At 42.7% G+C, this 115343-nt stretch carries 99 protein-coding genes and 1 tRNA gene (2 of these 100 cut by a window edge); 95 read left to right on the top strand and 5 right to left on the bottom strand.

All coding sequences use genetic code 11. From position 1 onward, the window contains the following. From D6855_RS13745 to D6855_RS13715, 7 genes are all read left to right on the top strand, one after another. A protein-coding gene (locus D6855_RS13745; RefSeq protein WP_120742070.1) for an InlB B-repeat-containing protein crosses the window boundary here: on the top strand, positions 1-1085 show its final stretch. Its footprint begins 4210 nt before the window's first position; 1085 of the gene's 5295 nt are visible here — the last part of the coding sequence; its start codon lies off the left edge, out of view; the stop codon is at positions 1083-1085. 202 nt (positions 1086-1287) lie between these two features. Next, positions 1288-1494, top strand: a complete 207-nt coding sequence (gene thiS, locus D6855_RS13740; RefSeq protein ID WP_120742068.1) for a sulfur carrier protein ThiS — start codon at positions 1288-1290, stop codon at positions 1492-1494. Then, positions 1494-2303 carry a thiazole biosynthesis adenylyltransferase ThiF gene (gene thiF / locus D6855_RS13735; protein WP_120742066.1) on the top strand — a complete coding sequence of 270 codons (810 nt, stop codon included), beginning with the start codon at positions 1494-1496 and terminating at the stop codon, positions 2301-2303. Before thiS ends, thiF begins: the two co-directional genes overlap by 1 nt. Positions 2304-2315: 12 nt before the next feature. Continuing rightward, positions 2316-2750, top strand: coding sequence for a M67 family metallopeptidase (locus D6855_RS13730; RefSeq protein ID WP_120742064.1), 435 nt, complete (start codon positions 2316-2318; stop codon positions 2748-2750). A 3-nt stretch (positions 2751-2753) separates the two neighbouring features. Next, on the top strand, positions 2754-3872 hold the full coding sequence (locus tag D6855_RS13725; protein ID WP_120742062.1) for a DsrE/DsrF/DrsH-like family protein: 1119 nt from the start codon (positions 2754-2756) through the stop codon (positions 3870-3872). 10 nt (positions 3873-3882) lie between these two features. Continuing rightward, positions 3883-6177, top strand: coding sequence for a hypothetical protein (locus D6855_RS13720; RefSeq protein ID WP_120742060.1), 2295 nt, complete (start codon positions 3883-3885; stop codon positions 6175-6177). A 116-nt stretch (positions 6178-6293) separates the two neighbouring features. Then, a complete protein-coding gene (locus D6855_RS13715; protein ID WP_243111945.1) occupies positions 6294-7418 on the top strand; it encodes an SLC13 family permease in 1125 nt (374 codons plus the stop codon). Between the two features lie 3 nt (positions 7419-7421). On the opposite strand, the gene D6855_RS13710 is transcribed toward D6855_RS13715, so the two are convergent. After that, positions 7422-9239, bottom strand: coding sequence for an Rqc2 family fibronectin-binding protein (locus D6855_RS13710; protein ID WP_120742058.1), 1818 nt, complete (start codon positions 9237-9239; stop codon positions 7422-7424). 118 nt (positions 9240-9357) lie between these two features. On the opposite strand from D6855_RS13710, the gene trpS reads away from it, so the two are divergent. The 17 genes from trpS to D6855_RS13625 all read left to right on the top strand — a co-directional run bounded on the left by trpS (position 9358) and on the right by D6855_RS13625 (position 28330). Further along, positions 9358-10359, top strand: coding sequence for a tryptophan--tRNA ligase (trpS, locus tag D6855_RS13705; protein WP_120742056.1), 1002 nt, complete (start codon positions 9358-9360; stop codon positions 10357-10359). Positions 10360-10569: 210 nt separating this feature from the next. Beyond that, positions 10570-12069: a tagaturonate reductase gene (locus tag D6855_RS13700; protein ID WP_120742054.1), complete on the top strand. Its 1500-nt coding sequence runs from the start codon at positions 10570-10572 to the stop codon at positions 12067-12069. 167 nt (positions 12070-12236) lie between these two features. Continuing rightward, entirely contained in the window at positions 12237-13124 is an 888-nt protein-coding gene (locus D6855_RS13695) for a YicC/YloC family endoribonuclease (RefSeq protein WP_120742052.1), read from the top strand. Positions 13125-13128: 4 nt separating this feature from the next. After that, positions 13129-13749 (top strand): guanylate kinase, encoded by a 621-nt coding sequence (gene gmk / locus D6855_RS13690; protein WP_120742118.1) that lies wholly within the window; start codon positions 13129-13131, stop codon positions 13747-13749. A gap of 51 nt (positions 13750-13800) precedes the next feature. Beyond that, entirely contained in the window at positions 13801-14100 is a 300-nt protein-coding gene (rpoZ, locus tag D6855_RS13685) for a DNA-directed RNA polymerase subunit omega (protein WP_120742050.1), read from the top strand. Between the two features lie 3 nt (positions 14101-14103). Next, complete coding sequence (gene rimO / locus D6855_RS13680) at positions 14104-15471, top strand: 30S ribosomal protein S12 methylthiotransferase RimO (protein ID WP_120742048.1); 1368 nt, start codon at positions 14104-14106, stop codon at positions 15469-15471. Then, complete coding sequence (gene pgsA / locus D6855_RS13675) at positions 15455-15997, top strand: CDP-diacylglycerol--glycerol-3-phosphate 3-phosphatidyltransferase (RefSeq protein WP_120742046.1); 543 nt, start codon at positions 15455-15457, stop codon at positions 15995-15997. Before rimO ends, pgsA begins: the two co-directional genes overlap by 17 nt. Positions 15998-16036: 39 nt before the next feature. Further along, entirely contained in the window at positions 16037-17968 is a 1932-nt protein-coding gene (locus D6855_RS13670; protein WP_120742044.1) for a DEAD/DEAH box helicase, read from the top strand. Beyond that, positions 17965-19197 carry an ion transporter gene (locus tag D6855_RS13665; protein ID WP_120742042.1) on the top strand — a complete coding sequence of 411 codons (1233 nt, stop codon included), beginning with the start codon at positions 17965-17967 and terminating at the stop codon, positions 19195-19197. Before D6855_RS13670 ends, D6855_RS13665 begins: the two co-directional genes overlap by 4 nt. 14 nt (positions 19198-19211) lie before the next feature. After that, positions 19212-20072: an HAD-IIA family hydrolase gene (locus tag D6855_RS13660; protein ID WP_120742039.1), complete on the top strand. Its 861-nt coding sequence runs from the start codon at positions 19212-19214 to the stop codon at positions 20070-20072. Then, complete coding sequence (locus D6855_RS13655) at positions 20062-20943, top strand: hypothetical protein (RefSeq protein ID WP_120742038.1); 882 nt, start codon at positions 20062-20064, stop codon at positions 20941-20943. Before D6855_RS13660 ends, D6855_RS13655 begins: the two co-directional genes overlap by 11 nt. 100 nt (positions 20944-21043) lie before the next feature. Beyond that, positions 21044-21664 (top strand): Holliday junction branch migration protein RuvA, encoded by a 621-nt coding sequence (gene ruvA, locus D6855_RS13650; protein WP_120742035.1) that lies wholly within the window; start codon positions 21044-21046, stop codon positions 21662-21664. Between the two features lie 21 nt (positions 21665-21685). Continuing rightward, positions 21686-22717 (top strand): Holliday junction branch migration DNA helicase RuvB, encoded by a 1032-nt coding sequence (gene ruvB / locus D6855_RS13645; protein ID WP_120742033.1) that lies wholly within the window; start codon positions 21686-21688, stop codon positions 22715-22717. Between the two features lie 34 nt (positions 22718-22751). After that, positions 22752-23156, top strand: coding sequence for a cell division protein ZapA (zapA, locus tag D6855_RS13640; protein ID WP_199712454.1), 405 nt, complete (start codon positions 22752-22754; stop codon positions 23154-23156). A 48-nt stretch (positions 23157-23204) separates the two neighbouring features. Continuing rightward, positions 23205-25490 (top strand): peptidase U32 family protein, encoded by a 2286-nt coding sequence (locus D6855_RS13635; protein ID WP_158589541.1) that lies wholly within the window; start codon positions 23205-23207, stop codon positions 25488-25490. Positions 25491-25497: 7 nt separating this feature from the next. After that, positions 25498-26907 carry an FtsW/RodA/SpoVE family cell cycle protein gene (locus tag D6855_RS13630; RefSeq protein ID WP_120742029.1) on the top strand — a complete coding sequence of 470 codons (1410 nt, stop codon included), beginning with the start codon at positions 25498-25500 and terminating at the stop codon, positions 26905-26907. Further along, positions 26792-28330 (top strand): peptidoglycan D,D-transpeptidase FtsI family protein, encoded by a 1539-nt coding sequence (locus tag D6855_RS13625; protein WP_243111943.1) that lies wholly within the window; start codon positions 26792-26794, stop codon positions 28328-28330. Before D6855_RS13630 ends, D6855_RS13625 begins: the two co-directional genes overlap by 116 nt. 2 nt (positions 28331-28332) lie before the next feature. On the opposite strand, the gene D6855_RS13620 is transcribed toward D6855_RS13625, so the two are convergent. Then, positions 28333-29394: an HD-GYP domain-containing protein gene (locus D6855_RS13620; RefSeq protein ID WP_120742025.1), complete on the bottom strand. Its 1062-nt coding sequence runs from the start codon at positions 29392-29394 to the stop codon at positions 28333-28335. A gap of 143 nt (positions 29395-29537) precedes the next feature. On the opposite strand from D6855_RS13620, the gene D6855_RS13615 reads away from it, so the two are divergent. The 12 genes from D6855_RS13615 to D6855_RS13560 all read left to right on the top strand — a co-directional run bounded on the left by D6855_RS13615 (position 29538) and on the right by D6855_RS13560 (position 42607). Beyond that, positions 29538-29873: a hypothetical protein gene (locus D6855_RS13615; protein ID WP_120742022.1), complete on the top strand. Its 336-nt coding sequence runs from the start codon at positions 29538-29540 to the stop codon at positions 29871-29873. A gap of 35 nt (positions 29874-29908) precedes the next feature. After that, positions 29909-30886: a DUF2953 domain-containing protein gene (locus tag D6855_RS13610; RefSeq protein ID WP_158589540.1), complete on the top strand. Its 978-nt coding sequence runs from the start codon at positions 29909-29911 to the stop codon at positions 30884-30886. Positions 30887-30913: 27 nt separating this feature from the next. Beyond that, positions 30914-31312 (top strand): GerW family sporulation protein, encoded by a 399-nt coding sequence (locus D6855_RS13605; RefSeq protein ID WP_120742018.1) that lies wholly within the window; start codon positions 30914-30916, stop codon positions 31310-31312. Between the two features lie 30 nt (positions 31313-31342). Beyond that, complete coding sequence (locus tag D6855_RS13600) at positions 31343-31879, top strand: hypothetical protein (RefSeq protein WP_120742016.1); 537 nt, start codon at positions 31343-31345, stop codon at positions 31877-31879. Between the two features lie 225 nt (positions 31880-32104). Further along, positions 32105-33175 (top strand): recombinase RecA, encoded by a 1071-nt coding sequence (recA, locus tag D6855_RS13595; RefSeq protein ID WP_120742014.1) that lies wholly within the window; start codon positions 32105-32107, stop codon positions 33173-33175. Positions 33176-33249: 74 nt separating this feature from the next. After that, a complete protein-coding gene (locus D6855_RS13590) occupies positions 33250-33870 on the top strand; it encodes a regulatory protein RecX (protein WP_120742012.1) in 621 nt (206 codons plus the stop codon). A gap of 129 nt (positions 33871-33999) precedes the next feature. Then, entirely contained in the window at positions 34000-35547 is a 1548-nt protein-coding gene (gene rny / locus D6855_RS13585) for a ribonuclease Y (protein WP_120742010.1), read from the top strand. Between the two features lie 73 nt (positions 35548-35620). Beyond that, a complete protein-coding gene (locus D6855_RS13580; RefSeq protein ID WP_120742008.1) occupies positions 35621-37087 on the top strand; it encodes an RsmF rRNA methyltransferase first C-terminal domain-containing protein in 1467 nt (488 codons plus the stop codon). A gap of 14 nt (positions 37088-37101) precedes the next feature. Then, positions 37102-38826, top strand: a complete 1725-nt coding sequence (locus D6855_RS13575) for an ABC transporter ATP-binding protein (protein ID WP_120742006.1) — start codon at positions 37102-37104, stop codon at positions 38824-38826. Beyond that, positions 38823-40553, top strand: a complete 1731-nt coding sequence (locus tag D6855_RS13570; protein ID WP_120742004.1) for an ABC transporter ATP-binding protein — start codon at positions 38823-38825, stop codon at positions 40551-40553. Before D6855_RS13575 ends, D6855_RS13570 begins: the two co-directional genes overlap by 4 nt. Positions 40554-40616: 63 nt before the next feature. Further along, positions 40617-42269: a putative manganese-dependent inorganic diphosphatase gene (locus tag D6855_RS13565; RefSeq protein WP_120742002.1), complete on the top strand. Its 1653-nt coding sequence runs from the start codon at positions 40617-40619 to the stop codon at positions 42267-42269. Positions 42270-42310: 41 nt separating this feature from the next. Further along, positions 42311-42607, top strand: coding sequence for a hypothetical protein (locus tag D6855_RS13560; protein WP_120742000.1), 297 nt, complete (start codon positions 42311-42313; stop codon positions 42605-42607). 41 nt (positions 42608-42648) lie between these two features. On the opposite strand, the gene D6855_RS13555 is transcribed toward D6855_RS13560, so the two are convergent. Together D6855_RS13555 and D6855_RS13550 are read right to left on the bottom strand one after the other, a co-directional pair. Next, positions 42649-42731, bottom strand: a tRNA-Leu gene (locus D6855_RS13555). Between the two features lie 71 nt (positions 42732-42802). After that, complete coding sequence (locus D6855_RS13550) at positions 42803-43396, bottom strand: NUDIX hydrolase (protein ID WP_120741998.1); 594 nt, start codon at positions 43394-43396, stop codon at positions 42803-42805. Positions 43397-43524: 128 nt separating this feature from the next. Here D6855_RS13550 and D6855_RS13545 point away from each other — a divergent pair, with 128 nt between their 5' ends. From D6855_RS13545 to D6855_RS13530, 4 genes are all read left to right on the top strand, one after another. Then, on the top strand, positions 43525-44619 hold the full coding sequence (locus tag D6855_RS13545) for an HD-GYP domain-containing protein (RefSeq protein WP_120741996.1): 1095 nt from the start codon (positions 43525-43527) through the stop codon (positions 44617-44619). Positions 44620-44771: 152 nt separating this feature from the next. Next, positions 44772-46253: a DUF6937 domain-containing protein gene (locus tag D6855_RS13540; RefSeq protein ID WP_120741994.1), complete on the top strand. Its 1482-nt coding sequence runs from the start codon at positions 44772-44774 to the stop codon at positions 46251-46253. 8 nt (positions 46254-46261) lie between these two features. Then, positions 46262-47707, top strand: coding sequence for a glycoside-pentoside-hexuronide (GPH):cation symporter (locus D6855_RS13535; RefSeq protein WP_120742114.1), 1446 nt, complete (start codon positions 46262-46264; stop codon positions 47705-47707). A 23-nt stretch (positions 47708-47730) separates the two neighbouring features. Continuing rightward, positions 47731-48333 carry a hypothetical protein gene (locus D6855_RS13530; protein WP_120741992.1) on the top strand — a complete coding sequence of 201 codons (603 nt, stop codon included), beginning with the start codon at positions 47731-47733 and terminating at the stop codon, positions 48331-48333. Between the two features lies 1 nt (position 48334). On the opposite strand, the gene D6855_RS13525 is transcribed toward D6855_RS13530, so the two are convergent. After that, complete coding sequence (locus tag D6855_RS13525; protein WP_120741990.1) at positions 48335-49072, bottom strand: AraC family transcriptional regulator; 738 nt, start codon at positions 49070-49072, stop codon at positions 48335-48337. A 181-nt stretch (positions 49073-49253) separates the two neighbouring features. Here D6855_RS13525 and D6855_RS13520 point away from each other — a divergent pair, with 181 nt between their 5' ends. The 55 genes from D6855_RS13520 to udp all read left to right on the top strand — a co-directional run. After that, entirely contained in the window at positions 49254-52541 is a 3288-nt protein-coding gene (locus D6855_RS13520; RefSeq protein WP_120741988.1) for a carbohydrate binding domain-containing protein, read from the top strand. 149 nt (positions 52542-52690) lie between these two features. After that, positions 52691-53017: an anti-sigma factor family protein gene (locus D6855_RS13515; protein WP_120741987.1), complete on the top strand. Its 327-nt coding sequence runs from the start codon at positions 52691-52693 to the stop codon at positions 53015-53017. Positions 53018-53030: 13 nt separating this feature from the next. After that, a complete protein-coding gene (gene polA / locus D6855_RS13510; protein WP_120741985.1) occupies positions 53031-55196 on the top strand; it encodes a DNA polymerase I in 2166 nt (721 codons plus the stop codon). Then, positions 55183-55824: a dephospho-CoA kinase gene (gene coaE / locus D6855_RS13505; RefSeq protein ID WP_120741983.1), complete on the top strand. Its 642-nt coding sequence runs from the start codon at positions 55183-55185 to the stop codon at positions 55822-55824. Before polA ends, coaE begins: the two co-directional genes overlap by 14 nt. Further along, positions 55812-57992 carry a cell division protein FtsA gene (locus tag D6855_RS13500; protein WP_120741981.1) on the top strand — a complete coding sequence of 727 codons (2181 nt, stop codon included), beginning with the start codon at positions 55812-55814 and terminating at the stop codon, positions 57990-57992. Before coaE ends, D6855_RS13500 begins: the two co-directional genes overlap by 13 nt. Before the next feature lie 21 nt (positions 57993-58013). Then, positions 58014-58811: an MBL fold metallo-hydrolase gene (locus D6855_RS13495; RefSeq protein WP_120741979.1), complete on the top strand. Its 798-nt coding sequence runs from the start codon at positions 58014-58016 to the stop codon at positions 58809-58811. A 64-nt stretch (positions 58812-58875) separates the two neighbouring features. Then, positions 58876-60516, top strand: a complete 1641-nt coding sequence (locus tag D6855_RS13490; protein ID WP_120741977.1) for a DUF3298 and DUF4163 domain-containing protein — start codon at positions 58876-58878, stop codon at positions 60514-60516. A gap of 23 nt (positions 60517-60539) precedes the next feature. After that, the gene (locus D6855_RS13485) at positions 60540-60812 is read left to right on the top strand and encodes an ACT domain-containing protein (protein ID WP_120741975.1); all 273 of its coding nucleotides are present in this window, start codon (positions 60540-60542) and stop codon (positions 60810-60812) included. Between the two features lie 19 nt (positions 60813-60831). Next, positions 60832-62196 (top strand): PFL family protein, encoded by a 1365-nt coding sequence (locus tag D6855_RS13480; protein ID WP_120741973.1) that lies wholly within the window; start codon positions 60832-60834, stop codon positions 62194-62196. A 39-nt stretch (positions 62197-62235) separates the two neighbouring features. After that, positions 62236-62991: a YwaF family protein gene (locus D6855_RS13475; protein ID WP_120741971.1), complete on the top strand. Its 756-nt coding sequence runs from the start codon at positions 62236-62238 to the stop codon at positions 62989-62991. Further along, positions 62992-63702 (top strand): hypothetical protein, encoded by a 711-nt coding sequence (locus tag D6855_RS13470; RefSeq protein WP_120741969.1) that lies wholly within the window; start codon positions 62992-62994, stop codon positions 63700-63702. It abuts the gene before it with no gap. Between the two features lie 242 nt (positions 63703-63944). Beyond that, a complete protein-coding gene (locus D6855_RS13465) occupies positions 63945-64265 on the top strand; it encodes a PilZ domain-containing protein (RefSeq protein ID WP_120741967.1) in 321 nt (106 codons plus the stop codon). A 43-nt stretch (positions 64266-64308) separates the two neighbouring features. Further along, positions 64309-69087 carry a hypothetical protein gene (locus D6855_RS13460; protein WP_120741965.1) on the top strand — a complete coding sequence of 1593 codons (4779 nt, stop codon included), beginning with the start codon at positions 64309-64311 and terminating at the stop codon, positions 69085-69087. 201 nt (positions 69088-69288) lie between these two features. Next, positions 69289-71748 carry an efflux RND transporter permease subunit gene (locus D6855_RS13455; protein WP_120741963.1) on the top strand — a complete coding sequence of 820 codons (2460 nt, stop codon included), beginning with the start codon at positions 69289-69291 and terminating at the stop codon, positions 71746-71748. Next, complete coding sequence (locus tag D6855_RS13450; RefSeq protein WP_120741961.1) at positions 71745-75704, top strand: GLUG motif-containing protein; 3960 nt, start codon at positions 71745-71747, stop codon at positions 75702-75704. The genes D6855_RS13455 and D6855_RS13450 overlap by 4 nt, the downstream gene beginning before the upstream one ends. A gap of 103 nt (positions 75705-75807) precedes the next feature. Then, positions 75808-76491 (top strand): F0F1 ATP synthase subunit A, encoded by a 684-nt coding sequence (locus D6855_RS13445; RefSeq protein ID WP_120741959.1) that lies wholly within the window; start codon positions 75808-75810, stop codon positions 76489-76491. 27 nt (positions 76492-76518) lie between these two features. Beyond that, on the top strand, positions 76519-76737 hold the full coding sequence (gene atpE, locus D6855_RS13440) for an ATP synthase F0 subunit C (RefSeq protein ID WP_120741957.1): 219 nt from the start codon (positions 76519-76521) through the stop codon (positions 76735-76737). Between the two features lie 26 nt (positions 76738-76763). Next, positions 76764-77258: an ATP synthase F0 subunit B gene (locus D6855_RS13435; RefSeq protein WP_158589539.1), complete on the top strand. Its 495-nt coding sequence runs from the start codon at positions 76764-76766 to the stop codon at positions 77256-77258. Then, positions 77251-79005, top strand: coding sequence for a F0F1 ATP synthase subunit alpha (gene atpA / locus D6855_RS13430; protein WP_243111941.1), 1755 nt, complete (start codon positions 77251-77253; stop codon positions 79003-79005). The genes D6855_RS13435 and atpA overlap by 8 nt, the downstream gene beginning before the upstream one ends. Before the next feature lie 2 nt (positions 79006-79007). Then, positions 79008-79931 (top strand): ATP synthase F1 subunit gamma, encoded by a 924-nt coding sequence (atpG, locus tag D6855_RS13425; protein WP_120741951.1) that lies wholly within the window; start codon positions 79008-79010, stop codon positions 79929-79931. Between the two features lie 4 nt (positions 79932-79935). Continuing rightward, positions 79936-81327, top strand: coding sequence for a F0F1 ATP synthase subunit beta (gene atpD / locus D6855_RS13420; RefSeq protein WP_120741949.1), 1392 nt, complete (start codon positions 79936-79938; stop codon positions 81325-81327). 1 nt (position 81328) lies between these two features. Next, entirely contained in the window at positions 81329-81757 is a 429-nt protein-coding gene (atpC, locus tag D6855_RS13415) for an ATP synthase F1 subunit epsilon (RefSeq protein WP_120741947.1), read from the top strand. Positions 81758-81784: 27 nt separating this feature from the next. Then, entirely contained in the window at positions 81785-82318 is a 534-nt protein-coding gene (locus tag D6855_RS13410; protein ID WP_120741944.1) for a hypothetical protein, read from the top strand. 32 nt (positions 82319-82350) lie between these two features. After that, the gene (locus tag D6855_RS13405) at positions 82351-83400 is read left to right on the top strand and encodes an acyltransferase family protein (RefSeq protein WP_158589538.1); all 1050 of its coding nucleotides are present in this window, start codon (positions 82351-82353) and stop codon (positions 83398-83400) included. Next, positions 83397-85859 (top strand): homocysteine S-methyltransferase family protein, encoded by a 2463-nt coding sequence (locus tag D6855_RS13400; RefSeq protein WP_120741940.1) that lies wholly within the window; start codon positions 83397-83399, stop codon positions 85857-85859. The genes D6855_RS13405 and D6855_RS13400 overlap by 4 nt, the downstream gene beginning before the upstream one ends. A gap of 28 nt (positions 85860-85887) precedes the next feature. After that, a complete protein-coding gene (gene ilvB, locus D6855_RS13395) occupies positions 85888-87522 on the top strand; it encodes a biosynthetic-type acetolactate synthase large subunit (protein WP_120741938.1) in 1635 nt (544 codons plus the stop codon). 21 nt (positions 87523-87543) lie between these two features. After that, on the top strand, positions 87544-88026 hold the full coding sequence (gene ilvN, locus D6855_RS13390; protein WP_120741936.1) for an acetolactate synthase small subunit: 483 nt from the start codon (positions 87544-87546) through the stop codon (positions 88024-88026). A gap of 284 nt (positions 88027-88310) precedes the next feature. Beyond that, entirely contained in the window at positions 88311-88826 is a 516-nt protein-coding gene (gene ilvN / locus D6855_RS13385) for an acetolactate synthase small subunit (RefSeq protein ID WP_120741934.1), read from the top strand. A gap of 34 nt (positions 88827-88860) precedes the next feature. Then, a complete protein-coding gene (gene ilvC, locus D6855_RS13380; RefSeq protein ID WP_120741932.1) occupies positions 88861-89889 on the top strand; it encodes a ketol-acid reductoisomerase in 1029 nt (342 codons plus the stop codon). Between the two features lie 185 nt (positions 89890-90074). Beyond that, on the top strand, positions 90075-90245 hold the full coding sequence (locus tag D6855_RS16820; RefSeq protein WP_199712456.1) for a hypothetical protein: 171 nt from the start codon (positions 90075-90077) through the stop codon (positions 90243-90245). After that, on the top strand, positions 90175-92511 hold the full coding sequence (locus D6855_RS13375; protein ID WP_158589537.1) for a YfhO family protein: 2337 nt from the start codon (positions 90175-90177) through the stop codon (positions 92509-92511). The genes D6855_RS16820 and D6855_RS13375 overlap by 71 nt, the downstream gene beginning before the upstream one ends. Positions 92512-92602: 91 nt before the next feature. Next, positions 92603-93874: a 3-isopropylmalate dehydratase large subunit gene (leuC, locus tag D6855_RS13370; protein WP_120741928.1), complete on the top strand. Its 1272-nt coding sequence runs from the start codon at positions 92603-92605 to the stop codon at positions 93872-93874. Positions 93875-93884: 10 nt separating this feature from the next. After that, positions 93885-94376, top strand: a complete 492-nt coding sequence (gene leuD, locus D6855_RS13365) for a 3-isopropylmalate dehydratase small subunit (protein ID WP_120741926.1) — start codon at positions 93885-93887, stop codon at positions 94374-94376. A gap of 90 nt (positions 94377-94466) precedes the next feature. Beyond that, the gene (locus D6855_RS13360; protein WP_120741924.1) at positions 94467-95426 is read left to right on the top strand and encodes a glycosyltransferase family 2 protein; all 960 of its coding nucleotides are present in this window, start codon (positions 94467-94469) and stop codon (positions 95424-95426) included. 20 nt (positions 95427-95446) lie between these two features. After that, positions 95447-96253 carry an Mrp/NBP35 family ATP-binding protein gene (locus D6855_RS13355; protein ID WP_120741922.1) on the top strand — a complete coding sequence of 269 codons (807 nt, stop codon included), beginning with the start codon at positions 95447-95449 and terminating at the stop codon, positions 96251-96253. A 22-nt stretch (positions 96254-96275) separates the two neighbouring features. Continuing rightward, a complete protein-coding gene (locus D6855_RS13350; protein WP_120741920.1) occupies positions 96276-97634 on the top strand; it encodes an AI-2E family transporter in 1359 nt (452 codons plus the stop codon). A gap of 30 nt (positions 97635-97664) precedes the next feature. Further along, the gene (locus tag D6855_RS13345) at positions 97665-98729 is read left to right on the top strand and encodes a branched-chain amino acid aminotransferase (RefSeq protein WP_256372326.1); all 1065 of its coding nucleotides are present in this window, start codon (positions 97665-97667) and stop codon (positions 98727-98729) included. Between the two features lie 116 nt (positions 98730-98845). Then, positions 98846-99706: an AraC family transcriptional regulator gene (locus tag D6855_RS13340; protein WP_120741915.1), complete on the top strand. Its 861-nt coding sequence runs from the start codon at positions 98846-98848 to the stop codon at positions 99704-99706. Between the two features lie 134 nt (positions 99707-99840). Beyond that, a complete protein-coding gene (gene rpmF / locus D6855_RS13335; RefSeq protein ID WP_022773549.1) occupies positions 99841-100023 on the top strand; it encodes a 50S ribosomal protein L32 in 183 nt (60 codons plus the stop codon). 124 nt (positions 100024-100147) lie between these two features. Then, positions 100148-101152 (top strand): phosphate acyltransferase PlsX, encoded by a 1005-nt coding sequence (plsX, locus tag D6855_RS13330; protein WP_120741914.1) that lies wholly within the window; start codon positions 100148-100150, stop codon positions 101150-101152. 42 nt (positions 101153-101194) lie between these two features. Continuing rightward, the gene (acpP, locus tag D6855_RS13325) at positions 101195-101431 is read left to right on the top strand and encodes an acyl carrier protein (protein ID WP_120741912.1); all 237 of its coding nucleotides are present in this window, start codon (positions 101195-101197) and stop codon (positions 101429-101431) included. Between the two features lie 51 nt (positions 101432-101482). After that, a complete protein-coding gene (gene rnc, locus D6855_RS13320; RefSeq protein ID WP_199712453.1) occupies positions 101483-102178 on the top strand; it encodes a ribonuclease III in 696 nt (231 codons plus the stop codon). Beyond that, a complete protein-coding gene (smc, locus tag D6855_RS13315; RefSeq protein ID WP_120741910.1) occupies positions 102178-105735 on the top strand; it encodes a chromosome segregation protein SMC in 3558 nt (1185 codons plus the stop codon). The genes rnc and smc overlap by 1 nt, the downstream gene beginning before the upstream one ends. After that, positions 105735-106697: a signal recognition particle-docking protein FtsY gene (gene ftsY / locus D6855_RS13310; RefSeq protein WP_120741908.1), complete on the top strand. Its 963-nt coding sequence runs from the start codon at positions 105735-105737 to the stop codon at positions 106695-106697. Before smc ends, ftsY begins: the two co-directional genes overlap by 1 nt. Then, on the top strand, positions 106698-107921 hold the full coding sequence (gene ilvA / locus D6855_RS13305) for a threonine ammonia-lyase (protein ID WP_120741906.1): 1224 nt from the start codon (positions 106698-106700) through the stop codon (positions 107919-107921). Continuing rightward, on the top strand, positions 107921-108799 hold the full coding sequence (locus D6855_RS13300; protein WP_120741903.1) for a YitT family protein: 879 nt from the start codon (positions 107921-107923) through the stop codon (positions 108797-108799). The genes ilvA and D6855_RS13300 overlap by 1 nt, the downstream gene beginning before the upstream one ends. 2 nt (positions 108800-108801) lie before the next feature. Then, positions 108802-109887, top strand: coding sequence for a glycoside hydrolase family 25 protein (locus tag D6855_RS13295; protein ID WP_120741901.1), 1086 nt, complete (start codon positions 108802-108804; stop codon positions 109885-109887). Position 109888: 1 nt separating this feature from the next. Further along, entirely contained in the window at positions 109889-110755 is an 867-nt protein-coding gene (locus D6855_RS13290; protein WP_120741899.1) for an AraC family transcriptional regulator, read from the top strand. Positions 110756-110834: 79 nt separating this feature from the next. Then, positions 110835-111176 carry a YlxM family DNA-binding protein gene (gene ylxM, locus D6855_RS13285; RefSeq protein WP_199712452.1) on the top strand — a complete coding sequence of 114 codons (342 nt, stop codon included), beginning with the start codon at positions 110835-110837 and terminating at the stop codon, positions 111174-111176. Continuing rightward, complete coding sequence (gene ffh, locus D6855_RS13280; RefSeq protein ID WP_120741895.1) at positions 111176-112558, top strand: signal recognition particle protein; 1383 nt, start codon at positions 111176-111178, stop codon at positions 112556-112558. Before ylxM ends, ffh begins: the two co-directional genes overlap by 1 nt. Before the next feature lie 79 nt (positions 112559-112637). Next, entirely contained in the window at positions 112638-112883 is a 246-nt protein-coding gene (rpsP, locus tag D6855_RS13275) for a 30S ribosomal protein S16 (RefSeq protein WP_022777217.1), read from the top strand. A 46-nt stretch (positions 112884-112929) separates the two neighbouring features. Further along, positions 112930-113157, top strand: coding sequence for a KH domain-containing protein (locus D6855_RS13270; RefSeq protein ID WP_120741893.1), 228 nt, complete (start codon positions 112930-112932; stop codon positions 113155-113157). A 64-nt stretch (positions 113158-113221) separates the two neighbouring features. Beyond that, positions 113222-113998, top strand: a complete 777-nt coding sequence (trmD, locus tag D6855_RS13265; RefSeq protein ID WP_120741891.1) for a tRNA (guanosine(37)-N1)-methyltransferase TrmD — start codon at positions 113222-113224, stop codon at positions 113996-113998. Then, the gene (gene rimM, locus D6855_RS13260) at positions 113995-114507 is read left to right on the top strand and encodes a ribosome maturation factor RimM (RefSeq protein WP_120741889.1); all 513 of its coding nucleotides are present in this window, start codon (positions 113995-113997) and stop codon (positions 114505-114507) included. Before trmD ends, rimM begins: the two co-directional genes overlap by 4 nt. A 98-nt stretch (positions 114508-114605) precedes the next feature. Further along, positions 114606-115343, top strand: partial view of a uridine phosphorylase gene (udp, locus tag D6855_RS13255; RefSeq protein WP_120741887.1) — the 5' portion only. Its footprint extends 39 nt past the window's final position; only the first 738 of its 777 coding nucleotides appear in the window; it begins with the start codon at positions 114606-114608; the stop codon falls past the right edge of the window.

Raw genomic sequence — 115343 nt, 5'->3', positions numbered from 1 at the left:
TCGATTACGAGAAGGTTTATAATGCTACTGAGCAGTCAGCAGATATTGACTTTAATCTTGTAATATACATGGAAGGTTCAGATGAGCCTCTTACAGCACTTAACGTAAACAGTGCGAACTATAACACACTTATGGCTTCACTTGACAAGGCAATGTCACTTGGAACTCTTACAGTTTATGCAGCTGAGGGAGAGCTCTTTGAGGATATTTCTACAGACACAGTTAAGAGAAAGTACACTGGAGAAGAGCAGGAAGTTGCTAAGTCAGTGACCAAGAAGATCACTGTTGATGGCAGAGAGTATTCGGTTACAGTAGATCTTGCAGGTGGCAAAGGAACAAGAGTAAGAGATTATGATATCTATGTTAAGAATATTTCTTTCAAGCTTGGTGATAAGGACATTACAGATTTAGGTATATTCAAGACAGATATTGAAGTTAATGACGTAGTAGGTAAGCTTTCAATTACTCCTGCAACACTTACAATCACAGCAGATGATAAGTATAAGGATTATGGAGCATCAGATCCTGTATTTACAGCAAGAGTTTCTGGTCTCTTGGGATCAGATGCGGATTCTCAGCAGCTAGTTGATGACTACCTTAAGGAATTCTATATCTTTAATCGTGAGCCAGGAGAGTCAGCTGGTGGTAAGTATGCAATCCATGTTAAGCTTCCGTTTGCTGATATTGATAATAGTGATATACAGCCTGTAGAGCTTCCTGAAAGATTACAGCTTAGAAGTAATAATGTCATCATAGTTGGTTATGATGAACTTCCACCTGTAATGCAGGTACTTAATAACTACTTGCCAGCATATGCTGATGGTACACTTACAATCGGCACAACAGGCGATGACGATGAGTGGATTCCTCGTGATCCTGACGCAGATAGCTATGTAGCAGCTCCAGCACCTGCAGTACTCGGCGCACAGAGACAGCTTCCTGCAGAACAGCCAGCAGTACTTGGCGCAAGAAGAGCTGGTACATCTGATACAAGCATCATTGGAAGTATCATTACAATCATTGTTGCTGCAGCTATTGCTTTCTCAATGATCTTCATCAAGAGAAAGAAAAAAGAAGAGCAGTAATAAGTAAATAAAGTAATAATTTGGCGGACATCTCATTTTGAGATGTCCGTCTTTATTTTTGGCTTATTTTGGGTCTTCCAAAATGCTTTAGAGGTATTATTGTTCCTTATAGTTACAGATAGGTTTTATCTTATTGTTCCTGAATCAGTATGTTCATATCATTAATCTAGAAATAACTAAATGATGTAAGGAGATAAAACTTATGAGGATTACAGTTGGTGGAGAAAAAAGAGATGTTGATGAGGCGTTGACCATTAGAAAGCTTATAGAAATTGATAAGGTTGAAACGCCAGAATATGTAACTGTTTCTGTTAATGAGGAATTCATTAGTAAAGATGTATTCGACAGCTACAGCCTGAAGGATGGAGATGAGGTAGAATTTCTGTATTTCATGGGAGGTGGACGCTGATGGCTTTTACCAATGAACAGCTTGAGCGCTACAGCAGGCACATCATCCTTAAAGAGATTGGTGTTAAGGGGCAAAAGAAACTTCTAGGAGCCAAAGTGCTTATCATAGGCGCCGGAGGTTTGGGGGCTCCAGCAGCTCTTTATCTTGCAGCAGCTGGAGTTGGAACTATAGGTATTGTAGATGCTGATGTTGTTGATCTGTCAAATCTTCAAAGACAGGTAATCCACACAACTAATGATGTTGGCAAAAAGAAGGTAGAATCAGCAGCGGAGACTATGAAGGCGATAAACCCTGATATAACTGTCAATACTTATTATCAGTTTGTGGATAGCAGCAATATTCTTGATCTGATAAAAGACTATGATTTCATTATTGATGGGACAGATAATTTCTCAGCTAAGTTCCTTATAAACGATGCCTGTGTTATGGCAAAAAAGCCATTTTCCCATGCTGGAATAATAAGGTTTAAAGGACAGCTTACAACGGTAATTCCAGGAGAGAGCCCATGCTACAGATGTATCTTCAAGGATCCGCCACCAAAGGATGCTGTTCCTACATGTAAGCAGGCCGGAGTTATTGGGGCCATGGGAGGAGTTATTGGTTCTCTTCAGGCTATGGAAGCAATCAAATTCATTACCGGTGTTGGCGATCTGCTGACAGGTTATCTTCTTACGTATGACGCACTTAAGATGGAGTTCCACAAGATCAAGCTTCCGCCGCGCGGAAAAGGATGTGCTGTCTGCTCAGATGAACCAACAATTACGGAGCTTATTGATTATGAGCAGCCTGTATGTGAACTTAAGCACTGATCGGGAGAGAAGATGAAAATAACAATTAGTAAGTCGGAATATGACAGAATATATAAACATGCTTTAGCTGAAAGACCTAATGAAGCTTGCGGGCTTATCGCAGGATTTGATGGTGAAGACGGCATACGCAATATAACTAAGGTCTATCTTCTTACAAATGTGGATCATACCAATGAGCATTTTAGTATCGATCCTGCTGAGCAGCTAGCTGCAATTAAGGATATGCGCAGGAATGAGCTAAAACCACTTGGTAACTGGCATTCACATCCAGAAACGCCTTCAAGGCCATCAGAGGAAGATAAAAGGCTGGCCAATGACAGCAAAGCAAGCTACCTGATACTTTCACTTCAGGATGAGTCAGATCCGGTCTTAAACGCATTTCATATTGAAAATATAGACGGGGAGAAAACAGTACGTAAAGAAGAACTTGTCATCATAGGGGGATGATTTATGGAATTTGAAGATACACAGATTAAAAGAATATCAGCAGAAGAGTTTAAAGAGCTATTGGAAAAACAAAGAGACAGCGTAACAGTCCTTGATCTTCGTGAGCCGGATGAAGTCCTGATACATCCAATTGATGGAGCAATAAATGTACCATTTTCAAAGGTGAGTTCAGAGCTTGACAGTGTTCCTTCAGATAAGCCGGTATATGTCATTTGCAGAACTGGGGATTTTAGTGAAGAAATTACCGAAATTTTGACAGATAGAGGATTTGATGCGATAAATGTAGATGGGGGATATGATCGGTATAGAAAGCTTGAGCCAGATACGCCGGTCGAGTCTGCAGATATTTCATCCAAATCGGAAGAATCACCAAAAGAAGATACTTTTATCGATGCCAAAAATCTTAGGTGCCCTGGACCTATTGTGAAGGTGGCAGATACTCTTCGTGAGCTTAAAGATGGCGCTACAGTTACTGTAGAGGCTACTGAGGATGCTTTTGAATCAGATATTAAGGTCTGGTGCGAGAGAACTGGTAATGAGTTAAAAGAGCTTAAGAAGGACGACGGCATTATAACAGCCAGGATAAAGAAGTCTTCCAAGGGAAGCACAAAAGCTTCAGCTCCCAAAGATGGGGTTGTAGTTAAGGAAGAGGGCAATGATAAGACCTTTATTGTATTTAGTGGAGATCTGGACAAGACGATAGCGTCTTTTATCATGGCAAACGGAGCTGCGGCTCTTGGAAGAAATGTGACCATGTTCTTTACTTTCTGGGGACTAAATATCCTTAGAAGGCCCAAAAGAGTCAGAGTTTCAAAGAACTTCATTGAGAAGATGTTTGGAATTATGATGCCAAGGGGAACGACAAAGCTTGGACTATCAAGGATGAATATGTTTGGGGCAGGTCCTAAGATGATTAGAGCTATCATGAAGTACAAGGGCATTTCATCCCTGGAGGAACTGATAGATGATGCCATAGCCCATGGAGTAAGGATAGTAGCATGCCAGATGTCTATGGATATCATGGGAATACATAAGGAAGAACTGATTGATGGTGTGGAACTTGGTGGCGTAGCCACCTTTATAGGCGCCGGAGAAAAATCCGACATAAGCCTGTTCATATGAGGGGAGAAAGATGAAAAGAAGATTTTTTAAACACATTGTAGTGCCAGCGCTGGCTCTTGTTATGGCGCTCAGCACAAATCAGAGCGTGCTGGCTTTGGAACCGGAAGTTAAGGAGCCAATAGCTATTGAGGGAACTACTCTTGAGAAACCTGTAGTTGAGGAACCAAAAACCGAGGAACCAAAAGATGAACAGCCAATAGTTGGTGAACCTTTAGAGGTGGAGCCAGTAGAAGAGGAAAGAGAGTTACTGCCTCTTTTTAAGGCACTTCTTAAGACTGAGCCTGAGGAAGCTGTAAGTGATGAGGAAAATCCTACCAGAGTGTCCAGCCCTTCTATAGCGATAACAGTCATCCAATTAGTGAACGATGACAATCCAGATGGAAACAAGGCAGTCATAGATGCAGCTATATCTGGTATCGATGATTATGAAGGCTATGCAGTCTGGTTCTATTCAGGATCAGGAAGTGCTAATAAGAATAGGCTTACTGAAAGCTCTTTTTCAAAGACATATTCTATATCCGGTGGTAAGACCTATGAATTCCATGCTGAATTGATAAAGGATGGCGAACTTGTAGCTGATAGTAATCATGTTGAGATATCTGTAGTTAAGCAGCAGCTTGATAAATCTGATATATCAACTACTGCTTCCGTTGATGACGGAGCTACTGGAACCGTTAGTGTTAATGTTAGTGATGATTCAAAACTTGTTTACTATAGAACTGGCAGTAATGATAAAACTACGGTAGATGGAAACACAATTTCTGGACTTGCGCCAGGTGAATACTATGTTTATCTGCCTGCTTATTCCGATGGTAATACGTATTACATTAAATCAAGCGCCCAAAGAGCAGTAGTTGCGGGAGGAGGCGTTGCTCCAGTAATAGAGTACACTGTTAGGACTTCTGGAGATGATAATGTTAAGTTCAGCAAAACTGAGCAAACTGTAAAGGAAGGTGGAAACGCTTCTTTAAATATCACTGCGAAAAATAACGAAACCCATTATATTGACACAGATAGTATTAAGGTAGAGCCTTCTGAAAACTATGAAAGTAAAAGCTTTTACAAAGCTACAGGTGAGCTTACCATAACAGGAATTAAAGGTGATATCACTGTATCAGCTTCATCTATAGAAAAGCCGGTACTTTCCGAGTTGAAAGTAAAGAGTGTAACTTTTAACCCTGAAGGAAAATATTCCGAAGAAAATCCTTATATCCAGACAACTATTGAGCTGGAAGCTTTGGATAAAGACGGAAATCCTGTTCCTGAGAAAAAGATATACTTTAGGGATGATAAGTCAGGTGTATCTTATACTTCAACTCGTACAACTGATGAGAAAGGTATTGTTACATTTAAAAACAGCTATGGAATAAGCGCAGAAAACGGCGATATCACAGCTGATTATTCACCTCTTTTTGGAGATACTCAGGACTTTACAGGAATCTCAGCTTCTACGGATATCCACCTGATCCTCCAGCAAAAGAAGAATCTGGTTCTGAACACAGATCAGCTTGTTGGAAGTAAGCCTGGGAAAACTGATGGAAAAGTTATTAATGTTCCTGATGATTACGAGATATGGACAGGTGAAGTAATAGAGGAAGCTATCGTTCTTGGAACAGGAGATTGGGCTAGGCCAACTGATGGCAGGTTTACTGATCTTGCTCCAGGAGCACATCTTCTTAGAATTGGTGAAAAGAGAGATTCGTCTACCAATACATTCTGGTTTGCTTCAGATCATGAGGTATTCTATATTCCCAGGGGAATGTATGATGTTTCGATAGATGTTGATAACTCCAAGAATATTACATTTAATGGAGATACAGCCCAATCCGCTGAGCCTGGTCAGACAGTTTATTTTTATCTTAGTCCGGAAGAAGGTAGTAAGATTTCTGGATTTGTTACAGATCATCCTTCATATTTTGACAGTATAGGATATGATGCTGAAAGTGGATATGTATTTGTTAAAAATGTTCATGGAAGCATTGTGATCACAATAAATACCACCAGTACAGAGCAGAAGGATGATGACAAAAAGACAGATGATTCTTCAAACGATGACTCATCAAATGACCAGTCATCTGGTGAATCATCCCAGGATACTTACCAGCCATCCGCAGGAGTACAGCCAGCACCAGCAGTTCTTGGCGCTCAAAGAGATCTTCCAACAGATTCTCCTGCAGTACTAGGCGCAAGAAAATCTGGTACATCAGATACAAGTGTTCTTGGAAGCATCATTACAATCATTGTTGCTGTAGCAATCGCTTTCTCAATGATCTTCGTCAAGAGAAAGAAAAAAGAAGAGCAGTAATAAGAAAATAAAGTAATAATTTGGCGGACATTTCTTAATGAGATGTCCGCCTTAATTTCTAAAAAATTGGTGTATAATATTCCTCGTGTGTTTTTTGAATAAAAAGAGGATAAGTTATGAACGGAATTAAAAAGAGAGTTATCAAAGTTGATAAAGTACTTGTGATTGCCTGGATACTGGCTATTATTTCAGCCTTTTTTGTACGTCCAGACATGACCTACATTTCATATATAGATTTCAGGTCTTTGGGAATCCTTTGGGGCCTTATGGTAATTATTCAGGGACTTAAGGAGAACTCAGTATTTGAAAAGATCGCCATAGCTCTTTTAAAGAGGGTTAAAAATGGCTTTCAGCTGGGAATAGTGTTGGTGTTCATGTGCTTCTTTGGAAGTATGCTGATCACCAATGATGTGGCTCTTATCACCTTTGTGCCACTGGCTATCATGATCATGTCAAGCTGCAAGAGAGAGGACATGATGATTCCTGTTATCGTCCTCCAGACAGTAGCAGCTAACCTTGGCAGTATGCTTACACCAATTGGTAATCCTCAGAACCTTTATCTGTATGGTCTTACAGGCATGAAGCTGTCTGAGTTCATTCTTACAATGCTTCCATACAGCCTGCTCTCAGCAGTTCTTCTTTTTGCCTGTCTTTATACAGTACCCAGCAGAAAAGAGAACCTGGTTAACGCAAAAGAGGGCAGTATCACCAGCAACTTTGGCAGCATGACCCAGATCATCATCTATACAGCACTTTTTGTAGTAGCCCTACTTGCTGTTGTTCGAGCAATCCCCTGGTTCATATTTGCTATCATCGTATTTATAGTGGTAGCAGGAATGGATTTTAAGATACTTTTCAGGGCGGATTATATTCTTTTGCTTACATTTATTGGCTTCTTTATATTCACCGGAAATATGGGCAAAATTGATTATATCAGCGACTTCCTGGGCCATACGCTCTCCGGAAGAGAATTTCCTATAGCAATTGGACTTAGTCAGGTCATTAGCAATGTTCCAGCCACACTTATGCTGTCAGGCTTTACCAAGGACTACGAATCCCTTCTTATAGCTGTAAATGTGGGAGGCCTTGGAACCCTCATCGCATCTATGGCCAGCCTTATCTCGTTTAAGGCCTATACAAAAGAATACAGCGGCAATACCCTTAAATATGTAGGAGTATTTACCGCTGCAAATGTGTTCTTCCTGATCTGCCTTGTGGCTTTCAGATTCTTTATGGCCTGATGGTCAGTCACTAATAAGCTTTAACTTTGAAATATCTGGCGCAATGGCCATGGAGTAGTTGGTGTAATAAACCACGAAGCCTGGCTTTGCGCCATTTGGCTTTTTAACGTCTTTTCTCTTTAGATAGTCTATCTCAACCTTTTCCTGAACTTTACCCTTGGAATAGTATGCTGCAAGAGCCGCAGCTTCTTCGAAGGCCCTGTCTGGAACTTCCCTGCCTCCTGTCAAAAGAACTACGTGAGATCCTGGAATCTTCTTGGCGTGGAACCACCAGTCGCCGCCGTTGGCTGTCTTAAAGGTGAGCTCATCGTTCTGGATATTGTTCTTGCCAACGTAGATATCAAAGCCATCGCTAGACTGGTAGTGGAAAGGCTTGCTGGTAATCTTTTCCTTACGGCCGTTTTTGCCTGTAGCGTGAGACTTGATATAGCCACTTTCTGCAAGCTCCTGCCTTATCTGAGCAAGGTCAGCTTCCTTCTTGGCGATGTCCAGAGAAGTAGCGATGGATTCAAGCTGTTCTATCGTTTCAGCAACTTCCTTCATCTGCTCCTCGAGAGCTTCAGCAGTTCTTTTTAGCTTGGTGTATTTATCAAAATACTTACCTGCGTTTTCTCTTGCGGAGAGAGTAGGGTCAAGGGGAATCGTAATGTCTTTTCCCGTGTTATAGTCATTGACGGTTATGGACTTGTCGCCCTCTGATGCGCTGTAGCCATAGGTGTTAAGAAGCTCTCCATAAACCCTGTATTTGTCCTTCTTGTCGCAGTCAGCCATCTGCTTGAGCTGAAGGTCATATTTGCGGACATTCCTCTCAAGGGTAGTCTGAACGATCTTACGAAGGTCAACAGACTTCTGTTTGATCCTGGTGACAACATTCTTTTCAGAGTAGTACTGCTCAATAAGAGCTGAGATATCAGTCATTACGCTGATATTTTCATCACTGGATGTGGCGCTTTCTGCATCTGCTGCGCCACGAAGATCAAAGCCATATATACTAAGCGGGATAGAAGAATACTCTTTTGGCGCGCCAGCCTCATAGTAGATTGCTGGGACAAAAGAGCCTTCTCTTACATGCTGCATGATGACATCAAAGGCTCTGTACACAGATATTGACTCTGATGTGCTAAGAGCATTTGCGGGCTTATCTGCGTCCACAAGAGCTCTGTAGCATATTTCCTGGGCGATTATTGGAGAAAGGCCTGTATAGCTTGAATAAATGGCCTTGAATACAGGCATTGGCTTACCAAGAACAAGAGATGAGAACTCATCAGCTGTTGTTTCAAGGGGATTAGCCTTGTCCTGACTTGGGATAAAGTAAGTGCGACCAGGAAGTACCTCACGGACTGAGCTTACAGAAGCAGGGATGTGCTTGATACTGTCGATGATAACGTCATCTTCATCGGTGAAGATGATGTTGCTGTATTTGCCCATTATCTCTATAAGAAGGACCTTGTGGCGAAGGTCGCCCATTTCATCAAGGTGCTCCACCTCAAAGCGAAGGATCCTCTCAAGACCACCTGGCTGAGTAACAGAAGTGATACGGCCATTCTGGATGTGCTTTCTAAGGAGCATACAGAAGTTTGGTGCTGTCATAGGTGATGCCTTGCTCTCATCTGTAAGGTAAACCAGTGGAAGAGAAGCATCAGAAGAAAGGACCAGCCTTGTCTGCTTGATCCCGTACTTTTCTGCAGCCTCGTAGGAGAGCTTGACGGTGATAAAAAGTTCGTCGCTCTCGGTCTGTGCTATCTTATATATTCTGCCTCCGACAAGGAGGTTTTCGAAATCTCTTTTTAAATTTGCAACTGTAATTCCATCGAATGCCATAATAAAGCCTCATTAACATAAAAAATAGTACAACACAGTATACCATTACTTGATTAAAGCGACAATTACTGATACACTAACAACTAGTATTTTGTTTGGTATTTGGAGGGTTTTTGGTATGGAATCAGAAAAGAAAATAATGCTCTCTGGCATTCAGCCAAGTGGAGATTTACATTTAGGAAATTATTTGGGAGCCATCAAGAACTGGGCAGATCGAGTTAACGAGTTCGAGTGCTACTACTTTATGGCTGACCTTCATACAATAACAGTTAGACAGGATCCCAAGGAACTCAGAAGACGTTCCCTTGAGATGCTTGCTCTTTATATCGCATGCGGACTTGACCCTGAGAAGAACACTCTTTTCCTTCAGTCTCATGTTCCAGCGCATGCTCAGCTTGGATGGGTACTTGACTGCTACACAATGTTTGGTGAGCTCAGCCGTATGACTCAGTTCAAGGACAAGTCTGAGAAGCACAAGGACAACATCAACGCAGGTCTTTTCACATATCCTTCACTGATGGCTGCTGACATTCTTCTGTATCAGCCACACTACGTTCCAGTAGGTGAGGATCAGAAGCAGCACGTTGAGCTTACAAGAAACATCGCAGAGCGTTTCAACAACATCTACGGAGATGTATTCAGAATCCCTGAGCCATACATTGCCAAGACTGGTGCAAGGATCTATGGCCTTACAACTCCTGGCGACAAGATGAGTAAGTCAGATCCTAACGGATGCGTATTCCTTATGGATGAGCCTGATGTTATCCGCAAGAAGTTCAAGAGAGCAGTAACAGACTCAGATATGGAGAACTGCGTACGCTACGACAAGGAGAACAAGCCAGGTGTAGCTAACCTTATGAACATCTACTCAACTATCACAGGCAAGAGTTTTGAGGAGATTGAAAAAGAGTTCGCTGGCCAGGGCTACGGTGTATTCAAGCCAGCAGTAGGAGAGGCTGTTGTTGAGACTCTTTCTCCTATCAGAGAAGAGGCTAAGCGCCTTATCGCTGACAAGGCTTACCTTGAGAACGTATACAAAGAGGGTGCTGAGAGAGCTTCTTACATCGCCAATAAGACTCTTAGAAAAGTCTACAAGAAGGTTGGTTTTTATCAGCTGTAATTAAATCAGATATAGTAACCGGAAATGCTTGTTTCATGACAAGTGTTTCCGGTTTTTTATTTTCTTATGTGCTGATAAAAAAATGCTATTGTAAACGCTTACATTATTTGGTATAACAAATATTAGAGAAATTTGTTTCGGGCATGAAGTGTAAGCGGTTACAATTCGCCTGGAGACATGAGAAGGTACGGTTTAGGAGGAAGAGTTTAGATGGAATTACTTAACTATGAGGTATTGGAGAAGTCTGGCTATAAGGGATATGTACTTAAGGATGCACCTGTAAGAGTTCTTCAGTTTGGTGAAGGAAACTTCATGCGTGCATTTGTAGATTATTTCTTTGACATCAGTAATGAGAAGGCTGGTTTTAATGGCAAGGTTGCTCTTGTTCAGCCTATTTCAATGGGACTTACAGAGCTTATCAACAAGCAGGAAGGTCTCTATACACTTTATCTTAGAGGAAGCGAGAACGGACAGAAGGTAGATGCTAAGCGTGTCATCTCTGCCTGTGACTGCTGCCTTAACCCATATGACAAGGAAGGCCTTGATAAGATCATGGAGATCGCTGAGAGCGACGACCTTGATATCATCGCTTCAAATACAACAGAGGCTGGTATTGCTTATGACCCAGCATGCAACTTTGATGATCAGCCTGCAAATAGCTTTCCTGGTAAGCTTACACAGGTTCTTTACAGAAGATATAAGGCTGGCAAGAAGGGAGTAGTTGTTCTTTCCTGCGAGCTTATCGATAACAACGGAAAAGAGCTTTTAAAGTGCGTCAACCAGTACATTGACCAGTGGAAGCTTGAAGATGGCTTTAAGAGTTGGGTAAACAACGACAACATTTTCTGTTCAACACTTGTAGACAGAATCGTTCCAGGCAGGATCCGTGATGCCAAGGAAGTTGAAAAGCTCGAGGCTGAGAACGGATACCACGATGAGCTTATCGATGTTGGTGAGATCTTTGGTGTTTGGATCATCGAGGGACCAGAGGGTCTGGAGGACAGACTTCCATTCAAGAAGGCTGGAGTTAATGTTCACGTAGTTCCTGATGTTATGCCATACAAGCACCGCAAGGTTCGTATCTTAAACGGAGCTCACACAGGATTTGTACTTGGAGCTTATCTTTCAGGACAGGATATCGTTCGTGACTGCATGCAGAACGCAACAATCTCTGGCTTCATGAACAAGATGCTCAATGAGGAAGTTATTCCTACACTTGTTGATCACCTTGATGAGAATGACCTCAATCAGTTTGCTGCAGCTGTTAAGGATCGTTTCAACAATCCTTTCGTAAACCACGAGCTTATGTCTATCTCGCTTAACTCAACAAGTAAGTGGAAGGCAAGAAACATGCCTTCATTCCTTCAGTATATTGATAAGAATGGAGGGCTCCCTGTTTGCCTTACAATGTCTCTTGCAGCATACATTGCTTTCTATTCAAATGATGTTCAGGAGCTTACAGACGCAGGTCTTGTATGTAAGAGACCTAAGGGCAATACATATACAGTAAGTGATGACAGATGGGCTCTTGAGTTCTTCTATGAGCACAGAAATGATTCTGAGGAAGATCTGGTTAAGGCTGTTCTTGCTAATGAGAAGATGTGGGATCAGGATCTTAACAAGATCGATGGACTTACAGATAAGGTTACAGAGGGCCTTAAGAAGATCCGCACAGAGGGTGCTGAAGCAGCCTACGCAAGCTGCCTTTAATAAATAGGTTAGAAACGCCGCTTCCTGTCTTGGGGGAGCGGTGTTTTCTTTTGTAAAAAGCTAGTATTTATCGATGTTTAAAACTCATTGACATTGACCATAAATACGCGTTATATTATAATAACTTGTGTAAAAAAATAGCCCAAATATAAGGGGGAATCTTACTTATGGTCTGCAGTATGACTGGTTTTGGCAGAAGTGAGGTCACAGAAGGTCAGCGCAAGTATATAGTTGAGCTCAAGTCAGTCAATAATCGATATCTTGATATCAATATCAAGATGCCCAAGAAGTTCAACGCTTTCGAAGCAGCAATCCGTTCAGAACTTAAATCCTACATGAAACGTGGCAAGGTAGATGTATATATCAGCTACGAAGATTTTTCTGAATCAGAATCCAAGGTTAAGTACAATAAAGCTATTGCCCAGGAGTATTATACATTCCTTAAGGAAATGGCAGATGATTTTGGACTTGATAATGATGTAAGGATATCTGTGCTCTCAAGATTTCCAGAAGTATTTACAATGGAAGAGGAAGAGCTGGATGAGGAAGAGGTTTGGAGCGGCATCAAGAAGGCTTTAGACCAGGCAGGTCAGCAGTTTTTAGATTCCAGAAAGAGGGAAGGCGAGTTCCTTGTTGCGGATTTAACTGACAAGCTCGCTGGAATGCTTGAGAATGTTGAGTACATTACTGAGCGTTCACCTGTGATCATTGACGAGTACAAGACTAAACTTCGTGAGAAGATCCAGGATCTCTTAGAGGACAAGCAGATAGACGAGAACCGACTTGCTATGGAGGTTACTCTCTATGCAGACAAGGTTTGTGTAGACGAGGAACTTACAAGACTTCGCAGCCACATCGAGGCCACAAGGGACACTCTTAAGGTTGGCGATGACAAGGACGGAATTGGTAGAAAGCTTGATTTCCTTGCACAGGAGATGAACAGAGAGGCAAACACGATCCTCAGCAAGTCCACAGATCTTAAGATCTCAGACAGAGGAATTGCCCTTAAGACTGACATCGAGAAGGTTAGGGAGCAGATACAGAACATTGAGTAACGGAATTAATCGCAAAGGCATTATTATAGTAGTATCCGGATTCTCCGGAGCTGGCAAGGGAACCATCATGAAGGCCCTTACAGCTAAATATGACAGATATGCTCTTTCAATTTCAGCGACTACCAGGGATCCAAGACCAGGTGAAGAGAATGGCAGAGAGTACTTCTTCGTAAGTAATGAGGAGTTTGAGCAGCTTATCAGAGACAATGGTCTTATTGAGCACGCAGGATACGTCAATCATTACTACGGAACCCCTAGGAAGTTTGTAGAAGACAAGCTCGCTGAGGGCAAGGATGTTATCCTTGAGATTGAGATTCAGGGAGCGCTCCAGATCAAAGCGCAGTATCCTGACGCAGTACTTTTATTTGTAATGCCACCATCTGCAGCAGAACTCAAAAAGAGACTTGCCGGAAGAGGAACCGAGACAGCTGAAGTTATATCTCAGAGGCTTAACAGAGCCAAGGAAGAGTCCGTAGGCATTGAGAACTACGACTATATTGTTATCAATGATGATCTTGATAAATGTGTGGACAAGGTCCATGAGATCATGGATGCAGCTCACAATGCACCATCAAGAAATCTTGATTTTATAAACACTATCAGAAAAGAGCTTAATGAGTTATAATATTATATTGAGCTTGTATATGCGAATTAACGCAGGAAAGGAAATATATAAATGATACACCCTTCTTATGTAGACCTTATGAACGTTGTTAACAAGGAAGTTGAAGAGGGCGAGCAGCCAGTAATCAACTCCAGATACTCAGTAGTTATGGCTACTGCCAAGAGAGCAAGACAGATCATCGCTGGCGACGAGCCAATGGTAAGAGTTAAGGACAAGCAGAAGCCTCTTTCAATCGCAGTTGATGAGATGAACCAGGCACAGCTCCGCATCCTTACAGATGAGGAAAAGGAAGCTCTTCTTGCAGAAAAGGAAGCAGCAGAGAGCGTAGAGGCTGAGAACGCAGAGAACTAATATATGAAGATCTTATTCGTGTCACTTGGATGTGACAAAAACAGAGTTGATACCGAGGTTATGCTAGGGTTACTGGCAAGCCATGGTCACAGCTTTACAGATGATGAGACCCAAGCAGAAGCAGCAGTTGTAAACACCTGCTGCTTTATTGGTGATGCTAAACAGGAGAGCATTAACGTTATCCTGGAGATGGCAGAGCGCCGTGCTTCAGGTCAGCTCAAGGCCCTGATCGTCACAGGATGCCTTGGTCAGCGTTATCAGGAAGAAGTGGAAAAAGAGATCCCTGAGGTAGATCAGATTCTTGGAACAACTTCCATTGAGAAGATTGTTGAGGCTATAGAGGAAACTGCCGCAGGAAACAGCTCTTTTCACCATAAAAACTATTTCGAGAGTATTGATAAACCGGTAAGGGGCGGCCAAAAGAGAGTTATGACCACCGGAGGTTTGTTCAATTACTTAAAGATCGCAGAAGGGTGTGACAAGCATTGCACCTACTGCATTATCCCAAAGGTCAGGGGCAAATATAGAAGCGTTCCAATGGAGGACCTTCTCAAAGAGGCCAGAGAACTTGCAGATAATGGCGTAACTGAGCTACTTGTTGTAGCCCAGGAGACAACTCTTTATGGAACTGATCTATATGGGAAAAAGAGCCTTCCAGAGCTTCTTCATAAGCTCTGTGAGATAGAGGGCTTTAAGTGGATAAGAGTTCTGTACTGTTATCCGGAGGAGATCAATGACGAGCTCATAGAGTGTATGAAGTCTGAGCCCAAGATCTGCAATTACTTGGATCTCCCCATCCAGTCAGGTTCTGATGAGATACTGAAAAAGATGGGCAGAAGGACTAACAATGCTGAGATCAGAGAGCTGGTTAAGCACCTTAGGGAAGAGATTCCTGATATTTGCCTTAGGACAACTCTTATAAGTGGATTCCCAGGGGAGACAGCAGCTGATCACAGGCAGACCATGGAGCTTGTAAGGGACCTTAGGTTCGACAGGCTCGGAGTATTTACTTACTCCCAGGAGGAAGATACACCAGCTGCCACCATGGAGGGACAGGTTTTAGAGAGGACCAAGACCACCAGAAGGAATCAGCTGATGAAGCTTCAGCAGGAAATCGCATTTGAGGCTGCCGAGGGTATGATCGGCAAAACAGTTGATGCTGTAATTGAGGGCAGGATCACTGACTCAGATGATGATGAAGGCCTTACTTATGTAGCAAGGACATATAAGGATGCTCCGGACATTGACGGGTATCTGTTTATCACCGGCGTAACAAGGGAACTTATGACTGGGGATTATGTCAGGGTTCTCATAACCGGATCCAATGAATACGATTTGATAGGAGAGCTAAAAGATGAATTTACCAAATAAGCTTACAGTAGCCAGAGTAGTACTTATTCCGTTTTTTGTGTTCTTTCTTTTGAATGATGCCATGAATCCTAACTTCAAGTGGATCGCACTGGCTATCTTCATTGTTGCGTCTCTTACAGATTTGTTCGATGGCAAGATTGCAAGAAAATACAATCTTATCACTGACTTTGGAAAATTTATGGACCCACTGGCTGACAAGCTTCTTGTTTGCTCAGCTATGATCGGACTTATTGAGCTTGGCAGGATCGAGGCGTGGATCGTTATAGTTATCATTGCCAGAGAGTTTATCATCAGTGGATTCAGACTTATCGCAGCTGACAACGGAAGAGTTATCGCTGCAAGTTATTGGGGGAAATTTAAGACAACTTTCCAGATGATCATGGTCATCCTTATGATCGCCAATCTGGATATAACACCACTTCCACTTATTACACAGGTTATCAAATGGATAGCACTTATCCTTACGATCGTTTCACTTGTGGACTACCTTATCAAGAATAAGGATGTTATGAGTGGCCCCTTCTGATTCGCACCGCGAGTCATGTATTAGATTTATAGGAGTTTTATGAGTAGTAAAGAATTAGATATTATCGATGCTAGTAAGAAAGACGAAAAAGAGCCCAAGGTTAGATACGAGGACTCAGGTCTTGATGAAAGGATCATCAGAGCAGTAACTGAGATGGGATTTGAGTTTATGTCCCCAATTCAGGAGGCTGCAATCCCTGTGATGATGGAGGGCGGAGACATCATCGGCCAGGCCCAGACCGGAACGGGCAAAACAGCAGCATTTGGTATTCCACTTCTTGAGAAGGTGGATCCAAATAACAAGCACCTTCAGGCAGTAGTTCTTTGTCCTACAAGAGAGCTTGCAATGCAGGCTGCTGATGATATCAGAGATTTTGCCAAGTACATGTCAGGAATCAAGGTTCTTGCTGTATATGGCGGACAGGATATTTCAAGACAGATCAGAGCTCTTTCAAACGGCGTTCAGATTGTAGTTGGAACACCAGGAAGAGTAATGGACCACATGCGCAGACACACCATGAAGATGAAGGATGTTAAAGTGCTGGTCCTTGATGAAGCAGATGAGATGCTTGATATGGGCTTTAGAGAGGATATTGAAACTATCCTTCAGGGAATGCCGGAAGAAAGGCAGACAGCTCTTTTCTCAGCTACAATGCCAAAGCCTATCTTAGATATTACCAAGAAGTATCAGAAGGATGCCAAGTTCATTAAGATGACTCCCAAGGAGATCACCGTGGCAGCCATCGAACAGGCGTATTACAGAGTTCCACAGAAGATGAAGGAAGAGGTGCTTACACGCCTTATGGATTACTATAATCCAGCAAGGAGTCTCATTTTCTGTAACACCAAGAGAATGGTTGACCAGCTTTCAGAGAGCCTTAAGGGCAAGGGATACCTTTGCGACGGGCTTCATGGTGACCTTTCCCAGAATCAGCGCGATACTGTCATGAATCTCTTTAGGAGTGGCAGGATCAATATCCTGATTGCAACTGACGTGGCAGCAAGAGGTATTGATGTAAGCGGCGTTGAGGCTGTATTTAACTACGATATTCCAGAAGATATTGAGTATTATGTTCATAGAATCGGTCGTACAGGACGTGCTGGTAAGAGCGGCAAATCCTTCACTCTTGTAGGTGGAAGGGAGATGTACAAGCTTCGTGAGATCGAGAAGATCTGCCACACCAGGATCGAGGAGCGCCGTGTACCAGGTGCCAAGGAGATTACAAGGGTTAAGTCACAGAAGGTCTTCGCAGAGGTTATCGATATCATTGAGAACGGCGACATCACTTCAGCTCTTGAGTTTGTTAACCAGAAGGTTGAAGAGGGCGAGTACACAGCTGAGCAGCTTGCAGCTGGATTCATGAAGCTCAAGATGGGCTCAGACATTCAGGATCTTGTTCTCTTTGAAAAGAGAGAGTCCAAGAGGGATAGATACAGGAGAACCGGCGAGAGACTTGAGCGCAGAAAGCGTGAGGATGACAGGAAGCAAGGAAGAAAGCGCGATAGTAGCCGCTTCGAGGGCAAAAGACCTGATGGCAAGAAGCCTGCAGGCAGGAAGTTTGATGACAAGAAAAAGCCTGAAGGTAGAAAGAAGTCTGACTCCAGAAAGAAGGAGAGCAGAAAGCCAGATATAGGCGATCTTGACGAGCTTAAGGCTGTTTACAAGAAATCTGCTGAGAAGTCCGCTGATAAGGCTAAGTCTTCTTCAAAGTCATCCAGTTCAAGACCCGAGAGAAGCTACAAGAAAAAGTCTTCCGATTCTTTTGAAAATGTTGGACGCATCAACATAAAGGGCGAGGGCTCAACCAAGGCCTGGTATGTGGGTGAGGATACCAACACCATGAATATATCCAAAAAAGAAAAGAAGAGCGTCAAAGCCCAGAACAAGAAGCGAAGCCTTGATTACCTTCAGGACATGAGTGATCTTGTTATGGAGAGCTTTGGAAAGCGCAGGGGCGGGGACAAGAAATGACATTAGGACAAGGCGGTAAAGCTGATAGAAACGCTACTAGAGACTTAAACCGTGCAAGGGCCAAGGTGTTTAACATGGTCAGCACAGGCGTTATTGATGAGCCTGTTAACAGGATCTATGACATCATCAGCATTGTCGCCCTGGTTCTTAACCTTTTTTCTGCTTTTGCGATTACATTTGATTACATGGAGGAGCACTATAAAGGGCTCCTCCTTGCTATTGAAGCAGTTACCGTATTTTTCTTTGCAGTAGATTATTTTCTGCGTCTTTTTTCATCCAGTGAGTTATATCCAAAACTCCCTTATAACAAGGCAATAGTTAAGTACATCTTTTCCTTTGCAGGAATTGTGGATCTTTTATCTTTCCTTCCATACTACCTGCCTGTATTCTTCCCTATGGGAAGTGCTGTATTCAGGCTCTTCAGGGTGGCAAGGATCTTAAGGCTCTTCAGGATAAATTCCTACTATGATCAGCTCAATGTTATAACTGAAGTTATCGTATCAAAGCGTCAACAGCTTATGGCATCGGTATTTATCATTCTGATACTTATGATGGCATCAAGCCTTTGTATGTATTCAGTTGAACATGAAGCTCAGCCTAATGTTTTCGAGAATGCATTTTCTGGCATCTGGTGGTCAGTATCCACGCTTCTTACTGTTGGATATGGAGATATTTACCCAATTACGTTCCTGGGTAAGCTCCTTGGAATTGTAATAAGCTTTCTTGGAGTTGGAATGGTAGCTATTCCGACCGGTATCATAAGCGCCGGCTTTGTTGAACAGTATCAGAAGCTCAAGAGCTTTGGTCAGTATGTTGAGGAAGAGAACCTTCACTTTATCAGAGTTAAGCTAACTGAGAAGGATGGCTGGGCAGATAAGAAGATATCTGAGATCGGACTTCCAAGAGACATGATGATCATCGCTCTTCAAAGGGGCAAGGAAACCATCATCCCAAGAGGAGATACTCTGCTTAAAAATGGTGATGTCCTGGTTATATGCGCAGAGAAGGTAAAAGATATCCAGCCTATAGACCTTAAGGAGATCACTATCGGTGAGGGACATTCCTGGAACGGAGTAGCTATAAGGAACCTTGATATATCAAGGCGTAGCTTTATCTTCATGATAAGGCGAAATGGCAAAGCACTGGTACCAAGGGGCTCAACTGTTATTAAGGCTGGGGATATAGTCCTTTTATATGAGCAGCATCTTAGAAATGACAATATAGTTTAAGTTTGGAGATATAGATGGACCTTAGAGATACAGAACTTAAGAAAAAGATACTAAAGCAGACGGAACTTTTCGTCCTTGATATGGACGGAACCTTCTATCTTGGCAATGACATACTGGACGGAGCCCTGGACTTTTTAAAGGCGGTTAAAGATGCGGGAAAGAGATATATCTTTTTCACCAATAACTCATCAACATCGCCAAAACTCTACATCGATAAGCTGGCAAAGATGAACTGCAATATAACAAGGGACATGATCATGACCAGCGGAGATGTAATGATCAGATTCCTTAAGAATAAGTATCCTGGAAAGAGCGTGTATCTTCTTGGAACTCCAGCTCTTACAGAGAGCTTTAAGGAAGAGGGGATAAACCTCTTTGTTCCAGAGAGAGATTTAAGCGCAGCTCAGAGCAACGCTTTTTGTGAGAAGATTCCGGATATTGTAGTTGTTGCTTTTGATAAGACTCTGGACTATGAGAAGCTTTCAAACGCCTGCGTTTATATCATGCAGGGAGCGATGTTTCTTGCTACTCACCTTGATATTAACTGCCCAGTACCAGGCGGCTTTATTCCTGACTGCGGAGCCATGTGCGCAGCTATTGAGCTATCTACCAAGGTTAAGCCTAAGTTTGTAGGTAAGCCTTTTGCGGAGACGGTAGACATGGTGGTTGACGCGACAGGAGTAGATAAGGATAAGATCTCTTTTGTTGGTGACCGCATCTATACTGATGTGGCTACCGGCGTTAACAATGGCGCACTGGGAGTACTGGTTCTTACGGGAGAGACGAAGCTTTCTGAAGTGCCAGAATCTGAGGTTCAGCCTCATGTTATTTTTGATTCTATTAAGGAGATGGGGGAACTCCTAAATGAATTATAAGAAGTACAGACTTTTCTGGAGCATGCTCGTGCTCCTTTTCACTTTTTACCTCTTTCCAGTAAAGGCATCTGCAGATATAGGAGCCAAGCCATCGATCTATGTTAAGCTGGTGAACGCTCCTGAGCACTACTATGTGGCTCTTCTTGACAGCTATAAAGGGGAAGATCTGTCCTATGTGACAGAGGTTCCTCAATTTGACCCTGCTAAACAGACTGTAGATGAGTATCTGTCAGACTTTTCCTATGAGGGATGGGTTTATTTCGCAGGTTTCTGGGATACCAATTACTATGAGTCCAATGACAAAAATGCAGTTGAATTTGGCTACATGGTTCCAAATCCCTTTAGGATCATAGTGATAGACTCTAAGGGACCAGTTCAGGTAAGCGACGTCTTTGATAGAAGGGAGTTTAACGCAGCTGTCACCTACGACTATGCTGCCAACACCATAAAAGAGCACTATATTGGCAAGGCTGCCTACAGGGTATTTCAGGTTATTGGTTTCTTTTTGCTGACCCTTGTATTCGAGTGGCTGATGTTTCTTGCCTTTAAGCTTCCAAAGAACAAAAGAAATATCATAAGCTTTCTTGTAACGAATGCTATCACTAATATTCCCTACAACATCTTCAAAGTATATACCCTTAGCAGGGCTGGTTGGCCAGGTCTTTTTGTTGCGGCGTTTTTTGAGATCATCATCATGATATTTGAAGCGATAGTTTACAGCTTCGCCCTCGTTACTGAGAATGGTAAGCCAGAGCCCAAGTGCTTTGGATACGGTTTGGTTGCCAATATTTTCAGTGTGTTTATGGGAATAGTTATAGCAATACCGCTTTTATATGTGGATGCTTTTATTAACGGAGTTATTCTTCACTAGATTTGGAGGATAAACCACAGAGAAGCATAAGAATAGACAAACACAAACAAATGTTCTATAATGGATTTTAGAATATGTGTTGACCACGGGGGATACTAATTTGATAGCCTATGTAAATGGAATTCTTGAGTATATTGAGGAAGGACTTTGCGTTGTTGATGTTGGTGGAATAGGGATGAATGTCTATATTTCAGGTTCTACCATGGACAGGATGCCTGGAATTGGAGAACCGGTCAAGCTCTATACCTATACTAATGTCAAAGAGGATGCATTTACTCTCTTTGGATTCCTTTCAAGGGATGAGCTGGCTCTTTTCAAGATGCTCATTACTGTAAGCGGCATTGGACCTAAGGGCGGCTTATCCATACTGTCAGTTATGACTCCAGATGACCTGAGGTTCGCCATTATGGCAGGGGATTCCAAGTCCATAAGCGCAGCTCCAGGCATTGGTAAGAAGACGGCTGAGAGGATAACTCTTGAACTTCGTGACAAGATCAAGGTTTCTGAGGACGACATGCTTCGCGGATCTTCTGTAGTTACAGCTGATGATCTCACTGGCGAGGCATCTTCAGCAAGAGACGAGGCTGTAGCAGCTCTTGTTGCTCTTGGATATAACAGCACCGATGCTATGAAGGCTGTCAGGAAGGTGCTTAAGGAAAGTGAAGATGCGGCATCTGACACAGAGGCACTTCTTAAGCTTGCACTTAAAGAGATGTTCTAAGTTTGTATATAGAGGATGAGTATGGAAAAGAGAACGATCAAGACTACAGCCAGAGGACTGGATGCTGAGGCTAATACCGAGGACGTCAGGATTGAAGGGTCCCTTCGCCCAAAGAGCCTTAATAACTATATAGGACAAAAGAAGATCAAGGAGAGCCTTGAGATCTATATTGAGGCTGCCAAGAAGAGAGGGGATTGTCTGGATCACCTTTTATTCTACGGACCTCCAGGACTTGGTAAGACCACACTAGCTTCTATCATTGCAGCTGAGATGGGGGTCAATATCAAGATCACATCAGGCCCTGCTATTGAGAAGCCCGGAGATATGGCAGCTATCCTTAACAACCTGAAAGAGGGCGATGTTTTGTTTGTGGATGAGATCCACAGACTTAACCGCCAGGTGGAAGAGGTTCTTTACCCAGCTATGGAGGACTTCGCCATAGATATTATGATCGGCAAGGGGCCAACTGCAAGGTCTATTCGCCTTGACCTTCCAAAGTTTACCCTGATCGGTGCAACAACCAGAGCTGGTATGTTGTCAGCCCCTCTTCGTGACAGATTTGGAATGATCCACAGGATGGAGTTCTATGAGATAGATGAGCTGTGCAGCATTATCCTTCAGTCAGCCAAGGTTCTTGACGTAGAGGTAGATGAGAAGGGCGCTGTCGAGATGGCCAGAAGGAGCCGTGGAACTCCAAGACTTGCCAACAGGATACTTAAGAGAGTGCGTGACTTTGCTCAGGTAAGATTTGATGGCAGGATCACTGAGGAAGTGGCCATAACAGCCCTTGACCTTATGGATGTAGATAAGATGGGACTTGATCACACTGACAGGAACCTTCTTATGACCATGATAGGTAAGTTTTCGGGAGGCCCTGTTGGACTTGATACCCTGGCTGCGGCTATTGGAGAGGATGCTGGCACCATTGAGGACGTATATGAGCCTTATCTTATCAAGAATGGCTTCATAAACAGGACCCCCAGAGGCCGCGTTGTTACTGAGGCAGCATATCACCATTTAGGGCTTGTAATGCCGGGTGATGGCGGTATATAATCTTTTTATATACTGAATTGTGTGGGGGACTATTATGGCATCCAAGACAGATACCGAGGTTATAATTGGTGGTAAGGTTTTTACCTTAAGCGGATACGAGAGTGAGGAGTACCTTCAGAAGGTAGCCTCATATATAAATAATAAGATTTCTGAGTACAACAAGATCGATGGCTTCAAGAGACAGCCCATCGATACACAGAATGTGCTTTTGCAGCTCAATATAGCTGACGACTACTTCAAGAGTAAGAAGCAGATCGAGATGATGGAGGAGCAGCTCTCTGAGAAGGAAAAAGAGCTCTACGATCTCAAGCATGAGCTCATTGCTACTCAGATCAAGCTTGAAAACACAGAGAAAAACAGCAAGAGCCTTCAGACCAAGCTCGATGAGTCTTCCAAGAAGATCATTCAGCTTGAGACACAGGTTAAGAGCAAGAAGTAATGAATTTAAGGCTGTCTGAGGACAGCCTTTTTTATGTCAAAAGGAATTATGAGAAAAGTTGAACTGCTGTCACCTGCTGGTGGCTATGAAACAATGGTGGGCGCCTTTAACGCTGGCGCTGATGCCGTTTATCTAGGGGGATCTAAATTTGGTGCAAGGGCCTATGCCGATAACTTCGACAGGGACCAGGTTCTTGACGCCATTGTCTATGCCCATCTCCATGGTAAAAAGATATATATGACTGTTAACACCCTGGTAAAAGAGGGTGAATTTTCTGATGTCTATGACTTTATGGTTCCCTATGCGGAAAAGAACCTTGATGGCGTGATCGTTCAGGATCTTGGAGTCGCAAGGCTTATCAGACAAGAATTCCCTCACATCGAGCTCCATGCCAGCACCCAGCAGACTATAACAGGTGTGTATGGTGCAAGGCTCCTTAAGGAGAGAGGCTACACCAGAGTTGTTCCTGCAAGAGAACTGAGTCTATCTGAGATGAAGGCTATAAGGCAGGAAGCTGACATTGAGGTTGAAGCCTTTATTCATGGTGCCATGTGCTACTGTTATTCAGGAGCATGTCTTTTTAGCAGTGTAGTAGGTGGCAGAAGCGGTAACAGAGGCCGCTGTGCTCAGCCCTGCAGGCTTCCATATGGTCTTGGGGCAGGAGATTCTGAAAAGTATCCTCTTAGCCTTAAGGATATGAGTACTATTGGTATAATCCCTGAGCTTATTCAGGCTGGAATCGACTCCTTCAAGATTGAGGGAAGGATGAAAAAGCCTGAGTATTCAGCGGGAGTTACAGCTCTTTACAGGAAATATATTGATAAATACTATGCTGATCCAAATGGGGATTACAGAGTATCTGATGAAGACCTTGAGACTCTTAGGAACCTCTATCAGAGAACAGGTATAAGTGAAGGATATTATCACAGACACAATGACAAGTCCATGGTGACTGTGCTTTCACCAGCTTATAATGCTACAAGTGAGGATATCTTAAAATCTGTTCATGACAAGTACCTTGGCTCTACACTTAAGCACAGCTGCGATATGTACTGTGAGCTTATTACTGGTCAGAAGGCCAAACTCACCATGTCTGTATGGAAGGGCGAGGATTTCTTTTACGAGGAAGTTTACGGAGATGAGGTCCAGGCAGCCAGCAAGCGCCCTATGGATGAAGACTCCATCAGAAAACAGCTCGCTAAGCTTGGTGGTACAGTCTATGAAGCAGGCAATATTGATATCACTATAGATGATGGCGGAAGCGGAACTGGAATCTTTGTGGCAGTTAGTGCACTTAATGAGCTTAGGCGTGAGCTTGTTTCAAAGATGGATGAGAATCTCCTTCCAAAGAACGAGTTTACAACTGCACCAGTAGAGCATTTTACGGATTATGACAGCTACAAGGCTTCAGACAAAAAGAACACTCTTCAGGTACTGGTATCAACGAAGGAACAGCTGGATACAGTACTGTACTATGATATGTCTTCAGGTCTTGTTAATAAGATCTTCGTAGACAGTAATCTCTTTTTATCAACTGATGATAAGACCAGAGCTGCCATGGCTGCATTTAAGAAGGGTAATGACAGCACCAGCCTATACGTGGCGCTTCCATATATCACAAGGGAAGAGAAGTGGGATGGAACCAAAGAGGTTCAGAGGGTAATGGACGCCCTTAGTGGATCCTCTTTTGATGGAATCCTGGTTCGAAACCTTGAGCAGCTTGGCTACCTTAAGGCTCATGGCTATGCGGGATATGTAACTCTGGACTACGGAGTATACAACTGGAATAAGGAATCAGTTCTTGAGCTTTTGGACATTGCAATGACTTCCAAGGATAACGATGGTCTCTTTATAGATGAGATTTCTGCTCCCTATGAGCTTAACTTTAGGGAAGCTTCGGACCTGGTAGCGGCCTTAAAGCAGAAGGTTGATATCCCGGTCGCTTACAACATCTATGGCCACATTCCAATGATGATCAGTGCTGGCTGTATCAAGAAGACAACAGCTTCATGCAGTGGCAGGATGAACGAGCTCTATAGTGAGAATGTCAGCATCGTGGACAGGATGAACAACAAGATGACTGTTACCTGTAACTGCAGACACTGCTATAATGTCATCTGGAATGCTTATCCTACATCCCTTCACGGAAGTCTTGATAAGATCACAGGAAGAGACCTGTTTGATGATCTTCGAATTGACTTTACTATTGAAGACGCCGGCAGATGCAGGCAGATTCTTGACTATTATACAGGCAGGATAAGTGGTGGCAGCCACATTGATATCTTTGGAGACAAGGGCTTTACTACAGGACACTATAAACGCGGAGTTGAGTAATACATAAATGGAATTATACGTTACTGAAATATCTAAATATGTGATAGATGCTTTTATGCTGATCTATGTCATAGAGGCATTTATGACCTTTCGCTTTAAAACTGAAAAGAAGAGAAAGGGCATATACATCAGACAGATCATATGCATGTTTGCTGTGCAGCTGTCCTGCTTTATCCAGATAATAGCAAGGACGGGCAAGCCGGTTTATTTGTTTTTCTTTGCGTTCCAGATAGTTATATTTGCATCGGTACTGATGCTGTTTTACGTTATCTACCCGGAGGGCAACAGGCTTATAATCAACAATACATGCCTTCTTTTGATGATAGGACTTATCATCATCACCAGAATATCCTATGGCAAGGCGGTCAAGCAGTTCTTTATCATTACTGCTTCATTTATCATCGGATTCTTTATACCAAAGATAATATTACAGTTTGATTTCCTTAAGAAGTTCACCTGGATCTATGCGGCAGTTGGCGTTGCTGCCATAGGTGCAGTTCTTTTGTACGGAGCAGCAACTAACGGCTCCAAGATCTCTTTTACCCTGGCAGGTATTACCTTCCAGCCATCGGAGGCAGTTAAGGTCTTGTTCCTGTTTTTTATGGCAGGGGCTCTTGTGGAGGCAAAAGAGATATGGCAGCTTTTCCTTGCATCCATAGCCGCAGCAGTTCACGTTATGATCCTGGTTCTGTCCAGGGACCTTGGAAGCGCCCTGATTTTCTTTGTTATTTACCTTGCACTTATCTATATCTCAACCAACAATATTGGGTATCTGGCCCTGGGACTTATCATGGGAGGCTTTGCAAGTATAATAGCCTACAAGCTCTTTTCCCATATCAGAGTCAGAGTTCAGGCCTGGAGAGACCCCTTTGGGGATATTGCATCCTCTGGCTATCAGCTGTCCCAGTCACTGTTTGGAATATCAAGTGGCGGATGGTTTGGCCTTGGACTTTACGGCGGATCACCCACATCGATTCCTTATGTTGAGCAGGACTTTATCTTCTCGGCAATAGCAGAGGAGCTGGGAGTTATTTTTGCTGTGCTGATGGCGCTTATTATCGTGAGCTCATTCTTCATGATCATGTATGAGGGATATTTCATCAGGGACAGATACTACAGGCTGGTAGTATGTGGCATCGGAGTGGCATTTATATTCCAGAGCTTTCTTACGATTGGCGGAGGCTCCAAGTTCATCCCTCTTACCGGTGTTACACTTCCCCTTGTGAGCTATGGCGGAACATCGGTCCTTGTGACAATCGTCATGATGATGATAGTGGAGGGCGTGTGCCTCATAAGGACAGATGAGAGATTTGAAGCCATGGAGCGAAGAAGAGAGCGAATGGCTGATAAGAAGGCTGCAAGGTCTTCAGACTATTACAGAGACTACGAGAGAGATTATGGCAGAAGAGAAGACTAAGAAGAAAAAGAAAATAAGATCATATCCAATACTGGTCCTTTGCGGATTCTATGCTGCCATTTTTGCGGTAATGCTGATCTACATAAGCGCCTATTCCTATAACAACAGGCAGGTACTTATGGACAACAGCTTCAACACTAGACAGCAGATTCTTCTAAAACAGAATTCAAGAGGCAGGATCCTTTCAAGAGACGGAGATGTCCTTGCTTATTCAGAAGTGGGTGAAGATGGCAAGGAGAAAAGAGTCTATCCCTACGGCAAGGAATTCGCCCATGTTGTGGGTTACTCAACCAATGGTAAGGCTGGAATAGAGGCTCTTGCCAACTATTACCTGATAAATACCAGTATTGATCTGTCAGAGAAAGTGGCCCTTGATACTCAGGGCAGCAAGTATCCTGGTGATTACTGTGTGACTACGCTTGATGTGGACCTTCAGGAGGTGGCTTACAATGCTCTTTCAGCAAGAAAGGGTGCAGTTGTTGTAACCAATCCTAAGACCGGAGAGGTTCTTGCCATGGTTTCCAAGCCTGACTATGACCCGGGAACCATCCAGCAGGAGTGGGACAGCCTTATCGCTGATACATCTCCTGATGCCAAGCTTCTTAACAGGGCAACGCAAGGGTTATATCCACCTGGATCAACCTTTAAGATCGTCACGTCTCTGGCTTATATCAAGGAGCATCAACAGGATTACAACAATTACAGATTCAGTTGTGTTGGAAGATTCAACTACGAAGGAGAGAGTATTTCCTGTTATCACGGAGAGAATCATGGAAGCCTTGACTTTATCAAATCCTTTGCAGAGTCCTGTAACTCCTCATATGCCAATATAGGTCTGTCTATTCCAAGGAATGTGTTTGCTGATACTCTGGACCAGCTTCTTTTTAATCAGGAACTTCCAATCGATGTTCTTTATTCCAAGAGTTCTGCTCACATTGATGACAATACTAGCGTTGGAGATGTAATGCAGCTGTCAATCGGACAGGGAGCCACATCTATGACTCCAATGCACCTTAATATGATAACCTGCGCCATCGCCAACGAGGGTGAACTTATGAAGCCGTATTTTGTAAGTGGCATCAAGAGCGAAGATGGCAAGAACGTCAAGAACTACTCGCCAGAGAACTATAAGCGTCTTATGTCTGCGCTTCAGGCAGATACCTTAAAGGGTATGATGAGGCAGGTTGTTGAAACAGGAACTGCAAGCAAATTAAAAGGCCTTTCCTACACTGCGGCAGGAAAGACCGGTTCTGCTGAATTTAACACATCTACATCTGATTCTCATGCCTGGTTTACAGGTTTTGCTCCGGCTGATGATCCGGAGATCTGCGTCACAATCATAGTAGAGGACGCGGGAAGCGGTGGAAGCTTTGCGGTTCCCATCGCCAAGAGAATCTTTGATGCGTTTTTTGGCGTTGAATAATATTAAAATACTGAGACGATAGACAGCTGCTTGTTGGTGGACATATCAATAAGCGTATTGTCTGGAAGTTTTACGAGAGGCCTTGAAAGGGCCTTTTCGTTTATCAGGATAACTTCGCCGATCTGACCACTGTTAAGCTGTACGTTAAAGCCAAGCTGTGAGTTTGCAATGTGAGAGAGGATAGACTTGATGGCTGCGTAGTCATACTTGATGAATCCCTCGTTCTCATAGTTGGCGATTATCTGGAACGGATTGAGCTTCTGGCGGTAGCTTCTTGGAGAAGTCATAGCTTCATAAGTATCAACGATGGCAATATACTTGGCGAAGCGGTCAATCTCAACATCTGAAAGAGACTTGGGATAACCTGATCCATCACATCTCTCGTGGTGCTGGAGAGTGGCATTAAGTACATGCTCATTAAAGTCGCCATAGCTCTTTAAGAAATCGTATCCTATCTGGGTGTGTCTCATTACCAGTCTGTATTCCTCTGAAGTGAGTCTCTCCGGCTTCCAGAGGATCTGGTAAGGAATTGAGAGTTTACCAATATCATATACAAATGCTGACTGGATAAAGAGATTGATGTCTTCGTTGGAGAGACCAAGCCATGTGCCAAATACACCTGCGATAAGAGCAGAGTTAAGGCAGTGGGCATGGGTCATATCGTCCTCGCCAGGAAGCATATTGTAGAGGTAATCAAGAAGAAGCTCTCCGCTCTTGGCACATACTATGATGTTGCGGTAAACATCCATGAGCTGGTCCATATTGAGGGGAGTTCTGTTAGTTACAGAATTCATTACGAGATGCTTGAATACCGGGAAATAGATCTTGTACGTGTTTTCGAAGCTCTTAAAGCCTTCAGAAAGCCTTACTTTTTCAAAATGGGTTGTGGCAAAATCAATATCCTCTTTGATGGGTACCACCATGATAGACTGTCTTGCCAGCTTTTCGATAATTGTGTCGTTGATTCTGGTGTTGGCTGTAACGATGATCTCATTTTTATAGTTGAGAACATCCTCGGCTGTAACCATTCCAGGCTTAAGTTCCATGCGGGCAACGGCTTTCATTAGATAAAACCTCCGGTTTTAGATAGGCGTGTATCAGATTTAAAAATACCCGCCAATATGATAATATTAGTATAGCGTGTTGAAGTGCGACATTCAATTTGTTTTTATGCAGTTTTAGCGATATTTGGGGGATTTTTTTCGGTATGAAGAAAAAAGGCTTTTGCCGTTTTTATAAAGATCTTTATTGGGGCGAGTCGGTTAAGAATCATCAACTGGTTAAATGGCGTCTTAATCATGGAAGAGGACAGTTTACGATCTTTTGCATCATGAAGAGCCAGACAGAAGGTGACCAGCTTGATATTATCCACTGTGCGTTTTTGAAACAACCATATTTCAGAAAAAATCCTGCATATATATACGGGATTGCAGGTAGCTACAACGAAGCCCTTGATATGGTGGTAGATCTGACTACCAAGGCAATAGATGCCGGGTGTGAGGGACGGATAGTAGACTATCTGGAATCCAAGGTTTCAAACTAAACTGATAACTGGAGTTTAAGATGCTTGCAGGAGTTTTGACTGTACTTAAAATAATAGGAATAACGCTGCTGGTGATCCTGGCAGTAATACTTGTGGTGATTCTTTTAGCGCTCTTTGTGCCTATCTTTTATCGCATAGATGCACATGTGCCTGAGACGGATCTTGATGAGGGCTTTGACGTCAACAAAATAGATGCGGCGGTAAAGTTTTCATGGCTCTTATTTGTGATAAGAGGTGGTATCTCTTTTCCCAGGGATAAGGAATTTACCTTAAGGGTGTTTGGAATTAAGATCCTTCCCAAGAAGGAGAAGCCTGAAAAAGAGAAAAAGGATAAGAAAAAGAAGGACGAAGAAGAAAAACCAGAATCCGGCGTTATCGAGATGAGCGACATGGGAGATGAGGAGGTCGCTGAGCCTGAACAGAGCACTGAGGCTACTAGCGAAGAAACCAGTACTGAAGCTGAAGCTGCTGGCGTTGAATCTTCAAATGAGCCTATAGAGGGTGATGAGGCAGAAGATGAGTCCGAAGATAAGGACTTTATCGATGTTCTTTGGAACATCATCGAAAAGGTTCAAAATATTCTGGAAACACCACTAAATGTGTTTGAAAAAATCCAATATACAATATCTAGAGTTTGTGATAAGATAGATATGATCAAATCCACCCTTGAAAATGATATTTTCAAGAGGGCTTTTGATCTCGCTAAGAGGAAGCTGATTCGTCTTATTAAGATGATACTTCCGGATAAGTGCAGGATTGATGCTCTGTATGGAACAGGTGATCCGGCTCTTACAGCTGAGATACTTGGAGCTTATGGAGCTATCAGACCTTTCCTTTCAAGGAAGATCAAACTCAGGGTTGGACCTGATTTTGAGAGGAAGGTTATTTATACAGATACGCATATGAAGGGGCATATAACTCTTTTCACTGCGCTGTATATCGCAGCTACATGTTACTTTAACAAGGACATCAAGAAGACGATCAAGCGATTTAAAAAGATTCTTAATTCTTAATTTTGTTTCTATATATGGGAGGGAGTTATGGCAGACAATAATTTTAACGGGGTAGTAGAATCACTTCTTAGCGGAATGAATTCCATAATGTCTACTAAGACAGTAGTTGGCGAGCCAACTAAGGTAGGCGATACGATCATTCTTCCCCTTGTAGATGTTTCATTTGGGGTTGGGGCAGGATCAACTCTTGCCGATAAAAAGAATGGAGGGTGTGGTGGATTTGGAGCAAAAATGTCTCCAAGCGCTGTACTCGTAATTAAAAACGGTTCAACTAAGCTTGTAAACATCAAAAATCAGGATGCAGTTACTAAGGTACTTGATTTAGTTCCCGACATCATGAATCGTTTCTCTAGCAAGAAAGAAGATATGGTGGATGATGATGTGGCAGTTGACATTGCTTTTCCGGAGGGTAACGAGGAGAAGTAAGCTTTTGCCCGTAAGGTAGAGGGGACCCTTATGGAAGAAAAAAGAAATTTAGAAGAAATTATCTTAAATGGTACAGAGGATGATCTCGCGGAGCTTCGTATCTGGCTGTTTAAGGAGAGTGTTCGCCTGGAGAATCAGGAGAGTGCCCTCTCTGAGAGATATGCCCGTCTTGAGAAGGATGAGGTAGCTTTCAAAGAGAAAACGGACGCTTATGACAAGAAGATTGAGAACGCTGTTAAAAAGCTCAACAACGACAAAGCGCTCTTCGATCAGAGGCTTAAGATCCTCAACAATGGCTTCGAGCAGCTCAACGCTGACAAGAAGAAACTCGAGACTGAGTTCATCAGACTTGAGAGAGAGAAGTCCTTCCAGAGAGAAGATGAGTATGACGCTCTTGATATGCTCTTTAGAGGTGTCAACAGTGCGCTTACTTTGAAAAAGAGATACAAGGACCTCATGAAGATGTTCCATCCTGACAATGTAAGCGGAGATGCTTATATGGTGCAGCTCATCAATCAGGAGTACAGTGCACTTTGCAGACAGTATGACGTCAGCATGAAGGCATGATGTTTTGACATCAAATATTAACTATGCTATTATGACCAAGTCGCCACTTTGTCTAAGTGGTGACTTGTGTGTATTTATAGGGGAATTACATGCGTCTGGCGTTTCTGCCGGAATTTCACATTTTTTTATTATCAAAAAAATATTTACAAAAAAGTTGACACAATCGAACATCTGTTTTATATTATAATTATCACAACGAACGGATGTTCTAAAAAGGAGATAGGTATGGAAAGAGAAGATAAACAGAAAGCATTAGAAGCAGCACTTGGTCAGATTGAGAAACAGTTTGGTAAGGGCGCTGTTATGAAGCTTGGTGATTCATCTGATACTATGAACATCGAGACAATCCCTACAGGTTCACTTAGCCTTGATATCGCACTTGGCCTTGGTGGAATTCCTAAGGGCAGAATCGTTGAGATCTATGGACCTGAGTCCAGTGGTAAGACAACAGTTACACTTCACATGATCGCTGAAGTTCAAAAGAGAGGCGGAATTGCAGGCTTCATCGACGCTGAGCATGCTCTTGACCCTGTATATGCTAAGAATATCGGAGTAGATATCGACAATCTCTATATCTCACAGCCAGACTCTGGTGAGCAGGCTCTTGAGATCACAGAGACCATGGTTCGTTCAGGAGCTATTGATATCGTAGTAGTTGACTCTGTAGCAGCCCTTGTTCCTAAGGCTGAGATCGATGGAGATATGGGTGATTCACACGTGGGTCTTCAGGCAAGACTTATGTCACAGGCACTTCGTAAGCTTACAGCTGTTATCAGCAAGTCAAACTGTACAGTAGTATTTATCAACCAGCTTCGTGAGAAGGTTGGTGTTATGTTTGGTAATCCTGAGACAACAACTGGTGGACGTGCTCTTAAGTTCTACTCATCAGTTCGTATGGATGTACGTCGTATTGAGGCTATCAAGCAGAACGGCGAGAACATCGGTAACAGAACAAGAGTTAAGGTTGTTAAGAACAAGATTGCTCCTCCATTCAAGGAGGCTGAGTTCGATATCATGTTTGGTAAGGGCATCTCAATGACAGGTGATGTTCTCGACCTTGCTGCAAGTGTTGATATCGTCAACAAGAGTGGTGCATGGTATCAGTACGAAGGTGAGAAGATTGGACAGGGACGTGAGAACGCCAAGCTTTACCTTGAGAATAACCCAGCTGTCTTTGACGAGATCAATGCTAAGGTAAGAGCTCACTTTGGCCTTCAGACTGATGGCGCTGCAGTTCCAAAGGCTGAGGAGCCCAAGGAAACAGCTAAAAAGACTAAGGCTTCCAAAGCAGAATAATTAAGTACTCGGCTAATACCCCCGTAAGGCACTGCCTTTCGGGGGTTATTTAAAAAGGCATTAGGAGATTGCAAGTGACTATTACGGATATAGTAGAACTTGATAAAAAGAGAAATAAGATATTTATTGATGGGGAGTTTGCCTTTGTTTTGTATAAAGGGGAGCTCAAAGACTTTGGGATAAAGACAGGAGCTCAAATAAGCGATGCCACTTATAAAGAGATAGTGGAGGGAGTTTTATATAAGAGATGCAAGCTTCGTGCCATGAACCTCCTGCAAAAGAAGGACTATACAGTTAAGCAGCTTCGTGACAAGCTTGCGGAAGGGCTGTATGCGCCAGATATTATTGATGATGCTATCGGATACGTCAAGATGTACAAGTACCTTGATGATGACAGATACGCAAGGGACTATATTACTTATCACATGTCCACCAGGTCCAAAAACCGTATTATTCAGGATCTTATGAAAAAGGGTATCAGCAAGGAAGATCTTTTGCCTATTATGGAAGAGCTGTATTCTGAGGAAAGTGGCGACGTAGAGCTTGAGCAGGTGAGGGCTCTTCTTGATAAGAAACACTATGACCCTGATACCACGGATTTTAAGGAAAAACAAAAGATCATGGCATTTCTAGTGCGAAGAGGTTTTCAGATGTCTACAATCAGAAAGGCTATGGATTGTTATGATGAAGCCTAATTACCATTGACACAATTTATTATAAAAGGTAAAATTTATATGTTGTAAACTTGTATATTAGTGCGCTTATTTCAAGCTAACTATACAAAATATTGTACAATGAAAATTGAATAAGGAGGTGCTCCTGTAATGACCACTGTTATTATTGCAGTAGTAGCAACTCTTGTCATCACAGCTCTCATTACCTGGATTTTAGCATCTAACTATCATAAGAAGGTTGCAGATGGTAAGATCGGTAGTGCTGAGGAGAGGGCAAGAAAGATTATTGACGAGGCACTCAAGACTGCTGAAGATACAAAGCGTGAGAAACTTTTGGAAGTTAAGGAAGAGTCACTCAAGACACGTAATGATCTTGAAAAAGAAGTCAAGGATCGCAGAAATGAGATCCAGCGTGCAGAGAGACGCATTCAGCAGAAAGAGGAAAACGTCGAGAAGAGATCCGAAGCGATCGAGAGAAGAGAGCAGAGTTTAAGTGCCCGCGAGGAGAACTTAAACAAGAAGACTGAAGAGGTTGCGAAGTTAAACGAACAGAGGCTACAGGAACTGGAAAAAATCTCTGGCTTAACCTCCGAGCAGGCTAAAGAGTATCTTTTAAAGATCGTAGAAGATGATGTGAAGCATGAATCAGCTATCATGATCAAGAACATGGAAGCTGAGGCAAAGGAAGAAGCAGATAAGAGAGCCAAGGAAATCGTTGTCGGCGCTATTCAGCGTTGTGCAGCAGATCATGTTTCTGAGACTACCATATCTGTTGTTCAGCTCCCCAATGATGAGATGAAGGGTCGTATCATTGGTAGAGAAGGTCGTAACATTAGGACCCTTGAGACAATGACAGGTGTAGACCTTATCATTGATGACACACCTGAGGCTGTAGTTATTTCCGGATTCGATCCAATCCGCAGAGAGGTTGCCCGTATAGCTCTTGAGAAGCTTATCGTTGACGGACGTATCCATCCTGCAAGGATTGAGGAGATGGTTGAGAAGGCACAGAAGGAAGTAGCTGCCAAGATTAAGGAGGAAGGTGAGAACGCTGCTATTGAGGCTGGTGTTCATGGTCTTCATCCTGAAGTTACCAAGATCCTTGGTCGTATGATGTTCAGAACAAGCTATGGACAGAACGTCCTTAAGCATTCTGTAGAAGTTGCACAGCTGTGCGGACTTATGGCATCAGAACTTGGACTTGACGTAAGAGTAGCTAAGAGAGCTGGTCTCCTCCATGATATCGGTAAGGCTGTTGACCACGAGCTTGAGGGCTCACACATTCAGCTTGGTGTAGATATCTGTAGGAAGTACAAGGAATCACAGGTAGTTATTAACGCAGTTGAGGCTCATCACGGTGACGTAGAGCCACAGTCACTTATAGCAGTTCTTGTACAGGCTGCTGATACAATTTCATCAGCAAGACCTGGTGCTAGAAGAGAGACACTTGAAACTTACACATCAAGATTAAAAGAACTCGAGGACATCACAAATAGCTTTAAGGGTGTTGATCACTCATTTGCTATTCAGGCTGGTAGAGAAGTCAGAGTAATGGTTGTTCCTGAGCAGGTTACAGATGAGGATATGGTAATTATGGCACGCGATATTGCCAAGAAGATCGAGGACGAGATGGAATATCCCGGACAGATCAAGGTCAATATCATCAGAGAGTCAAGAGCTACTGATTACGCCAAGTAATTATCGCTATTTTCGAATCATTAAAAGGCTGGCCGCAAGGTCAGCCTTTTTTGGTCGAAATAAGGAATTTGATATGAGCAATTTACCAAAAGAGTTTTTAGAGAGAATGCAGACTCTCTTTTCAAAAGATGAATATGATGCCTTTATTAAGGCTTTTGATACTGAGGAAGAAAGATATCACGCCCTGAGGATCAGCAGTATTAAGTGTGCTGATAACGAGGCTCTTCTTGATAGGCTTTCTAATACTGTTGAAGGCAAGAAAAAAAGTGATTTCTTCCTGGGAATAGTTCCCTGGGAGCCAAAGGGCTATTACTACAGCGAAGACGTAGCTCCTGGCAAACACCCATACCATGAGGCTGGACTGTATTACATCCAGGAACCAAGTGCCATGGCTCCGGTTCATTTCCTTGACCCCAAGCCCGGCGAGCGTATTCTTGACCTATGTGCAGCTCCTGGTGGCAAGTCTACCCAGATAGCAGACGCATTAAGGGGTGAAGGGCTTTTAGTAACAAATGAGATAAACAGGGAAAGATCCAAGATCCTGTCACTTAACATAGAGAGAATGGGCATTAGAAATGCCATGGTAGTATCTGAGGATTCAGGTAAGCTGGCAGAAGTGTTTGAAGGCTACTTTGATAAGATCCTAGTGGATGCGCCATGCTCTGGCGAGGGTATGTTCAGGAAAAACGAGATAGCTCTTTCTGAGTGGAGTCCTGACAATGTCCTTCTTTGTGCAGAGAGGCAAAAAGAGATCCTGGATAACGCAGCCAGGATGCTCCTTCCTGGGGGAAGACTTGTTTATTCAACCTGTACCTTCTCTCCAGAAGAAAATGAGAAGACTATAAGTCAGTTCATAAGCTCACATGAGGATTTCCATATTGAAGAGGTTACTCTGGTTGGAGGAATGGATCAGGGAAGACCTGAGTGGGCAGGAGAAGGAGCAGAAGCTTGCCTTAAGAAAACTGTAAGACTTTGGCCACATAAGGTTAAGGGTGAAGGACATTTCCTTTGTGTCATGAATCGTGACGGCGCCGCAGACAGGGAAGGCCTTAAAAAGTATGTCCCCGGCGGCAGATTTATCCGTGCCAAAAAGGATATGGTCACTCCATTTCTTGATTTTGCAAAAGAGGCTTTCAAAAACGGAAGCCTTGACATAGAAGGAGACTATCTTGCCTTTGGAGATCAGCTCTATCTTGCTCCAGAGGATATGCCATCTCCAAACGGACTTAAGGTTTTAAGGCCAGGACTTCATCTTGGAGAAGTTAAGAAGGGAAGGTTTGAGCCTTCACATGCACTGGCGCTTACAATATCTTCAGAAGAAACCATTCTGTCTTATGACATTCCTTCAGACTCTCAGGATATCAGACAGTACTTAAATGGTCAGACTATCCGCTTGTCATCTGAAGGAACAGCCGCAGATCTTAAAGTTAAAAAAGGGTGGTGCCTAATAACCACCGATGGCTACAGCATAGGATGGGCCAAGCTTGCAGGCGGAATGCTTAAAAATCACTATCCCAAGGGACTTAGGATCAACTACTAGATTTAAGGTAAGACATGAGAAAACTACTGGTTTATTTAAAAGATTATAAGAAAGAGACCATCCTTGGTCCTCTTTTTAAGCTACTGGAAGCTTCATTTGAACTCCTGGTTCCCCTTGTTATTGCTTCAATGATAGATAAGGGAATCGCTGGAGGAGATAAGCACCACATCATCATGATGTGTCTTGTGCTTATACTTCTTTGCTTTGTTGGATTTGCTTCAGCTGTTACGGCACAGTTCTTTGCTGCCAAGGCTGCTGCAGGATTTGCCAAGAAGGTAAAGAGAGCTCTTTTTGACAATATCCAGAAGCTATCCTATACAGATATTGACCGCATTGGCACTTCAGCCATGATAACCAGGATGACTTCTGACATCAATCAGGTTCAGCAGGGAGTAAACCTTACTATAAGGCTTCTTCTTCGTTCGCCTTTTGTTGTTCTTGGTGCCATGGTCATGGCATTTACGATTAATGCCAGGCAGGCTTTAATTTTCCTGGTAACAATAATACTGTTATCTCTTGTTGTGGGATTTATCATGAGATGGAGCATTCCAAGGTATGGAGCCATCCAGGCTGGTCTTGATGGTCTATTATCCCTTACAAGAGAGAATCATACAGGTGTAAGAGTTATCAGAGCCTTTTCCCATGAGCAGGAGGAGAAGGATAAGTTTGGAAGTAGGAACGAGAGCCTTAAAAACTTACAGATCTTTGTAGGCAGCGTTACAGCTCTCATGAATCCTGTAACTTATGCTATATTGAATCTTGCAGTTGCTTATCTTATCTACAGGGGAGCTATTTTAGTTAACAGCGGCTCTTTAACACAGGGACAGGTTGTAGCTCTTTATAATTACATGTCCCAGATACTTGTTGAGCTAATTAAGTTTGCTAACCTCATCCTTACTGTGACCAAGGCCATTGCCTCCGGAAACAGAGTACAGGAGATGCTTGAGCTTAAGACATCCATGGAAGATGGAACAGTCACAGAGTTTAATAAGACAGATGAACATATCGTATTTAGTAATGCTTCTATGAGATATCAGGGAGATGCTGAGGATTCTCTGGAAGGACTGGATATTTCCATTAAGCGCGGCGAGAGGATTGGAGTTATTGGAGGTACTGGTAGTGGTAAGAGTACCCTCATTAATCTTATCCCAAGATTTTATGATGTCAGGGAAGGCTCAGTTACAATCGATGGCAAAAACGTCAAAGAGTATCGTCTTGATGCCTTAAGAGAGAGGATAGGAATCGTGCCTCAGAAGGCAGTTCTTTTCCATGGGACCATAAGAGACAATATCAGATGGGGCAAGAACGACGCCACTGATGAAGAGATTTGCGAAGCGCTTTCTATAGCTCAGGCAAAAGAGATCGTCGATGGAAGGCCAAAGGGTCTTGACGATGTCGTATCCCAGGGCGGTAAAAACTTCTCCGGAGGTCAGAAGCAAAGACTTACCATAGCAAGGGCACTGGTTCGAAAGCCAGAGATACTAATTCTTGATGACAGCGCATCTGCTCTTGATTACCTTACTGATAAAAAGCTAAGGGATGCCATTGCGGCTATGGACAATCCTCCCACAACCTTTATTGTGTCCCAGAGGGCGTCATCTGTACTTAACTGCGACAGGATAATTGTCCTTGATGATGGCAAAGTGGTTGGAATTGGCACAAGTGATGAGCTGCTTGTTAAATGCGATACCTATAAAGAAATTTATGATTCTCAGTATAAGAAGGAGGGTGCGGTATGAAAAAAAAGACCCTTAAAAAAGTCCTTCGTTATGCTGCTAAATACCATACACTTATTTTCTGCTCCATGGCTCTTGCTATAGTGACAGCTGTTTTGTCCCTCTATGTGCCTATCCTTGCCGGTAATGCCATTGACTGCATTGTTGGAAAAGGAGCGGTAGATTTTGGGAAGGTTACTGGGATCATTCTTAAGATAGTTATCTCAGTTGCCGTTATTTCTTTTGCCCAGTGGAATATGAACTGGATAAACAACAAGATAACCTTCAACGTGGTAAGAGACGTTAGAAGAGATGCCTTTAACAGGATGCAGGTTCTGCCGCTTTCTTATCTGGACAGAAAGCAGACGGGAGAGATCGTATCAAGGATCATCGCAGATGTTGATCTGTTTGCAGATGGACTTCTTATGGGCTTTACCCAGCTCTTTACCGGAGTTGTGACAATTGCTGGTACCCTGGTATTCATGTTCTACCTTAACTGGACTATTGCTATTGTTGTGGTAGTACTTACTCCGCTATCTCTTTTCCTTGCAAGGTTTATTGCTACCAAGAGCTTTTCGCTTTTCAAAGAACAGAGCAGTGCCAGATCTGATCAGACTGCTTTTGTTGATGAGATGATAGGAAACCTCTCCGTGGTCAAGGCTTTTGCCCATGAGGATGAGAACCTTGATGTGTTTGATGATATAAATGACAGACTAGAGAAGACATCAGTTAAGGCCACATTCATATCATCCCTGACAAACCCTGGAACAAGGTTTATCAACAACATTGTTTATGCGGCAGTTGCGCTGTTTGGCTCATTTGCATGCCTGGCTGGCGGAATGACTGTAGGAGGCCTGGCCATTTTCCTTAGCTATGCCAATCAGTATACCAAGCCCTTTAACGAGATATCCGGCGTTATAACTGAGCTTCAAAATGCTCTTGCCTGCGCAGAGAGAGTCTTTGAGCTTATTGATGAAGAGGCTGAGAGCGCTGACCCTTCCTATGAGAGTATGACTTTTGCGGCTGAGGGCAACGTGGCCATTAAGGATGTTTCCTTTTCCTATGATAAAGACAGGAGCCTTATTGAGGACCTTAACCTTGATATCAAAAAGGGCCAGAGAGTTGCCATTGTTGGACCAACAGGTTCAGGTAAGACCACTCTTATCAACCTTCTTATGCGCTTTTATGACGTTGATACAGGATCTATCAGTATTGATGGCCATGACATTAAGGTTCTTAAGAGGAAGGATCTTAGAGAGAACTTTGGAATGGTGCTTCAGGAGACATGGCTTCGAGGCGGCACCATTAAAGATAATATAACCCTTGGAAGAGAGGGCTTTACCGACGAAGAGATAATTGAAGCGGCCAAGGCGGCTCATTCACACAGTTTTATTAAAAGGCTTCCTGATGGCTACAACACAGTCATCACGGAAAATGGCGGTAATCTTTCCCAGGGACAGAAGCAGCTTCTGTGTATCACAAGAGTGATGCTGCATGTTCCGCCAATGCTCATCCTGGACGAAGCGACGTCCTCTATTGATACAAGAACTGAGATAAGGATCCAGAAGGCCTTCCACAAGATGATGCAGGGCAGGACCAGCTTTATCGTTGCCCACAGGCTCTCAACCATTAGAGAAGCTGACGTTATCCTTGTTATGAAGGACGGACATATTCTTGAACAGGGTAGTCACCAGGAGCTTCTTGATAAGAAGGGCTTTTATAGTGAACTTTATAATTCCCAATTCGCCTGATAGGGGATTGATAGTTATGACGAAGCGTGGTAAACTTCATCTACTACGTTTGGAGGATAATTAATGAACAATATTGAAGATACAAGACCTGTCTTTGTGACCGGTCATAAGAATCCGGATACAGATTCCATCTGTGCTGCGATAACTTATGCAAATCTCAAGAACAAGGTCTTTGGTGGTAATTATATTGCATGCAGAGCTGGACACCTGAATGAAGAAACTCAGTTTGTTCTTTCACACTTTAGAGTTGATGTTCCTGCTTATATCAAGGATGTCAGAACTCAGGTAAGGGATATGGAGATCAGAAGGCTCGACGGCGTTTCTAACGATCTGTCTCTTAAGAATGCATGGACCAAGATGAGAGATGCTGACGTTGTTACTCTTTGTGCAACAGAAGGCAACAAGCTTGCTGGTATCGTCACAACCAATGACATCGTTGAGACTTATATGGATGTGATCGATCCACATATTCTTTCACAGGCCAGAACTTCATACAGGAATATCGTTGAGACTCTCGATGGAGAGCTTATTGTCGGAGATATAGAAGAGAACCTTGAAAGCGGCAAGGTGGTAATAGCTGCTGCCAGCCCTGAGATGATGGAGAATGTCATTGAGAAAGGCGACGTGGTCATTCTTGGTAACAGGTATGAGACTCAGCTCTGTGCCATTGAACTTGGAGCTTCATGCATCATCGTATGTGAGGGTGCAGAGGTTACAAGGACCATCAAGGCTCAGGCTCAGGAGCATGGCACAAGGATCATCACAACACCTCATGATACCTTTGTTGTGGCAAGGCTCATCAACCAGAGTATGCCAATCGACTACATCATGAAAAAAGAGAACCTGGCTACCTTCTATATGGATGACTTCATTGAGGATATCCAGGAGGTTATGGCTTCCATGAGGCACAGATACTTCCCGGTTCTTGATAAGAATGATAACTACATTGGTATGATCAGCCGAAGGAATTTCCTTGGTGCCCACAAGAAACAGCTTATCCTTGTTGACCACAACGAAAAAAACCAGGCTGTTAATGGCGCAGATGCAGCAGATATCTTAGAGATTGTGGACCACCACAGACTTCGCACCATTGAGACATCCGGTCCTGTGTTCTTTAGAAATCAGCCTCTTGGATCAACCTGTACCATCATCTATCTGATGTACAAGGAATATGGAGTTGAGATCGACAAGACTACAGCGGGACTTCTTCTTGCAGCTATTCTTTCTGATACACTGATGTTCAGATCACCTACCTGCACCCAGGTTGACAGGAATGCAGGAGAGGAGCTTGCAAGCATCGCTCAGATCGACTATGAGGAATTTGCAAAAGAGATGTTCCATGCGGGATCAAACTTAAGCGGCAAGACAGCCAGCGAGATCCTTCATCAGGATTTTAAGAAATTTACTGTTGATGATATGACAATTGGTATTGGCCAGATCAATTCCATGAGCTCAGAAGAACTTGTGGAGATCAAAAACAAGATCGAGCCAGAGCTTAAGCAGGTTACTGGTGATGATGGCCTTGATATGATCTTCTTTATGCTCACCAACATCATTGACGAATCATCTGAGATCGTATTTAGCGGAACAAAAGCCCTGCACACTATCAACAGCGCCTTTGGACTTTCAGCTGAAGGGGATTCAGTAATCCTTCCTGGCGTGGTTTCCAGAAAGAAACAGCTCCTTCCAGCTATTGTTGAAGCGATGCAGCAGTAATACAATATAAACATAATACTTATTGTGGGGGTAGCTAGAGTATGGAGGAACTTAGAAAGCTATTATTACATGAGGTGGTTTCACTCTACGGACCACTTCAGGGACAGAGTATTGGAGCCATCATTATTCCAGCATTTATTGGGGATTTTAAAAAGGTCTTAGACAGTGCGGAATCGTCCGATGAGATCTTTGAGGAATATATGACAGAAGACAAGAAGGTTCACCTTATCCTTGAAGGCAGAAAGAGCCTTGGGGCAAGAGGACCTAAGCTTGAGATCACAGGGGCAGTAGTTAACGACAAGAGACTGCACCTGACTCAGGAACACTGCTACGTCTGAAAAATGACAAAAAAATAAGCCCTTAGGTGGGCTGATATAAGTGCCGGCAGTGGGACTTGAACCCACACGTGGTTACCCACAACAGATTTTGAGTCTGCATCGTCTGCCATTCCGACATGCCGGCATATTAGAAGCTGTGGTCATCCACAGCTTTTTTAGTTTATCACAGGCTTTTGCCATATTCAAGAATTAAATTTATCCCAAATCTTTAGCTATATACCATGAAAGAATATGGTGTGACTGGATAAAATCTCCGCCAAAGATCCTCTGTTTAAGCTCGTCCTCTGACAGCAGGAGAACATTTAAAAACTCGGTATCATCCAGATGCTGGGAGGATTTCTTTTCACAATCGGTAGCAAGATAGATGTGGAAGTTGTTGGAAGCGAGGGTAGCATTGGCTGGAATAGTGAGAAGGTGTCTGATGTTTCCAGCAACATATCCTGTTTCTTCAAGGAGCTCTCTGTTTGCAGCGTCAAGAGCTTCTTCTTCAGTAGCGATGGTGTTTTCCTTGGTGATATATGGAACATCGCTCTTTTCCTTATATTCAATTCCACCAGCAGGGAACTCGGTGGTGATCCTGTCTACTCCGTGCCTGTACTGCTTAACGCAGATGTATCTGCCTTCCTTATCTCTGGCAACGATAACCACGAAGCTGTGTTTTGAATAATTATATACAGGTCCGATCTCGGCGTTATTTGGAAGTCTGTAGATATTGCGCCTGAAATCTATCCACTGATCCTGGATTACATGCTCTTCTTTTACTAATTCCCAACCAAGATTATCTGACATAAAAAGGGTTTCTCCTTATTTTTTCGTTTAACAACAGAATTGTAAAGGAAATTTAGTAAAAAGAAAAGGCAAAAAGTGTTATTATATAAGTGTATGAATTCAAATAAAGTATAACGGCGGGTAATTACATGAAACTTGTATCAGTAGACAAGCTTGAACCGGGGCTGGTTGTCTCCGAGAATATATACACTCTCGATGACAGACTGGTTCTTCCAAAGGGCACGATCCTGGATGATAAAGACATTGAGAGGATCAGGGCCCATTCTCTGTACAACATCTTTGTAGAGGATGAGAAAAAGCCGGTAGTTCCTAAACAGGAGACTGCTGCCAGCGATACTTCATCCAGTATGTCTTATGCTGAGAAGCTAAGGAACACAGAGGAGTTCATTAAGTTTAAACAGCATATTGAAGAACATGCTGACAAGCTTGAGGAATCCTTCAGGCTTCTTGCCAATGACTCAATGCCCCTTGATATTGATAAACTTACAGAACCTGTATATCACCTCTTTGTAGAAGCTGGTGGAACAGCAGGTATCTTTGATATGCTTCATAACCTTCGTGATAACAGCGATGAAGTGTATATGCATAGTCTCAATGTTTCACTTATTTCCAATACTCTTGCTACCTGGATGAGACTTCCAGAGGAAAAGATTAGGCTTGCTACAGCAGCCGGACTTCTTCACGACATTGGCAAGGTTTTGGTGTCTCCCGAACTTCTTGGGAAAAACAAACAGCTTACTCCTTATGAGCAAAAGAAAATGGATGAGCATGTAATAAAGGGATACGAGCTTGTAAAGGACAAGGATATCAGTATCCATATTAAGAATGCTATTCTTATGCATCATGAGAGAAGAGATGGTTCAGGATTCCCATTCCATATCAAAAATGATCAGATAGATGAGATTGCATCTATTGTTGCAGTTGCTGACGTCTATGATTCTTATACTGCATGTACCAATTACAGGAAATCGATCTGTCCATTCTATGTAATTCAGCAGTTTGAGAATGAAGGACTTGATAAGTATGATCCAAATACCATACTTACATTCCTTAGCAATATAGTTAATACCTTTATTGCCAACAGAGTCATGCTGAGCAACGGTCTTACTGGAGAGATCATCTTCGTAAATCCCGATCACCTGGCAAGACCCGTAGTAAAGTGCGGGGAACAGTATATTGATCTTAATAAGAACAAGGGTCTTGATATAGTTGCACTTGTTTAATGCAACTTGCACAAAAAGCGGAAACGAAAATTGTAAAAAGCGTTTCTTGTTTTTAGAAACCTTGTCTGTTAGTATTTAGTCATGGAAACTCATTATGAGGGAGTTGGTTTCCTTGTTTGTGAAAAGCCAGTGTAGTGGCGGAATGGAGTGTTATGGCTGATAGATCAAAGGTTATATATGGCAATGTGATCAGTGATAAAGATTACAACAAGGCAGTAAGATCCAAGAAGAAATTCGCAAAGAAGTATGGCGATGACTCTTTAGTGGATTATAAGATCAAGGTCTCTGATAATGAGGTTATTGGAACGCTTCTTGGCGTTAAAAATGTTGATGTGACTGCGAAGATCTCTGAAAATGAGGGGGAGATGGATACTGACAAAGGTATCATCGTTGGAAACATCCGAATGGGCTTTGGCCATTACCGTATTTCAATGGCTATGGCTTCGTACGCCACTCATCTTGGCTACACACCTTACTGGATGGATCTTAACTCCTATAAGGAGACCACCTGTACCAAGGTAATTGGTGCTCAGAACGACCTTTATTCATTAGGTTCAAGACTTTCAAGATTTTATCTTTTTAATAAATTTATCTGGGAGCCCACAAACTATGAGGGCTTCAGAGCTCTTACATACAACTCATCAGATCAGAAGAACGCTGAGCTGATGGCTCCTGTATATAAGAACGTTCCCAAGGATATCCCTGTTATTGCAACCCATGTATGGCCTGCTCAGGCAGCTATCCACGCCGGAATGAAGTACGTGGTAAATGCTATTCCTGATAACTGGCCAATGGCTCTTCACCTCTCTGAAGGCTCTGTTCACACCATTCAATGCAAGAACGCCTATATGGGCTATCGCATTGTAAATGGTATGAACAAGAAAAATGTCTGCAAGCCTATGCCAGCAGAGTCTCTTGTTTACACAGGCCACTACATCGATTATGAGCTTGTAGAGAATATAGAAAAGGACTGCAAGGCAAGGATCGACAGGAAAAAGAATGGAAGGCCTATGAGATTTCTTTTGACCATCGGCGGAGCCGGCGCTCAGAAGGAAATCTTTGCAGAGATAATTAAGCACCTTCTGCCATATATCCAGAAGGGACAGGCAGCACTTTATGTAAATGTAGGTGACTACAGAAATGTCTGGGATGAGCTTAAAAAAGAGATCCCTGAGATGAGCAAATTTGCCATCGACCACATGGACAACTGGGAAGATACTCTTGAGTTTGCAGAGACTGCCCTTAACGACAATATTGATATAACAGGTATTCATGGTTTCTACCACGCAGATATCTTTAAGGCGGTTTACACAACAAACCTTCTCATGAGAAGCTGCGATGTTCTTGTTACAAAGCCTAGCGAACTGGCATTTTATCCTGTTCCAAAGCTCTTTATCAAGAGAGTTGGCAAGCACGAGATGTGGGGCGCCATCCACTCAGCAGAGATCGGTGACGGAACCCTCGAGTGCAGAGATATTCCTCATACAATCCAGATGCTTGATCAGTTCCTTGAGACAGATCTTTTAAATGAGATGTGTGAGAGCATTGTGGAGAACAAGAAGGCTGGTATTTACGACGGAGCAAAGAAGGTAGTTGAGCTGGCAATAAAGCTCAAGGAGGCGGGTAGAAGATGAATAGCAAAATGAAACTTTCAGGCGCAGCTAAGGCGTCTTACGGACTTGGTGCAGTTGGTAAAGATATGGTCTACATGCTTTCCGCCACCTACGTTTTATATTATTTCCAGGATATTATGGGTGTCAGCGCTGCAGCTATGGGCGTTATCCTTATGGTGGCAAGAGTATTTGATGCTTTTAACGATCCTATCATGGGAGCAGTTGTTGCCAAGACCAAGACAAAATGGGGTAAGTTCAGACCATGGCTTCTTATTGGAACCCTGACGAACGCTGTTGTTTTAGCTCTTATGTTTACAGCGCCTCCAACCCTTACTCCTTCAGGAATGATAGCTTACGCCGCTGTTACATACATCCTTTGGGGCGTTACATACACCATGATGGACATTCCTTACTGGTCAATGATCCCTGCTTTTACAGAGGGCGGAAAAGAGCGTGAGGGTCTTACAACTCTTGCCCGTTCATGCGCAGGCGTTGGATCAGCGCTTATTACTATCGTTACCGTTATGTCTGTATCTGCTCTTGGTAAGTTCTTTGGAGCAGCTGGCATTTCAGACAGAGAGATCGAGAGAATTGGTTTCTCATATTTCTCAATAATAGTAGCAGTTCTCTTTATCCTGTTTACAGTTATCTGCTGTATCAATGTAAAAGAGAAGTCTACAGTTGAAATGAAGACAGCAACAATAAGAGAGATGTTCAGGGCACTTATCCAGAACGATCAGGCTATGGCAGTTGTTGTGGCCATCGTTATCGTTAACTGCTCAATCTACATCACTTCTAACCTGGTCATCTATTTCTTTAAATATGACTTTGGTGGTACTGGCTGGAAGGGCGATTACACACTGTTTTCAACCTTTGGCGGTGGAATGCAGATTCTTGCAATGATGCTGCTTTATCCATTCCTTAGAAGGTTCTTTACTTCAATGCAGATTTACTTTGTAAGTACCGGAATGGCTATCTGTGGATACATTTCACTTCTGATCCTTGCATCAACATCAATGAACAATGTATTCCTTTTGTTCATTCCTGCATTCTTTATCTTCTCAGCAAACGGAATGCTTGCAGTTATCACAACAGTATTCCTTGCAAACACTGTTGACTACGGCGATTTCAAGAACAACAGAAGAGATGAGTCTGTCATCTTCTCAATGCAGACCTTCGTAGTTAAGCTTGCTTCTGGTGTTTCTGCTCTTATTGCATCTGTGGCTCTTCAGGTCCTTGCTCTTAGCAATGACACAGAAGAGGGCGCAACACTTGTAGATTATTCAGCCGGTGTTTCACTTGCCCAGAAGATGGGCCTTAGAATGTGGATGACTATCATCCCTATAGCAGGTCTTGTCTTTGCTATTTTCTGGTTTAAGAACAAATACATTTTAACTGATGAGAAACTTCAGGAAATATCTGTTAAACTAGTAGAGAGAAAAACTTCAGAGATCGAACAGGGCAATAACAACTAATCTTATATTATGAGGGAGAGATTATGAAATCTGAGAGTATAGTTATCAGCACCAGCGAAGGCAACATGGATAAAGTCCTTGAGGTTGTTGAGGCATTTTCCAAGGACCTGGACCACAAAGCGGCCCTTAGGGTGAGGCTCCTTTCTGAGGAGACCATGAATCTTATAAGGTCGATCACAGGAGAGATGGATGCAGAATTTTTTCTTGAGAAGGATGAAGATGCAGTAACTCTTCACTTAAATACAAACACCATCATGTTTGCGGATAAGAGAAAAGAGCTTATGGAGATCTCAACTTCAAAAGAGAACGCAGCTGCCAAGGGATTTCTTGGAAAGATCAGAGAAGTTTTTGAGCTTGCAATGCTTCCAAAGGATGAGAGGTCAGCAAGAGAGTCCAGGATCGGAATGATGGGCCTGGTAGACCCAACAGCTCTTTCTGCCACATCCAATGAGACCTGGAAGATGAGCAATTATAAAAACAGCGTAAATGAGATGGATCAGACAACTGAGTTTGCTCAGGAAGCTAAAAACGAGCTTGAGAGATCCATTCTTGGAAATATAGCAAATGACGTCGAAATCTCGATTATCGGAGACGACGTTAAGATGACAATCGTATACGAACTGTGAATCAGTATTCCTCTTCATTTCCTTTCCAATGAGTACCGTAATACATATTGCGGTACTTTTTTGGTGTAAGGCCTGTTTCTTCCTGGAAGAGCTTGATAAAGTGGCTCTGGGAGGAAAAGGCCAGATATGAAGATATCTCAATAAGTGAGAAGTCACTAAATCTAAGAAGGTTCTGAGCCTTGTCTATTTTTACCTTTCTGATGTAATCACTGGGGGTAACACCCATTTCACTTTTAAACAGTCTTGATATATAACCTGCAGATTTACCTGTGTGCTGCGCCAGGTCATCAATAGTTATTCGCTCCTTGATGTGGGCGTAGATGTAGTTGAGGCACTCGGTTATGGGCTTTGGAAGATTGGCACTCTGCTTAAGTATCTGCATTCTTTTGGTGTAATCAAGGACCATCTTGTTATGCCATTCTTCAATTTCTTTTTCGGAAAAGAGATAATCCAGCTTTTGAATATAATAGTCGCTTAGGCGAAAGGACAGCTCCATCTCCATTCCGCTCTCTGTACATATTCTTGAGATCAGAGCAGCAGTAACAATAAAATGATATTTGCGGTTCACAACAGGATCTCTTGAGAGGATACCAACACCCTCAGTCTCAAGAAATCTGTGTTGTCTGCAGTTTTCTGCTATAGCTTCCATATCACCCTGAGCCACCTGGCGATAGAATAAAAGCTCGTCGTTCTGGCTTCTGTGGATCATTTCTTTATCTAAGTTAAATAGTTTTTCCATAAGTACCTCTTTTCCTCTGACATAGGACACTATAACACACAATAACAAATCTATGAAGTTAAAAATGTAAGATATGTCATAAATCTGATATTATTTGTCTACTTTTGATATAGATATCATAAAAAATGTACTAATATCACACGTATGTTACAAAAATAAGTTTTGGGGTAAGGAGAAGCATATGAAAAAGTTTAGACTTAGAAGTATGGGCAGAAGAATTGGCGTAGCTGCTGTATCATCAGCTCTTATGGTTACAGCACTTCCTGTTACTTCTTTTGCTGCACCAGATGCAGGCAGTGATGACCAGGGCGATGGTTATTCACTTGTATGGTCAGAGGAATTCGATAATGGTTATCTGGATACCTCTTCATGGAATGTTGAGCAGCATGAAAAAGGATGGGTAAATGCAGAGCTTCAGAGGTATACAAGCCTTGATGAGGGCAACATTGAAGTCAGTAATGGCACTTTGAAGATCAAGCCTCATTACTCAGAGGCTGATAGTGAAGAGTCATCAGAAGAAGGCATTGATGTTGAGGAAAAAGAGACTACAGTAGCTGTTGATTTTACTTATTCAGGTGATGAGATAGATACAACAGCTCTTCAGATCAACTTTGGTCTTGTTGGTGGATATCAGGAAACATCAACAGCAGCAAATGTTGTTCTCAAAAGCGTTTATTTCGTAGATGACACAGATCCTGATGATATTGTGGTTTTAAGCGATAGTTTTGCCGAAGGTGAATGGAATGGCGGAGCAGGAGGAAACGGAGCTGGAAATTATTACAGTGTAGATGGAAAGGGGTATGCTCAGATCACTGATCCTGGAACAGAAAACTGGCATTTCCAGGTTCAGAAGAGCGGCTTTACTCTTTTGAAGGGACATCACTACTCATTTGAGATGGTTGCCACATCTGATGTTGACAGAGCTGTTGAAGTTACTGCCATGAACTCAGCTAACTGGGATTGGATCGGTGGAACCCAGATGGTCATCGAGGGAAGCGGAGTAGCTTCTTCTGGTTCAGGTTCAACCGGATCAGGAAAGAGCGAGATCACTTCAGGAAGGATCACAACTCAGGGCAAGCACGATTTCACATACGGACGTTTCGAAGCCAGAGCCAAGGTTCCTGCTGGCCAGGGTTATCTTCCAGCTTTCTGGCTTATGGCAACAGATGAGGGTCTCTATGGCCAGTGGCCAAGATGTGGAGAGATCGACATCATGGAGGTCAAGGGACAGGACCTTGCTACAAGCTATCACACAATCCACTATGGATACGGCTCAGACAGCCACAAGGAGAATCAGGGTAAGAACTATTTCTCTGAAGGTGATTATGCTGATCAGTTCCATGACTATGTGGTTGAATGGGATCCAGGTAAGATCACATGGTTTGTTGATGGCAATGAAGTGTATTCAACAAATGACTGGTATACAGGAACAGACGATGAAAATCAGCTCACATATCCAGCTCCATTTGATCAGGATTTCTATATTATCTTAAATCTTGCAGTTGGCGGAAGCTGGGTTGGTTACCCTGATGATGACACTTACGCAGCAATGAATGATCAGGCTTATGAAGTTGATTACGTAAGGGTATATCAGAAATCTGCAGAAGAATATGAGAGACTTGAGGCAGAAGCTAAAAAGCCTGAGAAGGAAGAAGTTAAATTCAGAGAAGCTGATGAGAGTGGCAACTATGTAATAAACGGCGACTTTGCAAAGGACATCCACATGGATGGCGCAGCAGACGCTGATAAGGACAACTGGAAGCTTCATCTTGAGAACGATGCCAATACAACAACATATTCAATTGGCAAAGATGGTATTACTATCACACCTTCTGCTGTAGGAATGCAGAATCACTCTGTTCAGCTCAAGCAGGAAAACATCCCAATGATCATGGGATATGAGTACGAGCTTAGCTTTGAAGCCAAGGCAGATGAGGACAGGACAATCGTTATCGATGTAGAAGGTCCTGACAAAAGCTGGAAGAGATACTTCCAGGATACAACAGTAAATGTTGGTACAACAAAAGAACTTTACACATATACTTTCACAATGAATGAAAAATCTGACGCTAACGGAAGTCTTGAGTTCAATCTTGGAAACCAGGCTTCCACAGCACCAGTAACTATTTCAAACGTAAGACTTACCCATAAGTCTGGTGAAGAGATTGTAGACGATGGCGCCAAGGTAATAAGACCTGACGGCAACTATGTATATAATGGCGGATTTGATCAGGGTGAAAAGAGACTTGGATACTGGGAGTTTGATGAAGCTAATGCTCAGTACATCTCAGTTACAAACACTAAGAATGTAAGAGAACTTAAGGTAGTTGTTCCAGAAGGCAAGACCATAACAGTTGGTCAGAGCGAGCTTTCACCACTTGCAAAGGGTGAGTACGAGCTTAGCTTCAAGGCAAGAACTGAAGATGGAGCAGCTGATGGAGTTTCATTTGAAGTTGCTGGCACAGAGTATGAGCCAGAACTTGAGGCTACAGGCAAGAGTTTTTCAAAGAAGTTCTACTTTGATAATGATAAGGACAGAGCAGGTTCCTACGTTAAGATGACCTTTGACAAGGCTGGCACATACTATGTGGATGATGTGTTCCTCTGTGAGTCAGCACTTATCAAGAATGGTTCATTTAATGCCGGAATTGCAGGATTTTCACCTTACATCTACGACACAGTAAAATCAAGCTATGTAATTGACAGCATGAATGGCAATGACAATGCATTTGCCATCACCATCGAAGATACCATGGCTGATGATGCAGGTAATTCATGGTATGTTCAGCTCAATCAGGACGGTGTACCTCTTGAGCAGGGCAAGTGCTACAAGCTTTCATTTAAGGCAAAGTCATCAATAGACAGAAAGATTTCATTCTGCATGCAGCAGTTTGAAGGAACTTGGGCAAACTACAGCAAAACCGGAGCTGTAGATATAGGAGAGAACTGGAAGACTTTCACAGCTACATTCAAGATGGAAGATCCTTCTGATAATGCAGCAAGATTCAATATTACCATGGGATCTGTTGAAGGAGTCAGAATCACTACCAAGCACGATGTATATATTGATGACATCAGCCTTATAGAGATTGATGAATCACAGCTTGTTGAAGGAATTACAGAAACAGTAGATGATCCTTCGCAGGGTAATACAGATTCAGATCAGCCCTCAGATCCAGGGGAAAATCCAGGTGAGCAGCCAGGCGATGAGCCTACTGAGCCAGGGGATGAACCTGGTGATCAACCAGGAGTAGAACCAGGAACAGGCGATCCCTCCATTGAGCCTGGAAATGAACCTGGTTCTGAACCTGGAAATATTGACCCACAACCTGAGCCTGAGCCTGAACCAGAACCTCAGCCAGAAAAGCCAACATATAACCCAATCATCAGAGTGATCGTTCCCGTCGTTAAGGCAGTAGCTAAAGTCGTAAAGACTGTAGTAAGCATCCTTAGAAGATTATTCTGGTAAGATGAGAAAAGCTTTCCGAAATGGCATTTTAAGCCATTTTCGGAAAGCTTTTTCGTTGTAATATAAAGGTTTTTGTAGTATTCTATATGTTGTAGAATTAGTTGCAATATGGCCGAATTTAGATACAACATGTTGAAGATTTAACTGATATGATGGACTGTAACACAGCGCAAAAGTTAATCCCGGAATTTTTGGATGATGATATGGACAATCAGGAGCTTTCAGACTTCCTTGCCCACATTGATTCATGCCCTGAATGCAAGGAGGAACTCACTATTCAGTTCCTTGTTAAGGTTGGTATGCAGAGACTCGAGGATGGTAATACCTTTAACCTCAGCAGCGAGCTTGAAAACCTTCTAAATGATTCCAAAAAGAAATTATCAGCAAGGAGATACCTTGTTCTTATTAGCTTTGGCCTTGAGGTGGCTGTGGCTGCCATGCTAGCAGTTTGTCTTTTACTTTTAGTTGCACTTTGATCCCGGGGGATTTATGTCAGATAACAAGTTACTACTTGATGGAAACAAACTTATAAGAGATGCCTTCTATGCGATCCCTGATTTTACGGATTCTGAGGGCAATCATATCAGCGGATTATACGGAGCTTTCTTTAAACTTAAGGACCTGTTATCAGGAAGCGTTGATACTGTAGAGATCTCTTTTGACTCAGAGACAGATTCTTTTTCAAGAGATATCATCTGGCAGATTGAGAAGGCAAAAGAGATACTGACAACTGGCGGTGTTTTAGTACCTTCCAAGGAGACTCCTGTAACAGATGAGCTTAAGAGCTTTGTAGATAATACTCTGGCAGGTCTTTCTCCATCAGGAGAAGTAAAGGAGATGCCAAAGTTTAAGCATGCTCTTGTTGTGACTTCTGACCTTAACGAGGTTGAAGATATATTTAAAAAGGCAGGAGAGAGTGAACTCGTTTCCTATTTCTTTGAAGTAGATAAGGGAGATGGAACAGTTTCTGGAAGGAAAGCTCTTGGTCTTTCCCTTTGCTTTGATGATGAGACTGCCTATTACATCCCTGTAGTTAACTTTATTACAGAGGACTACCTTGGCAGGAAGTTGCAGGAGCTTAGCAGCAGAACAGCTCTTACAACCTTTGATATCAAGGAGAGCTTTTATTATTATACTCCCGCTGAGATCTCTGAAAGAGTAGATGGATACAAGGATGATGATTCTTATCTTTCATCACCAAGATGCTTTGATGTTCTTATTGGAGCGTATTTAAATAATCCACTTAAGAATGACTACGAGATTTGGGATATCAGCTCAGAGTACCTTGGAATTCCTCTTCCAAAAAAGAGCGAGGTATTTGGTAAGAGTTCTCTTTCAGAAGCTGATGAGAGTGCAGTAGCTGACTATATGGGTAAGACGGCCTTTGTATGTTTCAAGGCTGCTCCGCTTATCCGCAAGAAGCTTTCAAAGACTTCAATGGAAAAGCTCTTTTACAATATTGAGATGCCTCTTTCCTATATTCTCTTTGCCATGGAAAAAGAGGGTATCATCGCCAAGAAGGACGCCCTTAAGGAATATGGCGATAAGCTTAGCGTCCGTATCGCTGAGCTTGAAAAGATGATCTATGAAGCTGCAGGCTGTGAATTTAACATTAACTCACCCAAGCAGCTTGGAGAGATACTGTTTGAGAAGCTTGGACTTCCTGCTGAAAAGAAGACCAAGTCTGGCTATTCAACTGCAGCAGATGTTTTGGAGAAGCTTGCTCCTGACCATAAGATTGTTGCAGATGTCCTTGAATACAGGGGACTTGCCAAGCTCAAATCCACCTATGCAGATGGACTTGCAGCGTTCATTGAATCCGATGGCAGGATCCATACAAGCTTTAACCAGACCATTACAGCAACAGGAAGGATCAGTTCAACTGAGCCTAACCTTCAGAATATCCCTATGAGAACAGAGCTTGGAAGACTTATCAGAAAAGTTTTTGTTCCCAAGGATGGATGCGTATTTACAGATGCGGATTACTCCCAGATCGAGCTTCGAATCCTTGCCCATATGTCTGAGGATCAGGGGCTAATAAGTGCTTACCACGAGGGAGATGATATCCACAGGATCACTGCATCCAAGGTTTTCCACGTTCCTTTTGAGGAGGTAACTCCGCTTCAGAGGCGAAATGCCAAGGCAGTTAACTTTGGTATCGTCTATGGAATGAGTAACTACGGCCTTTCACAGGATCTTTCAATATCTGTATCTGAGGCCAAGGAATATATGTCCAAGTACTTCGAGACATATCCTGGTGTTCGTACATATCAGGACAGCGTCATTCAGGAGGCAAAGAACAAGGGCTACAGCGAAACTTTATTTGGCAGAAGGAGACCTATCCCTGAGCTTAAGGCAGGTAACTTCATGATGAGACAGTTTGGCGAGAGAGTTGCCATGAATGCTCCTATCCAGGGAACTGCAGCAGATATCATGAAGATCGCCATGATAAATGTTTACTTTAGGATCAAGAGAGAGAATCTAAGTTCCAGACTTATCCTTCAGATCCACGACGAGCTTGTTATAGAAACCTACGCCTCAGAGCAGGATATAGTTTCGGGTATTCTGGTAAAAGAGATGGAGGCAGCCGCAAGTCTGTCTGTTCCTCTTGAAGTTGACTGCCACACTGGAAGTGACTGGTATGAAGCAAAGTAAGTTAACTACTGGGAAAACAAACATAATAGGTATTACTGGCGGCGTTGGAGCAGGTAAGAGCACCATTCTTTCCTACATCCAGGATAACTTTAATGCTATGGTCATCTATTCAGACCAGGTTGCTAATGATATTAAAAAGAAGGGTTATCCTGCATACGATGAGCTTGTGGCTCTTTTGGGGCCGGAAGTTCTTGGAGAAGAAGGAGAAATTGACAAGGGCAAAATGGCAGAGGCCATATTTAAGGACAAAACTCTCCTTGATAAGGTCAATAATGTTTTGCATCCTGCAGTAAATACCTTTATTATTAATATAATTGATAGTGAAAGAGCTAAGGGCGAGCTTGATTTTGTCATTGTTGAAGCAGCTCTTTTAATAGAAAATGGCTACAAGGATATTGTGGACGAACTCTGGTATGTATACGCAGATGAAGATATCAGAAGGCAGAGGCTCAAGGCTTCAAGGGGCTACTCTGATGAGAAGATAGACGGTATCCTAAGTAAGCAGCTAAGCGATGCTGAGTTTAGAGAGCACTGCGATTTTGTTATAGATAACAGCCGTAGCGAAGAAGAGGCTTACAAACAGATAGATAATAAACTTGGGGAGTGGAAAAAGAAATGGCAAGTTTAGAACAACAGGATCAAAAGGTAGTATACGGACTTGATATTGGTACCAGAAGCGTTGTTGGTACAGTGGGTTACATGAATGATAATCAGTTCAATGTAATCGCTCAGGCTGTGGAAAAGCATGAGACCAGAGCGATGCTTGATGGACAGATCCACGATATCGGCAAGGTTGGTGCCACAATCAGAAAGGTCACGGACAGACTTGAACAGCAGACAGACATCCATCTTACAGATGTATGTATTGCTGCCGCTGGTCGTGTGCTTCGTACAGTCCGTACCAAATATGACTACGAATATCCAGATGGACACGAGATCACCGATGAGGATATCTACAACCTGGATTCTGGAGCAGTAGAACAGGCTTATCAGGAGTTTCTTGCCAAGAACGCATCTGACCTTAAGTTCTATCTGGTTGGTTATTCTGTAATGCACTATTATCTTGATGGCTATCAGATCGCTAACCTTGAGGGACACAATGCAGGTAAGGTAAGTGTTGAGCTTATTGCCACATTCCTTCCTGATGACTGTGTAGATGGTCTTTATAAGGCCTGCGAGAGAGCAAACCTTAAGGTTGCAAACCTGACTCTCGAGCCTATTGCAGCTATGATGGTTGCTATTCCTGACAGATTCAGAATGCTGAACCTTGCCCTGGTTGACGTTGGTGCTGGTACATCCGATATCTGTATCACTGATGATGGAACTATTACAGCTTATGGTATGCTTCCTATCGCCGGAGATGACATTACAGAAATTATTGCTCAGCATTGTCTTGTTGATTTCAACACAGCGGATGAGATCAAGATCGCAGCCAGCCACGAGGAGAAGGTTGAATATACTGACATCATGGGTCTTACCAAGGTGATCACTGCAAAAGAGATCGCGAGAGTAGTTAAGCCCAAGATCGATGAGATGGCCATGAGAGCCACTGCAGAGATCAAGAAATTAAATGGTGACAAGCCAGTAAGCGCTGTATTCGTTGTTGGTGGTGGCGGATGCGTTCCGGGATACACCAAAGCGATCGCCAAGGAAATGGACATTCCTGATGAGCGTGTAGCCTTAAGGGGCGAAGAGGTTATGAAGGACATCACCTTCCTTAACAACGATGGAATCGAGAGAGATTCTCTTCTTGTTACTCCTCTTGGTATCTGTATCAGCTACTATCAGGAAGCCAACAACTTTATCTTTGTTTCCTTTAACGGCGTTCAGACCAAGATTTACGACAATGGTAAGCTTCAGATCGTGGATGCTGCAATGCAGGCATCCTTCCCTAATGAGGATCTGTTCCCTAAGAGGGGTGAGGAGCTTAGATATACAGTTAATGGCAAAGAGAGAGCATCAAGAGGTGAGCCTGGTGAAGCTGCTGTTATCCAGCTCAATGGTAAGCCTGCAGATATTCACTCCAAGATCCATGCAAACGATATCATCGAGGTTAAGCCTTCTACAGCAGGTGCTCCAGGTAAGGCATCTGTTGAAGGAATCCCTGAGTTCAAGGCTAAGTTCAATGTTATTGTTAACGGCAAGAACGTTGAAGCTTCCAAATATGCCACAGTTAACGGAGAGGCGCAGAGCGGATACTATGACATCAAGGCAGGGGATGATGTTAAGATCCTTGATTACAACACTGCTGCCCAGATTGCTGAACTTATGGATATTACCATCACAGAAGATACAGTGATCATAGTTAACAACGAACGCGGAGATGCCAATACTCCAGTCTATGAGAACTTCAAGATCGACTTCAAGGATCAGGAAGATGTTATCATGGACTACTACAAGGATTTCCCTAATGCTGATGCAGAGGCGATCCGTCAGTCCAATCAGGCAAGCTTTAACAACATGGACATGGAGAAGCACCTTACTCAGGACAAGAATGGCCAGCTTTCATTTGAGGATCTTCCTGATGATGATGGAACCTATGTTAAGTCTGGAACAGCTTCTGACGCCAGCGAGGTTAAGAATATCCTTGCTCACGACCTTCATCTGGTTGTTAACAATGAGGCCATCACACTTCATGGCAAGGCAGATTATATCTTTGTAGATATCTTTGATGCCATCGATTTTGACCTCAGTAAGCCAAATGGAAGAGCTATTGTAACTACATTAAATGGCTCAACACCTGACTACATGCAGCCAATCCATGAGGGTGACAAGATAGAAGTTTATTGGAAATAAGTTTTTGGGAGAGTTTTAATTTTGCGTTTTACAACAATTGCCAGCGGAAGCAGCGGCAACTGCACCTATGTGGGTTCTGACAACACACATATTCTTGTGGATGCTGGTGTAAGTAAGAAGAGAATAGAGGAGGGGCTTTCACAGCTTGATCTGTGTCTATCAGATATTGACGCTATTTTTGTGACCCACGAGCATGTAGATCACATAGCTGCCATCAGGACTATTCTCAAAAAACATGATATTCCTGTCTATGCAACAGCAGGTACTATCACAGGTATTTTAAATACTGACAAGAAAAATGAGATGTCAGATTCTTCATTTGTAACTGTCAGGGCTGATGAAGCTGTAACAGTTGGGGATATGATCATCAATCCCATGACAATATCTCATGACGCCTTAGAGCCCTGCGGATACAGAGTTTACTGCGGGGATAAGAAGATTGGAATTGCCACAGACCTTGGCTGCTACAACGACTATATTGTTGAGAGCTTATCCGGCTCTGACGCAATCCTTTTGGAGGCCAATCATGATGTAAGGATGCTCCAAACAGGTCCTTATCCATATGTTCTTAAGTCCAGGATCCTTGGAGATAAGGGACATTTATCCAATGACAAGAGCGGAGAGCTTCTCTGTAAGCTTCTTAGCGACAAGACTAAGGGCATTTTTCTTGGGCATCTGTCCAAAGAAAACAATATGCCTGAACTTGCCTATGAGACTGTTCGCGTGGAAATAGATATGTCCAGCATTCCATTTAGTTCCAAGGATTTCCCTATCATGGTGGCAGAGAGAAGTTCTCTTTCACCTGTATTAGAGTTCTGATTTTATCATCAGCCCCGGTATCCGGGGCTGTTTGCTTAGTATAGATAAAGAGGAGAAAAGTGTTATGAAGATGAAAAAGGTTATGGCAATGGCTATTATCATGGCCATGTCAACTGCAGCTCTTTTTGGCTGCGGAAAAGAGAAAACAAATGAAACTCTGGGAGAGCCAATAGTTCAGATAGAAAATAATGACTCTTCTGATGTGGCACCTTCAGAGGAGACTACAGAATCTGAGATCACGGTAATAACTCACCATGTTTCCTGTCAGAAGGATGGCAAGGAAATAGCAAATGGAAGCTACCCTGAGATCATTCTAAGTGACAGCTTTACAGAGAAATACCCTAAATTAAAAGAGTATTTTGAGGAGTTTAATCAGAATAAGAAGAACTGGATTACTGAAAATGTGGCACAGTACGGCGCTTGGCAGCTTGAAGATCCAAATTACCCGGATGAAGTTTTTACTTCAGATTGCAGTGTCGAAATAGTAAGGGCAGATGACAATCTCTTTTCTATTCTGATGTACAGCTTTGACTGGGCAGGCGGCGCTCATCCAAGTCACTACACAACTTCATATAATATCGATCCTGTAACTGCTAATGAGCTTGGACTTAGCGACTGCCTTTCTGATACTTCAAGGCTATCTGAAGGCATAAGAACAGAGCTTGAAAAGAACTATCAAGGGATTATGGAAGAAGTGGACAGCTTCTACTTTATGGATGAAGATGACGACCCTGATCAGTTTGTAAATAAGCTGAATGAGAATTCCTATACCTTTGCCATTACAGATAAGGGCCTTGAGATTTTCTTTTCACCTTACGAGATAGCATCCTATGCGGCAGGAGAACTTGATGTCGCTCTTTCATACGATGAATATCCAGACCTTGTTCAGAAGGCTTTTGTTATGGATAATGCTCAGGATATGGAAAAGATCGTAACTACAAAAGACGATACAGATAATGTCACCGTGGTTGAGCCAGAGGGACAGGAAGAAGATATTGCTTCTGAGCAGTACATAGACAATCCTTCATGGAATTACTATTTATCTGATGCAGCGGGGCCAGCGGCAGATAGCCATATTTCCCTTACCAAGCTCACTGAGGAAAAGAGTGACTGGGTAAATCTCTATGACTGGTGCCAGAAAAACGGCTTTGAAGAAGCTAATCTGTGCCATGAGGATGATGAGTATTTCTATTCTCCATATTATCCTGTAGAGTATGACTACATGTACAACGGCCTTTACATCTACGACAAGGACATGACCAATATGCTCTATAATCTCAACATGCTCAAGGTCTGCAACGGCCCTGATGATGAGGCAGGACAGCTTATTGGTGCAACAGAGTATATCAGATATGCATTTATGTATGATGGGTTGTTATACGCAGAGATTTCTCATCAAGGCTACATGACTGAAGAGCCCAAGAATGGCTACATTGTTGCCATTGACCCTGAGGCTGGCAAAGTTGTGTTTAAGAGCGAGCCACTTGTGGCGAATTCTGGCAATTTTAAGATAGTTAATGACACAATCATCTGCGGCTATGGATTTACCGCGGAGCCAGACTACATCTACCTTTTAGACAGGTTTACAGGAGAAAAGGTTGAGACTATTCCGGTTGCTTCTGCAGCGGATCAGTTTGAAATAGTAGGTGACACATTGTATGTTGCCACATATAATACTGAATATACATTTAAGATTGAGAAATAATTGACAGGATTTCAGGAGGAGCTATGAACAAGACTATCATCACAGTAGTAGGAAAAGACACAGTAGGTATTATTGCTAAGGTTTGTACTTACCTTGCAGATTCACACATCAACATCCTTGATATCTCACAGACCATCGTAAGTGGGTATTTCAACATGATGATGATCGTTGACATGGCGGGAACTGACAAGGATTTCAATACAGTAGCTGATGAACTTGAATCTCTTGGCCAGGGTATCGGTGTAGTTATCAAGTGTCAGAGAGAAGAGATCTTTGACTCCATGCACAGGATTTGAGCACTTTAGGGAGGATGAGATGATAAATATAACAGAAGTAGTAGAAACCAATGAAATGATCGAAAAGGAAAACCTTGATGTCCGCACCATTACAATGGGCATCAGCCTTTTGGATTGTATAGATTCAGATCTTGATAAGCTCTGCGACAATATCTACAACAAGATCTATGACAGCGCAAAGGATCTTGTTAAGACCGGAGACCAGATCTCAAGAGAGTTTGGTATTCCTATCGTCAATAAAAGAATATCTGTTACACCAATTGCCCTTGTAGGCGGAGCAGCCTGCAAAACACCAGGCGACTTTGCTAAGATCGCAGCTACTCTTGATAAGGTAGCCAAGGCTGTTGGGGTAAACTTTATCGGAGGATATTCAGCTCTTGTAAGTAAGGGCATGACAGAGGCTGACAGGCTTCTTATTTCCTCTATTCCAGAAGCTCTTTCAACTACCGAGCTTGTTTGCTCATCAATAAATGTAGGTTCCACCAAGACCGGTATCAATATGGATGCTGTTCGTCTTATGGGAACCATTGTAAAAGAGACTGCCAAGGCCACTAAGGATAAGGATTCCCTTGGATGTGCCAAGCTTGTTATTTTCTGTAACGCACCTGATGACAACCCATTTATGGCTGGAGCTTTCCACGGTGTTACAGAGGCTGACAAGATCATCAACGTAGGTGTCAGCGGACCAGGCGTAGTTAAGACAGCCCTTGAGAAGGTAAGAGGACAGAACTTTGAGGTTCTGTGCGAGACCATCAAGAAGACCGCATTTAAGGTTACAAGAGTAGGTCAGCTGGTCGCTCAGGAGGCGTCCAAAAGACTTGGTGTTCCTTTTGGTATCATCGATCTTTCACTGGCTCCAACACCTGCAATTGGCGATTCAGTAGCTGACATCCTTCACGAGATCGGTGTTGAGCACGCTGGTGCACCTGGTACAACAGCAGCCCTTGCACTTTTAAATGACCAGGTTAAGAAGGGCGGCGTTATGGCTTCTTCCTATGTAGGAGGTCTTTCAGGAGCATTTATCCCTGTCAGCGAAGATCAGGGAATGATCAATGCTGTTGAGGCTGGAGCTCTTTCACTTGAAAAGCTTGAGGCCATGACCTGCGTATGCTCTGTAGGTCTGGATATGATCGCAATTCCTGGAGATACCAGGGATACTACAATTGCCGGAATAATAGCTGATGAGATGGCAATCGGAATGATCAACCAGAAGACCACAGCAGTTCGTCTCATTCCTGTAATTGGTAAGGGAGTTGGAGAGACCGTTGAATTTGGCGGACTTCTTGGATATGCGCCAATCATGCCTGTTAACCAGTTCTCATGCGATGAATTTGTAAACAGAGGAGGACGTATTCCGGCTCCTGTACACAGCTTCAAAAACTAATGGTAGAATAAGAGTATAAATAAATGTCTGGAGGTGACTATGAAGTACTTCTGGCTTGAAAAAACTCTTTTACCTGGGCAGATGGGGTATGACCTGTTTTCTGCCAAGCACCTTATATCTCTTTTGGTGCTGCTTGTTATCAATATCATTTTATATTCTGCTTTTTGCCGCATGGATGACAAAAAGCAGGATATATTCCTTAAAGTATGCGCACTTACATTACCTGTTGTAGAGATCTTTAAGATCATTGTTCTAATTATCGAGGGTGTGTTTGATGCGCAATATTTTCCTCTGTATCTTTGCAGTATCGGGATATATCTTTTCCCCATCGCAGCCTTTAGCAGATCCAAAAAGATAGCAGAATATGCAGCTGAAGCCGGTATTCTTATGATCATCCCCGGGGCTATGATGGCGCTGTTTTTCCCTAACTGGATTGGATTCTATCCTCCTTTTAATTTCCTAAGTATTTACAGCTACTTATGGCACGGGCTAATCATTCTTATTCCTGTCTGTATGTGGAGATGTGGGCGTGTCACCATAAGTTATATGAGCATTATCCATGCGTTTGTTGCGCTGGCAGTGCTCTTACCAATTGTAGTATTTGCTGATCATGTTTTTCATCAGAACTACTGGTTCCTTGAAAGGCCAGACCTCAACAATCCGTTTCTTTTTATCTATGAGAAGTATGACTATACAATGTACATTACCTGCATAGTTCTTCTTGCTTTTGTAATGTGTACGCTTTCCTTTATGATTTTTGATTTTCTTCAAAAGAAAAAGATCAGGGAGAAGTAAATGAAAGATGTCAATTTAGAGGCTTTTGAGCAGGATTATACAAGACGCTACCGGATGAAGAAGAGGGTAAATATAGCTGTCTGCTCCCTCATTTTTATTCTTGGTGTTCTGTCTGTGTTTTTTATCTTCAAATTTGATAAAGAGGGGATACTTACTTTCAGATGGCTTACGGTTGATGGAACAATATTTACCACTGTAGGAGCTCTTATCTATATAGTGGTAAACCTCATAGAGATGTATGGCAAGACCGAGGTTACATCTCTTTCTGCATATTATGTAAGACTCTCATGCGCTGTGGCTGAGGCCCTTATCATGGTGGTTGTGCTCATGAGCCAGCTTCCTTTCTTTGAAGAGCATATGCATATCTTCAGATTCGATATGTTTAACATGCATATCCTTATCCCGATCCTTACTATTTCTTCATTTGTATTAAATGATGCTCCTATTGGTAAGATCAAGCCCCTTAAGAGACTTAGGGGTACATGGTTTGTGACCTTCTATGCAGTTATCATCATTACGCTTATTCAGACTGGGACCATAAGCGGAGATATGATCCCATACTTCTTCCTTGATTTTGCAAATATGCCAGTGTGGCTGATACTGGTTACTTTTGTGGTGATCTATGGCAGTGCATATCTTTTGGCTTTTGGAATTTCTGAACTGAATCGAAGAATGTCCTGGCGGTGGTTTAAAAATATTATGAGAAAGTGATATCTCTTTTAACTGAATATATATCTGTATATTACGGGTGTGTTTAGTGGGTTTTAGAACAAACTTACAAAACACACCCTTGTTTTTTGTAAAAAATGTAAACAGCTTCTAAAGTCTCTTAAGGGAATCTGAAATAAATCATAAAGAAGTGAATTTATGTTGAAATGTGTTAAAACTATGATTATAGTCATTCCTGGGATGTAATTAGAAACACTGATTCTATAGGAAAAGAGGATTTTCACATGGAAGAGAGAAGACAGATTAACCGAGTAGCTTACAGTGCAAACAGCGTGATCGTAGACAGAGAAACACAGGAGAAGTTTTACGGACAGGTAAAGAACATCAGCCCTTTGGGCATCGCAATTGAAGTTTCAAGTGATACACCAAAGCTTCTTGGAAAAGATGTGGTTGTAGTTGCTGAGACCATCATAATGTATGCGGATGTTATTAGAGAAGATGAAAAAGAAGACGGATCAAGGATCGTTGCATTTAGCTCAAAGAAGTTTACAAACGAGGTGCTCACATATCTGTTTGAGCATATCGGAGCTGGAATAGAAGAGTAAGTTTCAGGTTAACTGGACCAGGCAATTCGTGTGAGGGATAAATATGAAAAGAAACACATTAGACAGACAGATAATTAAAGCACTGACAATCGGTATTAGTGCAACCATGGCAATGCAGCCAATAACTGTTTTTGCAAATGAAGCAAATGGAACAGACCTTCCTGAAGTTCCACAGAATAATGAATCAACTGATCAGGGAATTAACTTAACTACAGTAGAGACTCCCCTTAATCAGGAGACTTCAGCTAAAATTGGAGAAGCAGCAAAGTCTGTTAATGAATCAATGGATGAAGAGCATGCAGTAGAAATAACTGGTGCTCTTATTGGTGTAGCTGAAGAAGTTAAAGAACTTGATGGTTTAAATTCTGAAGCTTCAAAGGCTGTTTCAGAGTATCAGGATGAATCCGGACAGGATGACATAGATAATGCTGACAGATACGCAAACGCTGCGGCAAATGAAAAGAGCGATGTGGATGAGGCTGTTATAAAGATCATAGAGGATGAAGAAGTTGCCAAGGCTTCTGCTGACGCTATAGTGCAGGCAGGAAGTACTATTTATGATTCTGAGAAAGCTGCTGAAAATGCCAAGGCTGCTTCAAGAGTGATGGCAGAGAATGCTCAGACTGCAGCAGATGAAGCTCAGCAAATGGTTGAGAAGGCAGAAACAGCCGTTGAGAGTGCCAAGAACTATGCTGAGGCAGCTGAGAAGGAATATAAGGATGCGAAAAATGCTTATGACGAAGCAGAAAAGAAGGTTAAAGCTGCAGAGGATAAGCTTAAAGAAATAATGAAAGAGTTAGGACTTGGGGACCTTGATACCAGTCTTAATGAGGATGGAAACTTTATCAATGCAGGCGATGATAAGGTGGAAGCAGCTCTTTTGGCGGCTCAGGAAGCTCTTAATGAAGCTCAAAGTGAGCTGGATGCGGCTCAGGAAGCCCTTGAAAGAGCAGTAGAGACAAAAGGACAGGCTGATGAAACATTAAAGACCAGGCAGGAAGCTGCTGACAGGGCCCAGAGCGACTATGACAGCAAGGCCAAGATTGCCAGAGAAAAGGCGGTTGACGCTGCTCTTGCCCAGAAGAATTTTGACAGATATTTAAGTGAGTATCAGCTAGCAGTTGCAGCTATCACCTTATGCGAAGAAAACCTTGAATATGTTCAGAACGATTACAACGAGTCGGTTAAAAAGCGCGACGCTGCAAAGACAGCTAAGGCGGATGCCCTAAAGGATTATCAGGATGCAATAACAGCTTCTGATGATGCATACAATGCTTACCTTAAGGCTGCTGAGGAAAAGAAGAAGGCCGAAGAGGAAGCTCTTTTGGCTTGGAATACTTATAATACGGCTGTAAAGCAGGAAGGAATCGATTCAAAGGCTGCTAAGAAGGCACTTAACGAATACAACAATGCAAAGGCAAAAGCTGACAGCAAGCAGGAAGAAGTAAACAAACTATCTGAGGCTGCCACAAAAGCATCAGAGAACGCACAGGCTAAGGCTTTACTGCATTCACAAAAAGAGACTGAGTACAACAACCTTAAAGCCGATGCAGATACAAAAGAAGGCCTGCTTAATGGTAAGAAAGATGAACTAAAGAAAGCCAATGATGCAAAGAATGTTGCACAGACAGCATTTGATAATGCTGTTAAGGCTGTAAATGATGCAACTACAAAAGCAAATGGAATCAAGGCAGAATCAGATGCTGCTCAGGACAGGATCAATGCAGCTCAGAAAAAGATTGATGATGCTAATAAGGAGATTACAAGACTTAATGGAGTTATCGATGGCGCCAATGCAGCAATCGAGACTCAGAACAGGATAAAGTCTCAGGCTGAGCAGGATAAGACTTCAAAGCAGTCAGATCTTGCCAAGGCAAAACAGGATCTGGCCACAGCTATCAGCACCTATGGCGAAAAGTCTAAAGAAGCACAGGAAGCACAGCAGGCTGTTACCGGACTTGAGAATCAGATAAAAGAGCTTGAGGGTAAGATCAGCGGTGCTGATGATGAGATCAAAAAACAGCAGGGTATCATTAAAAAGGCTGGCACAGATAAGGCTGACTATGAAAGAGATCTCTCAAAAGCAAATCAGGAGATGACAGATGCTCAGGGTCTTGCAGATATAGCATCTGGTAAGTATAAAGAGTATGAAAACAAACAGAGTATAGCAGATCAGAAAAAAGGAGCCCTTGCAGGTCTTGAAGATGCCCTTAAGAAGGCTGAGGAAGCAAAGGGGGCAGCCGATGCAGCAAAGGAACAAGCTGATAAAGATCTTAAAGCTGCTCAGCAGAAATATGCAGGAGCAACGCAGCTTGATAGAATAAGTGAAGATCTTGATCAGAGGACAAATACGACCAGATCACTTAATAATAATACTCAGATAGCAAAAGACCTTATCAAATATTATATCTACCAGCAGAATCCAGGGCTGGATCCCAATAAGATACAGTTTGAAGAATCAATTGGAGAGAATATTCTTGGCTGGCAGAATAACTATATCGAGCCATATTACTATGAGAACGGCAGAAGAGTGTCTCTGGGTATTTACAACTTTGATACCAGAACCGCTAACGAAGAACATATTGGTAATAACTGGGAAAGATACACTGATCACATCACCATTCTTTCAAAGGATAAAAAGACAGGCGGCTTAGGTCTGTTTTCAAATCCTCCAGTTCAGACACCTGTATTTAGCGAACTGGATTACAGAAATGGTACAACCCAGTACCAGATTGATACAGCTGCTGCTAAAAAGGCTGTTCAAGATGCAAAGGATCTGGTTGAAAGCACAACAAGTAAAGTTTCAACGGCAGAGGCAGCTGTAGAAAAGTATAAAAAAGAAAATAAGGATGCTGTAGATGCTGCAAACCAGGCTCAGTCAGAAGCAAATTCAGCACTTGGCGCTTACAATGAGGCAAATACTAAGGCGGAGAATGCAAAGCAGACAGCCCAGGGTAAGATTGACGATGCAAATGGCAAGATCAGAGCTGAGGAAGGCAAGATTTCTGCAGCTAATGATGAAATTGATAAGCAAAATGGCATTCTTACAAAGCTTAATTCAGATAAGACAGAGCTTGAGAATGAAAAGAGCGCTCTTGAGAGTAAGAGAGATGCAGCTAAGGGATTAGCTGATAAAGCAAGTACAGACCAGACTGACCTTAACAGACAGATTGGAAATCTTGAGAGACAGATAAAAGATATAGATGACAAGATCTCAGGTGCCTTAAGTGAACTTACCAAGCAGCAGGGAATAATCGCTACTGCAAACACAAATATTGCTGAGCAGCAGGGTATAATTGAGACCTGGCAGGAAAAGAAAAATCAGGCCATTGCAGATAAGAATGACGCTGATACAAGATATCAGACTGCTGTTGATGATATAGCAGATAAGGCTGCCAAGCAGCTTACAGCAAGTACAGCTCTTCAGGAAAAGAAGGATGCGGTTGACGCAGCACAGGCTGTTGTCAATAATTATCAGTCTCAGTATGATGACGCAGCAGCGCTTGCAAGTGAAGCTAAGACAGCACTTGATGCTGCAAACACAGAAAAAGGAAAGGCTCAGAAAGCGGTTGATGAGGCAAGTGCAAAACTTTCAAAGGCTCAGGGCGAGCTTGAGAGTCTCCGTAAGACAGAGAGCGATCTTCTGGATAAGAAGAACAGTGCAGAGTCTAAAGCCTCTGCTGCGGCTTCTAATGTGACTGATACTAAGGCTGCCTATGAAAAGACCTCTGAGAAATATGGTAAAAAGTCTGATGAAGCTAAGAAAGCCTGGAAGGATTACGAGGATGCATTAGATGCAGAGCGTGATGCAAAGGGTGAATATAACAGACTTTCACTGGCCTATGAACTTGCTAAAGGTGATGTGGAGGCTAAGAAGCTTGGCGTATCACAGGCATCAGACGCTTTGAAACTTGCTGAATTTTTATTTGGCGGTACTGTAGATAAGTATGATGAAGAAAAGGCTAAAAATGATAAAGCTCAGGAAGCATTAAGGATTGCAAACAGAAATAAGAACGAAGCCGAGAGCGCACTTAATACTGCAAAGCAGGAACTTGAAAGTGCACAGACAGCCCAGGAAGGTGCGCAGACTGCAGTTACAAACCTCACACAGGCAAGAAATAATGCCAAGACAAGGTTTGATAACGTAAAGGCTGCTTATGATAAGGTGGTTGCTGCAGCTAATAAGCTCAAAGAGCTTAAAGCACAGGCTCATGTCAGCGATGAAGCTGTTACAGTTTTAGAGAATTATTACAACGAAGCTCTTGGCAGTTATAACAGTGCCCTTGAATCTCTTTATGAAGCGAATACTCATCTTGAGAATGCACAGGCTGACGCCCAGAGAGCTCTTGATGCACTTAGTTCAGGAACCTATAGAGTGAGGTCTTCTTCAGGCGATAACTATGAAGGCCAGAGCCAGACTACAGACGATACAATCATTACTACTATTGTAAGTGCAGCAGGCAGGGCTGCATCATCAAGCACAGCTTATGCTGCTGATGAGCAGTCAGAGCAGGTTGCAGGAAATGGAAGAACAAGCAGGGGAGGTGTAGCAACACTTGTTTCTACTGGAGAAAATGTTGAGACTTCAGTAGTAGATGAAGCAGATACACTGACTCTTCAGACTCCTGACAGATCAACAGTTGATACTGTAGCAATCGAAGATCCTGAGGTTGCACTTTCAGCAGCGATTCCTGAGGAGGAAAAGCAGGGCTACTCATGGTGGTGGCTTCTTATCATCGCAGCTGTTACGGGTGTTTCTGTAGAGGAACTTTACAGAAGAAAGAAAGCAAAGGAAGCTGCTACAAATAAGGAAACAAAATAAGGTTTTTACTAATTACATCCACATATATACCCACACACGAAGAGATGCTCCCTGCCGTTTAGGCAGGGAGTATTTCTATTAATTTAAGTGTAATGAGAATAATTTTGATTAGTGACTTATGGTCAAAAAACCGAGGATGGTGTATACTATACCGTGAATATTTTTTAGTTTTTTGGGAGAGGATTATCTGGGGGAGATAGTATGGAAAAAGAAAAAACTGGCAACAGTTTTATGCTCAAAATCTGTGCGTTTATTGTAGATAAACGCAATCTTTTCTTTCTGATATATGCAATCTTGTGTATATTCTCAGCAATTTCAAGAAACTGGGTAAGTGTCGAAAATGAACTTGCGCAGTATCTTCCTGGCGCATCAGAGACAAGGCAGGGTCTGGACCTCATGGAGGAACAGTTTAAGACCTATGGCTCTGTTAAGGTGATGGTTGCCAATATTTCCTATGATCAGGCACTTGAGATTCAGGCTCATCTCGAGGATATGGATGGTGTATTTTCTGCAGAAGTAGATGATACCAAGGATCATTACAATAACGGATCAGCTCTTTTTAATATCACCTTCGACTACGACGAGAAGGATGAGCAGTGCCTTGTTCTTCTTGAGCAGGTAAAAGAGTATTTTGAGCCCTATGATTCCTACATCTCAACCACACTTGGTGACACCCAGTCAGAACTTATCAATAAGGAGATGAACGTCATCTCTATTATAGTAGTTATCGTTGTAGTTGCTGTTTTACTACTTACATCACAGGCCTATGCAGAGGTTCCGGTTCTGCTCTTAACCTTTGGATCAGCTGCTCTTGTTCAGATGGGAACCAACTTCCTTCTTGGAACGATCTCTTTTGTATCAGACTCTGTGACCATCGTGCTGCAGCTGGCACTGTCTGTCGACTACGCAGTCATTTTCCTGAATCGTTATAAAGAGGAACATGCAGAGCTGCCTTATCGTGAAGCCTGTATCGTTGCCCTTTCCAAATCAATTCCGGAGATCTCCGGAAGTTCCCTGACCACTATTGGTGGTCTTATCGCCATGCTGTTCATGCAGTTTGGAATTGGCTCGGATATGGGTATTGTCCTTATCAAGGCTATCCTTCTCAGCCTTCTGTCTGTATTCCTCCTGATGCCTGGTATCATCATGATATTTGCGCCACTCATGGAGAGGACCCAGCACAGGAACTTCGTTCCTCAGATTCCATTTGTTGGTAAATTCGCTTATGCATCAAGGTATATCATTGCTCCTGCATTTGTAATCCTTATCATCATTGCAAACAGGGTTTCTGCCAAGACTCCTTACGTTTATGGCTACACCAAGATCACGCCTCCTCTTATTAATGAAGTACAGGCTGATCAGAACATGCAAAAGGAGAACTTTAACTCTGACAACATGGTGGCTCTGGTATTCCCTTCAGGCGACTATGAAAAAGAGAAGAGACTTATAGATGACCTTCTTACTTATGATGAGGTCTCATCCATAACAGGTCTTGCAAACACTGAGGCGCTTAACGGATATACCCTTACTGAAAAGCTCACTCCTAGACAGTTTTCTGAACTTCTTAATATCGACTATGAGATAGCAGAGGTTGTTTATGCGGCTTATGCTGTTAATGATGAGGATTACGCCAAGGCTGTTAATGGCCTTGGTAACTACAAGGTTCCTCTTATAGACATGTTCATGTTTGTTTATCAGGAAGTTGAGGAGGGCTATGTTACCTTAAGCGACGACCTGATGAAAAAGCTTGATGATGCCAACAGGATGATGACCTTTGCCAAGGATCAGCTCCAGGGCGAAGAGTATTCCAGAATCCTGGTTTATCTGACACTTCCTGAAGAGTCTGATGAGACCTTTGACTTTATTGACCAGATGCACAAGATCACAGAGAAATACTATGACGAAGATAAGATCTACGTTGTTGGTGAGTCTGTCAGCCAGTATGACCTCAAGAAGTGCTTTGCGAGAGACAATACAGTTACCAGCGTTATCTCTATCCTGGCGGTTTTGGTAGTTCTTCTTTTCACCTTCAAATCTGCAGGAATGCCTGTACTTCTTATTGCAGTCATTCAGGGATGTATCTGGATCAACTTCTCATTCCCTGCAGTATTCCACGACAATCTCTTTTTCCTGGGATATCTGATCGTTAGCTCCATCCAGATGGGTGCTAATATCGACTATGCCATCGTTATAGCTGGCAGATACACAGAGCTTAGAGAGACCATGGGCAAAAGAGATGCCATCATCGATACCATGAACCTGTCATTCCCTACGATCATTACCTCCGGAACCATGCTGGCTGTAGCCGGAACACTTATTGGTAGGATGACATCTGACTGCGCTATCTATGGTATTGGAAAGTGCCTTGGACGAGGAACAATCATTTCCATTTTTGTAACCATGTTTGTTCTTCCTCAGATCCTGCTTGTGGGTGATAAGGTTATTGAGCTTACTGCCTTTGTTATGAATATGCCACTTTCTAACAAACAGCGAACAGGAACAATGCGTATTGATGGTCTTGTACGTGGCCATATTGACGGAACGGTAAACGGTGTTGTTCATGCCATTGTAAAAGGTAATGTCAGCGCCTACATTGAGAACGGCGATGTTACCATGATCGATGAAAACAATGAAAATATAGAGGAGGAGACAGTATCATGAAAAAGAGATTACTAGCTCTTCTTACAATTTGTGTGCTTGTTACAACGAGCGCTCCCCTTACAGTATTTGCTGAGAAGGAAGAGGAAAAAGAAACTCAGGCTCCAAGATCTTCTGTTGAGCTTTTAACTACAGCTACTCAGACTGATCTTATTGAGGAAGAACAGGATGTTGATGCAGATATTGAGTCAGAGATCCAGGCTCTTATTCCAGAGACAATGGAAGATATATATATCAGAAATGTAGATGACTTCATTGCCTTTGCCAATAACTGTAAGCTGGATACCTGGTCTGTTAATAAGAGAGTCATTCTTACCGAGGATATTTCTCTTCTTGGTAAAGAATTTGATTTTGTGCCTTCCTTTGGTGGTATCTTTGATGGTCAGGACCACACTATTTCTGAGTACAACGTATCTGACGGTTTATCTCACGTAGGACTTTTTGCCGATATTCAAAAGACAGGAGTTATCGCCAACTTAAATGTCACAGGTTCCATAATCCCAAGCGGCGAGCAGATAAGAGTTGGCGGTGTCTGCGGTGAGAACCATGGATATATCAAGAGCTGTTCATTTAAGGGAGTAATTTCTTCTAACGACTATGTTGGAGGAATCGCAGCTTATAACCATTACACTGGAATAATTGAGGACTGCACAGTCTCCGGATATATCAAGGGTATTCACTTTGTAGGTGGTATTGCTGGCGTTAACGAGGGAGATATCAGCCGATGCAAGAATGAATCCATGGTCAATACCACTAACGTGGATACTCAGATAACCATCGATTCAATGACAAGCCTTAACAAGGTCATCAATCTTATTAAGAACGTGGACAGTACTTCCGAAGAAGCCAATAACGACGCCACAGCAACAGATGTTGGAGGCATTGCAGGCCAGTCCCTTGGTATCATCAGCAGATGCCTTAATATGGGAGACGTTGGATATGAGCATGTAGGATATAACTTCGGTGGAATAGCAGGAAGACAGTCCGGATATGTGGTTAACTGTACCAACAATGGTAAGGTCCTTGGAAGAAAGGATGTTGGTGGTATTGTTGGACAGGCTGAGCCATATATCACAGTTGACCTCAGCTCTGATGTTGCATATCAGCTTACAGAGTCAATCAGTAAGCTTCATGATACAGTTACAGCAACTCTTGGTGATGCCAAGAACCAGTCTGATGTTATCACAAACAGGCTCTCTGCAATTCAGCAGTATACAGCAGGAGCAATTGAAGATGTTCGCTATCTTTCAGCTGGTACAGTGGACTTTGCCAATGGGGTCTCTGGTGCGACTTCTGAGGCCTTTTCGAGGGTGGATTATATTCTTGAAGAGAGCTCTAAAGATGATGGAGTTATTGATCAGCTTACTTATGCTGCCCATGATGCAAACAGTTCTGCAGACAGTTTCGAAAAGGCTGTTAAAGACCTTAATCTTGAAAACTACCTTTCGGAAAGTGAAAAGAATGAGTATCAGGTAGCAAAAGATACTATTGCTGATGCTGCAAAACAATATTCTGATAATTATAATAAGTCATATGATGCATTTTATAATTTGTACATATGGGATAAATTGAGCCCTGCTCCCCCTATAAATCCGGCTGACCTTCAGTATCAGGATGAAAACGGCAATAATCTTCTGGAAGGTGTAAGCAGACCAACAAAGGGTCAGCTTATAGATGATCTTAATCTTAATCAGAATTCATACAATCTCCGAAGTGAAGGGAATTGGGTTCATACCACGGATTCTGTAGTGTTTCCTGTTTCTGATTCCGAAGACGGCAGATATCAGGATGACAGAGCGTTCCATCAGAAGGCTGTATCAGATGCTCAGACAGAGTCTGATAATTATGCACAGAGCAGATATAGAAGTAAGATAACGGATAATACCGGGCGGAACGCATATACAGAAGACCTTCAAAATGCAGCAACGACTATAGCTTCATTAACAGCAGCGCATCTTGACGAGATGACAGATGCCACAAGGACTGATGCAATTAGTTCCATGGATAAGCTTGAGTCAGCTGCAGGTCATCTTGAGAAGGCCGGTAAGCAGACCAAGGATATCATAGGTAATGTTGCTGGAAGAGAAGATATACAGTTCCCTCAGTTTAGCGATGAGTACAAACTTCGTACCAACAGCCTTGCAACAAACATGGCTGGTATGAATGACAATTTTGGATCCCTTAACCTTGAGGTCAACAATGCAACCGGAGTCCTTGTTGATGATCTTCTGTCTATCTCAGACCAGTTTAACAACATCATGATGCTCTACACGGACGCAATCGATGGTGTTCTTGAGATGGATTACACACAAGCCTACTCTGACGTGTCTTTGGAAGAAGCTTCTACTAGTACAGATGCTACAATAGAAGGATGCCAGAACTTTGGAAAGGTAGAAGGAGACATTGATACAGCAGGTATTGCTGGAACAATGGCTATTGAGTACGACTACGACAAGGAGTCTGACCTTACAGGTATCAAGGATTCCAAGCTCAATTCCTCCTTTATCACAAAGTGCGTTCTTCGTAACAACAAAAACTACGGAGATGCAGTTGGTGAAAAGAACTACGTTGCTGGTGTCTGTGGCCTTCAGGAGATGGGAACCATTCTTGGATGTAGCAATTATTCATCAGTTAAGTCATCTTCAGGTGATTATGTAGGTGGCGTTACCGGATCATCATATTCCTATATCGTTAGCTCTTTTTCCAAGGGAATACTAACAGGTGCCAATTACATTGGCGGTATTTCAGGTGATGGAACTAACATCAGGAACTGCCTTGCTCTTGTTTCTATTGAGGGAGCAGAGAGCAGATACGGAGCTGTTGCAGGTAATATCGCTGCTAATGGCGAGGTAAGAAACAATTTCTTCGTAAGCGATGACCTGGCAGGTATTGATAAGATAAGCTATTCCAAGAAGGCTGAGCCTGTTACTTATGAGAAGGCATTAAGCGGAAATCTCTTCGAGGCAGAGAAGATTCAGTCAGCACAGGAGCAGGCAGAAGAATCTGAAGGAGACGATGGCGAAGAAAATAAAGAGCGTGCAGTTAAGCTTGATACGGTACAATACTCGGATGTTCCAAATGACTTCAAAAAGCTTCTTGTGACATTTGTTCTTGAGGATGAGGACGCCAAGGATGGAGCAGAAGTTATTGCCAAGATCAAAGCGGATTATGGCGACAGCATAAGTGCAGAAGAGTATCCTGGACTAAAGAACAAGGAAGGCTTCTACGCTTCCTGGGATGTGGCGCAGCTCGATAACATAACCACAGATAAGGTTGTAACAGCAACCTATAAGAGATACAGAACAACTCTCTCTGAGTACAATGCTTCAGCAGACCTTATTCAGTCTGAGCTTTTGGTTGATGGCATGTTCAAGGAGGACGATGTTCTCGGAATAGAGAGAACTGTCAATTTTGAACAGGGAAAACCTTCAACCTTAAGTGAATATGAGACTCTTGAGGTTACGATTCCTGATGATGGAAGCGAAGTTCATCAGATAAGGTTTAAGCCTATCAGTAACGTGGCCAATGCCATTGATCTTCTTGGTGGATATCTTGGTGGTGATTACAAACTCTACCAGATCAAGGATGGAGAGAAGGTTCTTTTAACTTCAACAGGAACAATGGGTAAGTATTCAACCTACGACATTGAGGGCAACCACTTCACGCTGTCACTTGATGTTGCAGATGCTTCAGGTACTGCCACAAAGGTACTGATTCTTGTAATAGTGATCATCATTGTTGTTCTGGTACTTCTTGGCATTTTAGGTATTCTCATAAAGAGAAACAGCAGGCACATGCCAAAGATTTTCAGGAAACTCATTAAGAACATGTCTGAGAAGATAGAAAACAAAGAGCAGCTGTTCTACGACGATTCTCAGGATGAAATAAAGGACAAAGAGCCTGAAAAAGAACCTGAGAAGAAAGATGATGTCATAGATTTAGACGAAGACGACGAATAATCACAAAATATTACGAAAAATAATCGATTTGAGGCCGCTAAGCGTTGCATTAGTCGGCCTCTTTTCATATAATTAAAGGTGAGTTTTTTCGGGGGATAGCGATATGAAAGAATTACTTACCGAGCTTTTAATGGAGGACAAAACCCTTATCCATGTGCCATTTGGTAATGGCTTCTTTGACATCTGCAATTCTGTTGTAGTTACATGGATATTTATGGCTATCATTATCGCCGTTATTCTTTTTCTTACCCATGACCTGAAAGTTCATAACATTTCCAAACGCCAGGCTGCTCTTGAATCTGCTGTTATGTTCCTTAGAGGCGCAGTTTCCGGAATGCTTGGAGAGGAGGCAGCGGGATACACTGACTATATTGTCACAGTGCTGTTCTTTATTGGCCTGTCCAATATGGTTGGACTTTTTGGATTTACGCCGCCAACCATGGACCTTAATGTGACCATAGCTCTTTCAGTTATGAGTATTATCCTGGTTGAGAGCGCTGGTTTTCTCAGGAAAGGTCCTAAGGGCTACATCAAACATTTTGCGGAGCCTATGGCAGTAGTAGCTCCCATGAACGTACTTGAGCTGGTCATCAGACCACTTTCACTGTGCATGCGACTATTTGGTAATATCCTTGGAGCTACAGTTATCATGGAGCTTATCAAGCATGTTGTACCGGTGGTTTTACCAGCAGCACTTTCGCTTTACTTTGATCTTTTTGACGGTGCCATTCAGGCGTATGTATTTTGCTTTTTGACATCGCTTTATATAAAAGAGGCTGTGGAATAATAACACATTTTAAGGAGGTTTTTACTTATGAGTTTAACAGCACTTGGAGCAGCTATCGCTGCATTCACAGGAATCGGAGCAGGTATCGGTATCAGTATTGCTACAGCTAAGGCTACAGATGCAGTTGCAAGACAGCCAGAGGCAGACGGCAAGATCATGAAGCTCCTTCTTCTTGGTTGTGCCCTTGCAGAGGCTACAGCAATTTACGGTTTCGTTATTGCTATTATGATCATTCTTTTCTCATAAAGACTTAGGGTAAAAAGGGGTTAATCGTGTTAAACATAAGCGTAGTTAATATTGTATGTACAATACTTAATCTTCTTATTCTTTACTTTGTCTTCAAAAAGTTCCTTTTTGGAAGGCTTGATGAGATCCTTAAAGCCCGCCAGGAGGAAATTGACCAGGCTACAGCAGCTGCAGACAAGGCAATAGAAGAGGCCAAGGCCAGCAAAAAGGAATATGAAGAGAAGATTTCTTTTGCAGAAGAAGAAAAAGAACAGATCCTTGCTGATATCAAGAAGCAGGGCTATGTAGAGTACGAAAAAATAGTTGATGACGCCAAGAAAAAGGGCGAGCAGATCATCACAGAAGCCAAGCACAATGCAGAGGTTGAGGCTTACAGGAGCAGAGATAAATTTGCTGCAGATATCAAGGATATGGTAATCGATGCAGCGTCCAAGATTGCAGCAACCAAGCACAGCTCTGAGGATGACAGCAACCTTTACGACAAATTTATTGACGAGGCGGTATCTGGTAAGAATGGATAAGAATCTTAAAGCTCTTTTGCGCTATGCTGCTACAGCTCCAACAGCGGATCAGCTTGAAAAGATAAGAAAGATTCTTGCTGATAAGCTGGGCACGGAAAATATTGAAATCGAGAGCGTTCTGGATGATTCGATCCAGGGCGGCTTTATTGTGTCCTGTGGTAACTTCGAGTACGACTGGAGTGATCTTGGAAGAGCAAAACAGCTTCGCTCAGAGCTCAATGAACTTCATACAAAACATCAGGACATGGACGCTGGCAAGATCATCTCCATGTTAAAAGAGACAGTTCAGGACTTTGAACTCTCTACCCAGGACAAAGAAGTTGGAACTGTTATCTGGGTCGGCGATGGTATTGCCAATATAGAGGGTATTGATCATGCTTTCTATGGTGAGATTCTGGAGTTTGAGGATGGAACCAAGGGCATGGTTCAGGATATCAGAGATGATCATATAGGCTGTATCCTGTTTGGTAACGATTCAGGTATCAGACAGGGAACCAGGGCTGTCAGGACCTACAAGGAAGCTGGTATTCCTGTAGGAGATGCTTTTATTGGACGAGTTATTGATGCGCTTGGAGCTCCCCTTGATGGACAGGGCGAGATCAAGGCCACTGCATTTAGTCCGGTCGAGAGACCTGCACCAGGAATCATAGAGAGACAGTCTGTTAATGAGCCTATGGAGACAGGTATTCTGTCTATTGATACCATGTTCCCTATTGGCCGCGGACAAAGAGAGCTTATTATCGGCGACAGGCAGACAGGTAAGACTTCAATTGCCCTTGATACTATCATCAATCAGAGGGGCAAGGGAGTTATATGCATCTATGTTGCTATTGGACAGAAGGCTTCAACTGTAGCCAAGCTCTATCAGACACTTAAAAAGAACAGAGCAATGAAGTACACCATCATCGTTAGCTCTACTGCATCGGACATGGCTCCGCTTCAGTATATTGCCCCATATTCAGGAACCGCTCTTGGTGAGTATTTCATGAGACAGGGCAAGGACGTACTCATTGTTTATGATGATCTTAGTAAACACGCTGTAGCTTACAGAGCTCTTTCACTTCTTCTTGAGAGGAGCCCTGGACGTGAGGCTTATCCGGGTGATGTATTCTACCTTCACTCAAGACTTTTAGAGAGATCAAGTAAGCTCTCATCAGAACTTGGTGGAGGCTCAATGACAGCACTTCCTATCATTGAGACCCAGGCTGGAGATGTTTCAGCATACATTCCAACCAACGTTATCTCTATTACTGATGGACAGATATTCCTTGAAAGTGACCTGTTCTTTGAGGGTATGAGACCTGCTGTTAACGTTGGTCTTTCAGTATCCCGTGTAGGATCTGCTGCTCAGACCAAGGCCATGAAGAAGGCTGCGGGCTCTATAAGAGTTGATCTTGCCCAGTACAGGGAGATGGCAGTATTTACCCAGTTCTCATCAGATCTTGATGAGACCACCAAGAGTCAGCTCAATCACGGAAGCATTCTCATGGAGCTGCTTAAGCAGCCTCTTGAGCATCCGCTTGCAATGCACCAGCAGGTAATCATTCTTGTTGTTGTGGGTGCTGGCAGAATGGATAAGGTTCCTGTTAAGAACGTCAGGGAATATAAAGAGAGACTTCTTAAGTTCTTTGATACAGAGCACAGCGATCTGTGTGAAGAGCTGGAAAAGAGCGGAGAACTTCCAGATCAGCTTAAAAAGAGGATTCTGGATCTTGCTGATGAGTTCAATGAAGCAAAAGGATACTAATTTTGGCTAATATAAAAGAAATCAGAGACAGAATTGAAAGTGTTGGGGACACCATGAAGATCACCAACGCCATGTATCTGATATCATCGACCAAGCTTAGAAAAGCAAGGAAGATGCTTACGGATACAGAGCCATTCTTTTTCTCCACAAAGGCCATGATCGAGAGGGTTGTATCCCACCTTCCGGAGGGCACCAAGAATATCTTTTTGGAGACCAGAAAAGATATTCCTGAGAGGGAGAGAAAGAGGGGCTATATCATCTTTACGGATGATAAGGGTCTTGCTGGTGCTTACAATCACAATGTGCTTAAGATCGCTGAGGAGCATATCCACTCAGATGGCGATCATTGGAAGCTCTTTGTCATTGGAGAGCTTGGAAGATATCATTTTACTTCCAGGAATATGGCCATTGAGGAGTCATTTATGTTTACTTCTCAAAACCCAACCCTCCACAGAGCCAGAAAGATCGCAGCTGAGATCTTAGAGTATTACTATGATCGCAAGATAGATGAGTTTTATGTGGTTTATACAACAATGAGAGGCGCTACCTGCGAAGCCAGGTTTGAAAAGCTCCTTCCTCTGGACTTCATCGAAGAGATAAGACAGGAAGCTCCGCCTCCGGGCATCATGCTTGAGGAGTTTTTGATGGAGCCAAGTCCTTCAGCTATTTTAGATAACATAGTTCCAAACTATGTAACTGGATTCATTTATGGAGCACTGGTTGAGGCCTTCTGCAGCGTTCAGAATTCCAGAATGCAGGCCATGGACAACGCCAACAAGAATGCTGAGAAGATGATAGCAGAGCTTAAAAAGAGCTATAACAGACAAAGGCAGGCTCAGATAACTCAGGAGATCACTGAGGTTGTCAGTGGCGCCAAGGCTCTTAAACGCAGCAAAGAAGCCAAGCTAAAAAAGACAAGAGGATAGCAAATTGGAAAATGGCAAGATATTGCAGGTCATGGGACCTGTTGTAGATGTAAAATTTGAAGATGGCGATCTTCCATATATCAACGATGCCTTAGAGGTTTACCCAAGAGGACATAAGCGTGTCATGGAAGTGGCACAGCACATAGGAGATGATACAGTAAGATGTATCATGCTTTCCCACTCTGAGGGACTTGCTAAGGACATGGAGGTTATCAGATCCGGAGGACCAATAAGTGTACCTGTTGGCCCTGAGGTTCTTGGAAGACTCTTTAATGTTTTGGGAGATCCTATCGACCAGAAGGGCGAAGTTACCACCAAGGAAAAATGGGAGATCCACAGAGATTCACCAAGCCTTGTAGATCAGAGCCCTGTTGTTGAGGTATTAGAGACCGGTATCAAGGTTATAGATCTTCTTGCTCCTTATGCAAAGGGCGGTAAGATCGGTCTGTTTGGAGGAGCCGGTGTAGGTAAGACAGTCCTTATACAGGAGCTTATCCAGAACATCGCCACTGAGCACGGTGGATATTCTATATTTACCGGAGTTGGTGAAAGATCAAGAGAGGGTAATGACCTTTATACTGAGATGTCAGAGTCTGGTGTTATCGACAAGACTGCCCTTGTGTTTGGTCAGATGAATGAACCACCTGGAGCCAGAATGAGAGTTGCTGAGTCTGGACTTACCATGGCTGAGTACTTCAGAGACGTTGAGCATCAGGATGTGTTATTATTCATAGATAATATCTTCAGATTTGTCCAGGCTGGTTCTGAGGTTTCTTCTCTTCTTGGAAGAATGCCTTCAGCCGTAGGTTATCAGCCCACACTAGCTACTGACCTTGGTATGCTTCAGGAGAGGATCACATCCACAAGATACGGTTCTGTAACCAGCGTACAGGCTGTCTATGTTCCTGCGGATGACCTTACAGATCCTGCGCCAGCTACAACATTTGCGCACCTGGATGCTACGACAGTTCTTTCCCGTAAGATTGTTGAACAGGGAATTTATCCCGCTGTTGACCCGCTTGAATCTTCAAGCCGTATCCTGGAAGAGGATATTGTTGGTAAGGATCACTACCAGACAGCCATGAGGGTTCAGGAAATCCTTCAGAAGTACAAAGAGCTTCAGGACATCATCGCTATCCTTGGTATGGAGGAACTTTCAGACGAGGATAAGATGACAGTTCACAGAGCCCGTAAGATACAGAGATTCCTTTCACAGCCTTTCCATGTGGCTGAGCAGTTTACTGGTATTCCAGGTAAGTTTGTTCCTCTTACAGAGACAGTTAAGGGATTTAAGGCTATAGTTAATGGTGAGATGGACCATTATCCTGAGGCTGCATTCTTTAATGTTGGAACCATTGAAGAAGTTATTGAAAAGGCTAAGCAGATAGAGGCTTAATATGAGCGAAGTTCTGGGTAGGACCTTTCACCTGCAGGTGATTTCAGTAAATGGAATATTTTATGACGATGAGGCCATAGAGATAATAGTTCCCTGTGATGACGGGGAACTTGCTATTCTTGCGGGGCACGAAGAGATGATCCTGGCCATCTACGAGGGTATCATCAAGATCAAGAATCCAAAAGGGGATTGGATCATTGGCGTTGTCAGCATTGGCTCTGTACAGGTAACTGTTGATAACAGATGCATTGTGCTGGTTAATACGGTTGAGAGACCGGAGGACATTGACAAGCGAAGGGCTCAGGAAGCCTACGAGTTTGCAATGGAACATCTGATGCAGAAGCAGTCTATCAAGGAGTTCAAGAAGTCCCAGGCTGGCCTTGCAAGAGCTCTTACAAGACTTAAGGCTGCATCAAAATATCAAGATTAAAAGAAAAGTTGGTGGAGAAATTTGTTTTTGAAGAAGAATGTAAAAAGAATAATTAATGTAATTTTTGTAACAGCTCTTTTTGCTGTAGCTGTAACTGGCTGTGGCAAGAAAGCAGACCCTAAGCTTGAAGCTTACAAAGAGAGTATGACAAGTTTCTATGAGAAGCTTGCAGAGTATGACAGCTCGATCAATTCTATAAATGCAGAATCTGATACGGCAGGAGATGAGCTGCTTGTGGTTCTGGACGAGATGAACACAACCTACAGGGATATGGCAGCAATTGAGATCCCTGATGAGTTTTCTGGAATTTCAGACATCGCGGTAGAGGCTGCAGACTATATGGAAAAGGCCAATGAGTTTTATCATCAGGCCTACGATGGGGATTTTGACAGTGACAGCGAGATGCTGGCTTCCCAGTACTACCAGAGAGCCAATGACAGAGTAATGATCATGCTCCAGGTTCTTCACGGACAGGTTCCTGAGGGTGAAGGTATCACGGTAGAGACTGAGAGTACTTATGAAATATCAACTATTGAGGATGAAAGCACTGATGGAGAGTGATCAGTGCTTCATCTTTTATGAGGAGTTCTAGTTTGGAAAAAGTATCTGAAAATCGATTCATTTACGCCATTAAGTTTATAGCCTGCATCTTTATTGTGACTACCCACGCCAGGTTTGATGGTCCTCTTTGGAATATAGTATTTGCCATCGACCACTGCTGCGTGCCATTTTTCCTTGCTGTTTCAGGAAGATTTCTTTTATATAACAGAGGAATGGGTAACGTTACTGATATTGTAGAGATCAGGAAGCGCACTGGAAAGAGTCTTATAAGGCTGCTTAAGATCACTGGCGAAGTATATCTTGTTTATCTTATATTCTCATTTTGTTTTCACATGTCCAAGGGATATACAGTCCTTGAATGGCTTCAGATGAAGTATAATCTCCATGAAGCCAGCGTATTTTTTGTATTCAATTCAGGCAGATTTATCTATGACGGTTCCTATGTTTACGACCATCTCTGGTATCTGTTTGTAATGATATATGTCTATATTCTGATATATATCTTTGCGCCGGTCCTTCGGAAATGGTACAAGGGCCTTGTAGTGATCCTTTTGGGACTTCTGTTTATCGGAGAATGGTTCCAGATCTACTATCCAATAAGACCCTTTGGCATCAATATTTCCACATGGTATGTCCTTCGAAACTGGCTGTTTGTGGGAATTCCCTTTGTGCTCATTGGCATATTGTTTAATGACTATGTCTATAAGCGCGGAGATATCAGCAACATGAAGGGTCCGGCCATTATCATGACTGTGGTTGGAATCATATCAAGTTATGTTGAGCTTCTGATATTTGGTGGAGATACTTATATCTATTTTGGATCAGTGATCACTGCTGTGGGACTTCTCTTTTTATCCGAATGCAGCTCTTATAAAGGCTGGGTTTTATATACTCTGGGCAAAAGAGCTTCTTCAAATATCTACTTTTATCACGTACTCATTATTGCGATCCTGGACATTGCGGCGCAGAATGGTTTAATATCATGGTCAGTCATGACATATAAACCTCTTCTTGTGATGTTTATATGCTTTGTGTTATTTTGTATTAAACCAATCGTTGATTATAGAAAGAGGTATCAGTGAACAGACAGGAGTTTTTGGAGTTTTGTAAAAATAGAATAGTTTTCCTGGATGGAGCTACAGGTTCAAATCTTATGAAGGCTGGAATGCCTGCAGGCGTATGCCCTGAGAAGTGGATACTTGAGCACAGACAGGTGATGATAGATCTTCAGAGAGCTTATGTGGAAGCTGGCTCTGATATCGTTTATGCGCCAACATTTACAGGAAACAGGATCAAGCTTTCAGATTATGGGCTTTCGGATGAGATAGTAAGTGTCAACACACAGTTAGTAGAACTGTCCAAAGAGGCGACAGGCGGAAAAGCGTTAGTTGCTGGTGATATTACCATGACTGGTCGTCAGCTTAAGCCTATCGGAGACCTTGATTTTGAGGAGCTTATAGATGTTTACAAGGAGCAGATCAGGATCCTCGTGGATGCTGGATGTGACATTCTTGTAGTTGAGACCATGATGAGTCTTCAGGAGTGCAGAGCAGCACTTATCGCTGCCAAGGAAGTATGTGACATAGCAGTTATAGTAACACTTACCTTTGAACCTGATGGAAGAACTCTTTTTGGATCAGACCCTGAATCCAGTGCAATTACTATGGAGGCACTTGGAGCTGCTGCCATCGGAGCGAACTGCTCAACAGGCCCTGACAGAATGGAAGACATAATCAGGAAGATGGCTTCTGTTACAAGTATTCCTGTTATTGCCAAGCCAAATGCTGGACTTCCCAGCGTGGATGAGGACGGCAACACCGGATATGATATGGATGAGGAGCTCTTTACCAAGGAGATGAAGCGACTTATCGACAAAGGAGCTACCATCATTGGCGGATGCTGCGGAACGACTCCTTTGTTTATTAAAAGAATACATGAGACCTACTCATCAGTTGATCCTTCCAGCATAAGAGACCCGGAGGGCAATCCTATTCCAAGAAAGATGGTAGGAAGAAGATATCTTTCTTCTGAGAGAAGGGCCCTTTCCTTTGATATGGATGACCTGTTCATGATCGTTGGTGAGAGGATCAATCCAACCGGTAAAAAGAAACTTCAGGCTCAGCTTCGTGAAGGAAGCCTTGACCTGGTTACAGAATATGCTGAGAGTCAGGAAAAAGAGGGAGCTTCTATTCTTGATATTAACGTTGGTATGAGCGGTATCGATGAAAAAGAGATGATGCTAACTGTACTTAACGAAGTTGGCACCATAACAAGTCTCCCTCTTTGTATCGATACTTCAAGCGCTGAGGTAATGGAAGCTGCTCTTAGAATATATCCTGGAAGAGCTTTAATGAATTCTATTTCTCTTGAGAAGGGAAAAGCTGAGAAGTTCCTTCCTCTTGCCAAAAAGTACGGAGCGATGTTCGTTCTTTTGCCTCTTAGTAAAGAGGGACTCCCAAAGGATCAGGAAGAGAAGATAAGCAATATAAATGAGCTCTATGATCTGGCTGTAAAGGCGGGACTTGGTAAAGAAGATATCGTGGTGGATGGTCTTGTTGCCACTGTGGGAGCTGACCCCAAGGCGGCCATCAACACTTTAGATACCATAAGCTACTGCTACGAAAACGGCTTTGCGACAATCTGCGGTCTTTCCAATATCTCTTTTGGCCTTCCAGAGAGAATGAATGTTAATACTGCATTTCTCACCATGGCTATTTCAAAGGGACTTACCATGGCAATCGCCAATCCGTCTCAGGAGATGCTGGTAAATGCTGCGTTTGCGTCGGATCTTCTCAAGAACAAAGAAGGTGCTGACGGCAGATATATAGAGAGAATGGCAAGGTATGCTGACGATACATTAAAATCGCCACAGCCAAAAGACAGTAATATTGCGCCTTCTACAGGTGACGATTTCCTTGCTATAATAAAACAGGACGTTTTAAAGGGATCCAAGAGGTCCATAGAAAAAGATACTTCAAAAGCAATAGAAAATGGTATCGAGCCCAAGGCTATTTTGGACGAAGCTCTTATGCCTGCAATCAACGAGGTAGGAGAACTATTTGACAAGGGCAAATACTTCCTTCCTCAGCTTATTTCAGGTGCTGAGGCCATGAAGCTTTCAATAGCGATCCTTGAGCCGCTTCTTCAAAAGGACAAGGATGATTCAGAAGTCCTTCCTACAGTCGTCATAGCAACCGTTCATGGAGATATCCATGATATTGGTAAAAACCTGGTAGCACTTATGCTTAAAAACTATGGTTTTAATGTGATCGACCTTGGAAAAGATGTACCTAAGGAAGAGATAGTTAAAGCTGCCAAGGAAAACGATGCCAAGGTTATAGCTCTTTCAGCCCTTATGACAACCACTATGAAGGAGATGAAAAACGTGGTGGAGTATGCAAGAAGTCAGGGCATCACAGCCAAGATAATCATTGGCGGAGCTGTCGTCACCCCGGATTTTGCTACAGAGATCGGTGCTGATGGATATTCTGCAGATGCTGCAGAAGCAGTCAGAGTAGTTAAGAAGCTTCTTTTTGAATAACATAGAATAAACCTATGGAGGATAAGATATGATCGGAGCAGAGGCCATTGTAAAATGCCTTGAAAAGGAAAATACAGAGGTTATCTTTGGATATTCCGGAGTTGCCATTGACCCTTTCTGGAACAGTATTCTTTCAACCAAGATCAAGACTGTTCTTATAAGAACTGAGCAGAATGCAGCGCACTGCGCAAGCGGTTATGCCAGGATCAGCGGCAAGGTGGGAGTCTGCGCCGTCACATCCGGCCCTGGTGCCACTAATCTTATCACTGGCATTGCTACAGCTTATGCTGATTCTATCCCTATGATCGCCATAACAGGCCAGGTCAATTCTGATATGATCGGATCAGATGTGTTCCAGGAAGCGGATATCACAGGAGCTGTGGAGTCCTTTGTTAAGTACAGTTACCTGATCAGGGATGTAAATGATATCCCCAGGGTGTTTAAGGAGGCTTTCTTTATTGCCAACAGTGGTAGAAAAGGACCTGTTCTTATTGATATTCCTTATGATATCCAACTTGCTGAGATGACGGCCAAGTTCGCTTATCCTGAGACTATATCAATGAGATCCTATAAGCCTACAGTTAAGGGCAATATCGTACAGATCAAGAAAGTCATCAAAGAGGTCGAAAAGGCAAAGAGACCTATTATCTGCGTGGGTGGTGGTGTTCACTTAAGCGGAGCCACAAAAGAGCTCGTAAAGTTTGCTGAGCTCAATGACGTTCCAGTTGTATCAACCATGATGGGAATTGGCGTTATGCCATCTGAGCATCCTCTGTACTTTGGCATGGTGGGCAACAATGGTCAGCCTTATGCCAACAGGGCCATGAATGAATCAGATCTTCTGCTTATGGTGGGAGCAAGAGTGGCTGACAGAGCTGTGAACAGACCTGATCTTATAACTGAGAACAAGGTTATGGTACACATAGATGTTGACCCGGCAGAGATTGGTAAGAACGTAGGACCAACAATTCCTCTTGTTGGAGATATCAAGCACATCTTCAATGATTTCCTCGAACAGGACGATCATGCTGATGACCACAAGGAATGGGTGGACCTTCTTAAGCAGTATAAAGAAGAAATGGGTTCTGAGCGTGAACCGGACTATTCAATCGAGGCATATGTTGAGCCTAAGGACTTTCTCTCAAGATTGTCTCTTGCCATGAAGGACGACGCTGTATATGTGGCTGATGTAGGACAGAATCAGATCTGGTCCTGCGCTTATCACATTGTAAAGAACGGACGATTCCTTACATCCGGCGGAATGGGAACCATGGGTTATTCAATTCCTGCAGCCATGGGAGCAAAACTTGCTGATCACAGCAAGCAGGTTGTGGCTGTTATTGGTGACGGAGCATTCCAGATGAGCATGATGGAGCTTGCAACCATGAGACAGTACAGGATCCCTGTTAAGATAGTTGTTCTTAAGAACGGATTCCTTGGAATGGTAAGAGAGCATCAGCACTACGCTTATAATGATGCATATTCAATGGTAGAGCTTAAGGGTGACCCAGATCTTTCACTTATAGCTGCGGCTTATGATATGGAATATGTAAAGGTTGACGGAAACAGTAATCTTGATGGAGAACTTGAAGCTTTCCTTAAGGATGACAACGCAGCTCTTATGGAAGTAAGAGTTGATCCGATGGAACTTACAAAATACTGATAACAGATAAAGGGAATGAATATGAAGAGAATATATTCAGTACTAGTAGAGAACAGAGCTGGTGTACTTTCCAAGGTAGCAGGTCTTTTCTCAAGAAGGAATTTTAATATCGACTCTCTAGTTGTTGGTGAAACAGCTGACAGGGCTGTGTCCTGCATGACTATCGTCTCAACAGGAGATGAGAGGACCATTGAGCAGATTGAAAAGCAGCTCAATAAAAAGATCGATGTCATCAAGGTTAAGACTTTTAAGGAGAGCATGTCCATAAACAGAGAGCTCATGCTTATTAAGGTTAAATACAACAAGGAAAACCGAAGGGATATCATGGAGAACTGCCAGATCATGAATGCCCAGATCGTAGATATGAGTAAGAATCTTATGATCATCCAGATCTGTGATACCTCCGAGAGGATCGAGCTCTTTATTGAGATGCTTAAGAGCGTCAGCATAGTTGAGATTGCAAGGACTGGAACCGTGGCACTTACCAAGTGCAACGAAAACTAAGCTTTTGATTTACTGATCTTTATCCTGCCTGGCAGATTGAAATATTTGCTGGCAGGATATTATTTTGAAAGGGTACTTTAGTACGGTAAAATGATTGCGGTTTAAAGTTTAAAAGAAATTTTGGTTGACACAAACCTTAAAAGGAGTATAATTTGACTTAATTGATTCAAAAACGGTCGAATTTCAACCAAAATCCTATGAAAAATCGAAGATATTTAGGATACAAACATCACACTTTAAAGTGCTAAAGGTGCTAGATAATATCTGAGATTGAGAGGAGATTTATGAGCACAAAAGTTAAGAAAAAAGTCTTTCAGCTTTTGGTTGATAACAACCCTGGTGTTCTTTCAAGAATTTCAGGTTTGTTCTCAAGACGAGGCTACAACATCGAGAGTATTACAGCCGGTGTTACAGCTGATCCAAGGTTTACCAGGATCACAATCGTTGCATCAGGAGATGATGTGATACTTGACCAGATTGAGAAGCAAGTGCGTAAGCTTGTAGATGTAAGAGATATTCATGAGCTTCTTCCAGATGACTCGGTCTACAGAGAGCTTGCCATGGTCAAGGTAAGAGCTGAGGCAGATAAGAGGCAGAGCATTCTTGCTACAGCCAATATCTTTAGAGGCAACATCGTTGATGTAAGCCCGGATTCGCTTATTATCGAGATCACTGGTAGCCAGTCAAAAGTAGATGCTTTCTTAAAGCTTCTTGAAGGCTATGAGATCTTAGAGCTTGCGAGAACCGGAATTGCTGGTCTTGGCAGAGGTACCGACAAGGTTATTTACCTTGATGAATAAGGAAAAATAGAAAGAATAAATGGAGGATATTAACATGTCACAGGATGCAAGAATTTTTTATCAGGAAGATTGTAACTTATCATTACTTGAGGGCAAGACAATTGCCATCATCGGTTATGGTTCACAGGGCCATGCTCATGCACTTAACCTTAAGGATTCAGGATGCAACGTAATCATCGGTCTTTACGAGGGTTCAAAGAGCAAAGCTAAGGCTGAGTCTCAGGGACTTAAGGTTTACAATACAGCAGAGGCTGCTAAGATGGCTGATATCATCATGATCCTTATCAACGATGAGAAGCAGGCTAAGATGTACAGAGAAGACATCGAGCCAAACCTTCAGCCAGGTAACATGCTTATGTTCGCACACGGCTTCAACGTACACTTTGGACTTATCAAGGCTCCTAAGGATGTTGACGTAGCTATGATCGCTCCTAAGGCTCCTGGACACACAGTACGTTCTGAGTACCAGGCTGGTAAGGGAACACCTTGTCTTGTAGCTGTTGAGCAGGATGCTACAGGTAAGGCTCTTGATCTTGCACTTGCTTATGGCGCTGGTATCGGCGGAGCAAGAGCTGGTCTTCTTGAGACAACATTCAGAACAGAGACAGAGACAGACCTCTTTGGTGAGCAGGCAGTTCTTTGCGGTGGTGTTTGCGCACTTATGCAGGCTGGTTTCGATACACTTGTTGAGGCTGGTTACGATCCAAGAAACGCATACTTCGAGTGCGTACACGAGATGAAGCTCATCGTAGACCTTATCTATCAGTCAGGTTTTGCTGGAATGAGATACTCAATCTCCAACACAGCTGAGTACGGTGACTACGTAACAGGTCCTAAGCTCATCACAGATGAGACCAAGAAGACAATGAAGAAGATCCTTGCAGACATCCAGGATGGAACATTCGCAAAAGAGTTCCTTCTCGACATGTCAGAGGCTGGCGGACAGGTACACTTCCAGGCAATGCGTAAGCTTCACGCTGAGCACCCATCAGAGAAGATTGGCGCCGAGATCCGCAAACTCTACAGCTGGAACAACGAATCCGATAAGCTTATCAACAACTGATAATCTACTTTTTGAATTATTACGGGACTGAAAGATAGTATATTTTCTTGGGACACTCTCGTTCCTTTCGCCTGGCAGCGGTACTAAGCTCGGTAATACCTCGCTAAGTACCGGCCGGCTCAAAGGCCCTGCGAAGAATATACTATTCTTTCAGTCCCGTATTTAGTTTAAAAAGTGGTATAATCATGTTTGAGAAAAGTTTAACGGGTTTGTGTGAGCAGTATGAGAGAGACGGAAAAGAGAGAGCAAAATACAGTAATAGTAATGCTTTTGAGCGGGGTTCTGATGTATATATTGGCGATTACGCCGATATTGGTGTCCAGAGGACTGCCGTTCTTTTATTATGGGGATTATAATGTGCAGCAGATTCCGTTCTATATACTGGCGCACAGAGCGGTCAGGAGCGGAGAGTTTTTCTGGAACTGGAATGTGGATCTGGGTGGATCCATGGCTGGTGATTTCTCGTTTTATCTGTGGGGAAGTCCATTCTTTTGGGTGACAGTTCTTTTTCCTGAAGGGGCGATTCCCTATCTTATGCCGTTTTTGATGGCGCTTAAGTATGGTATAGCGGCAACAACGGCTTATCTGTATATCAGAAGATATGTTAATAAGTATACCTATGCAATGATCGGCGGGTATCTGTATGCGTTTTCCGGGTTTAATGCCTGCAATATAGTGTTCAATCATTTTACGGATTCAGTGTGCTTTTTTCCGCTTTATCTGATTCTGTTTGAGGAACTGATGGAAGAAGAGAGCTTTGCTGATGGCAAGGTTAAGCTTTCTGGTAGAAAGTTTATAAAGTTTGTGGTTATGACGGCGTTTATGTCCATCATTAACTACTATTTCTTCTTTGGTCAGGTTCTATTTCTGGTTATCTATTTTCTGGTTCGATACGTGAAATGCGAGAATATTAAGGAATTTCTGGTAAGGCAGGGAAGGTTTGTACTTGGAATAGCGACAGGTGTTTTACTTGCCGGATTTTTCCTGTTGCCGGCTTTTTATGGAATTCATGGTAATTCCAGGCTCAGTAACGTGCTTACTGGCTATAATATGCTGATATATCCAAGTGGCAAGCTTATCTGGGATATATTTAAGAGCCTTGTTATGCTCCCTGATATTATTGGCAAGGGTACTTTGTTCTATACAACGACTGTTAAGAATGCTTCTCTTGCAACTTACCTTCCAATGTTTGGAATAGCTGGAGTAATTGCTTTCTTTTTGATGAACAGGAAAAAGTGCAGGTGGGAGAAGACACTTACTATTATCTTTCTTGTGACTGCGCTTATACCGGTTCTTAATTCTTCATATTCGCTTTTTAACAATTCATATTATGCAAGGTGGTTCTATATACCGGTTCTTATCATGAGCCTTGAGACGGTACAGGTAGCTGAAAGGGGCAGAACTGATCAGCTAAAAAAAGGCGCGGCTTTAGAAGTTCTCTTTTTCTTATTCTTTTCGCTCTTATACCTGCTGCCTTCCACAGATGAAAACGGAGAGATAGAGTTCTTTAACATGACGGAGAACTCCTCGATTTTCCTAAGGGACGTTCTTTTTACCGGTATTCTGGTGATATTCCTTATTGTGGCAGTATTTCTTTTGCCCAAGAAGAGATACATAAGAGATGCCATAGTGCTGGGGCTTGTGATAGTATCCTGCGTTATAGCAACCTATGTCCCTGTCATGAATGGCAGCTCCATCATAAGTGACACGGGAAAAGAGATGTGGCAGGAGCAGATGCTCTTTAACAAGGTGGAGGTTGACCAGAGTCAGTTCCTGAGAGGAGAGGTGGATTCGACATCCACCAACTATGATATGGTCTGGGGGATACCTTCTATCCACTGCTTTTTAAGTACTGTTCCTTCTGAAGTCTTTGACTTCCTTGAGGGATCAGCAGGGATAACTAGGACAGTTGAGACCAATATTCCTGTAGAAAGAGCTGGAATAAGGGCTATCCTGTCTGCTAAGTACTACTTTGAAAATGCTGTAATCAGCAAAAACAGGGTGTATTTCAATGACGAAGGTACTGACGGCTATGTTTATGTTGATACCCAGGATGGCTTTGATATCTTTGAGAACACCAACTATATCCCTATGGGATTTACCTACGATAATTTCATAACAGAGTCGGAATGGGAGGACCTTGAGGCTAAGGAGCAGGATCTTGATCTTGCAAGGGTATTGATATTATCTGATGAGGATGCAATAAAGCTTACGGGTAAGCTTGATATGAAGGAGCTTACTGCAGAGCAGCTCACAGAGAATCCAATTAACTACTACGAGTTTACACTTGCCTGCAAGGACAGAGCTAAGACTTCCTGCGAAAGTTTTGAAACTGATACTTATGGATTTAGCGCTGTTACCAGTAATATTGAAGGAGACAGACTTCTCTTTTTCTCAGTTCCAAATACTGAAGGGTTCAGTTGCCAGGTAGATGGAGTGAAAACACCTATATACACAGCTGATTACGGCCTTATGGCGATCCCTGTCTCTGAAGGAGTGCATAATATCAGGGTTACATACACCCCTGAGGGCAGAGTTTCCGGTATTGTCTGCTCTATTGCAGCACTGGCAATCATAGGCGCCTATGTGGTAATGTTAAAAAAGGTCAAGAAAAACGATTAAATTTGTTATGTTGTTTGATGCATTGATGGATGTTATATTTACTATTATCTGATTGATAATAATTAAGAAATGGGTAAGGAGATAAGACGGTATGAGTGGAATGACCATGAGCCAGAAGATTCTTGCTAAGCATGCAGGCCTTTCACATGTAGAAGCAGGACAGCTTATTGAGGCGGAGCTTGACCTTGTTCTTGGCAACGACATCACAAGCCCTGTTGCCATCGGCGAGATGAAGAAGTTTACAAAAGGCGGAGTTTTTGATAAGGATAAGATCGCGCTAGTTCCTGATCACTTTGTTCCTAACAAGGACATCAAGTCAGCAGAGAATTGCAAGTGCGTTCGCGAGTTCGCTATTAAGAATAAGATCACTAACTATTTTGAAGTTGGACAGATGGGTATTGAGCACGCTCTTTTACCAGAAAAAGGACTTACAGTTCCTGGAGACCTTATAATCGGAGCTGATTCTCATACCTGTACATATGGAGCTCTTGGAGCTTTTTCAACAGGTATCGGCTCAACTGATATGGCTGCTGGAATGGCAACTGGTAAGGCCTGGTTTAAGGTTCCTTCTGCGATTAAGTTCAACATCGTTGGAACTCCTTCAAAGTGGGTAAGCGGAAAAGACGTTATCCTTCACATCATCGGAATGATCGGTGTTGACGGAGCGCTTTATAAATCAATGGAGTTTGTGGGAGAGGGCATCAAAAACCTCACCATGGACGACAGATTTACTATTGCCAACATGGCTATCGAAGCCGGTGGTAAGAACGGAATCTTCCCTGTAGATGACATCGCTATTGAGTATCTTAAGGAGCATGCTCCCGGAAAGAGCTACGATGTATTTGAGGCAGATGCTGATGCTGAGTATGACGCTGAGTACACGATCGATCTTAGCACTCTTAAGTCAACTGTTGCATTTCCTCATCTTCCTGAGAATGCTCATACCTTTGATAATATCGATGAGATCAAGGTTGACCAGGTCGTAATCGGTTCCTGTACAAATGGACGTATCGATGACCTTAGATGCGCTGCAAAGGTTCTTGAAGGCAGACATATCGCTGAAGGCATGAGATGCATCATTATTCCTGCAACTCAGAAGATATACCTTCAGGCTATGGAAGAGGGACTGCTTCGCACCTTTATTGAGGCTGGAGCTATTGTATCTACTCCTACCTGCGGCCCATGTCTTGGCGGATATATGGGAGTTCTTGCTTCTGGTGAGAAGTGCGTATCCACCACAAACAGGAACTTTGTTGGCAGAATGGGCGCCATAGACTCTGAGATTTACCTGGCTTCACCTGCAGTAGCAGCAGCCAGCGCAGTTACAGGAAAATTGTCACAGCCATCAGAGCTTGGACTTTAAGGAGGAAGATATGAAAGCTGCTAAGGGAACAGTTTTTAGATATGGAGACAACGTAGATACAGATGTTATTATTCCTGCAAGATACTTAAACAGTACAGATCCTAAGGATCTTGCTGCTCACTGCATGGAGGACATCGACAAGGAGTTTGTAAACAAGGTGCAGGCTGGAGATATCATTGTTGCGGACAAGAACTTTGGCTGCGGATCATCAAGAGAGCATGCGCCAATAGCCATAAAGGCTGCAGGAGTTTCCTGCGTAATTGCCAAGAGCTTTGCCAGGATCTTTTACAGAAACAGCATAAACATTGGACTCCCCATCATCGAGTGTGAGGATGCTCCTGACAACATAAGTGCTGGAGATGTGGTTTCAATCGATTTTGATACAGGTGTCATCACAGATGAGACTACTGGCAAAACCTTTAAGGGGCAGGCTTTCCCTCCATTCATGCAGAAGATAATCGATTCAGAGGGACTTGTTAATTACATCAATTCAAAAGAGTGAGAAATTCTTGACGCCACGGCTTTCTAGCTGTGGCGTTATTTATGCAAATGTATTATTATAATAAGGTATGTAATTTGATTGGAGGATTGTATGGGAAGGCTATTCTGTGTAATACCCTGTTACAATGAACAGGAGGTTCTGCCTGAAACTTCAACTCGCATTCGCGAAAAGTTAAGAGACCTTATTTCAAAAAATAAAATAGATGCAGACAGCAGGATTGTCTTTGTTAATGATGGTTCCAAGGATTCTACATGGGACATTATTTCTGATCTTCATTATCAGGATCCTATATTCCAGGGCATCAATCTTTCCAGGAACATGGGACATCAGAATGCGCTCCTTGCAGGCCTTATGACTGTTAAGGACTTTTGTGACTGCGCAATTTCCCTTGATGCTGACCTTCAGGACGATATCGATGCCATTGAGGCTATGATCGACAAGTTCAACGAGGGAGTCGATGTGGTTTATGGCGTCAGATCCAAGAGGGCTAAAGATACTTTTTTCAAAAGAGCTACTGCTGAAGGCTTTTATAAGATGATGAATGGCCTTGGTGCCAACACTGTTTATAATCACGCTGATTACAGACTTATGAGCAGACGTGCTCTCCTTGGACTTGCTGAGTTTGGAGAAGTTAATCTCTTCCTTAGGGGAATTGTTCCTATGGTAGGCTTTAAGAGTGATGTGGTCTACTACGAGAGAGCAGAGAGATTTGCAGGAGAGAGCAAGTATCCTCTTAAGAAGATGCTTGCATTTGCTGTAGAAGGCGTCACAAGTCTTTCAACAAAGCCAATTAAGCTCATTACTGGACTTGGTATTTTTATCTTCCTTGTGAGCATTGCGGTTTTCATTTATTCTATCGTTCGCTATTTCCAGAATCAGACAGTTCCTGGCTGGACTACAACGGTTCTTTCAGTCTGGTTTATCGGGGGACTTATGATGATATCCCTTGGTGTGATAGGCGAATATATTGGCAAGATTTATCTTGAGACCAAGAACAGGCCAAGATTTATCATAGAATCATATCTTGATGATTCAGAGATTAAGAAGTAAAGGTAGGTAGTATTTATAAAATGGCTAAGAAACCAGAAGATTTCAAAAAAGAGATGGAAGACAATATGAGAGCTAAGCTCTCTGAATATAGTCACGTCAAAAAGGTTATCGGAGTTGTAAGTGGTAAGGGAGGAGTTGGCAAGAGCCTTGTAACAGGTCTTTCAGCTATCTCCATGAGCAGAAAGGGCCACCAGGTGGCTATTATGGACGCAGATATCACTGGCCCGTCAATTCCCAAGATGTTTGGTATTGGAAAAGAGAATTTCGCAGACGAAACTGGACTTCTTCCTGCTGTAACAAGAGGCGGAATGAAGATAATGTCCCTTAACATGCTCATGGACAACGAAACAGATCCTGTTATCTGGAGAGGTCCTGTAATTGCAGGTATTGTTAAGCAGTTCTGGACAGATGTAAACTGGGGCGATGTGGACTATATGTTCGTAGATATGCCTCCTGGAACAGGTGATGTTCCTCTTACAGTATTCCAGTCACTTCCTGTTGACGGGATCATTGTAGTTGCTACACCTCAGGAGCTTGTTGGAATGATCGTTGAGAAGGCTATCAATATGGCCAAAATGATGAACATTCCGGTTCTTGGTCTTGTAGAGAATATGAGCTATATGACATGCCCTCACTGCGGAGAACCTATTTACATGTTTGGAGAGAGCAAGATTGATTCCTATGCAGCATCTCTTGGACTTAGTGTTCTTGGCAAGATTCCTATGAATCCTGATTTTGCAGCAAAGTGCGACGCCGGGCTTGCTGAAGATATTGAATTTGAAGGCCTTGAAAGCCTTGTTTCAGTTTTAGATGGTATGAAGGAATAATTTTTTAATTGGAGCTTAAGCTATGAAGATGAAACCTGAGAAAAACCAGATTACCTGGGGAGTAACACTGTTTTTGGTGGTGGTAGCATCACTTCTTGTCTATTACTTCCTGTTCCATGGCAATATCATCGTGGATTTCTTTGAAAAGATCATTGACTCTGTCTCTGGTATTATTCTTGGCGTGATCATAGCTTATATACTTATTCCTCTGCAGGATACCATTGAGGAGAAATTCTTAAAGCCTATCTATAAAAAGAGGGGCTATGATATCTCTTTTGCTGAGAATGCAAATTGGAAAAAGAGAAGACAGATGAGGGCTTTCGCAGTTCTTTTCACCATGCTGATCTTCATATTTATATTGTACCTGCTCTTTAGCTCTATTATTCCTCAGCTCATCAGCAGTATCAGAGAGATCATCAACAACCTTCCTATATATATCAAGAATGTTGATGATTATTCCAACCTGCTCCTTGAGAACAATCCAGATCTCAACGCATTTATTGATTCTCAGCTGACTCAGTATTATGCGACTTTATCAAGCTTTATTACCCAGAATATCAAGCCTTATATACCTGAGGTTGGTACCATTGTTAAGTATGCCTCTAAGAGTGTGTTCTCTGTCATTGGAGTAATATTTGATTTCGTAGTCGGCTTTATTGTTGCTATTTATGTCCTTAACTCCAAGGAGAGATTCACAACAAGAGGCAAGAAGATGGCTTATGCTTTCTTTAAGGAAGACTTTGCCAACGAGCTGGTGGGCGGATTTAGATTTGTCCACAACACCTTTGAGGGATTTATCGGTGGTAAGCTTATTGATTCTATAATAATCGGAGTTATCTGCTATTTTGGATGTCTCATCCTTGGCATCAATTATCCGGTGCTGATCTCAGTTATAGTTGGTGTCACCAATATCATTCCTTTCTTTGGCCCATACATTGGTGGAATAGCAGGAGCCCTTTTACTTGTGCTGATTGAACCCATACAGGCCCTTATTTTCCTGATATTTGTCATACTTCTTCAGCAGTTTGACGGCAATATCCTTGGTCCAAGGATCCTTGGTGGTTCAACAGGCCTTTCAAGTTTTTGGGTTATCTTTTCGATCACCTTCTTTGGTGGCCTTTGGGGCATTGTTGGATGGCTTATCGGAGTTCCTGTATTTGCGGTATTTTATGCCCTTGTATCAAGAGTGACCAATCATTACCTGCGGCAGAAAGAACTGTCTGAATTTACAGGTGATTACTACGATCTGGCTTATATAGAAGACAAAGAATACAAGCTTCTTAGCGACAAGTCCAATACCAAGTTCAATGCGGTGAAAAAAGCATCCACATTTAAAAGGATATTTAGTGGTAATAATAAGCTTGACGCGAAGAAAAAATGAATTATAATTGTTACTAATTAGTGCTTTGAAGTGCTAAAGTACAGGAAGGGGACTGATACAGATATGGCTAAGAAGAATTTAGATTGGGCTAACATTGGTTTTGCTTACCATGTAGCTGACAAGAGATATGTATCCAATTTCAAGGATGGGAAGTGGGATGACGGCGTCATTACAGAGGATGCCAAGGTTGTACTTAGCGAAGATGCAGGTGTTCTTCACTACGCACAGGAGTGTTTCGAAGGTCTTAAGGCCTATGAGACAGAGGATGGCAAGATCGTAACCTTCAGACCTGACCTCAACGCTCAGAGAATGGTTGATTCAGCTAAGCGTCTTGAGATGCCAGCATTCCCTGAAGATAGATTTATCAAGGCAGTAGAAGAGGTTGTAGCTGCTAATAAGGACTGGGTTCCACCATACGGAAGCGGTGCAACTTTATATATCAGACCTGTTATGTTTGCAACAGGCAATGTAATTGGTGTTAAGCCAGCTGATGAGTATCAGTTCAGAATTTTCGTAACACCTGTTGGACCATACTTTAAGGGTGGTGCTAAGCCTATCACAGTTAAGATCAGTGATTTCGACAGAGCAGCACCTCACGGAACAGGTAATATCAAGGCAGGACTTAACTACGCAATGAGCCTTCATGCAATTGTTACTGCTCATGAAGAGGGATTTGCTGAGAATGTCTATCTTGATGCTGAGTCAAGAACTTACATCGAGGAGACTGGTGGAGCTAACATCATCTTTGTAACCAAGGATGGCGGACTTGTAGTTCCTAAGTCACACACAGATTCAATCCTTCCTTCTATTACAAGAAGATCTATTGTCTATGTGGCTAAAGAGATCCTTGGCCTTAATGTAGAGGAGAGACCAGTTAAGCTTTCTGAGGTTCCTGAGTTCGTTGAGATGGGTCTTTGTGGAACAGCTGCTGTTATCAGTCCTGTTGGCAAGATCAATGACCACGGAAAAGAGATCGTCTTCAAGGATGGCTGCGAGGAAATGGGACCTGTTATCAAGAAGCTCTATGATACTCTTACGGGTATTCAGATGGGTACAGTTGAGGCTCCAGAAGGATGGATCCACGAGATCAAATAATAATAACGCATTTTTGCCGGGTGGAGATTTCTCCATCCGGCTTTTGTAATTTTGGGCCAAGTTTGGTATAGTGTATGGGCAGTTGTTTTTTGTTTTGATTTATACAGGAGATTGTTTTGAAAGAGCTTAATTCTTGTAAGGAAGCCATGGCGCAGAGCATTGAGAATAAGTATTTCTCTGTAGCACATCTATATAAGGATGAGAAGGCTATGGAGATGCACATTCATGACTGCTATGAGGTGTATTTCTCAATTTCTGGCGGCAAACAGTTCCTTATTGATAATCAGGTATATGATATTCAGCCGGGAGATCTTTTCCTTATTAATCAGTATGACTCTCATTACCTTACTCAGATTGACAAGGAGCTTCATGAGAGGATCGTTATCATGATCGATCCTGATTATATGAAGAGTATTTCCACACAGGAGACTAACCTGGATGCCTGCTTTTCAAACAGGCCAGAAGGGTTTACTCATAAGATAAGCCTTAGTCAGGATCAGCAGAGCCGTTTCCTCTACTTTGTAAATAAGATCGTAACCAGCAATGGATATGGCCATGATCTTCTTGAAAGAGCTACATTTACAGAGCTTTTTGTAATGATCAACAAGCTCCTTAAGGACAAAGAGGACAAGAAGGGCAATGAGCAGACTGCCACATATAACGAGCAGGTTGATGCCATTCTTTCTTATCTTAATAACAATATCCAGTATCCTATCAGTATAGGGGATCTTTCCAAACAGTTTTTTATCAGTGAGTCCTATATCTGCAGGATATTTAAGTCAGCAACTGGAACAACCATCAATAAGTACATGACGGCCAGACGAATTTCCATAGCAAAATCTCTTTTGGCTGAGGGCATTGGAGTAAGTGAAGTGTGCGAAAAATGTGGATTTTCTGACTACAGCAACTTCCTTAAGGCCTTTACTAAATCTGTGGGTATTTCACCTAAAAAGTACTCTCAGAACTGCAATAGATGATGATATATAAAAATAATTGTTGACAAATGGTATACTGGCATATAAAATAGCTTAGTACGCTAATGATTAAACGTAATTGATTGCCGTCACTGCGGCAGTTCCATATACGGATACAGTAAGGAGGTGTTACTGAAATGTCAATCTGCCCAAAGAATAAGTCATCAAAAGGACACAGAGATCAGAGAAGAGCTAACTGGAAAATGACAGCTCCTACTTTGGTTAAATGTAGTCACTGTGGAGCTCTTATGCAGCCACATTGCGCTTGCAAGAAGTGCGGTTACTACAACAAGAAGAGCATTGTTGAAGTTGAGGCATAATTTTAGTAAACCCAATATTTTACAAGAGCTTAAAGGCTTTCTGGCATATGTCAGAAAGCCTTGATTTTTGTGTGTTCATTTAGTACACTAGATTTTGTTCAAATTAAAAATATGGAGACTAAACATGGCTGAAATTGTAAGAGTTGCAGTTGATGCAATGGGTGGTGACAACGCTCCTTACGTTACAGTTAAGGGTGCAGTTGATGCCATCAAGGAATCAGACAATCTCAAGGTCTTTCTGGTAGGTCAGAAAGCTAAGGTTGAGGCTGAGCTTTCCAAATACCAATTCGATAGTAACAAGATAGAGGTTGTTGATGCTACAGAAGTCATTGAGATGGCAGAGCCACCAGTAATGGCTATCCGTAAAAAGAAAGATTCCTCTATTGTTAAGGCCATGTATATGGTCAACCACGGAGAAGCTGATGCTTATGTTTCAGCTGGATCAACTGGAGCTACACTGGTAGGTGGCCAGGTTATCGTAGGAAGACTTAAGGGTGTAGACAGAGCACCTCTTGCTCCACTTATCCCAACTGAGAAGGGAAGCTCACTCCTTATTGACTGCGGAGCCAATGTGGATGCCAGAGCCAATCACCTTGTACAGTTTGCCAAGATGGGAACCGTATATATGGAGAACATCATGGGCATCAAGAATCCTACAGTTGGTATCGTTAACATCGGCGCTGAGGAGGAGAAGGGTAACGCTCTTGTAAAAGAGACATTCCCACTTCTTAAGAACTGTCCTGATATAAACTTTATCGGAAGTATTGAGGCAAGAGATATCCCGGCTGGATATGCTGATATTATTGTTTGTGAGGCCTTTACAGGTAATGTTATCCTCAAGATGTATGAGGGCGTTGCCAAGTCACTTATGCATGTTATCAAGAAGAGCCTTCTTAGCAGCTTCAAGACCAAGATTGGTGCGCTTCTTATCAAGAAGGATCTTAAGAAGACACTTTCAAATTACAGCATGGATCAGTATGGTGGAGCTCCAATGCTGGGACTTAAGGGACTTGTAGTCAAGACCCATGGAAGCGCCAGTGATATTGAGGTTAAAAACTCAATTCTGCAGTGTGTGACCTTTACAGAACAGAGAATAAGTGAGAAGATTAGCGCAAAGATTTCAGAGTAAACAAGCGCTGATAATATATTTTTAAAAGATCGGAGACATAATATGGAATTTGAGAAGATGAAAGAAGTTATTGCTAATGTACTCAACGTTGATCCTGAGGAGATCAAGCTTGAGACTACATTTACAGAAGATCTCGGTGCAGATTCACTTGACCTTTTCCAGATTATCATGGGACTTGAGGATGAGTTTGATGTTCAGATCGATCCTGAGCAGACTGAGAATATCACAACAGTTGGTGAGGCTGTTGAGCTTTTGAAAAATGCTATCTCAAATAAATAATTAAATGTGAGGCAGCGTGAAGCTGCCTCTAATTTTATTTTTGGAGTTTTTATGTTAAAAGAAACAGATATTGCTAAATTTGAGAAGCTTATTGGATATACCTTTAGAGATAAAGCTCTCATCACACAGGCGTTTACCCACAGCTCTTTTGTCAACGAACAAAAGATCAATAAAAAGCCTGATTATGAGAGACTGGAGTTCTTGGGGGACGCCATTTTAGAGATGATCTCAAGCGCTTACCTCTTCAGGTCTTTCCCTGACAAGAAAGAGGGAGAGATGTCCAAAATGAGAGCTTCTTTAGTATGCGAGGGTGCTCTTGCTTATGACGCAGCTGCCCTTGGCATTAAGGACTACATCCAGCTTGGCAAGGGAGAGGAGTCAACTGGAGGCAGGAATAAGGAATCAATAATAGCCGACGTTATGGAGGCTGTAATTGGTGCGCTGTTTTTGGACGGCGGTATTGAGGAGTCCAAGAGGTTTATTGACGCTTATATCCTTTCAAATATAGAGGCGGTCCAGATGTTTGTGGACAGTAAGTCTATTTTACAGGAGATAGCTCAGGGAGAGAATCTTGGCGAAGTAAGGTATGAAATAACTGGCGAAAGTGGACCTGAACATGATAAAATATTTGAGGTTCGCGTTTTCGTTGGAGATGATAATTTGGGAGAGGGGACAGGAAAGACCAAAAAGGCCGCTGAACAACAGGCAGCTTACAAGGCCATTCTTGTATTAAAAAATAAGCAGTAATGTATTTAAAAAGTATCGAGATCCATGGCTTTAAATCTTTTGCCAATAAGATAAAGTTTGATTTTCATAATGGTATAACTGGCATCGTAGGACCTAACGGCTCAGGTAAGAGTAATGTTGCTGACGCCGTGAGATGGGTTCTTGGTGAGCAGCGTATTAAGCAGCTGCGTGGCGGAGCCATGACAGATGTAATCTTTTCGGGAACAGAGCTTCGTAAGCCCCTGGGCTATGCTTTTGTTGCCATCACTTTGGACAATTCCGATCATTCCCTTGCGATTGATTATGATGAAGTAACTGTAAGTAGGCGCCTTTACCGTTCTGGAGAGAGTGAGTACATGATCAACGGCTCAACCTGCAGACTTAAGGACGTCAATGAACTGTTTATGGATACAGGTATCGGTAAGGAAGGCTATTCCATAATCGGACAGGGCCAGATTGACCAGATCCTTTCAAGTAAGCCTGAGGACAGACGAAACCTCTTTGATGAGGCTGCTGGTATCGTTAAGTTCAAGGCAAGAAAAGAAACTGCTCTTAAAAAGCTTGAGGAGGAGAAGCTCAACCTCACAAGACTTTCTGATATCTTGTCTGAGCTTGAAAAACAGATCGGACCTTTGGAGAAACAGTCTGAGGTTGCCAAGGAATACCTCAAGTACAAAGAGAGACTTAAGACTCTTGATGTAAACATGTTCCTTGTTGAAAACAAGCATCAGAAGGAACAGTTTGAAGAGGCCAGCAAGAACTTTGATATCGCTTCAGAAGCTCTTGAAGAGGCCAAGGTTCAGTATGACAAGACCAAGGAAGAATATGAGAACATCCAGAAGCTGATCGAAGAGATCGACAAAGAGATTGAAGAGATCAGAACCAAGATCACCAATTCTTCTGTTACAAAAGAGAAATTAGAGGGACAGATCGGAATCCTTAATGAGAAGATCAAATCTGCCTCTGATAATGATGCTCACTTCAGAAAAAGAGAAAAGGACGAGCAGGAAAAGCTCGATGCCAGAAACAAGGAAAAGGACAAATACCTTGAAGAGAAGGAGCAAATAGATAAGGAAGCTAAGGCTCTTTCAGCAGACAGAAATGAAGCAAGAAAAGAGCTGGATAAGGTTCTTTCCCAGATAGAAGATATCAACAATGAGATCGAGGAGTGCAAGAGCACTATCATCAAGACTCTTGAGACAAGGGCTAACATCAAGTCAAAGCTCTCATCCCTCGATACCATGAAGGAGCAGGTCAACATCAGAAAGGCTGAGCTTACAAGTAAGCTCGTAAGGGCCAGATCTGATGAGTCCAAGCAGGAAGAGACTCTTAAAAAGCTCCGCGATGAGTTCGACAGCATCACAGCTGAGATCTCAACAATGAACAAGAAACAAAAAGAGACAGATGCTGAGATTGTCAGCATCAGAGAAAACATGTCTCTTAAGGATACAGAGCTTCGTAAGACTCAGGAGCTTTACCAGCAGGAGAAGTCAAGACTTGAAGCTCTTGCTAACCTTACTGAGAGATACGAAGGCTACGGCGGATCAGTTAAGAAGGTCATGGAGAGGAAGGATGACACCAAGGGTATTATTGGTGTTGTTGCCGATATCATCAAGACTGAGCCCAAGTACGAAACAGCCATTGAGGTTGCTCTTGGCGGTAACATTCAGAACATTGTTACTGACAACGAAGAGACAGCCAAGAAGATGATCAAATACCTTAAGGATACCAAGGCAGGAAGAGCTACATTCCTTCCACTTACATCCCTTGACAATCCTCCGGAACTTAAGGCCAAGGAAGCTTTGGAAGAGCCTGGAGTTCTTGGCATGGCTGATGAACTTGTAAACACTGATCCCAAGTACAAGAGTGTTGCCAAGGCTATGCTTGGCAGGATCGTTGCTGTAGATAACGTAGATAATGCAGTTAAGATCGCCCGCAAGTACAACTATACAGTCCGTATGGTCACATTAGAGGGTGAGCTTCTTGTTCCAGGTGGTGCCATCAGTGGTGGTGCGTTCAAGAACAACTCCAATCTTCTTGGTAGAAGACGAGAGATGGAGGACCTTGAAAAGAACGTCAAGAAGTATAAAGACAGGGCCGAGGAGATCCAGAAGGAGATTGAAGACTCCAAGGCTAAGAGAAATGAACTTAGGTCTCTTGCTGAGGAGCTTAGGACTTCACTTCAGGATAAGTTCATCGCTCAGAATACAGCCCGTATCAATGTAGAGAACGAGGAAAACCGTCAGAAGGAGCAGAAGGGCAATTACTCTGACCTCAAGACTGAAAATGATGAGATCGAGAAGAGACTTTCCGAGATCAATCTGGAGAAGGAAGAAGCTCTTTCTCAGCTTGCAGAATCAGAAACTACCGAAAAAGAGTGCTCTGAGAAGGTGACCAAATTCCAGGGACAGCTCGAGGAACTCCATACTGTTGAGGAGCGTGAAAACGAGAATGTTGCCAAGTGGGATATCCAGTATGAGAAGATTGCCCAGAAGCAGGAATTTGCCCAGGCCAACATTGACCGTGTTGACAGCGAGATTGAAACTGAAGAGGCAGCTCTTTTAGAGATCCAGGAGACTCTTAAGAAAAACGAAGAGACTCTGGCTCAGAGCAAGAAGGATATCGAGGAGATAAGGCTTACAATCGAGGCTTCCGCAGATGTTCACTCTGAGGCTTCCAAGCAGCTGGATGAAAAGAAAGAAAAGAAGAACGAACTTACTGTTTCACAGAAGGAGTTCTTTAATAAGACAGAAGAGCTTAATAAGCACATGTCTGATCTGGATAAAGAAGTAATTAGACTTTCTGGAAGAAAAGAGAGATGTCAGGAAGCTATTGAAGCTCAGATCAACTACATGTGGAATGAATATGAGATCACTTTGACGGATGCGGCTGGCATGAGGGATGAAGAAATGACTGATATCCCTGCCATGAAGAAAGAGACAAGCTCCCTTAAGGATTCAATTAAGAAGCTTGGTGATGTAAACGTCAACGCCATTGAGGACTACAAGAACCTCATGGAGAGATATACATTCATGAAGACTCAGCATGATGACCTCATTACTGCTGAGCAGCAGCTCAAAGAGATAATCAAGGACCTTGATGAATCCATGCGTAAGCAGTTCGTTGAGCAGTTTGCAAGGATTAACGTGGAGTTCGACAAGGTATTTAAAGAGATGTTTGGCGGTGGTAAGGGTACACTTGAACTATCAGAGGATGAGGATGTCCTTGAGGCAGGTATCAAGATAAATGCTCAGCCACCAGGAAAGAAGCTCGTTAACATGATGCAGATGTCCGGTGGTGAAAAGGCTCTCACTGCGATAGCTCTTTTGTTCGCTATCCAGAACCTTAAGCCATCTCCATTCTGTCTGCTTGATGAGATCGAGGCTGCCCTTGATGAAAACAACGTTGTAAGGTTTGCCAAGTACCTACACAAACTTAAGAACACTCAGTTCATAGTTATTACACATCGTAGAGGTACAATGGAAAGTGCAGACAGACTTTACGGTATTACAATGCAGGAGAAGGGAGTATCTACTCTTGTAAGTGTCAACCTTATTGATAAGGAGCTCACCAACTAATGGCAATGAACTTTTTTAAGAAACTTCAGAATGGACTTGCTAAAACCAGAGATACTCTTTTATGGAACCTCGATAATGTCATCTACGAGAGTGCCATAATTGACGAGGATTTCTATGAGGAACTTGAGGAAGTTCTGATCATGGGTGACATAGGAGTTAATGCCACCAGCAGGATTATGGACGACCTTAGGGCTGAGGTTAAAAAACAGAGCCTCGTTGCTCCATCCCAGTGCAGAAACCTTCTTGTTGAAACCATCAGGAAGCAGATGGAGACAGGGGAGAACGCCTATGACTTTGAGGAGAAAAAGACAGTAGTCTTTATTATAGGCGTAAATGGCGTAGGTAAGACCACATCTGTTGGAAAGCTTGCAGCTAACTTTAAAAACAAAGGCAAAAAAGTCATCATCGCAGCAGCAGATACCTACAGAGCTGCAGCTACAGAGCAGCTTGAGGAATGGGCTAAGAGAGCTGACTGCCCAATTATTACAGGCAGAGAAGGCGGAGACCCTGCAAGCGTTATCTATGATGCTGCTTCAGCCTTCAAGGCAAGGGACTGCGATATTCTGATAGTTGATACAGCCGGAAGACTTCACAATAAGAAAAACCTCATGGAAGAGCTTGCCAAGATGAACAGGATCATCGATAAAGAGCTTCCTGGAATCTACAGGGAAAATCTTATTGTACTTGACGGAACTACAGGTCAGAATGCCATCATGCAGGCAAGAGAATTTGGCGAGGCTGCGGATCTTACTGGAATCATCTTAACCAAGCTTGATGGAACCTCCAAGGGAGGAATTGCAGTAGCAATTGTATCTGAGCTTAATATTCCGGTTAAATATATTGGAGTTGGGGAAGGAATTGACGACCTTGAAAGGTTTAATTCTGACGACTTTGTAAATGCATTATTTCAGGTAAATAAAGAAAATACAGAAGAATCTGCAGATGATCAGGGAGAAAAGTAAATGGAACAGGAAAAGATGACACTTGCTAAATTTGAAGAAGCTTACGAAGACGTTAAGAAGGTAACCCTTGATACCAAGCTCATTTACAGTGATTACTGGAGTGGTGCTACAGGTAATAAGGTTTATCTTAAGCCTGAGAATCTTCAGAGAACCGGAGCATACAAGGTTCGTGGTGCATACTACAAGATCACCACAATGTCTGACGAGGAGAGAAAGAAGGGACTTATCACAGCATCAGCTGGTAACCATGCCCAGGGCGTTGCTTACGCTGCCAAGCAGTATGGTGTTAAGGCAACGATCTGCATGCCTACTTCAACACCTCTTATCAAGGTAAACAGGACCAAGGCCCTTGGAGCTGAAGTTGTTCTTCATGGTAACGTATATGATGAGGCCTATGAAAAGGCTTTAGAGCTTGCCAAGGAAAATGGCTATACTCTGGTACATCCTTTCGATGATCTTGACGTGGCAACAGGTCAGGGCACAATAGCAATGGAGATCATCAAAGAGCTTCCTACAGTGGACATCATTCTTGTACCAATTGGTGGTGGCGGACTAGCTACAGGTGTATCAACACTGGCCAAGCTCCTTAATCCCAAGATCAAAGTAATTGGCGTTGAGCCAGCAGGAGCAAACTGCATGCAGGAGTCCTTTAAGGCTGGTCATGTAGTTACATTAAATACAGTAAACACCATCGCTGATGGTACAGCTGTTAAGACTCCTGGTGAGCACATCTTCCCATATATTCAGAAAAACCTCGACGATATCATCACAGTTCCTGATGAGGACCTTGTAGTATCATTCCTTGATATGGTCGAGAACCACAAGATGGTAGTTGAAAACTCAGGTCTTTTATCTGTAGCTGCTCTTAAACAGCTTAACGTAAAAGATAAAAAGATCGCCTGCGTTCTTTCCGGCGGTAACATGGATATTATCACCATGAGCTCCGTGGTTCAGCAGGGTCTTATAATGAGAGACCGTATATTCACAGTTTCAGTTCTTTTACCTGATAAGCCAGGTGAGCTTTCAAGAGTATCTGGTATAATAGCAGATGTAAAGGGCAACGTTATCAAGCTCGAGCACAACCAGTTTGTTTCTATCAACAGAAGCGCTGCAGTTGAGCTTCGTATCACACTTGAGGCCTTTGGAACTGAGCACAAAGAGCAGATCATGAGCGCTCTTAATGAGAACGGATATAAACCAAGAATTGTAAGGACTAATATTTAATGAATTCCAAAAAATTAATAGGCAGAAAGAGGATACGTGAGTATCTGATTATAACTTTTGCATCCATGCTCTACGGCGTAGGAACAAGTTTACTTATTGATCCAAATAACTTAGCGCCAGGTGGTATGACCGGACTTGCGATTGTTTTAAACAGGCTTGTGGGGATTGGAACAGGTATGTGGTTTTTGCTCCTTAATATCCCGATCCTTCTGGTGGCTATTTGGAAATTTGGAATCAGATTTACCATATCTACAATATATGCAACATCGATGATCTCAGTGTTTACGGATCTTTGTACCAAGTTCTTTGGACAGTACGTGATCCACGACATGATCCTCGCTGTTACATTTGGTTCAGCCATGACTGCTGTTGCTATCGGACTTATTTTCAAATGTCACGCAACAAGCGGTGGTACTGATGTTATAATTAAACTGTTAAGACTAAGGTATCCGCATATCAAGACAGGTGTTTTATACATCATGACTGATATGATCGTACTTATCATTGCAGCTATCGTCTTTAACGACCTGGCTGCAGCAATGTATTCTTTCCTTTCTGTTATGGTAGTAAGCTTTGTTGTGGACTTTGTTCTCTACGGTAGAGACGGAGCCAAGCTTATCTATATCATTTCAGACAGACCTGAGATCATTACAGCAAGACTTCTCACTGAGCTGGATATTGGTGTAACCCACGTATTTGGTAAGGGCGCATACAGCGGAGAAGAAAAGAAAGTAATCATGTGTGCCATTAAAAAGAGATTGTCTCCCCTTGCAGAGGATATTGTAAGAGAAGAGGATCCTAACGCATTTATGATAGTTTCAAGTGCAAGCGAGATTTTTGGTGAAGGCTATAAGAGTTATTTTGACGAGAGAATGTGAGCATGAATAATTCCTTAGACACAAGAGAGCGCCGAGGCGTTAGAAATACACACAACATCATTTCAATCATCTTTTTGAGCCTTGTTGCTTTGATGGGTCTTTCCCTCAGCATCGTGCTTCTTATTAAGAATGCATCTTTGCAGAGACAGGAAGATGCCGTTCAGAGCGAACTTGATGCGCTTAATGCTGAAGGCTACTATACAGAGGCTGAGGCAAAAGAGCTTGTGGAGACCGTCAAGATCGAAACTGAGGAAAATACCAGAAACTCCATCAGAAACATGATACAGGAAAAGCTTGAGAATGGGGACGGTGCTACATCGGCTATCAGATCTCTTTTCCCAGATCAGATCGTTGTAGCAAGTTCTGGAAGATATTACTTCTTCCCAATATCAGATAAGATTGAGCATCACGGCTTTGAGGAAGCAGACTTCGAGGTTGGAGATGACGGATTTCTTGAATATGTGGGCGACGACTCAACTGTAGAAGCTAAAAATGGCATCGATGTGTCAAGATTCCAGGGCAGTATTGACTGGGAGAAGGTTGCCAAAGCAGGCGTAGATTTTGCAATTGTAAGAGCAGGTCTTCGCGGAACCACAGAAGGTAAGCTTCTTGTTGACGACTGCTTTGAGGATAACGTTCTTGGAGCTACTGAGAATGGCATCGATGTAGGAGTGTACTTCTATTCACAGGCTGTCAACGAAGAAGAGGCTAAAGAAGAGGTTCAGATGATCCTTGACCTCATAGAGCCCTATGATATCACGTATCCTGTTGTTATTGATGTTGAGTCTGCTGAGTCTGATTCAGCCAGAACAGCCAATCTTTCAACCGATGATTATGAGCTTGTTGTAGAGACCTTCTGCAAGACGGTTAAACAGGCTGGTTATACACCAATGATCTACGGCAATGTTAAGAGCTTTACGCTTCTTATGGATGCTGAAGATGTTGATAAATATGATATCTGGATCGCTTACTATGGCCTTCCTTTGTATTATCCATATCATTTCAATATGTGGCAGTACACATCAACTGGAAGAGTTGATGGAATTGATGGAGATGTCGACCTTAATATCTGTATAACGGACTACTAGAATGGACGAGCACTTTAACGCTTCTTTATCCTACGAAGCATACGAGCAGAAGGGGTATCTTAACGAGGATTTTCACTTCTTTCACATAAAGAGCAGTGAGAACGTGGATATTCCTTATCACTATCACGATTTTCATAAACTGATCCTTGTGTTATCCGGGGATGCGAAATATATGATCGAAGGGCTGGAGTACGAACTTAAGCCCTTCGATTTTGTGCTTGTAAAGAGGCTTAGTATCCATAAGCCTGTCTGGAACAATGACAGCAGGGATAACCAGTATGACAGGATGATACTGTACCTTAAGGATGAATTTCTTATGCAATATGGTCTTCTTGACTGTTTCAAGGAGGCAACAGCTAAAAAGAGCAGCGTGGTAAGATTCCAGGCAAGCATCAGTTCCAGGATCTATGATGCATTTAAGAAGCTTGAGACTGATATAAAAGAACAGGACAGTCAGTACAGGGGAGAGCTAAAAACAAGACTTGACCTTATAAATGCTCTACTGATGTTCAATGAGGCCTGCCTGACTGAGAAGAACTGTTTTGATACTTCAGCAAGATATAACAGGAAGATCATTGAGATCATCGACTATATAAATGCTAATCTTGCTTATAATCTGTCCATAGACAGTCTTGCGGACCATTTCTATATGAGCAAGTACCACATGATGAGGCTATTTAAGAATGAGACTGGCTATTCAATACACAGATATATCTCGGAAAAGAGAATTCTCCTTGCCAGAGACTATATCAGCCAGGGAATGGCAGCAACTACAGCATGTCTTGAATGCGGATTCAGGGATTACTCATCCTTTAGCAGAGCATTTAAGAACCAGCTTGGAATATTACCGTCAGAGATAAGATTTTAGGTGTCAAGAAAAAATACTTGACACTTATTTTCTTTTTGGTTATTATACTCATTGTGCATAAATATGGGTGAGGTTCATTATGGAGAAAATCGTTGAGCAGGGCCTTCTGTATGATTTCTATGGCGAACTCTTAACAGAACATCAAAAACAGATATATGAAGCTGCTGTATATAACGACATGTCTCTTACTGAGATAGCTGATGAGCATGGTATCAGCAAGCAGGGCGTACATGACCTCATTAAGAGATGCACCAAAACGCTTCAGAGCTATGAAGACAAGCTTCATATGATCAGGCGTTTTGAAGCTATCAAATCCCAGGCTGAGGAACTTAAGAAGGCATCCGGACAGGATGTGGATGCTGACAAGCTAAGGGAGATAGCACAGCATATCTCTGATAACATTTTAGAGGAGCTCACTTAATGGCTTTTGAGAGTCTTACAGATAAACTACAAAATGTATTTAAGGGCCTTAAGGGCAAGGGACGTCTTTCTGAAGAGGATGTCAAGGCTGCTCTGAAGGAAGTCAAGATGGCTCTTTTAGAGGCCGACGTAAGCTTTAAGGTTGTTAAACAGTTCATTTCTTCTGTACAGGAGAGAGCTGTTGGTGAGGATGTTTTAAACGGCCTTAACCCAGGACAGATGGTTATCAAGATCGTTAATGAAGAGATGACATCTCTCATGGGATCAGAGACCACTGAGCTTAGCCTTTTGCCAGTTAATGAGATCACTGTGATCATGATGTGTGGTCTTCAGGGTGCTGGTAAGACAACAACCGCTGCCAAGATAGCAGGTAAGCTTAAGCTCAAGGGCAGGAAGCCGCTTCTTGTAGCCTGTGACGTATACAGACCTGCTGCTATTGAACAGCTGCGTGTAAATGCCAGCAAGCAGGAAGTTGATTTCTTTGAAATGGGCTCAGATGTAAGCCCGGTTGATATTGCCAAGGCCAGCCTTGAACAGGCCAAGAAGGCAGGCAATAATGTTGTTTTGATTGATACAGCTGGTCGTCTTCAGATTGACGAAGATATGATGAATGAGCTGATCAATATAAAGGAAGCGGTCACAGTACATCAGACCCTTCTTGTTGTAGATGCCATGACCGGTCAGGAAGCAGTAAATGTAGCTTCTGAGTTTAATGACAAGGTTGGCGTCGATGGAATCATCCTCTCCAAGATGGATGGTGATTCAAGAGGTGGTGCAGCTCTTTCAACCAAGGCTGTAACCGGTAAGCCTATTCTCTATGTTGGTATGGGTGAGAAACTTTCAGATCTTGAGCAGTTCTACCCTGACAGAATGGCCAGCAGGATTCTTGGAATGGGCGATGTCCTTAGTCTTATCGACAAGGCTGTAGAAGCACAGCAGCAGATGGACGAGGCAAAAGAAAAAGAGATGGCCCAGAAGATGAAAAAGGGCAAGCTCGATTTCGAAATGTACCTTGAGAGCATGAAGCAGATGAGAAACATGGGTGGTCTTGGTGCCATCATGGGAATGCTTCCCGGAATGGGCAAGATTGGTGAAGATCAGCTTCCTGATGAGAAGGAACTTGCAAGGCTTGAAGCAATTGTTCTTTCCATGACTCCGGAAGAGCGTAAAAATCCCAAGCTCATGAGCCCTCAGAGGAAATTCAGGATTGCCAAGGGTTCAGGCAATGATATCGCCGCAGTTAACCGCTTCATCAAACAGTTCGAGCAGATGAATAAGATGATGAAACAGATGCCAGGCCTTATGGGCGGCAAGAGACGCGGAATGGGCAAGTTTGGCGGATTCCCTGGAATGGGCGGATTCGGCGGCAACAAATTCTTTTGATATGTCTATGCAGCAGTAGCTGTTTGATACATATAAAAACTAAAACAATAATTTAATTTATTTAATGGAGGACATTAAAATGGCAGTAAAGATCAGATTAAAGAGAATTGGTAAGAAGAAGGTTCCTTTCTACAGAATCATCGTTTCAGATTCAAAGTTCCCTGTACAGGGTAAGTTCATCGAGGAGATCGGAACATACGATCCTAACACAGATCCTAGCACAGTAAAGGTTGACGAGGAGCTCGCTAAGAAGTGGCTTTCAAACGGAGCTCAGCCTACAGAGTCTGTTGCAAAGCTCTTCAAGCAGGCCGGCATTCAGAAATAAACATTTCTGATTTGATTTATCATTCAAATTTGCCGGAGGTGGATAAGTGAAAGAATTAGTTGAAGTTATCGCAAAGGCCCTTGTCGATAATCCGGACGAAGTTGTAGTAACCGAGAAAAAAGACGGGCGTAATATTATGATCGAGCTTCATGTTGCACCTTCAGACATGGGCAAGGTAATAGGCAAACAGGGCCGTATTGCCAAGGCAATCCGCGCCGTTGTTAAGGCTGCATCAACAAGAGAAGATGTTAAGGTTGATGTTGAAATAGTATAATATTAGAGCCGAATAAGGTATATACTTTATTCGGCTCTTTATTACATTTACTTTTAGGAGTAATATGAATTTCCATATAATGACTCTTTTCCCTGAGATGGTTGAGCAGGGCCTTAAGACCAGTATAACTGGAAGGGCTGAAGAGAAGGGACTTATTTCCTTCAATGCTGTAAACATCAGGGATTATTCTAATGACAATAAACATCACAAGGTTGATGATTATACATATGGTGGCGGTGCTGGTATGCTAATGCAGGCACAGCCTATATACGACTGCTTCCTTGCTATCAGGGATTCTGTTAAGGGACTATCCAAGGACAAGAAGCTAAGAGTCGTTTATGTAACTCCTCAGGGAAGTGTCTTTGATCAGAAAATGGCAGCTGACCTTGCTAAAGAGGAGGAACTTGTTTTTCTTTGTGGACACTACGAGGGCGTTGATGAGAGAGTTCTGGAAGAGATAGTTACAGACTACGTTTCTATTGGCGACTATGTACTGACAGGAGGAGAGCTTCCTGCCATGGTCATGATAGATGCAATCTCAAGACTTGTGCCAGGGGTTCTTAACAACGATGAATCAGCCATGACAGAGAGTTTTGCGGGCGGCCTTTTGGAATATCCACAGTATTCAAGACCTGAGGAGTGGATGGGCAAAAAAGTGCCAGCGATTCTTTTGTCAGGAGACCATAAAAAGGTTGATGAATGGCGTCTTGAACAGTCTATCTTAAGGACTAGGGAGAGAAGACCGGATCTTTATGAGAAGTGGGTTTTGGAAAACCCGCCCAAGGAAGAGAAAAAGAAACGCAGGAAACGTAGAAGTAATCAGGAAGAGGATAATCAATGACAGACAGATTTCAGGTTGGCGTAATAGCATCTACACATGGGCTTCAGGGAGAGGTTAATGTATTTCCCACCACTGAGGATCCATCAAGGTTCAAAAAGCTTAAGCAGGTTGTTCTTCATACCCAGAGGGGAGAAGAGCTTCTTTTGGATGTTCAGAGTGCCAGATTCTTCAAAAAGTTTGTTATTGTTAAATTTAAGCAGTTCAATAATATCAACGAAGTCGAGAAGTTCAGAGGATGCGAACTTACCATCGACCGCAAAGATGCGATAAAGCTCGAGGATGGGGAATACTACTGTGCAGATCTTATCGGGCTTATGATCGTGGATGAGGACGATAATGAGCTTGGAACTCTTACTGAGATTCTTCAGACTGGCGCCAATGACGTATACGAGATGACCAGGAAGGACTCTGAAGAGAAGATATATATTCCTGCAATTAAGGATTGCGTTAAGAAAATTGACATTGAAGGCAGAAAAATCGTCATTCATGTAATGGATGGTCTTCTTTAAAAATTAAGTGACTTTTCTTATTAAATGCCTTATAATGTTTAAGTAAATATTTAGTGTATGAAAATATCTTTATACAAGATATTGGGGTGAGGATTCTAATGGTAGATTATACTGAGGGAGCTGGATATCAGTATCATACTCATGTTGGCCCGGGAGATGTGGGCAGATATGTACTTTTGACTGGTGATCCAGGAAGATGTGAATCTATTTCAAAACTTTTTGATAATCCCAAGTTTGTTGCTTATAATAGAGAATACAACTGCTATACAGGTTACCTTAACGGTGAGAAGGTAAGCGTTATCTCACATGGCATTGGCGGAGCATCAACAGCCATCTGTGTTGAGGAGCTTGCCAAGTGTGGTGCTGATACCTTTATCAGGATGGGAACATCCGGTGGTATGCAGGATGATGTTGTCGGAGGTGATATTGTCATCGCATCTGGCGCTATCCGTGCTGAGGGCACTTCCAAGGAGTACGCACCTATCGAGTATCCTGCTGTAGCTTCTTTTGATGTAGTTAATGCGCTTGTTAACGGAGCTAAAAAGGCTGGTGCCAATTATCATGTTGGTGTGGCTCAGTGCAAGGATTCATTCTTTGGACAGCATGAGCCTGAGACCAAGCCTGTAGGCCCTGATCTTTTGTATAAATGGGACGCATGGATCAAATGTGGTTGTCTGTGTTCCGAAATGGAGAGCTCAACATTATTTATTGTGGGTAGTTACTTAAGGATCCGCACAGGAGCAGTTCTTCTTGTTGTTGCCAATCAGGAGAGGGCTAAAAAAGGTCTTCCCAACCCACAGGTACACGACATGGATATGGTCTACAAGACCACTATC

Origin of the sequence: Butyrivibrio sp. CB08 (genome assembly GCF_003625485.1) — a bacterium.
Lineage (GTDB): Bacteria > Bacillota > Clostridia > Lachnospirales > Lachnospiraceae > Butyrivibrio.
This window is presented reverse-complemented; position numbering and strand designations above follow the sequence as displayed.

What these genes read in the sequence shown, in the direction of transcription:
- thiS (WP_120742068.1), top strand. Translation starts at nt 1,288, where the DNA reads ATGAGGATTACAGTTGGTGGAGAAAAAAGAGATGTTGATGAGGCGTTG.
- thiF (WP_120742066.1), top strand. Translation starts at nt 1,494, where the DNA reads ATGGCTTTTACCAATGAACAGCTTGAGCGCTACAGCAGGCACATCATC.
- D6855_RS13730 (WP_120742064.1), top strand. Translation starts at nt 2,316, where the DNA reads ATGAAAATAACAATTAGTAAGTCGGAATATGACAGAATATATAAACAT.
- D6855_RS13725 (WP_120742062.1), top strand. Translation starts at nt 2,754, where the DNA reads ATGGAATTTGAAGATACACAGATTAAAAGAATATCAGCAGAAGAGTTT.
- D6855_RS13720 (WP_120742060.1), top strand. Translation starts at nt 3,883, where the DNA reads ATGAAAAGAAGATTTTTTAAACACATTGTAGTGCCAGCGCTGGCTCTT.
- D6855_RS13715 (WP_243111945.1), top strand. Translation starts at nt 6,294, where the DNA reads ATGAACGGAATTAAAAAGAGAGTTATCAAAGTTGATAAAGTACTTGTG.
- D6855_RS13710 (WP_120742058.1), bottom strand. Translation starts at nt 9,239, where the DNA reads ATGGCATTCGATGGAATTACAGTTGCAAATTTAAAAAGAGATTTCGAA.
- trpS (WP_120742056.1), top strand. Translation starts at nt 9,358, where the DNA reads ATGGAATCAGAAAAGAAAATAATGCTCTCTGGCATTCAGCCAAGTGGA.
- D6855_RS13700 (WP_120742054.1), top strand. Translation starts at nt 10,570, where the DNA reads ATGGAATTACTTAACTATGAGGTATTGGAGAAGTCTGGCTATAAGGGA.
- D6855_RS13695 (WP_120742052.1), top strand. Translation starts at nt 12,237, where the DNA reads ATGGTCTGCAGTATGACTGGTTTTGGCAGAAGTGAGGTCACAGAAGGT.
- rpoZ (WP_120742050.1), top strand. Translation starts at nt 13,801, where the DNA reads ATGATACACCCTTCTTATGTAGACCTTATGAACGTTGTTAACAAGGAA.
- rimO (WP_120742048.1), top strand. Translation starts at nt 14,104, where the DNA reads ATGAAGATCTTATTCGTGTCACTTGGATGTGACAAAAACAGAGTTGAT.
- pgsA (WP_120742046.1), top strand. Translation starts at nt 15,455, where the DNA reads ATGAATTTACCAAATAAGCTTACAGTAGCCAGAGTAGTACTTATTCCG.
- D6855_RS13670 (WP_120742044.1), top strand. Translation starts at nt 16,037, where the DNA reads ATGAGTAGTAAAGAATTAGATATTATCGATGCTAGTAAGAAAGACGAA.
- D6855_RS13665 (WP_120742042.1), top strand. Translation starts at nt 17,965, where the DNA reads ATGACATTAGGACAAGGCGGTAAAGCTGATAGAAACGCTACTAGAGAC.
- D6855_RS13660 (WP_120742039.1), top strand. Translation starts at nt 19,212, where the DNA reads ATGGACCTTAGAGATACAGAACTTAAGAAAAAGATACTAAAGCAGACG.
- D6855_RS13655 (WP_120742038.1), top strand. Translation starts at nt 20,062, where the DNA reads ATGAATTATAAGAAGTACAGACTTTTCTGGAGCATGCTCGTGCTCCTT.
- ruvB (WP_120742033.1), top strand. Translation starts at nt 21,686, where the DNA reads ATGGAAAAGAGAACGATCAAGACTACAGCCAGAGGACTGGATGCTGAG.
- zapA (WP_199712454.1), top strand. Translation starts at nt 22,752, where the DNA reads ATGGCATCCAAGACAGATACCGAGGTTATAATTGGTGGTAAGGTTTTT.
- D6855_RS13635 (WP_158589541.1), top strand. Translation starts at nt 23,205, where the DNA reads ATGAGAAAAGTTGAACTGCTGTCACCTGCTGGTGGCTATGAAACAATG.
- D6855_RS13630 (WP_120742029.1), top strand. Translation starts at nt 25,498, where the DNA reads ATGGAATTATACGTTACTGAAATATCTAAATATGTGATAGATGCTTTT.
- D6855_RS13625 (WP_243111943.1), top strand. Translation starts at nt 26,792, where the DNA reads ATGAGAGATTTGAAGCCATGGAGCGAAGAAGAGAGCGAATGGCTGATA.
- D6855_RS13620 (WP_120742025.1), bottom strand. Translation starts at nt 29,394, where the DNA reads ATGAAAGCCGTTGCCCGCATGGAACTTAAGCCTGGAATGGTTACAGCC.
- D6855_RS13615 (WP_120742022.1), top strand. Translation starts at nt 29,538, where the DNA reads ATGAAGAAAAAAGGCTTTTGCCGTTTTTATAAAGATCTTTATTGGGGC.
- D6855_RS13605 (WP_120742018.1), top strand. Translation starts at nt 30,914, where the DNA reads ATGGCAGACAATAATTTTAACGGGGTAGTAGAATCACTTCTTAGCGGA.
- D6855_RS13600 (WP_120742016.1), top strand. Translation starts at nt 31,343, where the DNA reads ATGGAAGAAAAAAGAAATTTAGAAGAAATTATCTTAAATGGTACAGAG.
- recA (WP_120742014.1), top strand. Translation starts at nt 32,105, where the DNA reads ATGGAAAGAGAAGATAAACAGAAAGCATTAGAAGCAGCACTTGGTCAG.
- rny (WP_120742010.1), top strand. Translation starts at nt 34,000, where the DNA reads ATGACCACTGTTATTATTGCAGTAGTAGCAACTCTTGTCATCACAGCT.
- D6855_RS13580 (WP_120742008.1), top strand. Translation starts at nt 35,621, where the DNA reads ATGAGCAATTTACCAAAAGAGTTTTTAGAGAGAATGCAGACTCTCTTT.
- D6855_RS13575 (WP_120742006.1), top strand. Translation starts at nt 37,102, where the DNA reads ATGAGAAAACTACTGGTTTATTTAAAAGATTATAAGAAAGAGACCATC.
- D6855_RS13570 (WP_120742004.1), top strand. Translation starts at nt 38,823, where the DNA reads ATGAAAAAAAAGACCCTTAAAAAAGTCCTTCGTTATGCTGCTAAATAC.
- D6855_RS13565 (WP_120742002.1), top strand. Translation starts at nt 40,617, where the DNA reads ATGAACAATATTGAAGATACAAGACCTGTCTTTGTGACCGGTCATAAG.
- D6855_RS13560 (WP_120742000.1), top strand. Translation starts at nt 42,311, where the DNA reads ATGGAGGAACTTAGAAAGCTATTATTACATGAGGTGGTTTCACTCTAC.
- D6855_RS13550 (WP_120741998.1), bottom strand. Translation starts at nt 43,396, where the DNA reads ATGTCAGATAATCTTGGTTGGGAATTAGTAAAAGAAGAGCATGTAATC.
- D6855_RS13545 (WP_120741996.1), top strand. Translation starts at nt 43,525, where the DNA reads ATGAAACTTGTATCAGTAGACAAGCTTGAACCGGGGCTGGTTGTCTCC.
- D6855_RS13540 (WP_120741994.1), top strand. Translation starts at nt 44,772, where the DNA reads ATGGCTGATAGATCAAAGGTTATATATGGCAATGTGATCAGTGATAAA.
- D6855_RS13535 (WP_120742114.1), top strand. Translation starts at nt 46,262, where the DNA reads ATGAAACTTTCAGGCGCAGCTAAGGCGTCTTACGGACTTGGTGCAGTT.
- D6855_RS13530 (WP_120741992.1), top strand. Translation starts at nt 47,731, where the DNA reads ATGAAATCTGAGAGTATAGTTATCAGCACCAGCGAAGGCAACATGGAT.
- D6855_RS13525 (WP_120741990.1), bottom strand. Translation starts at nt 49,072, where the DNA reads ATGGAAAAACTATTTAACTTAGATAAAGAAATGATCCACAGAAGCCAG.
- D6855_RS13520 (WP_120741988.1), top strand. Translation starts at nt 49,254, where the DNA reads ATGAAAAAGTTTAGACTTAGAAGTATGGGCAGAAGAATTGGCGTAGCT.
- D6855_RS13515 (WP_120741987.1), top strand. Translation starts at nt 52,691, where the DNA reads ATGATGGACTGTAACACAGCGCAAAAGTTAATCCCGGAATTTTTGGAT.
- polA (WP_120741985.1), top strand. Translation starts at nt 53,031, where the DNA reads ATGTCAGATAACAAGTTACTACTTGATGGAAACAAACTTATAAGAGAT.
- coaE (WP_120741983.1), top strand. Translation starts at nt 55,183, where the DNA reads ATGAAGCAAAGTAAGTTAACTACTGGGAAAACAAACATAATAGGTATT.
- D6855_RS13500 (WP_120741981.1), top strand. Translation starts at nt 55,812, where the DNA reads ATGGCAAGTTTAGAACAACAGGATCAAAAGGTAGTATACGGACTTGAT.
- D6855_RS13490 (WP_120741977.1), top strand. Translation starts at nt 58,876, where the DNA reads ATGAAGATGAAAAAGGTTATGGCAATGGCTATTATCATGGCCATGTCA.
- D6855_RS13485 (WP_120741975.1), top strand. Translation starts at nt 60,540, where the DNA reads ATGAACAAGACTATCATCACAGTAGTAGGAAAAGACACAGTAGGTATT.
- D6855_RS13480 (WP_120741973.1), top strand. Translation starts at nt 60,832, where the DNA reads ATGATAAATATAACAGAAGTAGTAGAAACCAATGAAATGATCGAAAAG.
- D6855_RS13475 (WP_120741971.1), top strand. Translation starts at nt 62,236, where the DNA reads ATGAAGTACTTCTGGCTTGAAAAAACTCTTTTACCTGGGCAGATGGGG.
- D6855_RS13470 (WP_120741969.1), top strand. Translation starts at nt 62,992, where the DNA reads ATGAAAGATGTCAATTTAGAGGCTTTTGAGCAGGATTATACAAGACGC.
- D6855_RS13465 (WP_120741967.1), top strand. Translation starts at nt 63,945, where the DNA reads ATGGAAGAGAGAAGACAGATTAACCGAGTAGCTTACAGTGCAAACAGC.
- D6855_RS13460 (WP_120741965.1), top strand. Translation starts at nt 64,309, where the DNA reads ATGAAAAGAAACACATTAGACAGACAGATAATTAAAGCACTGACAATC.
- D6855_RS13455 (WP_120741963.1), top strand. Translation starts at nt 69,289, where the DNA reads ATGGAAAAAGAAAAAACTGGCAACAGTTTTATGCTCAAAATCTGTGCG.
- D6855_RS13450 (WP_120741961.1), top strand. Translation starts at nt 71,745, where the DNA reads ATGAAAAAGAGATTACTAGCTCTTCTTACAATTTGTGTGCTTGTTACA.
- D6855_RS13445 (WP_120741959.1), top strand. Translation starts at nt 75,808, where the DNA reads ATGAAAGAATTACTTACCGAGCTTTTAATGGAGGACAAAACCCTTATC.
- atpE (WP_120741957.1), top strand. Translation starts at nt 76,519, where the DNA reads ATGAGTTTAACAGCACTTGGAGCAGCTATCGCTGCATTCACAGGAATC.
- atpA (WP_243111941.1), top strand. Translation starts at nt 77,251, where the DNA reads ATGGATAAGAATCTTAAAGCTCTTTTGCGCTATGCTGCTACAGCTCCA.
- atpC (WP_120741947.1), top strand. Translation starts at nt 81,329, where the DNA reads ATGAGCGAAGTTCTGGGTAGGACCTTTCACCTGCAGGTGATTTCAGTA.
- ilvB (WP_120741938.1), top strand. Translation starts at nt 85,888, where the DNA reads ATGATCGGAGCAGAGGCCATTGTAAAATGCCTTGAAAAGGAAAATACA.
- ilvN (WP_120741936.1), top strand. Translation starts at nt 87,544, where the DNA reads ATGAAGAGAATATATTCAGTACTAGTAGAGAACAGAGCTGGTGTACTT.
- ilvN (WP_120741934.1), top strand. Translation starts at nt 88,311, where the DNA reads ATGAGCACAAAAGTTAAGAAAAAAGTCTTTCAGCTTTTGGTTGATAAC.
- ilvC (WP_120741932.1), top strand. Translation starts at nt 88,861, where the DNA reads ATGTCACAGGATGCAAGAATTTTTTATCAGGAAGATTGTAACTTATCA.
- D6855_RS16820 (WP_199712456.1), top strand. Translation starts at nt 90,075, where the DNA reads ATGTTTGAGAAAAGTTTAACGGGTTTGTGTGAGCAGTATGAGAGAGAC.
- D6855_RS13375 (WP_158589537.1), top strand. Translation starts at nt 90,175, where the DNA reads ATGTATATATTGGCGATTACGCCGATATTGGTGTCCAGAGGACTGCCG.
- leuC (WP_120741928.1), top strand. Translation starts at nt 92,603, where the DNA reads ATGAGTGGAATGACCATGAGCCAGAAGATTCTTGCTAAGCATGCAGGC.
- leuD (WP_120741926.1), top strand. Translation starts at nt 93,885, where the DNA reads ATGAAAGCTGCTAAGGGAACAGTTTTTAGATATGGAGACAACGTAGAT.
- D6855_RS13360 (WP_120741924.1), top strand. Translation starts at nt 94,467, where the DNA reads ATGGGAAGGCTATTCTGTGTAATACCCTGTTACAATGAACAGGAGGTT.
- D6855_RS13355 (WP_120741922.1), top strand. Translation starts at nt 95,447, where the DNA reads ATGGCTAAGAAACCAGAAGATTTCAAAAAAGAGATGGAAGACAATATG.
- D6855_RS13350 (WP_120741920.1), top strand. Translation starts at nt 96,276, where the DNA reads ATGAAGATGAAACCTGAGAAAAACCAGATTACCTGGGGAGTAACACTG.
- rpmF (WP_022773549.1), top strand. Translation starts at nt 99,841, where the DNA reads ATGTCAATCTGCCCAAAGAATAAGTCATCAAAAGGACACAGAGATCAG.
- plsX (WP_120741914.1), top strand. Translation starts at nt 100,148, where the DNA reads ATGGCTGAAATTGTAAGAGTTGCAGTTGATGCAATGGGTGGTGACAAC.
- acpP (WP_120741912.1), top strand. Translation starts at nt 101,195, where the DNA reads ATGGAATTTGAGAAGATGAAAGAAGTTATTGCTAATGTACTCAACGTT.
- rnc (WP_199712453.1), top strand. Translation starts at nt 101,483, where the DNA reads ATGTTAAAAGAAACAGATATTGCTAAATTTGAGAAGCTTATTGGATAT.
- smc (WP_120741910.1), top strand. Translation starts at nt 102,178, where the DNA reads ATGTATTTAAAAAGTATCGAGATCCATGGCTTTAAATCTTTTGCCAAT.
- ftsY (WP_120741908.1), top strand. Translation starts at nt 105,735, where the DNA reads ATGGCAATGAACTTTTTTAAGAAACTTCAGAATGGACTTGCTAAAACC.
- ilvA (WP_120741906.1), top strand. Translation starts at nt 106,698, where the DNA reads ATGGAACAGGAAAAGATGACACTTGCTAAATTTGAAGAAGCTTACGAA.
- D6855_RS13300 (WP_120741903.1), top strand. Translation starts at nt 107,921, where the DNA reads ATGAATTCCAAAAAATTAATAGGCAGAAAGAGGATACGTGAGTATCTG.
- D6855_RS13295 (WP_120741901.1), top strand. Translation starts at nt 108,802, where the DNA reads ATGAATAATTCCTTAGACACAAGAGAGCGCCGAGGCGTTAGAAATACA.
- D6855_RS13290 (WP_120741899.1), top strand. Translation starts at nt 109,889, where the DNA reads ATGGACGAGCACTTTAACGCTTCTTTATCCTACGAAGCATACGAGCAG.
- ylxM (WP_199712452.1), top strand. Translation starts at nt 110,835, where the DNA reads ATGGAGAAAATCGTTGAGCAGGGCCTTCTGTATGATTTCTATGGCGAA.
- ffh (WP_120741895.1), top strand. Translation starts at nt 111,176, where the DNA reads ATGGCTTTTGAGAGTCTTACAGATAAACTACAAAATGTATTTAAGGGC.
- rpsP (WP_022777217.1), top strand. Translation starts at nt 112,638, where the DNA reads ATGGCAGTAAAGATCAGATTAAAGAGAATTGGTAAGAAGAAGGTTCCT.
- trmD (WP_120741891.1), top strand. Translation starts at nt 113,222, where the DNA reads ATGAATTTCCATATAATGACTCTTTTCCCTGAGATGGTTGAGCAGGGC.
- rimM (WP_120741889.1), top strand. Translation starts at nt 113,995, where the DNA reads ATGACAGACAGATTTCAGGTTGGCGTAATAGCATCTACACATGGGCTT.